Annotated in this window: 97 protein-coding genes (1 of these 97 only partly in view); 35 read left to right on the top strand and 62 right to left on the bottom strand. The window is 72.2% G+C overall.

Annotated features, from left to right (window positions below):
- Positions 1 to 50: 50 nt before the first annotated feature.
- Both VKK44_RS19515 and VKK44_RS19510 read right to left on the bottom strand, forming a co-directional pair.
- Entirely contained in the window at positions 51 to 1,862 is a 1,812-nt protein-coding gene (locus VKK44_RS19515) for an alpha-L-fucosidase (RefSeq protein ID WP_343442599.1), read from the bottom strand.
- 105 nt (positions 1,863 to 1,967) lie between these two features.
- Positions 1,968 to 4,526, bottom strand: coding sequence for an RICIN domain-containing protein (locus VKK44_RS19510; protein WP_343442598.1), 2,559 nt, complete (start codon positions 4,524 to 4,526; stop codon positions 1,968 to 1,970).
- Between the two features lie 224 nt (positions 4,527 to 4,750).
- Between VKK44_RS19510 and VKK44_RS19505 the strand changes: the two genes are divergently transcribed.
- The 6 genes from VKK44_RS19505 (at position 4,751) to VKK44_RS19480 (ending at position 13,558) form a co-directional block, all read left to right on the top strand.
- Positions 4,751 to 5,980 (top strand): ROK family transcriptional regulator, encoded by a 1,230-nt coding sequence (locus VKK44_RS19505; protein WP_343442597.1) that lies wholly within the window; start codon positions 4,751 to 4,753, stop codon positions 5,978 to 5,980.
- 28 nt (positions 5,981 to 6,008) lie between these two features.
- Positions 6,009 to 7,304 carry an ABC transporter substrate-binding protein gene (locus VKK44_RS19500; protein WP_343442596.1) on the top strand — a complete coding sequence of 432 codons (1,296 nt, stop codon included), beginning with the start codon at positions 6,009 to 6,011 and terminating at the stop codon, positions 7,302 to 7,304.
- Between the two features lie 143 nt (positions 7,305 to 7,447).
- On the top strand, positions 7,448 to 8,302 hold the full coding sequence (locus VKK44_RS19495; RefSeq protein WP_343442595.1) for a carbohydrate ABC transporter permease: 855 nt from the start codon (positions 7,448 to 7,450) through the stop codon (positions 8,300 to 8,302).
- Complete coding sequence (locus tag VKK44_RS19490; RefSeq protein ID WP_343442594.1) at positions 8,299 to 9,156, top strand: carbohydrate ABC transporter permease; 858 nt, start codon at positions 8,299 to 8,301, stop codon at positions 9,154 to 9,156. Before VKK44_RS19495 ends, VKK44_RS19490 begins: the two co-directional genes overlap by 4 nt.
- Positions 9,153 to 11,795, top strand: coding sequence for a beta-galactosidase (locus VKK44_RS19485; RefSeq protein WP_343442593.1), 2,643 nt, complete (start codon positions 9,153 to 9,155; stop codon positions 11,793 to 11,795). The genes VKK44_RS19490 and VKK44_RS19485 overlap by 4 nt, the downstream gene beginning before the upstream one ends.
- Positions 11,792 to 13,558 (top strand): glycoside hydrolase family 35 protein, encoded by a 1,767-nt coding sequence (locus VKK44_RS19480; RefSeq protein WP_343442592.1) that lies wholly within the window; start codon positions 11,792 to 11,794, stop codon positions 13,556 to 13,558. Before VKK44_RS19485 ends, VKK44_RS19480 begins: the two co-directional genes overlap by 4 nt.
- Positions 13,559 to 13,687: 129 nt before the next feature.
- Here the strand turns inward: VKK44_RS19480 and VKK44_RS19475 are convergent, their stop codons facing one another.
- The 7 genes from VKK44_RS19475 to VKK44_RS19445 form a co-directional block, all read right to left on the bottom strand.
- Complete coding sequence (locus VKK44_RS19475) at positions 13,688 to 14,083, bottom strand: hypothetical protein (protein WP_343442591.1); 396 nt, start codon at positions 14,081 to 14,083, stop codon at positions 13,688 to 13,690.
- Between the two features lie 31 nt (positions 14,084 to 14,114).
- Entirely contained in the window at positions 14,115 to 16,124 is a 2,010-nt protein-coding gene (locus VKK44_RS19470; protein WP_343442590.1) for a hypothetical protein, read from the bottom strand.
- A gap of 471 nt (positions 16,125 to 16,595) precedes the next feature.
- Entirely contained in the window at positions 16,596 to 17,084 is a 489-nt protein-coding gene (locus VKK44_RS19465; protein WP_343442589.1) for a hypothetical protein, read from the bottom strand.
- Positions 17,085 to 17,293: 209 nt separating this feature from the next.
- Positions 17,294 to 19,033 (bottom strand): PQQ-dependent sugar dehydrogenase, encoded by a 1,740-nt coding sequence (locus VKK44_RS19460; protein ID WP_343442588.1) that lies wholly within the window; start codon positions 19,031 to 19,033, stop codon positions 17,294 to 17,296.
- A gap of 31 nt (positions 19,034 to 19,064) precedes the next feature.
- Positions 19,065 to 20,018 (bottom strand): SMP-30/gluconolactonase/LRE family protein, encoded by a 954-nt coding sequence (locus VKK44_RS19455; protein ID WP_343442587.1) that lies wholly within the window; start codon positions 20,016 to 20,018, stop codon positions 19,065 to 19,067.
- Between the two features lie 450 nt (positions 20,019 to 20,468).
- Positions 20,469 to 21,125 carry a response regulator transcription factor gene (locus VKK44_RS19450; RefSeq protein ID WP_343442586.1) on the bottom strand — a complete coding sequence of 219 codons (657 nt, stop codon included), beginning with the start codon at positions 21,123 to 21,125 and terminating at the stop codon, positions 20,469 to 20,471.
- Positions 21,122 to 22,210, bottom strand: coding sequence for a sensor histidine kinase (locus VKK44_RS19445; RefSeq protein WP_343442585.1), 1,089 nt, complete (start codon positions 22,208 to 22,210; stop codon positions 21,122 to 21,124). The genes VKK44_RS19450 and VKK44_RS19445 overlap by 4 nt, the downstream gene beginning before the upstream one ends.
- Positions 22,211 to 22,439: 229 nt before the next feature.
- On the opposite strand from VKK44_RS19445, the gene VKK44_RS19440 reads away from it, so the two are divergent.
- Both VKK44_RS19440 and VKK44_RS19435 read left to right on the top strand, forming a co-directional pair.
- On the top strand, positions 22,440 to 22,916 hold the full coding sequence (locus VKK44_RS19440; protein ID WP_343442584.1) for a DUF6326 family protein: 477 nt from the start codon (positions 22,440 to 22,442) through the stop codon (positions 22,914 to 22,916).
- 232 nt (positions 22,917 to 23,148) lie between these two features.
- Positions 23,149 to 23,499: a hypothetical protein gene (locus VKK44_RS19435; RefSeq protein ID WP_343442583.1), complete on the top strand. Its 351-nt coding sequence runs from the start codon at positions 23,149 to 23,151 to the stop codon at positions 23,497 to 23,499.
- Positions 23,500 to 23,826: 327 nt separating this feature from the next.
- Here the strand turns inward: VKK44_RS19435 and VKK44_RS19430 are convergent, their stop codons facing one another.
- The 5 genes from VKK44_RS19430 to VKK44_RS19410 form a co-directional block, all read right to left on the bottom strand.
- Positions 23,827 to 24,378, bottom strand: a complete 552-nt coding sequence (locus tag VKK44_RS19430; protein WP_343442582.1) for a hypothetical protein — start codon at positions 24,376 to 24,378, stop codon at positions 23,827 to 23,829.
- An 8-nt stretch (positions 24,379 to 24,386) separates the two neighbouring features.
- Positions 24,387 to 25,907 carry a hypothetical protein gene (locus tag VKK44_RS19425; protein WP_343442581.1) on the bottom strand — a complete coding sequence of 507 codons (1,521 nt, stop codon included), beginning with the start codon at positions 25,905 to 25,907 and terminating at the stop codon, positions 24,387 to 24,389.
- Complete coding sequence (locus tag VKK44_RS19420) at positions 25,904 to 28,336, bottom strand: DUF4132 domain-containing protein (protein ID WP_343442580.1); 2,433 nt, start codon at positions 28,334 to 28,336, stop codon at positions 25,904 to 25,906. Before VKK44_RS19420 ends, VKK44_RS19425 begins: the two co-directional genes overlap by 4 nt.
- Before the next feature lies 1 nt (position 28,337).
- Positions 28,338 to 28,730 carry a hypothetical protein gene (locus tag VKK44_RS19415; protein WP_343442579.1) on the bottom strand — a complete coding sequence of 131 codons (393 nt, stop codon included), beginning with the start codon at positions 28,728 to 28,730 and terminating at the stop codon, positions 28,338 to 28,340.
- A gap of 117 nt (positions 28,731 to 28,847) precedes the next feature.
- On the bottom strand, positions 28,848 to 29,027 hold the full coding sequence (locus VKK44_RS19410; RefSeq protein WP_343442578.1) for a hypothetical protein: 180 nt from the start codon (positions 29,025 to 29,027) through the stop codon (positions 28,848 to 28,850).
- A 26-nt stretch (positions 29,028 to 29,053) separates the two neighbouring features.
- On the opposite strand from VKK44_RS19410, the gene VKK44_RS19405 reads away from it, so the two are divergent.
- The 4 genes from VKK44_RS19405 (at position 29,054) to VKK44_RS19390 (ending at position 32,744) form a co-directional block, all read left to right on the top strand.
- The gene (locus VKK44_RS19405; protein WP_343442577.1) at positions 29,054 to 29,413 is read left to right on the top strand and encodes a hypothetical protein; all 360 of its coding nucleotides are present in this window, start codon (positions 29,054 to 29,056) and stop codon (positions 29,411 to 29,413) included.
- A 684-nt stretch (positions 29,414 to 30,097) separates the two neighbouring features.
- Positions 30,098 to 31,309, top strand: a complete 1,212-nt coding sequence (locus VKK44_RS19400; protein WP_343442576.1) for a helix-turn-helix domain-containing protein — start codon at positions 30,098 to 30,100, stop codon at positions 31,307 to 31,309.
- A gap of 78 nt (positions 31,310 to 31,387) precedes the next feature.
- Positions 31,388 to 31,558, top strand: coding sequence for a hypothetical protein (locus VKK44_RS19395; RefSeq protein WP_343442575.1), 171 nt, complete (start codon positions 31,388 to 31,390; stop codon positions 31,556 to 31,558).
- The gene (locus VKK44_RS19390; RefSeq protein WP_343442574.1) at positions 31,545 to 32,744 is read left to right on the top strand and encodes a helix-turn-helix domain-containing protein; all 1,200 of its coding nucleotides are present in this window, start codon (positions 31,545 to 31,547) and stop codon (positions 32,742 to 32,744) included. The genes VKK44_RS19395 and VKK44_RS19390 overlap by 14 nt, the downstream gene beginning before the upstream one ends.
- A 231-nt stretch (positions 32,745 to 32,975) precedes the next feature.
- Here VKK44_RS19390 and VKK44_RS19385 read toward each other — a convergent pair whose 3' ends face one another.
- The 3 genes from VKK44_RS19385 to VKK44_RS19375 form a co-directional block, all read right to left on the bottom strand.
- Positions 32,976 to 33,545, bottom strand: coding sequence for a TetR/AcrR family transcriptional regulator (locus VKK44_RS19385; protein WP_343442572.1), 570 nt, complete (start codon positions 33,543 to 33,545; stop codon positions 32,976 to 32,978).
- Positions 33,535 to 34,038 (bottom strand): SRPBCC family protein, encoded by a 504-nt coding sequence (locus VKK44_RS19380; RefSeq protein WP_343442571.1) that lies wholly within the window; start codon positions 34,036 to 34,038, stop codon positions 33,535 to 33,537. Before VKK44_RS19380 ends, VKK44_RS19385 begins: the two co-directional genes overlap by 11 nt.
- A 102-nt stretch (positions 34,039 to 34,140) precedes the next feature.
- A complete protein-coding gene (locus VKK44_RS19375; RefSeq protein ID WP_343442570.1) occupies positions 34,141 to 34,977 on the bottom strand; it encodes an SDR family NAD(P)-dependent oxidoreductase in 837 nt (278 codons plus the stop codon).
- Positions 34,978 to 35,106: 129 nt separating this feature from the next.
- On the opposite strand from VKK44_RS19375, the gene VKK44_RS19370 reads away from it, so the two are divergent.
- The 4 genes from VKK44_RS19370 (at position 35,107) to VKK44_RS19355 (ending at position 38,457) form a co-directional block, all read left to right on the top strand.
- A complete protein-coding gene (locus tag VKK44_RS19370) occupies positions 35,107 to 35,583 on the top strand; it encodes a winged helix-turn-helix transcriptional regulator (RefSeq protein ID WP_343442568.1) in 477 nt (158 codons plus the stop codon).
- A gap of 94 nt (positions 35,584 to 35,677) precedes the next feature.
- Positions 35,678 to 36,916 carry a hypothetical protein gene (locus tag VKK44_RS19365; RefSeq protein WP_343442566.1) on the top strand — a complete coding sequence of 413 codons (1,239 nt, stop codon included), beginning with the start codon at positions 35,678 to 35,680 and terminating at the stop codon, positions 36,914 to 36,916.
- A gap of 120 nt (positions 36,917 to 37,036) precedes the next feature.
- Positions 37,037 to 37,753, top strand: a complete 717-nt coding sequence (locus tag VKK44_RS19360; protein WP_343442564.1) for a hypothetical protein — start codon at positions 37,037 to 37,039, stop codon at positions 37,751 to 37,753.
- A 101-nt stretch (positions 37,754 to 37,854) separates the two neighbouring features.
- Complete coding sequence (locus VKK44_RS19355; protein ID WP_343442562.1) at positions 37,855 to 38,457, top strand: hypothetical protein; 603 nt, start codon at positions 37,855 to 37,857, stop codon at positions 38,455 to 38,457.
- 15 nt (positions 38,458 to 38,472) lie between these two features.
- Here VKK44_RS19355 and VKK44_RS19350 read toward each other — a convergent pair whose 3' ends face one another.
- The 18 genes from VKK44_RS19350 to VKK44_RS19265 all read right to left on the bottom strand — a co-directional run bounded on the left by VKK44_RS19350 (position 38,473) and on the right by VKK44_RS19265 (position 57,876).
- The gene (locus tag VKK44_RS19350; protein ID WP_343442560.1) at positions 38,473 to 39,504 is read right to left on the bottom strand and encodes a methyltransferase; all 1,032 of its coding nucleotides are present in this window, start codon (positions 39,502 to 39,504) and stop codon (positions 38,473 to 38,475) included.
- Positions 39,501 to 40,676 carry an aminotransferase class V-fold PLP-dependent enzyme gene (locus tag VKK44_RS19345; RefSeq protein WP_343442558.1) on the bottom strand — a complete coding sequence of 392 codons (1,176 nt, stop codon included), beginning with the start codon at positions 40,674 to 40,676 and terminating at the stop codon, positions 39,501 to 39,503. Before VKK44_RS19345 ends, VKK44_RS19350 begins: the two co-directional genes overlap by 4 nt.
- A complete protein-coding gene (locus VKK44_RS19340; RefSeq protein ID WP_343442556.1) occupies positions 40,673 to 41,941 on the bottom strand; it encodes a tryptophan 2,3-dioxygenase family protein in 1,269 nt (422 codons plus the stop codon). The genes VKK44_RS19345 and VKK44_RS19340 overlap by 4 nt, the downstream gene beginning before the upstream one ends.
- 67 nt (positions 41,942 to 42,008) lie before the next feature.
- Positions 42,009 to 42,701 carry a tryptophan 2,3-dioxygenase family protein gene (locus VKK44_RS19335; RefSeq protein WP_343442554.1) on the bottom strand — a complete coding sequence of 231 codons (693 nt, stop codon included), beginning with the start codon at positions 42,699 to 42,701 and terminating at the stop codon, positions 42,009 to 42,011.
- A gap of 243 nt (positions 42,702 to 42,944) precedes the next feature.
- Positions 42,945 to 43,925, bottom strand: coding sequence for a hypothetical protein (locus VKK44_RS19330; protein WP_343442552.1), 981 nt, complete (start codon positions 43,923 to 43,925; stop codon positions 42,945 to 42,947).
- A gap of 217 nt (positions 43,926 to 44,142) precedes the next feature.
- On the bottom strand, positions 44,143 to 44,994 hold the full coding sequence (locus tag VKK44_RS19325; protein ID WP_343442550.1) for a methyltransferase domain-containing protein: 852 nt from the start codon (positions 44,992 to 44,994) through the stop codon (positions 44,143 to 44,145).
- Positions 44,995 to 45,076: 82 nt separating this feature from the next.
- On the bottom strand, positions 45,077 to 46,087 hold the full coding sequence (locus tag VKK44_RS19320) for a class I SAM-dependent methyltransferase (protein WP_343442548.1): 1,011 nt from the start codon (positions 46,085 to 46,087) through the stop codon (positions 45,077 to 45,079).
- Positions 46,084 to 47,070, bottom strand: coding sequence for a hypothetical protein (locus VKK44_RS19315; protein ID WP_343442546.1), 987 nt, complete (start codon positions 47,068 to 47,070; stop codon positions 46,084 to 46,086). The genes VKK44_RS19320 and VKK44_RS19315 overlap by 4 nt, the downstream gene beginning before the upstream one ends.
- Positions 47,067 to 48,173 carry an endonuclease/exonuclease/phosphatase family protein gene (locus tag VKK44_RS19310; RefSeq protein WP_343442544.1) on the bottom strand — a complete coding sequence of 369 codons (1,107 nt, stop codon included), beginning with the start codon at positions 48,171 to 48,173 and terminating at the stop codon, positions 47,067 to 47,069. The genes VKK44_RS19315 and VKK44_RS19310 overlap by 4 nt, the downstream gene beginning before the upstream one ends.
- Positions 48,170 to 49,192, bottom strand: a complete 1,023-nt coding sequence (locus VKK44_RS19305; RefSeq protein ID WP_343442542.1) for a glycosyltransferase — start codon at positions 49,190 to 49,192, stop codon at positions 48,170 to 48,172. The genes VKK44_RS19310 and VKK44_RS19305 overlap by 4 nt, the downstream gene beginning before the upstream one ends.
- Position 49,193: 1 nt before the next feature.
- Positions 49,194 to 50,210: a glycosyltransferase family 2 protein gene (locus tag VKK44_RS19300; RefSeq protein ID WP_343442540.1), complete on the bottom strand. Its 1,017-nt coding sequence runs from the start codon at positions 50,208 to 50,210 to the stop codon at positions 49,194 to 49,196.
- Positions 50,207 to 51,343 carry an endonuclease/exonuclease/phosphatase family protein gene (locus VKK44_RS19295; RefSeq protein WP_343442538.1) on the bottom strand — a complete coding sequence of 379 codons (1,137 nt, stop codon included), beginning with the start codon at positions 51,341 to 51,343 and terminating at the stop codon, positions 50,207 to 50,209. The genes VKK44_RS19300 and VKK44_RS19295 overlap by 4 nt, the downstream gene beginning before the upstream one ends.
- A complete protein-coding gene (locus tag VKK44_RS19290; protein WP_343442536.1) occupies positions 51,340 to 52,371 on the bottom strand; it encodes a glycosyltransferase family 2 protein in 1,032 nt (343 codons plus the stop codon). Before VKK44_RS19290 ends, VKK44_RS19295 begins: the two co-directional genes overlap by 4 nt.
- 61 nt (positions 52,372 to 52,432) lie before the next feature.
- The gene (locus tag VKK44_RS19285) at positions 52,433 to 53,395 is read right to left on the bottom strand and encodes a UbiA prenyltransferase family protein (protein ID WP_343442534.1); all 963 of its coding nucleotides are present in this window, start codon (positions 53,393 to 53,395) and stop codon (positions 52,433 to 52,435) included.
- 11 nt (positions 53,396 to 53,406) lie between these two features.
- Positions 53,407 to 54,450 carry an NAD-dependent epimerase/dehydratase family protein gene (locus VKK44_RS19280; protein ID WP_343442532.1) on the bottom strand — a complete coding sequence of 348 codons (1,044 nt, stop codon included), beginning with the start codon at positions 54,448 to 54,450 and terminating at the stop codon, positions 53,407 to 53,409.
- Positions 54,444 to 55,766 (bottom strand): aspartate aminotransferase family protein, encoded by a 1,323-nt coding sequence (locus VKK44_RS19275; protein WP_343447819.1) that lies wholly within the window; start codon positions 55,764 to 55,766, stop codon positions 54,444 to 54,446. Before VKK44_RS19275 ends, VKK44_RS19280 begins: the two co-directional genes overlap by 7 nt.
- A 335-nt stretch (positions 55,767 to 56,101) precedes the next feature.
- Positions 56,102 to 56,740: a response regulator transcription factor gene (locus VKK44_RS19270; RefSeq protein ID WP_343442530.1), complete on the bottom strand. Its 639-nt coding sequence runs from the start codon at positions 56,738 to 56,740 to the stop codon at positions 56,102 to 56,104.
- Entirely contained in the window at positions 56,728 to 57,876 is a 1,149-nt protein-coding gene (locus VKK44_RS19265; RefSeq protein ID WP_343442528.1) for a sensor histidine kinase, read from the bottom strand. The genes VKK44_RS19270 and VKK44_RS19265 overlap by 13 nt, the downstream gene beginning before the upstream one ends.
- A gap of 257 nt (positions 57,877 to 58,133) precedes the next feature.
- Between VKK44_RS19265 and VKK44_RS19260 the strand changes: the two genes are divergently transcribed.
- Positions 58,134 to 60,224 (top strand): NACHT domain-containing protein, encoded by a 2,091-nt coding sequence (locus VKK44_RS19260; RefSeq protein ID WP_343442526.1) that lies wholly within the window; start codon positions 58,134 to 58,136, stop codon positions 60,222 to 60,224.
- Between the two features lie 37 nt (positions 60,225 to 60,261).
- Here VKK44_RS19260 and VKK44_RS19255 read toward each other — a convergent pair whose 3' ends face one another.
- Complete coding sequence (locus VKK44_RS19255) at positions 60,262 to 60,666, bottom strand: YunG family protein (protein ID WP_343442524.1); 405 nt, start codon at positions 60,664 to 60,666, stop codon at positions 60,262 to 60,264.
- A gap of 505 nt (positions 60,667 to 61,171) precedes the next feature.
- Complete coding sequence (gene ppk2, locus VKK44_RS19250) at positions 61,172 to 62,083, bottom strand: polyphosphate kinase 2 (RefSeq protein WP_343442522.1); 912 nt, start codon at positions 62,081 to 62,083, stop codon at positions 61,172 to 61,174.
- Positions 62,084 to 62,358: 275 nt separating this feature from the next.
- On the opposite strand from ppk2, the gene VKK44_RS19245 reads away from it, so the two are divergent.
- From VKK44_RS19245 to VKK44_RS19225, 5 genes are all read left to right on the top strand, one after another.
- On the top strand, positions 62,359 to 63,321 hold the full coding sequence (locus VKK44_RS19245) for an acyl-CoA dehydrogenase family protein (protein ID WP_343442520.1): 963 nt from the start codon (positions 62,359 to 62,361) through the stop codon (positions 63,319 to 63,321).
- A complete protein-coding gene (locus VKK44_RS19240) occupies positions 63,315 to 64,076 on the top strand; it encodes a PIG-L deacetylase family protein (RefSeq protein WP_343442518.1) in 762 nt (253 codons plus the stop codon). Before VKK44_RS19245 ends, VKK44_RS19240 begins: the two co-directional genes overlap by 7 nt.
- Positions 64,073 to 64,699, top strand: coding sequence for a class I SAM-dependent DNA methyltransferase (locus tag VKK44_RS19235; protein WP_343442516.1), 627 nt, complete (start codon positions 64,073 to 64,075; stop codon positions 64,697 to 64,699). The genes VKK44_RS19240 and VKK44_RS19235 overlap by 4 nt, the downstream gene beginning before the upstream one ends.
- Before the next feature lie 5 nt (positions 64,700 to 64,704).
- Positions 64,705 to 65,424 (top strand): glycosyltransferase, encoded by a 720-nt coding sequence (locus tag VKK44_RS19230; protein ID WP_343442514.1) that lies wholly within the window; start codon positions 64,705 to 64,707, stop codon positions 65,422 to 65,424.
- A 144-nt stretch (positions 65,425 to 65,568) separates the two neighbouring features.
- The gene (locus tag VKK44_RS19225; RefSeq protein ID WP_343442513.1) at positions 65,569 to 67,032 is read left to right on the top strand and encodes a multicopper oxidase family protein; all 1,464 of its coding nucleotides are present in this window, start codon (positions 65,569 to 65,571) and stop codon (positions 67,030 to 67,032) included.
- 136 nt (positions 67,033 to 67,168) lie between these two features.
- Here VKK44_RS19225 and rox (VKK44_RS19220) read toward each other — a convergent pair whose 3' ends face one another.
- Together rox (VKK44_RS19220) and VKK44_RS19215 are read right to left on the bottom strand one after the other, a co-directional pair.
- Positions 67,169 to 68,593, bottom strand: a complete 1,425-nt coding sequence (rox, locus tag VKK44_RS19220; protein WP_343442512.1) for a rifampin monooxygenase — start codon at positions 68,591 to 68,593, stop codon at positions 67,169 to 67,171.
- A gap of 147 nt (positions 68,594 to 68,740) precedes the next feature.
- Positions 68,741 to 69,475, bottom strand: coding sequence for a DUF2306 domain-containing protein (locus VKK44_RS19215; protein WP_343442510.1), 735 nt, complete (start codon positions 69,473 to 69,475; stop codon positions 68,741 to 68,743).
- Positions 69,476 to 69,707: 232 nt separating this feature from the next.
- Here VKK44_RS19215 and VKK44_RS19210 point away from each other — a divergent pair, with 232 nt between their 5' ends.
- Complete coding sequence (locus VKK44_RS19210; protein WP_343442508.1) at positions 69,708 to 70,079, top strand: YciI family protein; 372 nt, start codon at positions 69,708 to 69,710, stop codon at positions 70,077 to 70,079.
- A 61-nt stretch (positions 70,080 to 70,140) separates the two neighbouring features.
- Here VKK44_RS19210 and VKK44_RS19205 read toward each other — a convergent pair whose 3' ends face one another.
- From VKK44_RS19205 to VKK44_RS19190, 4 genes are all read right to left on the bottom strand, one after another.
- Positions 70,141 to 71,970 (bottom strand): hypothetical protein, encoded by a 1,830-nt coding sequence (locus VKK44_RS19205; protein ID WP_343442506.1) that lies wholly within the window; start codon positions 71,968 to 71,970, stop codon positions 70,141 to 70,143.
- Positions 71,971 to 72,071: 101 nt separating this feature from the next.
- Positions 72,072 to 72,503, bottom strand: a complete 432-nt coding sequence (locus VKK44_RS19200) for a hypothetical protein (RefSeq protein WP_343442504.1) — start codon at positions 72,501 to 72,503, stop codon at positions 72,072 to 72,074.
- An 83-nt stretch (positions 72,504 to 72,586) separates the two neighbouring features.
- Positions 72,587 to 73,546, bottom strand: a complete 960-nt coding sequence (locus VKK44_RS19195; protein WP_343442503.1) for a glycosyltransferase family 2 protein — start codon at positions 73,544 to 73,546, stop codon at positions 72,587 to 72,589.
- 15 nt (positions 73,547 to 73,561) lie between these two features.
- Positions 73,562 to 75,343: a hypothetical protein gene (locus VKK44_RS19190; RefSeq protein ID WP_343442501.1), complete on the bottom strand. Its 1,782-nt coding sequence runs from the start codon at positions 75,341 to 75,343 to the stop codon at positions 73,562 to 73,564.
- Between the two features lie 298 nt (positions 75,344 to 75,641).
- Between VKK44_RS19190 and VKK44_RS19185 the strand changes: the two genes are divergently transcribed.
- Positions 75,642 to 76,895 (top strand): cellulose-binding domain-containing protein, encoded by a 1,254-nt coding sequence (locus VKK44_RS19185; RefSeq protein WP_343442499.1) that lies wholly within the window; start codon positions 75,642 to 75,644, stop codon positions 76,893 to 76,895.
- A gap of 117 nt (positions 76,896 to 77,012) precedes the next feature.
- Here VKK44_RS19185 and rox (VKK44_RS19180) read toward each other — a convergent pair whose 3' ends face one another.
- From rox (VKK44_RS19180) to VKK44_RS19165, 4 genes are all read right to left on the bottom strand, one after another.
- Entirely contained in the window at positions 77,013 to 78,497 is a 1,485-nt protein-coding gene (rox, locus tag VKK44_RS19180; RefSeq protein ID WP_343442498.1) for a rifampin monooxygenase, read from the bottom strand.
- A gap of 152 nt (positions 78,498 to 78,649) precedes the next feature.
- A complete protein-coding gene (locus VKK44_RS19175; RefSeq protein ID WP_343442496.1) occupies positions 78,650 to 79,384 on the bottom strand; it encodes a hypothetical protein in 735 nt (244 codons plus the stop codon).
- 22 nt (positions 79,385 to 79,406) lie between these two features.
- Positions 79,407 to 79,826, bottom strand: a complete 420-nt coding sequence (locus VKK44_RS19170) for a PPOX class F420-dependent oxidoreductase (protein ID WP_343442495.1) — start codon at positions 79,824 to 79,826, stop codon at positions 79,407 to 79,409.
- A 112-nt stretch (positions 79,827 to 79,938) separates the two neighbouring features.
- Positions 79,939 to 81,246 (bottom strand): CE1 family esterase, encoded by a 1,308-nt coding sequence (locus VKK44_RS19165; RefSeq protein WP_343447818.1) that lies wholly within the window; start codon positions 81,244 to 81,246, stop codon positions 79,939 to 79,941.
- Between the two features lie 550 nt (positions 81,247 to 81,796).
- Between VKK44_RS19165 and VKK44_RS19160 the strand changes: the two genes are divergently transcribed.
- The 3 genes from VKK44_RS19160 to VKK44_RS19150 all read left to right on the top strand — a co-directional run bounded on the left by VKK44_RS19160 (position 81,797) and on the right by VKK44_RS19150 (position 83,656).
- On the top strand, positions 81,797 to 82,294 hold the full coding sequence (locus VKK44_RS19160; protein WP_343442494.1) for a YcxB family protein: 498 nt from the start codon (positions 81,797 to 81,799) through the stop codon (positions 82,292 to 82,294).
- A 31-nt stretch (positions 82,295 to 82,325) separates the two neighbouring features.
- Complete coding sequence (locus tag VKK44_RS19155) at positions 82,326 to 82,793, top strand: hypothetical protein (RefSeq protein WP_343442493.1); 468 nt, start codon at positions 82,326 to 82,328, stop codon at positions 82,791 to 82,793.
- 110 nt (positions 82,794 to 82,903) lie between these two features.
- The gene (locus tag VKK44_RS19150; RefSeq protein ID WP_343442492.1) at positions 82,904 to 83,656 is read left to right on the top strand and encodes a FadR/GntR family transcriptional regulator; all 753 of its coding nucleotides are present in this window, start codon (positions 82,904 to 82,906) and stop codon (positions 83,654 to 83,656) included.
- Here VKK44_RS19150 and VKK44_RS19145 read toward each other — a convergent pair.
- Both VKK44_RS19145 and VKK44_RS19140 read right to left on the bottom strand, forming a co-directional pair.
- Entirely contained in the window at positions 83,601 to 84,773 is a 1,173-nt protein-coding gene (locus VKK44_RS19145; RefSeq protein WP_343442491.1) for a mandelate racemase/muconate lactonizing enzyme family protein, read from the bottom strand. The genes VKK44_RS19150 and VKK44_RS19145 overlap by 56 nt on opposite strands.
- 25 nt (positions 84,774 to 84,798) lie before the next feature.
- Complete coding sequence (locus tag VKK44_RS19140; protein ID WP_343442489.1) at positions 84,799 to 87,195, bottom strand: RICIN domain-containing protein; 2,397 nt, start codon at positions 87,193 to 87,195, stop codon at positions 84,799 to 84,801.
- Positions 87,196 to 87,377: 182 nt separating this feature from the next.
- Between VKK44_RS19140 and VKK44_RS19135 the strand changes: the two genes are divergently transcribed.
- Positions 87,378 to 88,403: a LacI family DNA-binding transcriptional regulator gene (locus VKK44_RS19135; RefSeq protein WP_343442488.1), complete on the top strand. Its 1,026-nt coding sequence runs from the start codon at positions 87,378 to 87,380 to the stop codon at positions 88,401 to 88,403.
- 40 nt (positions 88,404 to 88,443) lie between these two features.
- On the opposite strand, the gene VKK44_RS19130 is transcribed toward VKK44_RS19135, so the two are convergent.
- The 4 genes from VKK44_RS19130 to VKK44_RS19115 are packed head-to-tail and all read right to left on the bottom strand — an operon-like array spanning position 88,444 to position 93,148.
- Positions 88,444 to 90,147: an amylo-alpha-1,6-glucosidase gene (locus VKK44_RS19130; protein WP_343442486.1), complete on the bottom strand. Its 1,704-nt coding sequence runs from the start codon at positions 90,145 to 90,147 to the stop codon at positions 88,444 to 88,446.
- Positions 90,148 to 90,184: 37 nt separating this feature from the next.
- On the bottom strand, positions 90,185 to 91,012 hold the full coding sequence (locus VKK44_RS19125) for a carbohydrate ABC transporter permease (protein WP_458351545.1): 828 nt from the start codon (positions 91,010 to 91,012) through the stop codon (positions 90,185 to 90,187).
- Complete coding sequence (locus VKK44_RS19120) at positions 91,009 to 91,896, bottom strand: carbohydrate ABC transporter permease (protein ID WP_343442485.1); 888 nt, start codon at positions 91,894 to 91,896, stop codon at positions 91,009 to 91,011. Before VKK44_RS19120 ends, VKK44_RS19125 begins: the two co-directional genes overlap by 4 nt.
- A 4-nt stretch (positions 91,897 to 91,900) precedes the next feature.
- Complete coding sequence (locus VKK44_RS19115) at positions 91,901 to 93,148, bottom strand: sugar ABC transporter substrate-binding protein (RefSeq protein ID WP_343442484.1); 1,248 nt, start codon at positions 93,146 to 93,148, stop codon at positions 91,901 to 91,903.
- A gap of 216 nt (positions 93,149 to 93,364) precedes the next feature.
- On the opposite strand from VKK44_RS19115, the gene VKK44_RS19110 reads away from it, so the two are divergent.
- A complete protein-coding gene (locus VKK44_RS19110; protein WP_343442483.1) occupies positions 93,365 to 95,137 on the top strand; it encodes a ricin-type beta-trefoil lectin domain protein in 1,773 nt (590 codons plus the stop codon).
- Between the two features lie 60 nt (positions 95,138 to 95,197).
- Here VKK44_RS19110 and VKK44_RS19105 read toward each other — a convergent pair whose 3' ends face one another.
- From VKK44_RS19105 to VKK44_RS19085, 5 genes are all read right to left on the bottom strand, one after another.
- Positions 95,198 to 96,535, bottom strand: coding sequence for a ricin-type beta-trefoil lectin domain protein (locus VKK44_RS19105; protein ID WP_343442482.1), 1,338 nt, complete (start codon positions 96,533 to 96,535; stop codon positions 95,198 to 95,200).
- Between the two features lie 80 nt (positions 96,536 to 96,615).
- On the bottom strand, positions 96,616 to 97,737 hold the full coding sequence (locus VKK44_RS19100) for an RICIN domain-containing protein (RefSeq protein WP_343442481.1): 1,122 nt from the start codon (positions 97,735 to 97,737) through the stop codon (positions 96,616 to 96,618).
- Positions 97,738 to 97,748: 11 nt separating this feature from the next.
- Complete coding sequence (locus VKK44_RS19095; protein ID WP_343442480.1) at positions 97,749 to 99,455, bottom strand: family 43 glycosylhydrolase; 1,707 nt, start codon at positions 99,453 to 99,455, stop codon at positions 97,749 to 97,751.
- Between the two features lie 104 nt (positions 99,456 to 99,559).
- Positions 99,560 to 101,080, bottom strand: a complete 1,521-nt coding sequence (locus VKK44_RS19090; protein ID WP_343442479.1) for an arabinofuranosidase catalytic domain-containing protein — start codon at positions 101,078 to 101,080, stop codon at positions 99,560 to 99,562.
- A 479-nt stretch (positions 101,081 to 101,559) separates the two neighbouring features.
- On the bottom strand, positions 101,560 to 101,931 hold the full coding sequence (locus VKK44_RS19085; RefSeq protein WP_343442478.1) for an ArsR/SmtB family transcription factor: 372 nt from the start codon (positions 101,929 to 101,931) through the stop codon (positions 101,560 to 101,562).
- A gap of 174 nt (positions 101,932 to 102,105) precedes the next feature.
- Here VKK44_RS19085 and VKK44_RS19080 point away from each other — a divergent pair, with 174 nt between their 5' ends.
- Both VKK44_RS19080 and VKK44_RS19075 read left to right on the top strand, forming a co-directional pair.
- Positions 102,106 to 103,242 carry a transporter substrate-binding domain-containing protein gene (locus VKK44_RS19080; RefSeq protein WP_343442477.1) on the top strand — a complete coding sequence of 379 codons (1,137 nt, stop codon included), beginning with the start codon at positions 102,106 to 102,108 and terminating at the stop codon, positions 103,240 to 103,242.
- The gene (locus VKK44_RS19075) at positions 103,206 to 104,246 is read left to right on the top strand and encodes a hypothetical protein (protein WP_343442476.1); all 1,041 of its coding nucleotides are present in this window, start codon (positions 103,206 to 103,208) and stop codon (positions 104,244 to 104,246) included. Before VKK44_RS19080 ends, VKK44_RS19075 begins: the two co-directional genes overlap by 37 nt.
- Positions 104,247 to 104,283: 37 nt before the next feature.
- On the opposite strand, the gene VKK44_RS19070 is transcribed toward VKK44_RS19075, so the two are convergent.
- Together VKK44_RS19070 and VKK44_RS19065 are read right to left on the bottom strand one after the other, a co-directional pair.
- Positions 104,284 to 105,027: an SAM-dependent methyltransferase gene (locus tag VKK44_RS19070; protein ID WP_343442475.1), complete on the bottom strand. Its 744-nt coding sequence runs from the start codon at positions 105,025 to 105,027 to the stop codon at positions 104,284 to 104,286.
- 63 nt (positions 105,028 to 105,090) lie between these two features.
- Entirely contained in the window at positions 105,091 to 105,630 is a 540-nt protein-coding gene (locus tag VKK44_RS19065) for a phosphatase PAP2 family protein (RefSeq protein WP_343442474.1), read from the bottom strand.
- 217 nt (positions 105,631 to 105,847) lie between these two features.
- Between VKK44_RS19065 and VKK44_RS19060 the strand changes: the two genes are divergently transcribed.
- Positions 105,848 to 106,534, top strand: a complete 687-nt coding sequence (locus tag VKK44_RS19060; protein ID WP_343442472.1) for a hemerythrin domain-containing protein — start codon at positions 105,848 to 105,850, stop codon at positions 106,532 to 106,534.
- 9 nt (positions 106,535 to 106,543) lie between these two features.
- On the opposite strand, the gene VKK44_RS19055 is transcribed toward VKK44_RS19060, so the two are convergent.
- Positions 106,544 to 109,873, bottom strand: a complete 3,330-nt coding sequence (locus tag VKK44_RS19055; protein WP_343442471.1) for a BTAD domain-containing putative transcriptional regulator — start codon at positions 109,871 to 109,873, stop codon at positions 106,544 to 106,546.
- Positions 109,874 to 110,030: 157 nt separating this feature from the next.
- Here VKK44_RS19055 and VKK44_RS19050 point away from each other — a divergent pair, with 157 nt between their 5' ends.
- Positions 110,031 to 113,153 carry a hypothetical protein gene (locus tag VKK44_RS19050; protein WP_343442470.1) on the top strand — a complete coding sequence of 1,041 codons (3,123 nt, stop codon included), beginning with the start codon at positions 110,031 to 110,033 and terminating at the stop codon, positions 113,151 to 113,153.
- Positions 113,154 to 113,284: 131 nt separating this feature from the next.
- Here VKK44_RS19050 and VKK44_RS19045 read toward each other — a convergent pair whose 3' ends face one another.
- Positions 113,285 to 114,268 carry an NAD(P)-dependent alcohol dehydrogenase gene (locus VKK44_RS19045; RefSeq protein WP_343442469.1) on the bottom strand — a complete coding sequence of 328 codons (984 nt, stop codon included), beginning with the start codon at positions 114,266 to 114,268 and terminating at the stop codon, positions 113,285 to 113,287.
- A 101-nt stretch (positions 114,269 to 114,369) separates the two neighbouring features.
- Here VKK44_RS19045 and VKK44_RS19040 point away from each other — a divergent pair, with 101 nt between their 5' ends.
- On the top strand, positions 114,370 to 115,125 hold the full coding sequence (locus VKK44_RS19040; protein ID WP_343442468.1) for a TetR/AcrR family transcriptional regulator: 756 nt from the start codon (positions 114,370 to 114,372) through the stop codon (positions 115,123 to 115,125).
- A 169-nt stretch (positions 115,126 to 115,294) separates the two neighbouring features.
- A protein-coding gene (locus VKK44_RS19035; RefSeq protein WP_343442467.1) for a cupin domain-containing protein crosses the window boundary here: on the top strand, positions 115,295 to 115,343 show its 5' portion. The gene runs 431 nt beyond the window's last position; the window shows 49 of its 480 coding nt (coding positions 1-49); the start codon lies at positions 115,295 to 115,297; the stop codon falls past the right edge of the window.

Genomic DNA, 115,343 nt, shown 5'->3' with positions numbered 1-115,343 from the left:
TTCATCTCCCGTCGGACACGGTGGGTGAAGGACCGGACGTGGGTACGGCCTCAGCCGACCCGGACGAGCTGCCAGTGCTGTTGCGGGCCGCCGTTGTCGGTCCACTGGACGGCCCAGCTGCCGTCGCGGTCGGTGTTGCCGTTGTCGAGGGCCTTGCCGCTGCGCTGGCAGACGAGCTTGTGGTAGCCGCCGCCGACGCCGGTGATGCTCCAGTGCTGCGGCCGGCCGCCGTTGTCGGTCCACTGCACGACCGTGCCGCCCTCGCCGTCGGTGTTGCCGTTGTCGAGCACCTTGGCGCTCTGCTGGCAGGTGAGCTTGTGGTAGCCGCCGCCGATGTCGGTGATGGTCCACCGTTGCGGTGCCCCACCGTTGTCGGTCCACTGCATCACCGGTGCGCCCTCGCCGGCGGTGTTGCCGTTGTCGAGGACCTTGCCGCTGCGTTGGCAGATCAGCTTGTAGGGGGCGCCGGAGACGATGGCCGGGGTGGCGGCGGGCGCCGGTGCCCCGTCGACCTCGACCACCACGACACCGGCGTGGGCGTTGGGGGCGGTGGCGGGAACGGTGACGGTCAGGTAGTTGCCGTTGACGGTGTAGCCGAGTGCGGTGGTCGGGGCGTTGAGCAGGTAGACGCGGCGGATGGTGTTCTGCAGCCGGGGAATGTTCAGTCTGCCGTCGGTAAGCCAGGTGAACACGTGGGCGTAGAGCCTGCCGGGTTTGGCGGTGAACCGGCCCCACCATGGCTCGAAGGTGAACGGGTTGCCGGTGGTGGCGTAGATGCTGTCGCCGTGGGCGCCCAGCCAGGTGCCGACGGCCGTCAGGATCGCGGTGGAGCCGGTGGTGACCGTGCCGTCGCCGCGGGGACCGATGTTGAGCAGGTAGTTGCCGTCGCGGCTGACGACGGTGACGAGTTCCTGGATGATCGTGGTGGGGGAGCGGTAGGAGTTCTCCCGGCTCTCGGTGTAGCCCCAGGCGCCGTTCATGGTGCAGTTGGTCTCCCACGGGCGCGCCAGCGGCCGGGCCGGGACCTGCTCCTCCGGGCATGCGAAGTCGCCGAGGCCGAGGTCGCGCTTGACCCGCTCGTTGACGATCAGGTTGGGCTTTCGGGCCAGCAACCAGCTGTAGAGGTCACGGCCGTCGGCTTCGGTCCACCAGTCGTCGGCCGTGGGCGAGGCGGGGTTGTTGCACCAGTCCCCGTCGAACCACATGATCGCCGGGTCGTAGCGGTCGAGCAGTTCCTGCAGGTGGTCCTTCATGTCGGTGATGTACGCGGTCCGCGCCTCGGGTGAGGCCATGGTGGAGAAGACGGTGTCGGTGCGGCGGATCGTCTGCGAGGGATGGTTCCAGTCCAGGATCGAGTAGTAGAGCCCGAACCGGATGCCCTGCCGATCGCACTCGGCCTTGAGCGCGGCGAGCAGGTCGGGCTGGTATCCGGCGTAGTCGCGCAGGTCGTAGTCGGTGCTGCCGGTGACGTCGGTGAAGCCGGCGACGGTGGAGTTCCACATCGCGAAGCCCTCGTGGTGCTTGGCGGTGATGACCAGGTACTTCATCCCGGCGGACTTGGCCAGGCCGACGATGGTGGCGGCGTTGAACGCCGACGGGGTGAATCTCGCCGACACCTGGGTCTGGTAGTCGGCCTTGCTCCAGTACTCGTTGTTGAAGACCCACTCTCCCCGGCCGAGGTGGGAGTAGCTGCCGAAGTGGATGAACATGCCGAAGCGGGCGGCGTACCACCAGGCCATCCGGGACGGCACGGAGTATGCCGAGGCCGGCTGCGGGCCACGTAGTGCCGGTGCGGTGGTGGCGGCCGCGACGGTCAGCGCGGTGCCTCTGAGCAGTTGCCGACGGTTCAGGTGCGGGTTCATGGTGCCTCCTCCTGGGCGGGCTGCCCGGGGCTGGGTGCGGTGCCGGGAGGTCGGGGCCGTCGCGGCGGGCGGGTCACCGCCGCGACGGCCCCGTGCTCAGGTGGGTTACGACCGGGCCAGCTTCCACAGCTGGTTGGGGTAGCCGTTGCAGGTGTACTGGACGATGTCGCCGCCGGGACCGGTGGCGGCACCGGCCACGTCCAGGCACATGCCGGTGGCGTGACTCGGGGTCACCCGGTAGTAGCCGTCCCGCGCGTACGTCAGGTTCCAGACCTGGTTGGCGGCGCTGCCGCAGGTCCACTGCAGCACGTTCGCGCCGGCGGAGGTGGCGCCACCGGCCACGTCCAGACACATGGTGCTCGCGTGCGAGGGCCGCAGCCGGTAGCCGCCGGTGGTCTTCTCCAGCGACCACCGCTGCTCGCTGCCGCCGGTGCAGGTCCACTGCACGACGTCGGTGCCGGCGGCGGTGCCGCTGCCGCTGACCCCGGCGCACTGCTGGCTGTGCATCGCCACGAGCTGCGTGCTGGACACGTCCCGGCGCCAGCAGCGTTCCGCGCCCGGCGTGGTGTGCCCGAACACCGTGCCGGTGCAGGCGACACCGCCGGTGTGCACGCCGCGCACGTAGTCGCCGTCCGCGCCGTAGCGGACCTCGGACGTGCCGGTGAACGCGCAGGTCTGACCGTCGGCGGCGCAGTCGGTCCAGGCGGAGTCCTCCACCACGAGCCGGTCGACGTTGCCCCACACCCCGCCGCCGGTCGTGCCCGGCTGGCCGAGGACCCGGACCCGCACGGTGTGCCGTCCCGCGGCGAGGGCGGGACTGCTCCACACCTGCACGCCGTCGAGCCGCACGGTGTTGTACAGGTTGAGCGTGGTCTCCGCGCCGCCGTCCACCGAGACACCGACCCGGCCGCTGGACGGGGCGAGCGTGCCGAACAGCGACGCCTTCGTGCCCTGGAACGTGTACGTCGCGGTGGCGCCGGCGCTCTGCGACGAGTGCTCGTCCTGGTCCCACAGCCCGTACGCGCCGACCGCGCCGCCGCTGTAGCCGGCGTCCTGCCACGAGCCGGAGTAGGCGGCGGCCGAGTCGTTGACGACTTCCGCCGTGCTGCCGGCGGCGTTGTAGCCGACGTTGCTCAGCACGTACGACACCACGGAGTTGGCGGGTACGGAGGCGGCCAGCGTGCCGGAGTTGACGGTGACCGGGGCGAGCTGGGCGAGGTTCTCGGTGGCGGAGGTGCGCCACACCTGTGCGGTGGCGCCGCTGGTGGCGAACCGGTTGAGCTGGAAGTTCACCGGCAGCGTCTCGGCGGTGTCGTTGTAGGTGACCAGCACCAGCTTGCGGCTCGCCGGGTCGTACGCGGCCACGGACTTGCCGTTGCCGGCGTCGATGATCTGGTAGCCGGGCTTGATGAACTTGCTGTACTGGCCGAGGGTGTAGAACTGCTTCTGGATGGCGTAGGTCTGCGCGGACCCGTCCAGCGGCGCCTGGATCAGGCCCCAGTAGCCGGGGCCGCTGCCACGGGAGCTGTCCTCGACGGCCTGCCAGTAGAGCCAGCCGTTGGCGCCGACGTACGACAGGTCGTTGGTGACCCGGGTGGCCAGTTCCAGCCCGGCGTCGAGTTCCGAGGTGATGTCGTAGCCGCCCCAGCCGGCGGGGCCCCACTCGGACTGCCAGAAGCGCAGGTCGCGGGCGCGGACCCGGTCGCGGATCGGGGCGGCGTCGGAGCCGGCGTACCCGTGGGCGTTGACCTGGCCGAGTTCGGCGCGGGCGGCGTCGGACAGCGCGTCGTACTCCGACACCACGCCGGCGTAGTTGTTGCTGTCGGTGGCGGCGATGTCGGTGTTCATGCCGCGGGTGCGCAGCGCCGACCGGAGGTTGGTGATGATCGAGCTTTGCTCGGCGGCGGTCAGATAGGTGCCTTCCTGGTTGTTGCCCCAGCACCACCAACCGTTTGACGGTTCGTTGAACGGTTCGATGGTCCGGAAATTGATCTTGGGGCTGCCGGAGCCGTTGACGCCGACGGTCGCGAAGCGGTCCGCCACGGTGGCCAGGTAGGCGGCGAAGTCGTCCTGGTACTCCGGTCGCAGGTTGCTGTGCGAGCAGCCTTCGGGGGAGTTGTACGAGTACCGCCCGGCCGGGTTCCCGCTGTAGGTCATCCACCAGGGCGCGGAGTTGGCGAACAGTTCGAAGGTGCCGACGCCGCGCTGTGCGGCCTGCGCCAGCACCCACCGCTGGTTGGCGTCGACGTTCCAGTTGTAGCTGCCGTCGGCCTGCACGAGGCTGTCGATCCAGGCGCCGTTGCGCGTGGGCAGGTGGGGGTCGACCACCGGGTAGCTCGCCCCTGGCTCGCTCGCGCCGGCGTTGTAGCGGGCGATGCTGAGGTCGATTCCCTGCACGGTCTGCCCGTCCCTGGTGAACGAGTCGGTGAACAGGTAGTCCATCAACTGGGAGCGGGCGGGCTCGCTCCACCCGCCCACGACGTCGCTCCACCAGGCCAGCGAGGTGCCGAAGCCCTGGAATTCGTCCTGCAGGACCAGGTTGGGGTTGACCGGGGAGGTGATCGCCGTCGACGCCATCGCGGGGGACGGGGTGAGGGCGACGGCGCCCGTGGTGACGGTCAGGAGCAGGGCGCCGAGTAGTGATGGGGTCGTGGTGCGTCTCATCCATGCCTCCGTCAGGAGTTCTGCGTCCGATCCACGGATGCCCGAGGGCTACGGAGCCGGTGGTCTGGGGGATCGGACGACCGCCCGGGTGGTGGTGGGCGCTGCGGTGCGCGCCGGGGCGGTACGAAGCAGGGTGCATTATTACGACTCAAATAACTAGTCTTGACAGTAGTATTTCCGGTACTCAGAATAAGCAGCCGAACATCGATCAACCGGGAGCCACCGTGCGCACTGCCGCAGACATCCGTCGACGCAACTCGTTCGCCGTCGTCCGGTCGATCCACGCCCACGGCGACGCCAGTCGTCGCGAACTGGCCGAACTGACCGGCCTGAGCTTCGCCACCGTGGCCACCATCTGCTCCGCCCTGCTGGAGCACGGGGTCATCGCCGAGGTGGCCCTGAAGCGGGCCCCGGCGGGCCGCCCGACGGCGAAGCTGTCCCTCAACGGTGAACACGGGCTCCTGCTGGGCATCGACATCGCCGAGACCTACGTGCACGCCGAGGCGTTCGACGCCGCCCTCGAACCGATCTCGTCGACCGAGTGCGACATCGACGTGCACGAGCGCAGCCCCGACCACGTCGTGGAGCGGGTCAAGCAGGTGATCGCCGCCGAGCGGGCCCGGCACGAGGGGCGACCGCTGCTCGGGGTCGGCGTCTCCGCACCCGGTCAGGTCGACCCGGTCGGCGGCACCTCGGTGTTCGCCCCGAACTGGGACTGGCACGACGTGCCGCTCCGCGCCCTGTTGGCCGACTCCGTCGATGCGCCCCTGTTCCTCGACAATCCCCTGAAGTCCCTGGCCATCGCCGAGATGTGGTCCCACCCGGAACGCCGGGAACAGGACTTCGTCGTGCTCAACCTGGGCACCGGGGTCGGCGCGGGCATCGCGCTCGGTGGCCGGGTGCTGCGCGGGCGCATGAACAGCGCCGGAGAGTGGGGGCACACGGTCGTCGTCGCCGATGGCCGGGCGTGCCGGTGCGGCTCACGCGGCTGCGTCGAGGCGTACGTCGGAGCCCCGGGCATCCTGCAGTCCCTGCGGGAGACGTCCCCGGGCAGCCCGCTGCTGCACGGCGACGACCAGACCGCCACGGTCACCGCGATCGCCGAGGCCGCCGACCAGGGTGACCCGACGGCGCTCGAGGTCGTCGAGCGCACCAGCCGCTACCTCGGCGTCGGTGCCGCCTCGATCGTCAACCTGCTCAACCCGGACATCGTGCTGCTCGGCGGCTGGGTGGCCGGCCTGCTCGGCAAGCAACTGCTCGAACGGGCCCGCGTTCACCTGCGGGCCCACGCCCTCGCCGTTCCGATGACGGGACTCGCCCTCGACCTGCAACACCCGCGCGGCAACTCGGTCAGCCTCGGCGCCGCCGCGTTCGCCCTGGAGGGCTACCTCGAATCGATGCCCGACGGCGCGACGGACACCCCGATCTCCTCCCGCCGGCAACCGGCCGGCTGAGCCACCCCCACCACAAAGGAATCCGCCGATGTTCGCACCACCGACTGCCCTCCGCCGGGTCGTCGCGGCGTTGCTGGCCGCCAGCCTGGCCGCCGCCGGCCTCACCGCCTGCGGCTCAGACGAGCCCGCCGCCAGCGGCACCACCCTGACCCTGACCATCCGCGGCAACGAGAACGACAAGGCCGTCTTCGAACAGCGTCTGGCCCAGGCGAAGAAGGCGCTACCCGGAATCGACGTCAAGCTCGTGCAGATCGACAACGACAACTATGACACCAAGGTGCAGACGATGTTCGCCGGCGCCCAGGCGCCAGACGTGTTGATGATCGACGAGGCGGTCAACGTCTACTCCAGCAAGGGCCAGCTGGAGGATCTGAAGCCCCGGCTGGCCAGCGCCGGTGTCGACCCGGTCGGCCGCTTCGGGCAGGGCGCCCTGGACACCTACTCCACCGACGGCAAGCTGTGGGCGGCGCCCGACCGTGGTGGCGCGATGGTCGTCTACTACAACAAGGACATCTTCGACGCCCAGGGCGTCGCCTACCCCGACAGCACCTGGGACTGGACGCGGTTCCGCGAGGCCGCGGCGAAGCTCACCGTCCGCGACGGTGGCAAGGTGAAGTCCTGGGGGTACGCGGCCGGCGACTGGTGGCCCTGGACGATGACCTGGATGTACCAGAACGGCGGAAGAGTGCTCGACGCCTCCGGCGCCCCGGTGGTGAACTCGTCGGCGAACGTCGAGGCGCTGCAGTTCTACAACGACGTGGTGCTCAAGGACCACTCCGCGCCGTCGCCGATCGACTACGCCAACGCCGGTCTGGACAACGGCAAGCCCGACGCGCTGTTCGAGCAGGGCAAGCTGGCCATGGTGACGACCGGGTTCTGGAACATCGCGTCGCTCAAGGAATCCAGGGTCAAGTGGGACATCGCCCCCCTGTGGCATGGCCGGAAGAGCGCGGTGCCCGCCTTCGGCAGCGGCCTGGCGGTGTCCAGCCGCAGCAGGCACAAGGACGAGGCGGCGCGCCTGGTGGCCTACCTGACCTCTGTCGAGGGGCAGTTGCCCATCGTCACCAGCGGTCTCGACGTGCCGGCGAATCTGGAGGCGGTCGCCTCGGAGGCGTTCAAGAAGCCGACCTGGAACACCCGGGGCGTGAACCTGGCGGCGTTCGCCGAATCCGCTCCGGTGATCTACAGCCCGCCGTTGGTGCCCGAATGGAAGGAGATGCAGAAGGCGTTCACCGACGGCATGACGCCGGTCTGGAAGGGCGAGGACTCGGTGCAGGCCGGCCTGGACCGCGTCCAGAAGTCCCTGGAACGCATCATCCGCTGACATCGCCATCGATCGGGGTCGGGCAGCGTCCCTGCCCGCCCCCGGACCGAGAAGGGACCATCATGGCGATCGTCGCCGCACCCCCCTCGCGCCGGCCCGTACGACTGCGGCGACGTCGCGAAAAGTGGATCTTCTACGCCTTCGTGTCACCATGGCTTCTCGGGTTCGTGGTGTTCACCGCCGTACCGATGCTCGCGTCGCTGTGGCTGTCCTTCACCGACTGGGACTCGTTCTCCACTCCGACGTTCGTCGGACTGGCCAACTACACGCAACTGTTCACCGAAGATCCGCTGTTCTGGCCGGCGCTGCGGCACACCCTCTACTTCGCCGTGGCGTCCGTGCCGCTGTCGCTGCTCATCGCGCTGGCCCTGGCGAATCTGCTGAGCCGGCCGATGCCTGGAGCGCGCTTCTTCCGCACCGTCGTCTACCTTCCGGCCCTGGTGCCGCTGGTGGCCTCGGCGATGATCTTCCGCTGGCTGCTGGCGCCGGAGACCGGACCGGTCAACGGCTTCCTCTCCTGGTTCGGTATCGACGGGCCGGCGTGGTTGCTCGACGAGGACTGGGTCATCCCCGCGATCGTGCTGCTGTCGCTGTGGCAGGTCGGTGCGGGCACCATCCTGCTGATCGCCGCCCTGCAGAGCGTGCCGCCGGAACTGTACGAGGCCGCCCGCCTCGACGGGGCCGGCGGCACCCAACGGTTCTGGCGCATCTCGGTGCCGCTGGTCACGCCGGTCCTGTTCTTCAACCTGATCACCGGCATGATCGCCGCGTTCCAGGTCTTCTCGCAGGTGTACGTGCTCACCGACGGCAAGTCCGGGCCGTCGAACGCCAGCCTCATGCTCGTGCCCTACGTCTACGACAACGCCTTCCGCTTCTACCACATGGGCTACGCGTCCGCGCTGGCGTGGGTGCTGTTCCTCATCATCATGATCTTCAGTGCCGGAATCCTCCGCTCGTCCCGGGCCTGGGTCTTCTACGAGTCGGAGGTTCGCTCGTGAGCGTACGAGCAGTGCGGGCGAGCCGCGCCGCGACCCGGTATGCCATCCTCACCGTCGTCTCGGCGGTCCTGCTGGCGCCGCTGGTCTTCATGGTGTCGATCGCGTTGTCCAGCGATCAGACCACCCGCGAGATGTCCTTCCGGTTCCTGCCCACCGAGTTCGAGTTCGGCAACTTCGTCCGGGCCTTCACCGCCGACATCCCCATCGGACGGTTCCTGCTCAACAGTACGGTGATCGTCGTCGTGTCCTGCGTCGGCATGACCCTCTCCAGCGCGCTGGTCGCCTACGGCTTCGCCCGGCTGCGGGCACCCGGTAAGAACGTCCTCTTCGGCGTGCTGCTGTCGACGATGATGATCCCGGCCGAGGTGCTGCTGATTCCCCAGTTCATTCTGTTCCGCCACCTCGGCTGGATCGACACCCTGCTGCCGATCATCGTCCCCAACTTCTTCGCCAACGCGTACAACGTCTTCCTCATCCGGCAGTTCATCACCCGTATCCCCGCCGAACTCGACGAGGCGGCCATGCTCGACGGCCTGGGCCACTTCGGGCTGTTCCGCCGGATCATCATGCCGCTGATGAAGCCCGTCCTCGTCGCCGTCGCGATCTTCACGTTCACCTTCAACTGGGGCTATTTCTTCGGCCCGCTCATCTACCTGAACAGCGAGGAGAAGATGCCGCTCGCCCTGGGCATCCAGGTGCTCTCGGCCACCAGCTCCGGCGCCCAGACCCCGCCCTGGAACATGGTCATGGTAGGCGCGCTGATCCTGATCCTGCCGATGGTGGCCGTCTACTACTTCGGCCAGAAATACCTCTACGAGGCCGGTGTCGTCAGTGGAAGCGCGGGTCTGAAATGAGAAGCATCGAACTTGCCGGCACCGAACTGCGGATCGACGGCGTACCCCGGGTGCTGCTGTGCGCCTCGCTGTTTCCCTTCCGGGTGCCCCGGGAGCAGTGGCGCGACCGGCTGGCCGCCGTCGCCCGGCTCGGTTACCACGCGGTCGACGTGTACGTACCCTGGAACCTGCACGAACCCGAACCGGGGCAGTGGGACTTCACCGGGCAGCGCGACATCGCGCACTTCCTCGACCTGGCCCGCGACACCGGGCTGCTGGTGCTGGCCCGCCCCGGCCCCTACATCTGCTCGGAATGGGACGGTGGCGGCCTGCCCGCCTGGCTGACGCTGACCGAAGGGCTACGCGTGCGGCAACACGAGCCGCGCTACCTCGCCGAGGTGGACCGGTGGTACGGGCAGATCATGCCGATCCTCGAGCGGCACCAGTACCCCGACGGCGGCGCCGTGCTGCTCGTGCAGGTCGAGAACGAGCTGGACTTCTTCGACTGCGACGACCCGGCCGAATACCTTGACGTGCTCGTGCGCTCCGCCCGCCGGCACGGCGTCACCGTCCCGCTCGTCGCCTGCGCCGGCCAGGGCGACATCGAGCGTGCCGCCGGCGGCGCAACCCATGCCGTCCCGGCGGTGAACCTGTACCCCGACGACGAGGCGACCGACGTCGAGGCGCACGCCGCCTACTTCGAGGCCGCGCTGCGCAAGCAGGACCTGCCGCTACTGGTCACCGAGACCAACCGGCTGCACCGCACGCTCAAACGCCTGCTGACCAGCGGTGCGCGTCTGCTCGGCCCGTACCTTCAGGCCTCGGGCTGGAACGGCGAGTACGGCACCTCAGTCAACAACTGGGGTGACCTGCTCGCCTTCATGACCCACGACTACGACTTCGGTGGCGTTCTCGACCCCACCGGGGCCGAGCGGGCCGACGCGGCGGAGGCCCGCCGTCTCGCCGCGCTCATCGACGCGCTCGGCCCACGCCTCGCCGCCGCCGTGCCCGCGGGAGTCGCCGACGACGTGCACGGCGAGACGGCCGTCGCGCCGTACGCCCTCGACCTGCACGGCGGCGGCCAACTGCTGTCCCTGACCAACCTCACCGACGCCGACACCACCGGCACGGTCGGCGCGACGGCCGTGACCGTGCCCGCGGCCACCTGCCTGCTCCTGGTGCGCGACCTGCCGCTGCCCGGTGTCGCCGGCCGGCTGGTCGAGGCGAGCGCCGAGCTGACCGGCCTGGTCGAGCGGCCGGGACAGGTCATCGCCAGGTTCGCCGGCCGTCCCGACGCGCAACTGCTGCTGCGCGTCACCGGCGACTGGTCGGCGACCCCGGAGGGCGACATACGGGTCGAGCCGGCCACCGGCCGCCCCGACCTGCTCCGGGTGACCGGCTCGGAGGGGTCGGTGGTGGTGGGCACCGCCGCCGGCAGCGTCACGCTGGTGGTCGAGCCGGCCGAGCCGCCGCCCCCGCCTCCACCGGCCACCAGCCGGGAGGTCACCACCGCCCGGTCGTCGACCACCGACAGCGCCCCCGCCACCTGGCGGACCGTCGCGCGGGACATCGAGGCGGTGCCCCTGGAACGGCTCGGCGTCCACCGTGGCGCCGGCAGCTACCGCACCGTCACGGACCTCCGTGGCGTCACCGGACTCGTGCTGCGGGGCGCCGCCGACGTCATCGACGTCCAGGTCGCCGGCACCTCCCGCGGCTGGGTCGCCAACGGCGGCACCGACCTGTGGATCCCCTTCACCGACATCGTCACCGACCCGGACACCGAACTGCGGGTGACGACCCGGGTCTGGGGCCACTCGAACTTCGACGACGGCCGCCTGCCGTCGCTGCGCCTCGGCGCGCTGCGCGGTGTCGCCGGCGTGCTCGCCGTCACCGACGTCGCCGACCTGTCCTCCGGATGGTTCCTGGACGCCGGTGTGCCACCGGCGGTCGGGACCACCCCACCACCGCGCGGTGACATCGGAGGTTGGATGTCCGGCCGGTTTCCGCAGACCCTACGCCACCGGCGCACCCTGTACCGTCCCGGTCCGGCCGCGCTGCGCGCCACCGGGTGCCAGGCCCGGCTGGACGTCGCGGTCAACGGCATGCCACGCGGCGCGATCACCCCGCTCGCACCGGTGCTGTACCTCGGTGACCTGCACGACGGCGACGAGCTGACCATCGAAGCCCGCCGCATGTGGGGCGAGCCCGTCGGCCGACTCGGCCTGCTGCGGGGACACCTCATCGACCGCTGGGAGATCGCCCGGCAGGCCACCGCCGAACTCCTCGCCGGCCGCCGGGACGCCCGGCTCGGCGACGCCGAACTGCCGCTCACCGTCCCCGCCGGACAGGCCCGGTGGCTGCACCTGGGCACGGCGGACCTGGTGGTCGCCGACGAGGCGAACGTCATCGTCCGGTTCGCCGGTGAGGCGCTGCTGGCCACCGCGCTCGCCGGCGGCCACCACCTCGGCCGCGTCTGGATCGGCGCGCCGCCGCCCGGTGCCACCCTCCGGGGTGGGCGGGGCGATCTGCTCATCGTCCCCACCGCCTGGCTGCGCGACGGACTCGATTTGCTCCTCGAGGCCACCGGCGCCGAGCCCGGCCGACTGCACCGCATCACCGCCGGCGGGGCGGTCGACGCCCGGGAAGGTGACCGCGGGTGACGACCTTCGACATCGGTGCGACGGACTTTCTCCTCGACGGCAGGCCCTTCCGCGTGCTCAGCGGGGCCCTGCACTACTTCCGCGTCCATCCCGAGCTGTGGCGCGACCGGATCCGCAAGGCACGCCAGATGGGACTCAACACCATCGAGACGTACGTCTGCTGGCAGGCCCACAGCCCACAGCGTGGCGTCTTCCGCACCGACGGCGGTCTCGACCTGGGTCGGTTCCTCGATCTCGTCGCCGAGGAGGGGATGTACGCCTTCGTCCGTCCCGGCCCCTACATCTGCGCGGAGTGGGACAACGGAGGACTGCCCGCCTGGCTGTTCCGCGACGCGACGACCGGCATCCGGCGCACCGAGCCCCGGTATCTCGACGCCGTCACCGAGTACTACGAGGCACTCGCCCCGATCCTGGTCCCACGGCAGATCGACGCCGGCGGACCGCTCATCCTCGTGCAGGTCGAGAACGAGTACGGCGCATACGGCGACGATCACGCCTACCTGCGGACGCTCACCGAGCTGACCCGCCGTGCCGGTGTCACGGTGCCGCTGACCACCGTCGACCAGCCGGTCGATCACATGCTGCGCGACGGCGGACTGCCCGAGTTGCACCGGACCGCCTCGTTCGGCTCGCGCCCCCGGGAGCGGCTGGCCACGCTCCGCGCACACCAGCCCACCGGACCGCTGATGTGCGCGGAGTTCTGGGACGGCTGGTTCGACCACTGGGGCGGCCACCACCACACCACCGACGTCGACCAGGCCGCCGCCGACCTCGACGCGCTGCTGTCCAGCGGCGCGTCGGTCAACATCTACATGTTCCACGGCGGCACCAACTTCGGGTTCACCAACGGCGCGAACGACAAGGGCATCTACCAGCCCGTCGTGACCAGCTACGACTACGACGCGCCGCTGGACGAGGCCGGCATCCCCACCGCCAAGTACTGGGCCTTCCGGGAGGTGATCGCGCGCCACGCCGACGTCCCGCCGGCACCGCCCGCCGCGCCCACCGCGCCCGCTCCACCGGTCGAGGCCAGGTTCACCCGTTCGCTGGCCCTGTGGGACGTGCTCGACCTGCTCGGCCAACCGTCGACCTACCCGTACCTGCCCACCGCCGACGACATCGGCCAGTACACCGGATTCACCCTCTACACCCCGCACCTGCCGCCGTCCGGCCACGGGGTGCTGAGTGTCGCCGAGGTCCGCGACCGGGCGCAGGTGTTCGTCGACCGACGCAGCCGGGGCGTCCTCAGCCGTGACCACGGCGAGCGGATGATCGGCATCCGGGCCGACGACGGCGACCTCGTGGAGCTGCTCGTCGAGGACCTCGGCCGGGTCAACTACGGGCCGCGCACCGGTGAACCCAAGGGACTGATCGGCCCCGCCGGGCTGGACGGCGCGACGATCGACACCTGGACGGTGCGCCCGCTACGGCTCGACGACATCGAAACGGTGACGCGGGCAGTGCGCGACGGCCACCCGGTCGAATCGTCGCTGTCCGGTCCGGTGTTCTGCCGTGCCGAGTTCGCCGTCACGGACCCTGGCCGGGACCTGTTCCTCGACACCTCGTCCTGGGGCAAGGGTGTCGCCTGGATCAACGGGTTCTGCCTCGGCCGGTACTGGAGCCGCGGACCCCAGCGCACCCTCTACGTCCCCGCACCCCTGCTGCGAACGCGACACAACGAGATCGTCGTGCTGGAGCTGCACGCCGCGCGCCCGAGCGTCCGCCTCCTCGGGCGACCCGCCCTCGGGCACACCGAGCACTAGCCCCGGTCCCCGCCCCTTCACCGCCGAGGAGCTTCGATGGGTACGAGAACACGCACGACGGCCGCGCTGGAGTGCTGTGGCCGACGGCCGGCTGCCCACCGCTGGGCGAAGATTCCGCTGTTCGGCGGGCTACAGATTGTTGATCCGGGCCAGCAGCTCTGCCTCGGTCAGGTTCTCCAGGACCGCGTCCTGCTTGCGGCCCAGGACCGCCAGCAGCTTTTCCTTCTCCAGCTTCTTGGCCGCCGCCGCCTTCGCCGCCTGGTCCTCCGCGAGGCGGACGGCGATGACGTGCTTGACGACCTCCAGCTTGGTCTCCAAGGTCGCCTTGGCCGGATTGGCCTCGGTGGCCACGAACGACTCGGTGTCGACGGCCTTGAGTTCGGCGTTGACCGCCTTGGCCACATCATCGAGGCTGAAGCCGGACTTGGCGGTCAGCGGAAGCTCCCACAGCTGCTCCGTGGTCAGCAGGCCCTTGACCGACGGATAGCGGAACTTCTCCCGCGTGGCCTTCTCGAAAATCGTCACGGTGCCCTCTCTGAAGTATTTGGGTAGCGGATCAGAACTGGATGCTGATGAGGCGGCGCCGGCCGCTGGTCATGGTCACCTTGGCGACCACAGAGCTGCGGACGGTGGAGCTGAAGCCGAGGCCGGAAAGCTGGTCCGGAGACGGTTCGCACTTGGTGCGGTCGCCGAGCACCTCGAAAACCTTGTGGTGCGGTTGCAGGTCGCTGCGGAGGAACTCGTTGTAGATCCCCCGCGTCGGCTGGTCGTTCACGCACCCCTTCAGGATGAAGAAGTAGTGCCGGTTGCCGACCTCGTTGTCGTCGAAGTAGTTCGGCGAGTACATGATGGTGGACACCGGTACGAACTGTTCGGTGGTGATGCCCCACAACTCCTTGCCCGCACTGCCCGACTGCACGTCCTTGCCCGGCCGGAAAGCGGTGATCACGCCGCCGGTAACCGTCATCCGGCCGACCTCGACGGTCTCCTTGTGGCCGACCGCGCGCTCGTGGCGGTAATGCTCGATCTTCCCGTTGCTCTCGGTCTCGATCACGAAGCCGACCTGGGTGCTGTCCCGCCTGCGGTACTGGTTCACCTCGATCCGGAACTCACCGTCGGGGACACGGTCGGTCCAGGTGACGTTCTCCACCGGCTCGCGGGATAGCGCCCCGCCGGCGTTCATGTCGACGTCCAGCTTGTTGCGCTTCTCCTGGTACCAGATGTGGTCGCCGTTGGGTTCGTACACGTGTAGGTCGAGGTCGTCGTGGTTGAACCAGGACAGGCTCACCCGCAGCTTGCCGGTCACGTTGCCGCCGGCCCGCTTGACCCTCTCCCTGATCGAGTCGGTGACGTTGCCGCCGTACGACCAGCCGAAATCGTTGTCCCACTTGAACAACCGCGGAGCAGCGGGGTGCCGGCCTATGGTGAGGCTGACGAAGCGCGGCTCGTAGGAGTTGGCGACCCAGAGGTCGATGGCGGCGGCACCGGGCAGGATGTCCTTCAGGAAGGAGACCACGGGGATCTCCTCCGGCTCGGCGTCGCGAAGGAGCGCACTCGACGGCCTGGGGGTGGCCGCCTGCATGAGCAGCCCTTCGATGCCGTCCTTCATCCGTGCCTGCGTGTCGTTGTTGACCCACAGCACGTTGGTGACCGACACGTCGGACAGCCGGGCGAACCGTCGCTGCAACGACTCCTCGATGCCCAACTCGGCAATGGTCTTCATGGCGGCCTTGACCATGCCCGGGGTGATCAACGCCGTGGGGCGCTGGTAATTCTGCGGCGCCACCTTTGCCTCGAACGACCGGACCGCCTGCTCCAGCTCGACGCCCGCGGAGAGGTCCTGGACGAGGGTGCCGATCACCGTGTTGCGGAACCGGGCCGCCGGGTTCATGGCGTTGGCGAAGACGAAGGCACGCCGGTCGGCGGCCTGGGTCCACCGGCTCTGCAACGAGCGGAACTCGGTCACCGCCCGACGATGCTCCGCGCCGCGGTAGAGGGCGTTGCCGTCGACAAGGTCGACGACGGTGTCCAGAGCGGGCCGGGTCAGCTCGGTCAGGCCACGCTGGAAGACCTGCACCGCGGCGTCAAAGGTGCCCTGGGCCGCGCCGACGTCCTCGGTACGATGCCGCCTCTCCACCCGGCCGTGCAGGTGGTGCCACACCTCGACCTGGCCGTCGCGCAGCGCTCGGGTGGTCTTCGTTCCGTACTGCACCTGAGCGGACCGGAAGACGGTGGACAACGGCAGCGACAGAACGAACTCGTCCAAGGCGGCGGCGACGACGGAGAAGACCGGGTCGGAGCCCGACACCCCGGACCAGACGGTACGGACCCGCCCGTCGTGGATCTCGACGACGTTGCCGAAGTGCTTGATGAAACCGCGGCAGGTCGAACAGTCGTACTCGGATCGCTCACGGAACCGCGGATTGGTGCCGGCGGGGAAGGAGTCGAGAAAGGTGAGCCAGAGCGAGTCCCGGTCGAGACCGTCGCCCACGACGTACAACTCACCCTTGGCCATGGTGGACAGACGTGAAGTCACATCCGTCGCGAACTGCTCGAAATCGCCCACCGTGTCATCCCCCTTGATCGCCGGTGATCCTACGGAGGGAACGCCAGTCGGAGAAACGCCTTTGCGGCTCTTCGCATGGTCACCGACGGGCGCCGGTGGCCGGCGGTCAGTTGACCGGAGCGCGTACGGCGGTGGGGCCGGGGCGGCGGTCGGCAATTTCCGCCAGTTGGCCGGTGGCGCGTCGAGAGCATCCCGGCTCACGCTGTGGACGTCTTCCCGGCATCGGCAGACCTGGGTGGCCTCCGGCCTCAGCGACCCGTTGCAACTCCTTCGAGCCGCATGCTCGCCGCGTCGATCGGCGGGGCCCTGTGAGTGGGCTGATGGACAAGATGCTCAGGCGTTTCTCCGAGTCGAGCGCGCGTATGGTTGCAACCGAAAGGCAGCCTGGGCGAGCGACAGGTTCCGTAACCCTGTCGATCTGGTCCCAGGCTGCCCGCGTCTGTGGGTCGATAGCGTGCAGACGGATCTTCCCTACAGGTATGACACGCCGGTTTGCCGGCACCGCTGCCAGCCTGAGCTGTTGGAGTAGTTGTAGTAAAGGTCGATACACATCTGCCCCACGCCACTGCTTCCGGATGTCTCCCCGCCCCAGAACCATATGTTCAGCGTTGAATAACGGTTCTCCAAGGCTTGCGTGCAGTCCCTCGTCACCTTGGGCGTCTTCCAGGTGCTCGAGAAATTGATCGTCACGTAAGCGGTGACCTTGCAGCCCGTTGCCGAGGTCGCGTTCGGGCCGAACTGGATCGTGCCGCTGTGTTGGATCGTGTTCATCGAGGGGCCCGGCACCCAGTCAATAAAATTGCATGCGAATATCGCCTGTGCCGGATCTGCGGAGCCGAAGTCCTGACAGGCGGTGTACGCCTCGGGGGGCGAGGCGTTGGCGGTCGCAGGAGTCAGTGACAGAGCGGCAATGGCTGCGACAATGGCCGATAGCATGCGCCGAGCGAGTCTGGTATGCATCGTTCCCCGTTTTCAGTGCGGGCGGACCGAGCGCCCGATGAGTTATACGTGAGCAAGTTTGCTTGAGCTGCGATCTGCTGTCAAGAGCATCTGCGGCGGCCTATTTTGCTATTAGAACTCGGGGGTGGCGTGAGTGTGAATTCAGCGGAAATGGAGGATGGACGGAATGGGATTCTGGGCCGAAACGCAGCCGGATTCCCGGCTCGCCCTCAGCTCGTGGGGCCGGACGCCGCCCCACCGAGGGTCACCTTGAGGATCTTCTCGTTGCTGTTGTTCGGGATGCTGTCCTTGTCCCCGCCGGTGCTCGTGGTCAGCCACAGGTTGCCGTCGAGGGTCGGTTCGACGGTGCGCAGCCGGAAGTACGTTCCGACGAAGTACTGCTGGAGGTTGGTGAGCGTGTTGCCGCTGATCTCCGCACGGTACATCCGGTTACCACGCAGGCAGGCGATGTAGAGCACGTCCCGGACGATCGCGATGCCGCTGCACGAGGCGTCGGCCACCGGGTACGTCCGGATCGGGGCCCTGAAGTTCGGGTTGGCGCAGTCGCCGGAGGTGCCCTCGCAGGCGGGCCAGCCGTAGTTGCCGCCCTTGACGATGATGTTGGTCTCGTCCATCACGTTGTTGCCGAACTCCTGCTCGAAGAGCCGGCCCTGGGAGTCGAAGGCGAGTCCCTGCGGGTTGCGGTGGCCGTAGCTCCACACGTAGTTGCCGAAGGGGTTGTCCGCCGGCACGGTGCCGTCGGGGTTGAGTCGCAGCACCTTGCCGCCCAGGTTGTTGGTGTCCTGGGCGACGTCCGGGTCCTGTCCGTCGCCGGCGGCGGCGTAGAGCTTGCCGTCGGGGCCGAAGCGCAGCCGGCCGCCGTTGTGGTACTTGTTGCGCGGGATTCCCGTGACGAGCACCTGCTCGGTGGCGTTTTGCAGCGTGCCGTCGTAGCGGATGCGCACGATCCGGTTGTCGGTCGTGGTGGTGTGGTAGATGTACAGCCAGTGGTCGGTGGTGAAGTTGGCCGAGACGGCCAGCCCGAGTACGCCGCCCTCGCCGTTGGTGCCGGCCACGTTCGGCACGGTGCCGATGCTGTGCTTGTCGGTGCCGTCCGGGTTCATGGCGACGATGTCGAACAGGTCGCGCCGGCCGTAGAGGACCGTGCCGTCGGGCAGTTGCACCAGGCCCCAGGGCAGGTCCTTCTCGGTGGTGACCACCGTGGCGCCGCAGATCGGGCTCGTGCAGCCCGAGCCGGTGTGCGCGGTGACCGCGGCGCTCGCCCCCGAGACATTGCCCTGGGCGTCCCGGGCGGTCACGGTGTACCGGTAGTCGGTGTCGGACGTCAGCCCGGTGTCGGTGAACGTGGTCGCCGGCGGGTTGCCGGCGGTGCCGGTGGTGGAGCCGACCGCCGTACCGTTGCGCAGGATGGTGTAGCCGGTGACCGCGACATTGTCGGTGGAGGCCGACCAGGTGAGGGTCACGTCCGTGCCGTTGACCGTCGTGGCCAGGTTGGTCGGCGTGCTGGGCGCAGACGTGTCCTGCTGGCAGAACGGCGGCGTGACCGAGAGCGTGGAGCTGGCCTGCGAGACGTTGCCGGCGGCGTCGCGGGCGTTGACGTACCACCCCCAGGTGACACCCTGCACGACGCTGAGTGTGGCGGTCAGCGTCCGTCCCGAGACCGAGGTGACGAGCTGGCCGTCGTGGTAGATGTCGTAGAAGGCGACGCCGACGTTGTCCCGGGAGGCGTACCAGGAGAGCGTGACGGACTGGCAGGTCAGCCGGGTGCTGCGCAGGCCGGTCGGCCGGGTGGGCGGGCTGGTGTCGGCGGCGAGCCGGGCCGCCTGCCGGCTCCCGGTCGCCGGCGCGGCCGGCGCGGCGTTGGCGGGTACGCCGGTCAGGATGGTGCCGGCGCAGATCAGCAGGGCGAGCGGGACGCGGTGTCGGAGCTGGTGAGCACTAATCCGCACGGGTGCTTTTCCTTCCTTCCGAGGTTCCTGGTCAGTACGGGTAGCCGGGGACGTTGAGTCGCACGCTGTACAGGCCGGAGTCGTTCGTTCGGCCGGAGGTGATGTAGAGGGTCTGCCGGTCGGGTCCGCCGAACGCCGCGTTGGTGGTGCCGGTGCCGCCGGAGCGGATCGTGCCGAGCTGCGCGCCGGCTGGCGAGTAGACGTGGATCAGCCCGTCCGAGCCGGAGGCCCAGTACACGTTGCCGGCGCAGTCGATGGTGACCCCGTCGGGACCGCCGAGGTAGTTCACGAAGACGCTGCGGGTGCCGGTGCTGCCGTCGGGCTGGACGACGTACTTGTAGATCTTGTTCTCGGAGTAGGCGCCCACGTAGAGCGTGCTGCCGTCCGGGGAGAGCGCGATGCCGTTGGGTTGCCGCAGCCGGTCGTCCACCAGCGACACCTGGCCGCCGGAGACGCGGAAGACGCTGGTGCGTCCGCTCATCTGGTCGGGTCGGTTGCCGCGCTGGAAGTTGGGGTCGGTGAAGTAGACGACGCCGTCGGATCGGACCGTGACGTCGTTGGGTGAGTTGAACGCCCGGCCCTGGTAGTCGGCGGCGACGGTGCTGCGGGCCTGGTCGCTGAGCCGGTATGCGGAGACGTTCCGCTGGTCGTGGGTGGCGGCGATGATCTGCTGGGCGTCGGGGCTGAGCGCCAGGCCGTTGCTGCCGGCGTTGGCGATGAAGGTGTCGAAGCTCGCCGGCGGGGTGAACCGGCGGATCGTGGAGGGCTGCACGTTGTTCGGCCCGGTGCCCGCGGCCATGTCGGACATCAGCAGGTAGCCGCCGTCGGCGATCCAGACCGGTCCTTCGAGGAACGAGAACCCGCTCTGAATCTTCGTCGCGGACACGGAGCTGGCCGGCAGGGGTGGGCCGTAGCCGGTGCCGCCCGGGCAGACCCCGGGGGGCGCGCCGGGTGGGCCGGCGAGCGAGTCGGTGTGAACGTTCACATGAGCGGCACGCCGAGATGCCGGGGGTGCGGGTGCGGCCCCGGCGGGGCCTGGTGCGGTGGCGAGCGCGAGGCACAGGCCGGTGAGTGCGGCGATGGTTGGACGCCAGTTCATCCGGGGTACTCCAATCGGGGTCGGTGAATGCGGGGCCCGTGGTTGCCAGTGAACTGGCCTCGACCACCGAGGCTTACCATTGATTAACATCGATGTTTACGTGACGCATCTTAGGCGAGAAAGCAGCGCCCCGCATCAGTTCCCCACGATCACCTTTGGCACATGCCCCGAAGGCGTCCGATAGCCTGGCCGGATCGGTGGGGCCGGGTCCCCACCGACCGGGGACACTCCGTTTCGCAGTATCCTTCGCATCGCCCGAACGGCCGGCTTTGCAGTCCCCTGCCTAGCCGGCTCCCGGGTGCTCCTGTTTCCGCGATTCGAGTATGCGGGCGCCGGTCAGGTGTCGACGCGGCGTGTCTCGTAGGCCCACATGACGATCTCGACGCGATTGCGGGCGTTGAGCTTACGCATCAGAGCGGCGATATGGGTCTTGACGGTGCTGAGGCTGATGAACAGGTCGTCGCCGATCTCGCTGTTGGTCCGCCCGCGAGCGGCAGCCAGCAGGACCTGTTCCTCGCGGGCCGTCAGCGGCTCGACAGGCTCAGGTGGCATCGAGCGCGGGCGGCTGTTCGCGAAGGAGGACAGGAGCCGCGCGGTGATGTTCGGTGCGATCAGGGCGTCGCCGCGGGCGGCGGCCTGGACGGCCTGGGCGAGCATCTCGGCGCCGGCGTCCTTGAGGAGGAAGCCTCGGGCGCCTGCCTTCAGCGCGCCGTAGACGTACTCGTCGAGGTCGAAGGTGGTGATGACGACGACGGGCAGCGGGTCGGCGACGTCGGCGCCAGCGAGCTGGCGGGTGGCTTCGATCCCGTCGACCTCGGGCATGCGGATGTCCAGCAGGCACACGTCGGGACGCAGCGAACGGGCCATGGCGATCGCCCGGCGACCGTCGGCGGCCTGGCCGACGACGGTGATGCCCGGTTGGGCGTCCAAGATCATGCAGAGCCCTGCCCGGACGATGTCCTGGTCGTCAGCGACCAACACGCGGATGGTCATGACGTGCGCGCCGTCCGGGGCAGCTTGGCGTCGACGCTCCAGCCGCCGTCCGGGTCAGGTCCCGCCCGGAGGGTGCCGCCGAGCAGGCTCGCCCGCTCGGCCATGCCGCGCAGCCCGTAGCCGGCGTGCGGCGAGCTGGTCGTGGTCGCCTCACCGTCATCGTGCACTCGCAGGTGCACCTGGCTGCGGGATGCGGTGACGTCGACGGTGACGTGGGTGGCGCCGGAGGCGTGGCGGGTCGCGTTGGTGACCGCCTCGGCGGCGATCAGGTAGAGGGCGGTGCCGACTGCCGGCTCAACGGCCTCGGCGTCACCGGAGACCTGCACGCGGACGCCCAGCACCTCGCCGCCGGGACGAGCGAGTCGTTTGACGTCCACCACTCCTCGCCGGGGGGCGAGATCGGCGTCCGTTCCGTCGCGCAGCACGCCCACGAGGGCTCGCATCTCCTTGAGCGTCCGGGACGCCTCTTCCTCGATGGTGACCAGGGTGGCCAGCGCGCGCTTCGGATCCGCGGCGGACAGCGCGCGACCTGCCTGTGCCTGGACGGCGATGGCCAGGACGCGGTGGCCGACCGTGTCGTGCAGTTCGCGGGCGAGTTCGTTGCGCTGGTGAAGCCGCACCTGCTCGATGTCGCGGTCGTGGCTTCTGGTGCGGTAGCGCACTGCCGCGCCGAGCGCGGCCGAGAACAGGAAGAAGCCGTAACCGGCGACCTTCTCCGCGGGTGAGGTCGGGTCCGCGATGAGGGTGACGGGTAGCCAGATCAGGATGATGCCGAGCCCGAGGGCAGCCTCGCGACCTGCCCCCCAGCGCAGCAGGGCGTAGGGCAACACCAGCAGACCGCCGATGCCCAGCAGGCCGGTGGTATCGATGACCGCGATCCTCGCGATGTCGAACGCGAGAACGGCTCCGAAGGCAACGGTGACCGCGGCCAGCGGTCGCGTGCGTCGCCACAGCAGGCACGCCGCGACCACGACGCTGACACCGACCAGCAGCGGCGCCCATGCCCTGTCGTCGCGCAGGAGTACCTCGACGAGCGAGATCGCGACAAGAGCCGAGGACAGTGCCCAGTCCCGCCAGACCCGCACCGGCGGGCGTGCGGGGCGCGGCTCAGCCCAGATCCCAGCAAGCATGCTTCCCCCTCCCGGACAACGTAGGGGGGCCGCCGCTCGGTCGGATCAGTCGAAAGTACGGCGGAGGTCCCGTGCCGGCGGCCAGGACAGCGCGAGCCCGCAAGCGGATGTGGCGCCCGGCAACGCTGGTCATGGTTGAGACATCGAGTGAGCCACCCGGCTGACGCCAGCAACAGGAGACGTGATGACCAGAACCGACAAATCAGCCGGTGCGCTCCAGGAAGCGCACATCCCGGTCCAGGCGAAGCTCGCCGCGGCCTGGGCCAGCTTCATGTTCCTCTACATCTACGTCGACTACCTCGCCCTGTACAAGCCCGGTTTCATCGACGACATCCTGGTCGGGGTCGTTCATGAGTTCGACACCGGCCCGACCTTTGTCGCCCTTTCGCTCACGCTCATGGCCATCCCGATCCTCATGATCCTGCTCTCCGCGACACTCCCCGCCCGGGTCAACCGCGCCACCAACCTCGTCGTGGCAACGCTCTACATCCCCGTCTCGGTGTACAACGCGGACGGCGAGTCCTGGACCTACTCCTACTTCTACGGCCTCTCCATCGGACTCGAGGTGCTGCTCCTGGCCTTCATCCTGCGCGCCGCATGGACCTGGCCCCGGACCATTCGAGCCACCGCCGGCGGCGACCTCGCCCAGGCCCGGGTGTGACGCTGGGAGCAGGCCCGGGGGTGCGGGATCGGGGACAGCGGCTCCGGCAACATCGACCACGAGCAGCAGCACGATCCAGAGCGGGACGGCGCCGACGTCACGCAGCACTCTCGGCCAGCGCGTCCGACGGGCCTCGGCAACAGGTGTTCCAGCCCTGCCGGACACCGCGGGTTTTTGAGCGCGCGGGGTTCGTGAGGCGTAGCAGATCGCATTCCGGGGAATCCTGACGGTCATGGCCTCGTACTCGGTGAACAGCGCGGCCGTCGCCCGCGCTCGGCGGCTCATCGAAGCCCGACAGTATGTTCTCGACAGCGACTGGGGTGAGGCGCAGCCCCGGGCCGCCGACGAGAACGCCTACCTCGACGCGCACTCGTGGGCCGAGTACGGCGACTGGTTCCTCGCCTGCACGGACGGGGCGAGCGAGGAGACGAAGGGGCGCTACGCCTTCGCGTACGGCGACTTCCGCCGCGTTCACCGCTCCGGGCTCATCGCCTGCGTCTACCGCGCCTCGGAGTGGCACCACAAGGACGTCGAGCTGGCCGCGCACGATCTGCTGCAACTGCTCGACCGCACCGCCGGCTGACAGCCCTTGCGACATCGCCGCCGCCATGGCGTCGACGGGCAGCATCGACGCGTTTGTGCAATGGCAGGTGGGACGACTGACCCGACGCGTGGATCATCCGCCCGACCGGACGGAAGGCTGTCGCCACGCGTCGGTAACACCGAGGTCGGCACGCTGCTGGCCTGGAGCTAGGGCGCACACGGCGACGCGTCGCCCAGTCGACGAGGTCACGCTCGTCGAAGTCCATCATCGGCCGCGTGGTTTCCCCCGGTGGTGCTCTCGTAGTGGTCGCGGACCTGGCGACCAGGTCGTCCACGGGCGAGGCACCGGTGCCGAACTCACGGACATTCAGCTACGGATCGGGCCCGGCGTCGGCGACCCGTCGAGCAGGGCACCCAACAGGGCGGCGGATTCGTCGGTCAGGCGGTAGACGCCCTGGAGGCTGACGGAGCGTTCCAGACGGCCGTTGACGACGTACTTCAGGGTGCGCGGTTCTCCGCGCCGGTTGCGCCAGGTCAGCGCGCCGAGCAGGTCGCCGGGAACGGCGACGTCGAAACGGACCGGTGTCGCGTCGACGTGCACCGGGCTCGCCCCACATCCATCGGCGCCGAGCATCGCCCAGGCTTCGTGACCCGGACAGGACGGGTCACGCCACGTTGCGGGAGCGGCGCCGCAACAGTCGCGCCGCTGCTTGTCGACAACGCGCAGGCGGCTCACCAGGTAGACCACGCACCGGTTGACGTGCAGCGCGAAGACGTCGTCGCCGACCCCGACGCTGGTCCAGCTGGGCAGCGACTGGTGCCCCCCGCTGAACGCCACCGGAGGCCGCTCGCCGACCCGGTGCCGGCGTAGCTCCCGGCAGACGTCTTGGGTCCACAAGGCGGTGAACGCGCTCGACATGGCCGTGATCATAAGAGTGAGCAGTTCCCGGGCAGAGCGGCATGGGCCTCGGCGAGGAAGCGGTCACGGTCGTCGCCGTGGGCGATCGCCGCGTCGTGAACAGCGTCGATCGCGGCGGCCAACGGATCGTCGTTGACCAGCGCGGTCAGGGCGGGGAACGCGGCAGCTTGCTGGAGCATCTCGGTGACACCCTGCGCGCCGAACGCCTTCGGGTCCGGCCGGAGCGGGATGGTGGTGCGGGGCACCTCGGGGTCGGACAGCAGGCGGTGGTACGCGGCGGTGCCACCCTGCCCGGTGAAGGCGTGGGGCAGTGGACGGCCGTCCTCGGCGGCGGCGAGAGCCTCGGCGATCCAGCTGAGCTGTTCCAGCCCGGCTACCCGCATCGCGCGGCGGGCCGCCCAGCAGGCCACCTCCCGCTGGCGGTCGGCGGGCAGCGCGTCGATGCGGTCGAGCAACCGGCGGTCGAGGCGCGCCAGGGGCTGTGCCTGACCGCGAAGTTCGCGGACACGATCCGACGGCGGAGGACCTCCCCACCGCTTCTTTTCCTGTTCGGCTCGCAGCCGGCGGTACTCCTCGACCCGCGCGGTCGCGGCGGCGGCCTGCCCCCGCAGGGTCTCGACCCACGGGTACGCCCCGGTGCCGTCGAGCAGGTGGTCCCAGATCAGGCCGAGGGCGACGGCGTGCCGGCCCCGCACGCCCTCGTGCCGCAGCGTGACGCCGTCCGGGCCGGTCGTCAGCCGTACCGTGGTGGGCTCGTCGTCCGGCAGGGTGGTCAGCGGTTCGGGGAAGATCGGTGCGTCGGCGGTCGCCCACGACCACCGGAGGGTTTCCGCGTCGACCCGCTCAAGGCGCACCTGGAGGTCACCGACGGGCAGCACGCCCACCGGCAGGTCGACCGGTGCCGGCCGGTGGCGGACCACGGTCACCCGGGCGAGGCCGGTGTCGTCCTCGTACGGGTCGGGTGGCAGCGGCGGCAGGAACGCCGGCCGGGTGGACGGGCGCGGCACCAGGGACAGCATCGCCCACTCGGCGGCCTTCGCCGGCTTCTGCTCCCAGCCGCGCACCTCACGGTCGGCCAGCACGGTGCGCCACGGCGTCTCCTCGCGCACCGCCCAGAGGTGCAACTCGTGCTGCTCGGGCGGGTCGTCGTCGGTGCGCACCGTCTCGCCCAGACGGTGGCGGGCGTGCACCCGTACCCGGATCAGCCCGCGCGGGACGGCGACGTCGACGAGGGGTTCGGCGACGCCGCCCATCAGGCCGATGACCGACACCCGACCGCTGGGGCTCCACAGGGTCGCCTCGCTGATCGCGTCCCAACCGGCGGGCACGTCCGTCGGCGGCCCGGACAACACCCGTAGGCGTGCCTCGATCCAACCCGTGTGGACACCGCAGAAGCCGGTGACCTGACTCGGCCCGCCCACCTGCACGAGGGTGTCACCGACAGTGTGGATCCCCAGGCCGACGGCGCCCGGCACCGTGGTCACCTCGTACTGGCAGTAGCTGACGTCCAGGCGCGCCCAGTCGGTCATGAGGCGAGCTGCCGCAGCACGGTGGGGTCGGTGATCCTGTCGTCGGCGGCCAGCATGATCGCCTTCGACAGGATCGTCGACAGCATCGGGTCGTCCTCGAACGGCAGGTGCAGCCGCCCGGTGCCCCCACGTGCGGGGACGATGCACAGATAGGCGTCGTTGGGCTCCATCATGATGTTGCCCGAGCCGAGGTGGATCCGGTAGCCGCGCAGGTTTCCGCGGACGTGCAGGTACCGGTCCGCGACGGTGACCCGGCCGGCGATGGCCATGCGGGGAAGCAGCCGGGCCAGGGCGTCGCGGCGTACCTGCGCCGACGGGGTCAGCGGCCCGACGACGGTGCGGTGCCAGTAGTCCCGGAACCGGTCCTCGCCGCGGTCGGCCCACTGTGGGTCGGTGGCGATCGAGGTGACGCCGACGAAGAGGTCCACGTCCCGCATCGCCTCGGTGAACACCAGCGGCGGTACGTCCGCGACCGGTGCGGGCCGCCAGGTCGCGCCGTCCTGCCGGGCGAAGCGCACCTGGTCGGTGGAGCAGTAGTGGACGTCGTAGTCGCCCGGGTCGTCGGCGTCGACCAGTTGGTGGTGGAAGGACGCCCGCCACGCGCCACCGCCGAAGAGTTTCGTGGCCTCGCTGTCGTAGCCGCCGTCCCACGTGCCGAGGTAGCCGGCCTGCCAGCCCCGGGCGCGCATGAGCGCGTTGGCCTGGCGGTAGCGCAGGATGTGCGCGGCGAACCGGTTGGAGTAGGTGCTCGTCCGCTCCTCGGCGGGCGTGAGCAGGTAGACCTCGCGGAACGCCTGCTTGAACGGTTGCGTCAGGCCGGTGGCGAGCACGCGCTCACGCCAGGCGAGAGTCTCGTCCACGCGAGCGCGGACGGGGTGCCACAGCCGGACCCGGTCACCGCGCGCCGGCCGTCCGTCGAGACCGGCGATCGTCCATCCGTCGCCGTCCTCGCGGGGCAGACCCGCCGACCATTCGCGCCCGTCGGCGCTGGTCTCCCAGAGCAGCCGCCGCCCGTACGTCCCGGTGACCGGGTGGTCCAGGAAGCGGGACACCCAGTCCGGGTACGCCCAGGTGCGCTCCTCGGACAGCAGCGCCTCCACCCGCTGGCGCTCGGAGACCAGCGTCGCGTTGACGCTCTTCACCAGGTCACGTAGCTGCCTCAGCTCGTCGGCGTGCGTCTCCTTGACCGCCGCCGGGACGCCCTTGAGCGCGGTGCCGCCGCGCGCGAAGGTCAGGCGCGCCTTCTCGCCCTCGACCCGCACCGTCGCCTCGTACGGGCCGACCGGGGTCCGCCGGCAGCCGTCGGAGTCGAGCCCGTGGTCGTCGACGGCGAGTTCCATCACCTCGCTCAGCGACCATCCCCGCAGGGCGCCGAGGTGCGCCAACGCGGTCTGCACCCGACTGCGTACCGCCTTGTTCTTCACCGTCACCGCGAGCCGCGCCAGGGTCCGCACCGGCGTCTCACCGTCGCGCTCCGCGAGCAGTCGCACGGCCGCGATCGCGGTGCGTTGGGCGTGCGGGAAGCCGGACGCCTGGCGGGGCGCGGCCGAGGCGACGGCGGTGACCCCGGCCAGCAGGTCGGTCGCCGCCTCGCCCGACTCCCGGGACAGCGCCCATGCCAGGCCACGGAGGAGACGGTCCGTGTCGTCGTGCACGGACCGCCGGTGCCCGACGAACGCCTCCAGCACCGCGCGGACCGCCGTCCTCCCGTCGGTGGCGCTCGTGAGGTGCCCGTCGAGGACGCGCAGCCACCGCGCCGACGCCGCCGGCTTGTCGAGCGAGGCGCAGTGCGTCAGCAACTCGGGCACACCCGGCGCGGCGAGGACGTCACCCAGGCCGGCGCGGACGAGCGGACCGAACTCGTCCCCGTGGTGCAGCAACCAGGACGGCACGCGACGACCCGTGGCGCGGTCGAGCGCCTCCCCGATCAGCGTGACGACCCGGCGCCGAGGGCCGGCCGACGGGACGTGGTGCGCGGTGAGTTCGGCGAACAGAGCCGACAGTGCCGGCGCCAGACCGGCCAGGTCGGCGGGAGCCAGGTGCGTGGCGATCGTCGCCGGCAACTCCAGGTGGGCGCCGTCTTCGTAGCCGTGCCCCCGCCCGGCCACCTCCAGGCACCAGAGAAGATCCGCCCGGGTCCAGTCGAGCCCGCCGTCCGCGAGATTTCGCAGGACGTCGTTCAGCGCGGTCGGGCGCGGGCTGGTCGCCGCCTCCAGGTGCATGGCCAGTGCGGCGCGGCGGCGACACTCGGCCGACCACGACCCGGTGCCGGCCCACTCCGGCGTGCGGGTCACCGACGCGCCCCAGTAGTAGGTGGTCGTTCTCCCGATCACCGCCCGAATCCGGGCATCCGCGTCGACCAGACCGGTTTCCACCCGCCGGCGGTCCGCCGCGCCCAGCGCGGGAAGCAGCCGCGCCCAGTCACCCACGTCAGCCCCCCACCAGGGGAACGAGTCGCACGAAGGCCACCTCGGGATCCGCGAGCAGGTCGATCTCCTCGTCCAGGTCCTCGACCTGCCGGTCACCGACCAGCAGCACGAAGCCGTTGCGGGCGAAGGCGGCACAGGCCGCGTCCGCCTGACGCTCCCAGTCAAGCCGCCGGCCCCGACCGACGCGGTAGCCGTTCAACGTCGCCTCCGCGTCGGTCGGTCGCACCAGACCGCGGAAGATCTCGGCCTGGTCGGCGTTGAACCGCGCGACCTCCTCGCGGACACGCAACCGGACCATCTCCCGCGCGGAGATGCGCTCCGGCAGGCCGGTCAACGGCCACTGGTCGATCGCCCTGCCCGTCGCTGTCTCGTCCCGCACGATCACCGTGGCCATCCGCTCCGCTCCTCGCCCTGGGGTGAGCGGCAGCATGGCACGACGGTCCGACGGAACTGCTCGGTCAGCCGGTCGGACGCGACCGGCCCGACCCGTACCACTGTCGCGGTGCACCAGTTACCGTGGTGCCGGAAGCGCGCCGCCGCGCGCCGCCGCCGGGGCGGCCAGCTTGGCCCGGGGGCGGTCGGCGTCCGGATGGCGCAGCTCGTCGAAGATCACCAGCGCCTCCCGCCATGCCCGGCGCGCGGCGTCGAGGTCACCGGCGGCGCGCAGGCTGTCGCCCAGGTTGTCCAGCACTTCCGCCTCGTCGTACCGGTCGCCGGGTGGTGCCGTCGTTTGACCTGACGTCGGTGACGGTCCGGGCGGTCGCGGTGCAGGGCACCTCGCCGGCCGGCTGGAGCGCCACCTCGATCGCGGTCTGCGCCAACGCGCCCGCCGGGCTGGAGCGGGTCGCGGTGACAGGGACGAGCGCGAGCGACCCGTCCGACACCCACCTCAAGGCGTGCCCGGCCGGCAAGGGCCTCTACAGCGCGGGCGCGGACATCATCGCCGGCAACGGTCAGGTGCTGTCGAGCGCGATCAACATCACCGGAGGGAACACCGTGCGGGTGCGGGCGGACGAGGACGCCGACGGCTTCGCCGGCTCGTGGAGCCTCAACGGATACGGCATCTGCGGGAGCTGAGTCGCGGCCGGGGTCGCCCTCGGCGGCCCCGGCCCGGCCGGGTGCCCGTCAGATCGTCTGACACCTACCGGATCCGGGAGTGGAGCGCGGTGCCGGCCGGGTCCATCTCAGCCTGACAGCAGCAGACCCGAAACGGTCGCAGGCAGTGCGTCAACTGGTCCAACCTGACATCCCGGCGGCGGCGCCAGCCGTCAGAACAGCCGTTTGGCGACCTTGTTGACGGCCATGGTGACGGCGGTGCCCACGAGCGGTGCTGCGTAGGCAGGGACCTTCAGCTCCTTCACGATCTTGCCGGTGGCCCACGTGGCCACGCCGCCAGCGGCGAGACTGATGACCAGCGCCTTCGGATCCAGGCTCTTCTCCCTTGAGTTAGGGGATGATCACCTCCAACAGATCATCCTGGATTGCGGTGGTTCTACCAGCGGGGTCCGACAACTTCGAGCGGCGCAGTTCAGTGGGCCTCGGGGTGGTTGGTCGTTTTCCTGCATTCGACGAGCATCTGGCCCCGCGTGGGGGATGCGTAGGCCCAGATCGGGGCTACGGCGGAGGACTCTGGCCATCGCAGCACTTCAGCACTGGCGTGTGAGGGCTAGGAGGGCGGGCGGAGGCTCGGTAGCGTAGGCGTGACGACGGCCGGTGGGTCGGTGGGTCGGTGGTGCATTCCGCGCTACGAGGAGGTCCGGGATGGATTCCTTGCCGGAGTTGACGTTCGGGCAGCGGCTGAAGGTCTACCGGGAGCGGTCCGGGAAGACGCGGGCGGTGCTCGGTGGCCTGGTGGGTCGCAGCGCCGAGTGGGTCAAGGCGGTGGAGACGGATCGGATCCTGCCGCCGCGGGTGCACATGTTGGACCGCATGGCGCGTGCTCTCAAGGTCGACGTGTCTGCCCTGGTCGGGGAGTTGAGCGACCGGTCGGCCGTGGTGAACGGGCCGGAGCATCCGGCGCTGGCGTCGGTGCGGGATGCGGTGAATCGCTTCTCGATCTCCGCCGATGTGCCTCCCGAATCCTTGTCCGGCCTCAGGGCGCGTCTCGACGCAGCGTGGCGGGCACGTCATCAGGCGTCGGATCATCGGACGGTGCTGGGCGGTGTGCTGCCGGGGCTGCTGCGGGACGTGCAACGTGCCGCGATCGTGTACGAGGGCGGCGAGCGTCGACAGGCGCAGGCCCTGTTGGCGGAGACGCTCGGGCTGGCACAGATGTTCCTCGCCTACCAACCCGCCGCCGAGTTGCTGTGGCGGGTCGCCGACCGGGCGATGGTGGCGGCGCAGGAGTCCGGTGATCCGGAGGCGGTGGCGTGCGCGGGGTGGTTCCTGTGCCAGGTGCACCGGGACGCGGGGGATTGGGACACCGCCATGGTGGTCACCCTGGACGTTCTGTCGGCTCTGGAGCCGTACACGGACGATGCGAACCCCAATCTGTTGGCGTTGTGGGGTGCGGTCAACTTCGAGGCCGCCTATACCGCCGCCCGCGCTGGCGAGGAGGGCCGGGCCTGGCGGTTCTGGGACCGCGCCGACCGGGTGGCCCATCGACTTCCGGCGGACTTCTACCAGCCGCAGACGTCGTTCTCGCGGGTTGTCATGGGGGCTCACGCGGTCACGGTGTCGGTGGAGTTGCAGAAGTCCGGTGAGGCGGTGCGGCAGGCGCGTCGCCACGACGCGGCGGCGATTCCGTCGAGGCCGCGCCGGGCGCGTCACCTCATCGAGGTCGCGCGGGCGCACTACGGCAAGAACGACACGGAAGCGGCAGTGGCTTTCCTCGGGCAGGCGTACCAGTCGGCACCGGAGACGATCCGCTTCAACGGGTACGCCCGCCAGATCACGCTGGATCTGCTCGACGGCCCACGTTCCACCCGGGAGGAGGCGCACGACCTGGCGATGAAGGTCGGCCTCGTCTCGTGATCCAGGGGTACGAACCCTACCCTTCCGGCGCGTAGCCTTCCGTAGCTTTTCCGTCACCTGGTGCGGCGGAGGTGGGGAATGTCGGGTAAGGGCGACGAGCCGGCGGTGAGCCGGGGTGAGCAGATCCAGGCGGCCGAGCGGGAGGCGGCGAAGCGGCGGCTTCTGGCCGAGGCGGAGGCGGATCGCATTCCGGTGGAGGAAACCACCCGGGCGCTGCCGGATCGGCGGTGGCGTCGTGGGCAGCGGTGAGTTGCTGCCGGTGGGGCGGCGGGTGGCGTACTGGCGGGGTCGGCGGAAGCTGTCGCAGCAGGTGTTCGCCGACCGCCTCGGCAAGTCGAAGAGCTGGGTCGACAAGGTCGAACGCGGCGTCCGGCGGCTGGACAAGCTGTCCACACTTCAGGAGATCGCCCGCGTGCTGCGCATCGACGCCGCCGCTCTGGTCGGCCTCGACGTCGAGGTGGTCAAGCCGATGAATCGCGGCGACGGCGTCGATCGGATCAGGGCGGCGTTGTCCCGCTACGACATCCCGTTGGGCAAGCGGGTGGACCGCCCGGTGGTGCCGGTGGACCGGATGCTGCGGGACGTGGGGTACGCGTGGACGACTTTCCAGTACGCCCGCTACCCGCAGGTGGTCGACCTCGTGCCGGACCTGCTCACCCATGCCCAGCGCACCCACGCCGAGGCTCCGGTGGCGGGTCGGGTGCCGTTGGTCGAGGCGTACCGGATCACTGCTTCTGTGTTGGTCAAGCTCGGTGACGCCGAGCTGGCGTGGTTGGCCGTCGATCGGGCGATGCTCGCCGCCACCGGCGACCGGGAGCTGGTGGCCGCCGCGGCCGTGCAGCTCGGTCAGGTGTTGCGCGCGCTCGGGCGGGCGCGGGAGGCGAAGTCGGCACTGCTCGCCGCCGCGTACCGGATCGCTCCGCCCGTGGTCGAGCACGGCACGCCGGCGGAGCTGTCCCTGTGCGGGGCCCTGCTCGTCCAGGCCGGTCTGGCGGCGGCGCAGGACGGGCACGAGGCCGCCGCCGGCGAGCTGTTCGACGAGGCCGCCGGCATGGCGGAGCGGGTCGGTGACGGGTACGACCATCACCGCACCGGGTTCGGGCCCACCGCCGTCGACCTGGCCCGTGTCGCCGCAGCCGTCGAAGCCGGCGATGCTCACGCGGCGGTCGTCCGGCACGAGAGGGCCATCGCGCGGTCCGGCTGGCGGTGGCTGCCCGCAGAGCACCGCGCCGCGCACCTGCTCGACGTCGCCCGCGCCTACCTGCACGCCGGGGATGCCGGCAACGCGGCTCGCATGGTGACCGAGGCCGAGCGCACCGCGCCCGCCGAGATCATGTACCGGCCTGTCGCCCGGGACATTCTCGCCGAGATTGCCCGCGACCCTCGCGCCCCGACCACGGTCGCTCAGTTCGTCGCGATGCTCGGGGTGGGTTGAGCGGCTGTCCGCGAGGCAGCAGGATCGCGGCTCAGTTCAACCGGTGTCGGCGGTGCACCGACGTCGACCCGTTCTCCCGGGTGGCAGTTCCGGCGCCGCACGGAGGGGTGCGGCCCCCGTCTGACGGTCCAGCTTGGCCGGCGATCAACCCCGGTGCAGCCGGTGACGTCCGACGGAACGGGGTGCGGGTCGGGGACTCCCGGCGGCCGGGTCCGGCGGCCCCGGCCGTGCTCACGCCGCTGTCGGTGGTCGTGCCGTGACGAGCTGGGCGAACAACTCGGCGGCATCGTCCAGGACGCCTCGGTCACCGGTGATCAGCAGGTCCAGCAACAGGCCACGGGTCGCGGCGAGACTCAACCGGGCCCGCCGCCTGGCCTCCGGGGCGGCCCAGCCGAAGTGGACGAACAACTCCTCGACGGGGCCCGCCCAGGCGGCGATCACCGAGGCGCGGAAGGGCTCGGTCCACGACTTCTCGAACAGCGCGTGCGCGTAGATCTCGAAGAACAGCCGCTCCGCCGGCGCCAGGGCCGGATCGGCCAGCCGCTGCCAGAAACGGCGACTCGTCTCGACCGGGTCGTCGAGCTCCGCGGCGAGGGCCGCGAGCGCCGCGCGCTGCTCGGCCTCGACCCGTCGGACGACCTCGGTGAGCAGGCCCTCCCGGCTGCCGAAGTGATAGATCAGCATGCGATGGCTGCTGCCCACGCCGGACGCGATGTCGCGGAGGCTGAGCTGGCTGAACCCGCCGTCCTTGAGGAGGCCGACGCAGCGGTCGAGCAGCGCCTCCCGGGCGTCATTGACCACCGGTGCGGCGCACCCCGTCGGTCGTCGTGTCCTCGGTGGCCGTCCCGTCGGCTGGAGCCGGCGGCGGGACGGTCCCTGACTCCGCTGCCGCTTTGAGCGCCGCCGCCTCCATCCGTAGGTACCGTCGCGTCCGTGACGCGGTCAGCAGCGTGACCAGCCAGGCGAGTGCCCCGCTCTGCTCGATGCCGATGCTGATCCGGGTCGTCCCGTCGGGCTGGGCCTCCACCCGGTGGTAGGCGAAGGTGCGCACCCCCGGCGCGTGCGTCTCCCAGGCGAACGACGCGCCCGGTTGCAGGTCCTGGACCCGCCACACGGTCGTGGGCAGGCCGGGTTGGCGGACGCGGAACCGGCCGCCCGGGGCCAGGGTCGGCTGGTCGAGCGGCGCGACCTCCGACATGGAGGCCGTCCACCGGGGCCAGTCCGTCACGTCCGCCACCACGGCCCAGGCGGCGGCGGTTCCCGCCGTGGTGACGATCGTCTCCGAGTAGTGCATGTACCAGATGGTACACACGATCCCGGGGATCGGAATCTCCGCGGCGCCGTCGTGCCCGGGCCGCAGTCGAGCGGAGGCCAGGTGCTGCCGGCCTGCGCGACGTCAGCGGCGGTGCCGGGTCATGCCGGCCATGACGCCACCCATGATGCGTACCCGGGCTCGGCGCGGCAGCGGGGCGAGGCTGTCCTTGAGGACGCGGGAGAGCAGGCCGGGAAAGGCGGTGGGCCGGTGGCCGAGCGCGTCGAGTGACCGCTGCGCGACGTCCTCGGGGGTCAGGGTCCTGCCCATCCGCATGCCGGCGGTGTCGGCGAAGCCGCTGGCGACCGGGCCCGGCGCGGAGGCGAGCACGTCGACCCCACGGGGTTTGAGTTCGGCGTGCAGCCCTTCCGCGAGGGTCTGGACGTAGGCCTTGGTGGCGGCGTAGTTCGCCGCGTTGGGCGCGCCCTGGAAGCTGACGATGGAGCTGAGCAGGATGATCCCACCTCGGCCCCGATCGGCGAAGCGCCGTCCGAACAGCCAGCTCAGGGCCAGCGTCGCCGCGCAGTTGACCTGGATCATCTCCAGTTCGCGGGGCAGGTCGGACGCGACGAGCGGGCCGGAGGTGCCGAACCCGGCGGCGGCGACGCACAGGCCGATGTCGGCGCCGACGGTCGCGGCGGCGAGCGCGTCGAGGCTCTCCGGCCGGGCCAGATCGAACGGCAGCACGTGCGCGTCGGTGTCGTGCCGGGCGGTGAGGTCGGCGGCCAGCTCACGCAGCTCGGACTCGCGGCGGGCCACCAGCACCAGATCGAAGCCGCGTTCGGCGAGGCGGTGGGCGATCTCCCGGCCGATGCCGGAGGAGGCGCCGGTGACCAGGGCGGTGGGACCGTACCGTTCGAGGAACCGCTGGTGGGCGCGTCCGCGGGCGGCAGGGGCGGGGTGGGTCTCGGAGGTGGTCATGGCGACGGTTGCCCTTCCGGCAGAAGTGGCTCGCCGGATGCCGGGCACCGAGCGAGTAGCATCACGCGACTCACCGTAGGATCGATAAGTCGCTTCACGCAACTCACTGGGTGTAGGGTCGTCGATCTCATGCTGGGACAGGACTACGCGCATCAGACCTGCTCGCTCGCCCGCAGCCTTGAGGTGATCGGCGAGCGTTGGACCATGCTCATCCTCAGGGACGTCCTGGTCGGCCGGCGCCGCTTCGACGAACTCGTCGACAGCCTCGGGGTCACCCGGACCGTGCTCACCCAGCGGCTCCGCCACCTCGTTGCCGAGGGCGTCCTGGAACGCCGCGCCTACCAGCAGCGACCCGAGCGTTTCGAATACCACCTGACCGCCAAGGGTCGGGAGCTGACCCCGGTCGTCGCCCAGCTCATGTGGTGGGGCGACCGCCACTATCCCGAGCCGGCCGGCCCGCCGCGGCTGCTGGTGCACGACGGCTGCGGAGGCCCGGTCCGGGCCGCCTATCGCTGCGGCGCCTGCCACGCCGAACTCCGCCCCGATCAGGTGGCCACCCGGCCCGGCCCGGGCGCGCCCGCGGCCGGCACGGATCGCCCGGACTGAGCCACCGGGCCGGCCTCGCGAGGGGCACTGACGGGAGCCGACTGCCGATAGTGTTCTCAGCCACACTGTCCGCACGTCCCGAAGGGGTTGTGCCATGAACTCTGGTCGTCGGCGGCTGTCGCGCACTGTCATCGCCGCGCTGTTCCTCCTCGTCGGAGTGGCTGCTCCCGCCGGTGCCGCCGAGGCGGCGGCGAGGGGTCCGGACCTCGCGGTGGACGCGTCCGGGACACGAATCGCGCTGGGGGTCGAGAAGAAGGTCGTCCACCTGAAGATCAGCAACCGGGGGGACGAGACGCCGGGCGACGTCGTCGTCAGGGTGCGCCAGCCGCCGCCGGAGGGCCCTGACCCCCTGCCGGTCGCGCTGATCTGGCATTCCGGGGGTGTGGGTGAGTGTGACGGCGACTTCGGGGGGTTCTACTGCCAACTGATGCCGGAGCTGATTCCGGGGCCGGGCGAAACCGTCGACGTTCCCATCGACGCCGCTGTCTACGGGGCCGCGGAGCCCTACGAGGGCAGGTTCGAGGCGTCGGTCACCATCGGGCCGGAGAAGGACGCGAATCCGGCCGACAACACCAGATGGTTCCCGCTGGCACTGGTCGACCAGCCCAGTGCCGACCTCTCGGTGGTCGCGCCGGACGTGAAGCAGTCGGTGCGGATCGGCGCCGACGGTACGCCCGAGCCCACCGGGACGCTGAAGCCCGGTGAGATCGGCGCGGTGTGGCACACCATCGCCAACCAGGGCCGGAAGGCGGTCAGCGGAGTGCGGGTCACGCTGCATCTGCCCAAGGGCGTGACCTTCACCAGGCAGCCGGCCGGGTGCGTGCTCGCCGACGCCGGGCGCTCGGCGGTCTGCACCTACGAGAGCCTCACCCTCGTGCCGGCCGCCGAGGACACCGATCCGAACGACACGACCTACTCGGCGGTCGAGTTGTACAACCTGGTGACGACTCCGGCGTCCGGCACCGCGCCGGCGACGCTGCGCGGCGGAACCGTGCGGGTGGAGGCGCTCGCCGAGCGGGCGACGGACGACCGTTCCACGGCGGCGCGGACCGCGCTGCCCACGAACGCCGTCCCGGCGCGGGTGGCCGACGTGGACCGCAGCGACAACCGGGACGGGTTCGCCGTGGTGCTGACCGCGAAGAGCGGCGGCGGCGATGGTGGCGGCGACGATGGTGGCGGCGGTGCCGGCGGGTTGCCGGTCACCGGGCCGCAGGCCGGGCTGGTCGGCGCGGTCGGCATCGCGGCGCTGGTGGCCGGCGGCATGGTGTTCCTCGCTGCCCGGCGTCGCCGGATGATCCTGGTGACCCCCGAGGACGAGCGGCCGGCGGCCTGATCCGCGCCGCCGGCCAGGGCGGGCTGTCCAGGGGTCACCGAAGCCCTCGGCGCGGAACCGGTGCGGTGGCACCGGCTCAGTACGGTGCGGGCACCATCTCTGAGAGGACACCGCCCGCAGATGCGCCGGACCCTGCCGATTGTCGTCGCCCTCACCCTGCTCGGATCCGCCACCGGGTGCGCCGGCGACTCCGGATCCGTCCCCACCGCCACCAGCACCGTCACCTCGCCGCCGGCCGAAGCCCCGGCCGGCGGCGAGGTGACCCCCGACGCCACAGCGTCCGCGCCGGCCGCCGACGGCCCCACGTCGACCGCCCCCGCGCCGGCGAAGCCCGCGAGCGACCCGCAGCCGGCCCCGCCGAAGGCAGTCCCGGCGCTGACCTGCGGCCAGCTCGCCGGCGCCGACCTGGGCAGCCCGAAGGCGCCGTTCTACGACCACACCGACCACATTCCGCTGCTCGACGGCATCTGGAACGGTGAGGACGGCACCGGCGTCGCACTCCAGAAGCCCTGCGCGGTCGGCGACCTGGACGGCGACAAGGCCGCCGACGCCGCTCGCGCGGTGGTGGTGCGCACCGGCGGGACCGGCCAGTTCTGGAGCGTCGTCTTCTGGCACAACGCGGCCGGGAAGCCGGCCTACCGCACGGTGGTGGACCTGGGCGACCGGACCCCGGTCACCTCGATCGGGATCGCCGGGCAGAAGGCCACAGTGGTCTGGCTGACCCGCTCCGACGACGCGAGCATGGCCGAGCTCGACACGAGGCGGACCACCGTCTACCGGCTCTCCGGCGTCACGGTCACCGAGTTGAGCCACACCGACGCCCCGTACACCCCCTGAGCCGTGCCGTCCCCGGGCGGTGCGGGTCCGCCGGCGACGAGCCCTCACGGACCGATCGGCGTTACTATCGACATCCTTCCATCTGTTGTCAGGAGGCGTGTGTGACGAGGTATGTGCGTTCGCTGATCGCGACGACGATGCTCGGCCTTTCCGTCCTGGCCGCGCCCGCGCCCGCCGGCGCGACCGCCCGGGTCGACCTGGGCGCCCAGGCCGCGGCCACCGGCTGCACGACGTGGGTGGAATGGGTGCAGGAGGGTGGCAACAGCTACTACTACGGCCGGGGCAACGTGCAGTGCGCCAGCGGTCGCTACAAGGTCAAGCTCCAGTGCCGCAACCTCCAGACCGGCGTCGGGTACGTCGTCTACGGCGGCTACGCGGTGAACGCCCCCGGCACCGCCACCACGACCTGTTACAGCGGCAACGTCGCCGAGGGCGTCTACCCGGTCGACGATCCGCTTCCGGCGACCGGTGTCACCGGTTGTGTCTCCTGGTCGGAGTGGGTCCACGAAGGCAGCAATCACTACTACGGTCGCGGCACCGCCCAGTGCGACACCGGCACCTACCGGGTCCAGATCCAGTGCCGTAACGCGCAGACCGGCCAGCGGTACGTCGTCTACGGCCCGCCGGCGACCGCCCCCGCCATCTCCACGACGACCTGCTACCAGGGCAACGTCGCCGATGCCGTCGCCGGCGTGCCGGCGTGAGGAGGGACGCGCGGATCAACCAGCCGTGGCCGGCTTGTACGCGGTGACCAGCTCCCAGGTGCCGGGCAGCACCGCGATGCGCTCGAAGCCGATCTCGGTGAGCAGCCCGGTGTAGAACTCGGTCTCGCGGAGCCGGCTGACGCAGGTGTCCACGCCGATGAGGAAGTAGCTCCAGAAGAACTGCATGGCCAGCCGGTCCGGGGTGCGCAACTCTTCGCTGATGACGAGCAGCCCGCCCGGCTCCAGGGCGGCGTACGCCTGCTCCAGCAGGCGGCGGGCGACGTCGTCGGGCCAGTCGTGCAGGACCCGCACGAAGGACAGCGCGTCGTACCCGGACGGCAGCGGTTCGGCGAGGAAGTCGCCGCCGACGAAGCCGAGCCGCTCCGGGTGGCCGCGGGCGACGCGGGTGGCCGCGACGAGTGGCGCCACGGCGGGCAGGTTGTAGACGTCGGCCCGCAGCCGGGGCGCGCTGTCCAGGATGTGCGCGGCGAGCGTGCCGTCCCCGCCGCCCACGTCCAGCAGGCGGTGGCGGTCCGACCAGAGCGCGTCGGCGTGCCGCCGGACGGTCTCGATCACCGGGCCGAGCCCGACGGCCATGCTGCGTTCGAAGTCGGCGGTCTGGGCGTCGGTCCTGGGCGGCCAGGCGAAGTCGTCGTCGCCGATGCTGACCTCGCCGCGCAGGCTCTCGGCGAGCCGGCCGTGCAGCAGCCGCCACGGGTAGCGGTCCCGGTCCCGCTCGACCGCACCCGGGCCGACCACCGCGGCGACCGTGTCCCGCAACCCGGGCAGGGTCCGGTAGGTGGTGGCGCCGATGTCGTCGCCCGACTCGACCCGGGTCAGCAGGCCGAGACTCTCCAGGCAGTCGAGGAACTTGTACAGCCGCAGCGGGCGCATCCCGAACCGGGTGGCGAGCGCGTCGAGGCGGGCCGGGCCGGGCTCCAGCGCGTCGAGCAGGCCGGTGTCGAACGCGGTCTCCAGCACGTCCATGGCCTTGGGGCCGTTGACGAGCAGGCTCATCAGCGCCCGTGGGGAGAGGGCGACGGTCATCGGTGCAGCTCCTTCGTCAGCGCGTCCATGAACGCGTCGACCTCGTCGAGGGTGTTGTAGACGTGCGGCCCGATCCGGAGGTAGCCGCGCCAGCTACCGATCAGCCGCTGGGCGATCAGCCGGTGCTTGACCGCCTCGCCGTCGGGGACGTCCAGGCAGACCACGCCGCCGCGGCGCTGGGGCGAGGTGGGGCTGACCACACGGATCCCGGCCGCCGCGGCCCGGTCCAGGACCCGCTGGGTGAGGACCAGGGAGTGCGCCCGGACGGCCTCGGCGCCGACCCCCGCCAGCAGGTCGAGGCCGACCTGCGAGATCAGGGCGGTGAGCGGGTACGGCGTGCCGCCGGCGAACCGCTGCGCGCCGGGCGCCCAACCGTCGGACGGCTGGAACGTCAACGCCCGGTCCCCGGCCTGCCAGCCGGTGGCCGCCGGTTCCAGCGTCGACGCCAGGTCCGGCCGGACGTAGAGGAAGGCGGTGCCGACACCGCAGAGCCACTTGTGCGCGCCGCCGAGCACGATGTCGACGTCGAGGGCGGCGACGTCCAGCGGCACCACGCCGACGGTCTGGAAGGCGTCGACGACGACCAGCGCGCCGACGTCGTGGGCGCGGGCGACCAGGCGGGGCAGGTCGACGGTGGCGCCGGAGGTGAAGCTGGCGTGCGACACGCACACCAGCAGCGTCCGCTCGTCGAGGCGTGCCTCCAGGGCGTCCTGGTCGAGGTGGGGGCCGCCGTCACCGACCACATCCAGCCGCGCGCCGTAGCGGCGGAACGCCCGGAAGATGAACGGGACGGTGGGGTACTCCAGGTCGGTGGTGACGACGCGGTCGCGGGGCGGACGGTAGTCGAAGCAGGAGGCCACCCGGGCCAGCAGCGTGCTGAGGTTCCCGTCGGTGACCACGCTGCCGGGTGGCGCGCCGAGAAGGCGGGCCAGCGAGTCCGCGTACCGGTCGAGGCCGACGTGCCAGCCCTGCCAGACGTCGTCGCGCCAGGTGCGCAGCGTCGCCCAGTAGTCGCGCAACACCGCCTCGGCCCCGGCCGGCACCGCGCCGGTGGAGTTGCTGTTCAGGTACACGCAGTCTCGCAGCACCGGGAACTCCGCCCGCAGCGCGGCGTGCGTGACCTCGTCGAGGCACCGCGGCGTGTTGCCGGGTCCCGGTTCGGGCGGGCTCATGCGCGCGGGCCTCCTACGGCTTGGAACGGGCCGGGACGGGGGTCGACGGACGTGAAGACCGGCACGTCCCGGACCGCCGCCAGGTAGGGCGTGCCCTCGGTGTAGCCGGTGCCGGAACGGCGACCGAGCATCCGGGTGGCGATGCGGTGGTGGGTGTGCCGCCACCGGAACAGGGCGCTGGCGAACGCCTCCATCCGCCGCGCCACCAGACGTCGGTCCGGGCCGTCGAGCCGACCGTCGGCCACGGCCGAGCGGTACGCCTCGTCGACCGTCGCCTGGCCGGCCCGGACCCGGGCCCGCACCTCGGGAACCGCCTGGTACGCCACCGAGTCGAGGCGCTCCTGGAGCGGGGTCCGACAGAGCGACTCCACCCGCTTGTAGGAGCGGGACTGGATGGCGCTGGCCCCCTCGGTGTACTGCCGGAACGTCTGGAACGACTCCGGCTGCATGGTCGCCAGCAGCGAGAACAGCGGGCCGGCGCCGTCGAGCAGATCGTGGGCGTACGCCAGCCGGTCGGCTGCGGGGGTGGGCCGGGCGTCGGCCAGCGCGGCGACGGCGGCGCCGAGTTCGTCGGCGAGCGCGGCGAACAGGCACTCGTACGCTTGCAGCACCCGGATGAACAGGTACTCGTCGTGTGTCACGTGGACCGGCAACATGCTCAGTCGCAGCGGTACGTCCGCCGGGGGATCGAGGGTGGCGGCGAGGGCGTGCAGTGCGGCTGCGGCATCAGCCGGGGTGCCGTCGTCGGGCGACGCCTGGCAGCCGAGCCGCAGGAGCGCGGGGGCGGCGGCCCGGACGCCGAGCCGGCAGCGCTTGACCACCACCGTCCACGCGGGACGCTGGAGCGGGAGCAGGTCGGCGGCGCCCCGGGCAGCGGCGAGTTCGAACGCCAGCGCGTCGGCGACCAGCCGGACGAACAACCGGTCGCGGGCGTGTCGCGTGGTGGTGTCGTCGTCCCCGGTCGCGGCCGGGTCGTCCTCGCCGGACGGCAACCGCAGCAGACGCAGTGCCAGATAGCTGCGGTAGTCGTACCGCCCGTCCCACTTGTCGAGCGTGACATCGATGAAGTCGTCGAGGAGCCCCGGCGCCGTACCGCTCCCGGTCGGCCCGGAGCCGGTGAGCCGTCGCCGCGCCTCGTCGAGCAACTCGAGGAGTCGCGGATCGACGAAGTGTTTGCCGACCCGGTGGAACTCTCGCAACACCGCCGCGTAGGGGAAGGCGCGGGGATCCGTCGTTCCGGACAACCAGCTCGTCAATTCGTGCACGGACAGCCCTTCGAGGTGGGGACGACAAGCACGCAGGCGCCCTCGGCCCTGCGGCGGACGGGGGCCGTCAGAGCGGGTCGGTGCCGGGGGAGTGGAGTCGGGCCTGCCACAGCTCCGGGAAGAACCGGTGCTCGACGAGCTTGGCGAGCACGGCCGCCGAACTGTTCGGCGTGCTGGCCGGGGCGTGGCCGCCGACCCGCAGCGCCACCTGGTAGTGCCGGAAGCGCCACAGCGCCACCCGCTCGTCCCACTCCACCATCGTCTCGGCGAGCCGGCAGGCCGGATCGGCGCGGTCCGCCGGTCGCAGGTCCACCGCGGTCGTCCCGTGGGCGGCGAGGTGATCGGCGAAGGCGCGGCCGAGTTTCCGGCTGGCCGCCTGGACGTGCCGCCAGCCCGGCGACTCGGCGCCGGACCCGTTGCCCAGCGCGGGCTGCATCGCCTGGAAGTCCCCGGGAGACAGGTGGCCCAACATCTCCAACTGGTCGGTGACCAGCCGTACGGCGAGCGCCGCCCGCGTCAGCAGGGCCTGTGCCGTGGCCAGGTCCCCGGCGGTCACCCGCGCGGTCGTCTCGGTCACCTCGGCGGCGGCCAGTTTGAGCCACAACTCGCTGGACTGGTGCACCACCTGGAACAGCAACTCATCGCGGTGAATGACTTCGTCCGGTTGTCGTTGCAGTCCGAGCAGCACGTCGGTCCGCATGTAACGCGCGTAGTCGGTGGCGCCCGACCCGGGCAGGGTGGGCGACTTGTCGCGCTTCAAGGAATGGCCTCCACTCGGCGACGGCACGCCGGGGCGGCGGTGCGGCCGGGCCATTATCCAATGACGAAAGCCGATGCGCCAGAGTCGCAGCCGATCACTTCATCGATTGGCGGACCAACATGGCCCTTTGTTCGGAATTGGTGTCCGTAGTGTTTCTTCGTGGTGAATTCGGAGATGGTCGGGTGTGTGGGCTGCCACCGGTTCATGCCGTCAGATGCGTACCCCAGTGACGGGTGGAGCCGGTCAGAAGCCGGTCAGGAGCGTCGACCTTGACGATGTCGGCTCCGGTCCCTTGCGTCCGTTCCGCCGAGCGATCCCGGCCAGATCGATCAGGACGTCGTCGTCGAGCCCCGCGGCGTGCTTGTCCAGCAGCGTGCCGTCGGGATCCAGAGCGTCATACCGCTGCCACTGCTCGGTGCGGAAGAGGAAGAGAGGCAGCAGCTCCGGAGATTCCGGCTCCTGGCCACTGTCCCTGGCGGCGGCCAGCGCCTCGGCGTCGCCCTCGATGGCGAGCACGCACAGCTGCTCGCGGGCCGGGCCGGGACCCAGCGCGCGGAGCCGCTGGCGGCACACCTCGACGACGGGCGCGGGGAACGTCCGGCCCGCGACGCGCGCCAGTGTCGACACCAGCCTCGCCGGGTCGTAGCTGTCGAGCAGGTCGAGCCGTCCTTTCCGGATCGGGACGACGGCGAGCCCGGTGTGGTACCTCCCCAGCGGCGCGGGCCGGCACAGATGGGGGTTGTCCAGTGCGAGGTCGAGGACCACCTGGGACGGCGTGTCCGTACCGCCCAGGGCCTCGTCGAAGTCCGCGAGGAGAACCGGATGGTCGGTGGCGCGCAGCACGTCGGCCATCGCCTCACGCATCTCGGGGTCGGGGGAGCCCTGCGCGGCCCGCAGCACCCGGCCGCCGTCCGGTGGCGCGGTGACCAGCCGCACCAACGGCTCGTGCGGGCAGTCCGGCGCGGGCGCGAGGAGGAACCGCAACGCCAGCTTCGGTCTGTCGACCAGGGCGGCCCAGATGCGGTTGGGCGCCGTCCGGTCGCTGGCCCAGGCCCTAACGAGGGCCGCCTCGGCCATCGCCGACACCCGATCGTCCCGCGCATCCGCCATCAGCCGGACCACCGTTTCGGTGTAGTGGTGTCTGCGCTTCATTCGTCTACAGATATGCCCCGCAGCCAGCCGTGCCGTCGGTCCGACGGTGCCTACCGCCATTCGCTCCAGCATTCGCCCATTGTCCGCCCCGCGCGCTACGTACTCCAGCGCATCCTGTCAAGTAAGAGGTGATCAGCTTCGTCCAGGTTCCGTCGCCGGGGCGTCGTTCAGGGCGTCGGTTGACCGGGCGACGGGCTTTCGGCCACCACGCTGGTCGTACCGGTACCGACTCCGTACGACGCCAGCGAGGGCAACGGCTTCCCGGCGACCGCCGGCCCGGGACGACAGGTCAGCCCGGGCGGCGTCCCCAGGCCGAGATCAGCGGCGCGAGCGTGAGGTCGAGTTCGCCGGCCTCGACGGCGGCCAGGTGGGCGTCGATCTCGACGTCGTCGGCCAGCCCCGCGGCGAGCAACTCGCCACGGACCATGCGCACCGTCGCGGCTTCCAGCCGGTCGCAGGCCAGCCCACCGATCGGGAAGCAGCCGGCGGCCGTCACGTCGACCAGCCCCGCCGCCCGCAACGCCCGCGGCAGCGTCCGGCCGAAGCGCAGATCGGCGCCGCGGCGGGTCAGCAACTCCCGGACGGCCCGCCGCAGCCGGTTGGCGCGCCGCTGCGCCGGGCCGACCTCGTCGAGGCAGGCCAGTGGCTGCAACTCGGTGTCGGCGTCCTCCACCACCAGCCAACCGCCGGGCCGCAGCGCCGCCGCCATCGTCGCCAACGCCCGGACCCGGTCGGGCACGTGAAGGAGCACGAGCCGCGCGTGGACCAGGTCGAACGTGCCGGGCTGCGGCGGCGGGTCCGCGACGATGTCGTGCCGGCGCACCTCGTACCCGCCGTGCGGGTCCAACCAGGCCGGGTCGAGGTCCGTGGCCAGCACGTGACCGGTTGGCCCGACGGCCGTGGCCAGGGCCTCGGGAATGCCGGGGCCACCGGCGCCGACCTCCCAGCAGCGCCAGCCCGGCCCCACCCCGAGCCGGTCGAAGTGCCCACGCGTGACACCGTCGAACAGCTCGGCCAGCCAGGTGAACCGCTCGCCCGCCTCGGCCCGGGCGTTGTCGAGCAGGTAGCCGTGATCCGGGGCGGAGCCCGCGGTCGGGTGCGGCTCGGGACCGGGGTCGACGACGGGGTGCGACGAACTCATGCCCTCATCCTCACGCCCGACCGGGTGCGGTGTCAGCCCGCCACGGGCTGACACCGGACACCGACGCCGCGGCGCGGGCCGTTCAGTCCGCCCGCGGACGCAGCCAGAACGACGCGGGCAGGAACTGCTCGGCCAGCCCGAGACGCCGCCACAGCGGGGCCGCGACCCCGCGCAGCTCCGGGTCGCCGGCCACGAACGCGTTGGGCAGCTCGATCTCCCAGCGCTCCGGTGCGGCCAGCAGGAACGCGGCCAGCAGGTACTGCTCGTTGTAGTGCCGGTAGCGCCACTGCGGTGGGTAGTCGCGGGGCAGCATGATGTCGTGCACCTGCACCAACACGCCGGGCCGCAGCCGGGGCAGCACCTCGAAGAAGAAGACCGTCACGTCCGAGCCCATGAAGCTGCGGTGCGAGCCGTCGAAGAAGACCACGTCACCGGCGTCCAACTCGTCGAACAGGCTCAGGTCGGCCCGCTCCAGCGGCGCGCGGACCACGTCGTCGCAGAGCACGTCGACGCTGGCCCGGGGCGCCGGGTCGATCGAGGTGATCCGGGTACGCAGCCCGTGGTCGCGGACCGCCCGGCGGGCGAACTTGGTCGAGTTGCCGGAGCCGATCTCGACGTACCGCCGTGGTTCGTGCTCGACCAGGAAACCGTAGAGCGCCAGCGCGTCCAGCGGCGGCAGCCAGCCGTTGCGCCAGTACGGCTCGCCCGAGTCGAGGTCGCCGTGCAGCGGGACGGCGGCGAGCCGGTCGGCGTGACCGAGGAACCGCCGGAGCGTGGCGGCGTACGCGTCCCGCCGCCGGTCGAGCAGCTCGGTGATGCCCGGATGGTCGGGGCGGCCGTAGCCGAAGCGCGGCTCCGGGCTCACCGGGAAGTCCACGAAGATCGGCCGGCGTAGCCCGAACGCGGAGAGCACCAGCCCGTGCAGCAGGGGGCGGCGCTCCAGCCGCGCCAACGGGCCGGCGAGGAACGGCAGGGCGGAGAGCACCTCCACCCCGGAGGCGGTACGCACGGCGCTGCGCAGCCGGCGGACACCGCCGCGCAGCCCGCCGCCGGTGACGGGGGACGCCGCGGACGGCAGGTCGGTGGCGGTCATGAGGAGACTCCTTCGAGACGGTCGGCAGGGGCGGGACGGGACGGGGTGGCGGCGTGCGGTGGGCCGCCCCGGCGACGGCCGGTGACGGCGAGCAGGGCGAGCACGACGAGCGTCGAGCCGATGTCGCCGACGGTCAGCAGCACCCGGCTCAACGCGACGAGGGTCACCAGGTCCGGGCCGCCGACCAGGGTGGCGACGGTGAGCGCGAGCGCGACCTCGCGTACGCCGAGCCCGGTCGGCAGCACCACGGCGCAGAGCCCGGCGACCACGGAGAGGGCGAAACCGCCGACGCCCAGCGGCAGCGCCGGGCCCGGCGCGGCGCCGAGGGCGACCGCCAGCACGGTGATGTGCAGGCCGCTGATCAGCCAGCCGAGCACCATCAGCCCGGTGGCGCCCAGCAGCGTCGGGCGGCCGGGCAGCAGCGGCCCGGTGTCGCCCCGGCGCAGCAACCGCGCGGCGGCGCCCAGCAGCCGGCCCAGCAGGCCCGGGGCGAGCACCGGCGCGGCGGCGGCCACGCAGGCCGGCAGCAGCAGCCACCACCACCGGCTCTGCCCGAGCAGCCAGGGCAGCGCGAGGACGCCGACGAGCACCCCGGACACCGCCGCGAGTCCCTGGCTGGCCAGGAACGCGGCGGCGAGCCGGGCCGGCGGTTGGCGCAGCGGCCGGGCCATCGCGGCGTGCGCGACCGTCGGCCACACCCCGCCCGGCAGGTAGCGGGTCAGCCCGGCGAGGAAGTAGACCCGGGTGGCGTCGCGCAGCGACAGTTTCGTGCCCAGCCCGGCCAGCAGGACCCGCCAGCCGACGAAGCCGGGCACGCCGCCGACCGCGGCGAGGACCCCGGCGGTCAGCGCCGCGCCCCAGCCGACCGTCCGCAGGCTGTCCGCCATCCCGTGCCGTACCCGCCACACCTGCCAGCCGAGGAAGGCCAGTACGGCGGCGTACCCGACCACGCGCAGCGCGGCCCACACCCGCGCCCGGCTCACCGGGACCCGCCGAGGGAGAGCACGACGTCCTGCACCCGGTGGTCGGACATGCCCCGCGCGTCGCGCAGCCGGTAGCGGTGCACGGTCCATCCGGGGGAGACGAACGTCCAGTCCAGCCGCCACCAGCGTCGGCCGGCGATCGTCCACGACGTCGGGTACGCCGACCCGCTGGCCCGGGCCGCGTCGGTGAGCCGGCCGCGGAGCCGGGCCAGGTCGCCCATGGCCGGGCTGGTGTTGAGGTCGCCGGCGACCAGCACCGGGTTCGGATTGCGGTCCAGGTCGGCGGCGAGCGCCCGGTACTGCGTCTCGCGCCGCTGGAAGAACTCGTGCCGGCGGTCGTAGAACAGCTCGCGCAGCGGGCTGCTCAAATCCAGCGGCACCAGGATGTGGGTGTTGTAGACCGACACCGTGCGGCTTCCCACCCGCAGGTCGGTGCGCAGCGACTTGACCTCCCAGTAGTCGGTGCGCCAGTCCGCGCCCGGCGGCGGGTCGGCCGGCAACGCGGTCGTCGCGACGACCGGGAACCGGGTCACGGTGACCAACTCCCCGCGCAGCACCACCTGGTAGCCGGGGAACTCCCGCCGCAGCCGGGCCAGGTCGGCGTCGCGGCGTGCCGGGTCGTCGTCGGGCTTGTACTCCTGGAGGAGGTAGACGTCGGCGTGCCGGGCGGTCAGCGAGGCGTAGAACACGTCGTGGTCGTCGGTGGAGTTCCACACCGTCGTGTTCCACGAGACCACGCGCAGCGCGCCCGCCGGCGCCGGCGGCGGGGTGCGCCACACGGCCGGGTTCAGCCCGGCCAGGTCCGCGCCGAGCAGCAGCCCGGTCACCGCGAGCAGCGCCAGCCGGGCCCGGAGCCGTCCGGCCAGCGGCACGGAGCCGAGCAGCAGCACCGGTACGGCGACGAACGCCAGCGGCGGAATCAGCTCCGGCGCCAGCCACAGCCACCACCGGCCGCTGAGCAGCCGGTGCGCCACCACGAGGATCAGCCACGCCGCGGCCAGGCCGGTGAGCACCGCGCCGGTGCGGGTGCCGGGCAGCCGACCGGCCCGGCCCGCCCGGCCCGCCGCCGGCTCGGTGTGCGGTGGCGTCCGCACGGCGGTCACGCGATCACCGCCGGCTGCTCGTAGAGGCGGCGGAAGCGGCGGGAGAGCAGCCACTGCACCAGCCCCACCGCCACGCCCACCCCGATGGTGAGGCTGACCAGCAGGTGCAGGCCGGCGAAGCGCAGCGTGTAGGGCAGGCCCCGCACGGCGCGCACGTAGCGGTACATCCGGGCGTCGCTGAGCAGCCAGAGCGCCAGCAGCAGCAGCGGCACGACGGCCCACCCCGGACCGGCCAGCAGTGGCAGCGGTGTGGTGGCGGCGGCCAGCCAGGACGCCAGCCCGGTGCCGGACTCGGCGGAGGTCACCACCCCCACCACCCGCCGTCGGTGCAGGAAGAACGGGATGTGCACCCGGGTCCGGGTGAACACCTTGCCCAGCGCGATCCGCAGCGTCGCGTCGTCGTCGTGCCGGCCGATGACCCGGCTGGTCATCCGCACCTCGTACCGGTCGGTGAGCCGTTCGCTGACGTCCGCGCCCTCGCTCTGGGTCAGCCGGGGGTTGAACGGGCCCACCTGCGCCCAGACGCTGGTCGGCACGGCCAGGATCGCGGTCGACAGGAAACCGGTGATGCTGCCCTCGGCGGCGCGGAAATACCAGTGCCGGTACAGGTTGCGGTAGTCCTTGGTGAAGGTGCCGTCGATCAGCGGGACGGTGTCGTAGTTGCCGCAGACCGCGCCGACGCCGGGCTCGTCGCGCAGGATCGCCACCGCGACGGCCACCGCGTCCGGGGCCAGCGCCACGTCCGAGTCGACGAACATCAGGACCTCCCCGGTGGCGGCCTCCGCGCCGAGGTTGCGCGCCACCGAGGGCCCGCTGTTGACAGGTGTACGCAGCACCCGCACCTCGGGGAAGGACTCGGCGACCGCCACCGAGTCGTCGGTGCTGCCGTCGTCGACCACGATCACCTCCACCGGCCGGTGGGTCTGCCGCCGCAGCGCCGCCAGGCAGAGCCGCAGCGTGCGGGCGTAGTTGTAGTTGGGCACGATGACCGAGACGAGGGGTGCGGAGACGGTCACCACCTCACCAACCTTTCGAGTCGAGGGGACGGAGGGCGGCACGCGACGACGGGCCGAACGACGGGTCCACCAGGGACCGGACCAGGCCGACCGCGGCACCGGCGATCAGCGCGACGTTCACCAGCAGGTGGATGCCGAGGGCACGGGCCAGGAACGCCCCGCCGCCCCGGCGCAGCGCCACCACCAGCGGCGGGTCGGCGGCGGCGAAGACCGCCAGGCAGAGCATTGGCACACCGGCCCCGTACGGGCCGAGCAGCGCCGCCGGCAGGGTGAGCACGGCCAGCCCGGCGGCCAGCACGCCGAGGCTGCGGTTCAGCGCCAGACCGCGCCGGCGGTAGCGGTTGCGCAGCGACCAGCGGAGCAGTTGGGCCCGCCGGTACTGCTCTCCCAGCAGCGGCAGCAGCCGGTCCGCCTCGTCGTGCCGACCGACGACGGTGTCGGTGAGCCGGATCCGGTACCGGGTCAGCAACCGCTCGCTGTACTCGTCGTCCTCGGCGCTGCGCAGGTTCTCGTCGAACGGGCCCAGCTCGCTCAGCACGGCGCGGGGCACCGCGGCGAGCGCGAAGACCGCGGTGTCGACCGGGCCGACCGCCCGGGTCAGCGCGGAGTGCAGGTGCAGCACCCGGTACCGCTCGACCGGCCCGTCGTCGATCAGCGGCTCCGGGGCGTAGACGCCGTAGACGCAGCCGCAGTCCGGGTCGGCGGCGAGCACCGCCAGCGCGTTGGCGATCGCGTCCGGGGCCAGCGCGACGTCGGAGTCGACGAAGAAGACCACCTCACCGTGGCTGGCCGCCACCCCGGCGTTGCGGGCCGCGGAGACCCCACCGTTGACCGGCTGCACCAGCACCCGGACACGGGCCGCGGCGGCCACCGCCGCCGACCCGTCGGTGCTGCCGTCGTCGACGACGAGCACCTCCACCGGCGGGTGGGTCTGCGCCGCCACTGCGTCCAGGCAGTGGCGCAGCGTCTTCGCGGCGTTCCAGACCGGGATCACGACCGAGACGGTCGGCGTACGGCTCACGACCCCTCCCCGAGGGTGATCAGGGCGGTCTGGGCGCGGTGGTCGGACAGCCCGCGCGGATCGTCCAGCGTGTACCGGTGCACGCGTACCGTCCGGGAGGTCAGCGTCCAGTCCAGCCGCCAGGCCGCCGGTAGCCGACCGGCGGGCCAGCTCGCCGGGTACACGTCGGCGTTGGCGTCCGCGGCGTCGCGCAGCCGGTCCCGCAACGGGCGCAGGTCGCCCATCGCGGCCGTGGTGTTGAAGTCGCCGGCGACCAGCACCGGCCCGGCGTTGGCGGCGAGGTCGGCCCGCAGCCCGGCGAGTTGCGCCCGCCGGGCCCGGTCGCGCTCCCGCACGTAGCCCAGGAACCGCCTCGGCGCGAGGTTCACCTGCACCGGCAGGTGCACGTTGTACGTGGACAGCACCCGGCCGCCCACCAGCAGGTCGGCGCGGAGCACCTTGGCAGCGGTGAAGACCCGCCCGAAGTCGGCGCCCGGGTCGGCCGCGAGGTCCGCGTCGGGACCGACCGCCGGCCGGGCCACCACCGGGAACCGGGACAGGGTGAGCAGTTCGCCACGGGCGACGACGGTGTAGCCGGGGAACGCCCGGCGCAGCCGCTCCGGGTCGGGGGCGGGCCGGGCCCCGGCCAGCCCGGCCGCGTCGTCCCAGTAGAGGTGCTCCTGCAACAGGTAGACGTCGGCCCGCCGGTCGAGCAGGAAACGCAGGAACGCCTCCGGGTCGTCGTGCTGGTCCCAGTAGCCGGTGTTCCAGGCCAGCACCGTCAGCGCGCCCGACGGCGGGGCGGGGCGGGACGCCCACGCGTACCGGTTGAGGCCCCCGTCGGGCAGGCCGACCGCGAACGCGGTGGCCGCCGCCGCCAGCACCGCCGCCGCCGGCCGGGCGGGCAGCGGCCGGCGCAGCGCCCGGGCCGCCGGTACGGCCGCCGCCAGCGCCACCGGCACCAGCAGGTACGCCGCCGGTGGCAGCAGGTCCGGCAGCAGCCAGAACCACCAGCGCCCGCTCAACGCCCGGTGCAGGCCGGTGAACACCGCCCAGCCGAACGCCGCCGCGCAGAGCAGCCGGGTGGCCGTACACCACCGCCGCCGGTCGGGCATGCGCTCATGGCCCTCGCTGCGCTCGGTGCGTTCGCTCATGCCGTCACCTGTGCGGCCGGGTGTGGGCCGCCCTCGTAGAGGTGACGGAAGGAGCGGGAGCAGAGCCACTGCGCCGCGCCGGCGGCGGCGCCGGCGGCGATCGCCAGGTTGATCAGCCACTGCACCCCGACGAACGCGGCGAGCAACGCCGGTCCGCGGCGGCGGGCGACGAACCGGTACATGCCGGCGTCGCACGCCAGGAAGAGCAGGAGGAAGGCCAGGAAGGGCAGCGCCCCGAGCACCCCGGCCAGCAGCGGCAACGGCAGCGCGAGCGTGCCGAGCAGGGCGCTGACGGCGGCCCACATCCGGGACGCGGTCTCGAAGCCCTGCGCGGCGCGACGCCGGTACGCGTACAGCGGCATCCGCAACCGGCTGCGGTGGAACACCTTGCGCAGCATCGGAGCGAGCCGGTCGTCGTCGCGGTGCCGACCGTGCAGGGCGTCGGTGAGCCGGATCGGGTACCGGCCGGTGAGCCGCTCGCCGTACTCGACCTCCTCGGTCTGGCGCAGCCCCTCGTGGAACGGGCCGATCTCGGCGAACACCCGGGCCGGCATGGCGCAGATGGCGGTGAACAGGAAGCTGACGTCGCCCAACGAGCTGATCCGCCACCAGTGCGCCTGGAGACACCGGCACTCCTGGACGAGGCTGTCCCGGACCAGCGGGACCTCGTCGAGGATGCCGCAGATCGCGCCGGCCCGCGGGTCGGCGGCGAGCAGCCGTACCGCCCGGGTCACCGTGTCCGGTGGCAGTTCCACGTCGGAGTCGACGAAGAGCAGGACGTCGCCGTTGGCCCGGGCGGCCCCGACGTTGCGGGCCAGGGCGGGGCCGCCGTTGTGCGGCGTGCGGACCACCGGCACGCCGAGCGACTCGGCCACCGCCACCGAGTCGTCGGTGCTCCGGTCGTCCACGAAGATGATCTCGGTGGCGGGATGGGTCTGCGCCAGCAGCGCCGGCAGCGTCAGCGGCAGCGAGTCGGCGTGGTTGTAGTTGGGAACGACGATCGAGACGGTCGGGGTGTGCGCGGTCATGGCTCTCCTTGACGCGGGCGCGGGCGCGGGCGCGGGCGCGGGTGGGGGCGGGGGCGCGGGTTCAGGACAGGGCGGCGACGATCGCCGGGAACCGGATGGCGGCGTAGAGCGCGCCGAGGCTGGCCGCCCAGAGCACGGCGGCGGCGATCACCGCCCGGTCCCGCGACAGCAACCGGACCGGGTCGCCGCCGGCCCGCCGGACGAGGGCCAGTTGCAGGTACCGCGACATCAGGTAGAGGACGAACGGGGTGGACAGCAGCATCGCGGCGTCCCGGTACGGGTCGAACGGTGCTTCCGTGCCGAGCCAGACCAGCCCGGCGGTGACCGCCAGGAGCCCGTTGAGCTGGAGCAGGTGCCCGGCCAGCTCCACCGACCAGCCGCGCAGGGCGGGCCGGTGGGCCACCCCAGCGTCCAGCAGTTCCTGGCGGCGCTTGCCGACGATCAGCAGCAGGCAGCCGGCGAACACGGTGACCAGCAGCCAGGCCGACACGGCCGCGCCGACGGCCAGGTAGCCCTGCACGGCGCGCAGCACGAACCCGGTCGCGACCACACCGGCCTCGACCAGTGGGACGTGCTTCAGGCCCCGGCTGTACCAGACGTTGAGCGCGAGGTAGGCAAGCACCGGCCAGGCCGGTCCGACCGGGCCGGCGGCCAGCAGCAGCGCGAGGCCGAGCAGGAGCACGACGGCGCAGGCGTACGCCACCGGCACCGGCACCCGGCCGGACGCCACCGGCCGGTGCCGCTTCACCGGGTGGTGACCGTCCCGGTGCCGGTCGACCACGTCGTTGCCGACGTAGACGGCCGAGGCGGCGAGCACGAAGGCGACGACGGACCAGCCCAGCCGGGTCAGCCCGGCCAGGTGCCAGGACAGCGGGTCCAGCAGGGGGAGCGGGACGACCAGCAGGCTCTTCACCCAGTGGCCGGGGCGGATCAGGCGGAGCAGGTCGACGACCAGCCGGGGTCGGCGGGTGGTCGGCGGCTCCAGGGCCGGCACGGCGGCGGGAGCGGAGTCGAGGAGAGGCATCGGCCCGCGCCCTAGAAGAAGATCTTCGCGAGGGAGAGCGCGCCCTGTCGCCAGGGTTCCCGGCTGGTCCGGCCGGCCCCGCTCGCCGCCGCGCCCCGGTTCGCCCGCCACCACCGGTAGGTGGCGAGGATCGCCTCGCGGTTGGCGAAGCGGGGCGTGAAACCGAGCCGGTCGCGGGCCTTGTCGATGCTCACGTACGAGTCGGCGCGCAGCTTGTACAGCAGCCGCCCGTACACCGGGGAGAGGCCGCTGCGCTCCAGCGCCCGCAGCGCCGCGAGCGTCGGCGCGGCCGGCAGCCCGACCACCCGCCGGCCGTGTCCGGCGGCGTCGAGCACCGCCTGGAAGTCCTCGCGGAGCGTGCCGAACTCGGCGGCGCCGAGGTTGTACGTGTCCCCGGCGACGTCCTCCGGGGCGGCGAGCACGGTCAGCACCGCGTCGACCAGGTCCTCGACGGCGAACATCTGCACCCGCACGTCGCCGCGACCGAGCACCGGGAAGTGACGGCCTTCCTCGGCCCATTCGAAGAGCATCGCGAACAGGCCCATCCGGCCCGGCCCGAGGAACGTCTTGGGGCGCAGCACCGGGACGCAGAGCCCTTCCGCGCGGAACCGTTCCACCAGCAGCTCCGCCTCGACCTTCGCCCGGGTGTACGGGTCGACCGGCTCCCGCGGGTGGTCCTCGGGCGTCGGCACCAGCCGGGGCAGGCCGTAGACGGCGGTGGAGGAGATGTGCACGACCCGGGGCACCTGCACCCGGCGGGCGGCGCCGAGCACCGCGTGCGTGCCGTCCACGATGATCGACCGGATCATCTCGGCCGGGTAGCTGGGCAGCGCGGCAGCGCAGTGCACCACGGCGGACGCGTCGGCGAACACCCGCGCCAGCAACGCGGCGTCGCGGACGTCGCCCTGGCTGTGGGCCAGCTCCGGATGGGTGTGCGCGGCGGGCAGCAGGTCCACCCCGTGCACCCGGTGTCCCTCGGCGAGCAGCCGGCGGACCAGGTGCGAGCCGAGCATCCCGCTGGCCCCGGTCACCACGACGTGGCCGCTGGTCACCATCGCGACGTCACCCGCTCCCGCACGAAGGCGGTCAGCAGCCGGGGCAGCCCCCGCGACAGCGTCGCGTCCAGCGCGGTGAGGAAGTGCTCCACGTCCTCACCGGTGGCCACCAGGCTCGGCGCGACCATCAGCGGATTGTCGGCGTTGGGGCTGTAGTAGGTCATGATCCCGTGCTCGCGGAACAGGTGCGCGATCACCGACAGGGTGATGAGCTTGGTGCGGAACTGCGGGTCGTGGGTGAAGCCGGGCATCAGCCGGCCGGCCAGGTCGAGCAGACCGGGACCGCCGCCGAGGAAGACGCCCCACAACGCGCCGGCGCCGTCGACCCGGCCGACCACCTCGGGGTACGCCTTGGCGATGCGGTCGAGGCCGGGTTGCAGCACCGCCTCCAGCATCCGGGCCCGGGCGGGGTAGTCGTCGTCGACCACCACCGCGACGGCCTCCAGGGCGGTGGCGGTCTCCTCCCCGAAGCCGTAGTAGGTGGTGCTGTGCAGGATGACGTCGGTCAGCCGGTCGTACGCCCGGCGGAACACCGGCTCGCGGGCCGTGTAGCCGGCGATCGAGGCCTTGCCGCCGCCGAGCGACTTGGAGTAGGTGAGGATGTCCGGCAGCAGCCCTTCGCACCGCATGAAGTTGAAGAGGCTGCCGGTCTTGCCCCACCCGGTGTAGACCTCGTCGAAGATCATGATGATGTCCCGCTCGCGGCAGAGCCGTTGCAGGGCCAGCAGGTCGTCGTCGCTCCACCGGCGCATCGTGGAGGCGCTGAACGGTTCGACCAGGATGGCGTACACGTCGCAGCCGCCGTCCGGGGCGCGCGCCGCGTCGACGGCCGCCCGGACGGCGGCGAGGTCACCGTACGGGTAGACGACGATGCCGGGCAGGCCGGGGAACCGGAACGCGTTCTCCGACGAGCCGGTGAGGCTGCCCGCGCCGAGGGTCTTGCCGTGGAAGCTGATGTCGGCGCGCAGCACCGTGTTGCGCCGCCCGCCGTGGTACTTGTAGGCCATCTTCACCGCGCCCTCGTTCGCCTCCGCGCCCGAGTTCGGGAAGTACGAGACGGAGAGGTCGCCGGGAAGCAGGGCGGCCATGTTGTGGCTCAGCGCCGCCGTGTACGGCGAGAAGAACGCCTTGTGCACCTCCATCCGCCGGGCCTCGGCGAAGCGCCGCCGGGCGGCCAGGATGCGCGGATGGTTGTGCCCGTGGTTCAGCACGCCGACGCCGCCCGAGAAGTCCAGCACCCGGCGGCCGTCCCGGAGGTGGATCCACACCCCCTCGGCGTGGTCCACCAGTTCCCGGCCGAAGCCGAACGTCGTCATCAGGGAGACCTGACTGCGACTGACATGGTCGCGGTACAGCTGGTGCACCCGCTTCGTGCCGAGCTGTTCCGCCTCGTCGATACCGATCAGGTGGGGCATGCGGTGGCCTTTCCTCGGACGACCGGTGGGGGAGTGCCAGCGCCGACGGGACCGGCCCCCCGAACCCCCGGGTGACGGTGTGGCGACGCTGTGCGATCCCAAGCTAGCGACGTGTGTCGATCTCGTCATGCCGGATGTTCGGGGGACGGACCGACCCGTCCGCTGTCCCCCGGGTGGGGGACAGCGGACGTCCGCGAGGACGGCGGTCGGGCGGTTCGTGGGTGCCCGGGGCCGTCTCAGCCGGCCTGTAGACGGTCCTCACGGACCCGGTCGGCGAGGTCGAGTTTCGTGCGGCTGGGCCGGCCGAGGTCGTGGTACTTGGCCTTGACCCGGTCCAGGTAGGTGCGGGCGGTCTCCGGCTTGATGCCCAGGTGCCGTGCGGTGGCCGTGAGCGTCATGCCCGAGGCGTACGCGAGCAGCACGCCGCGCTCGCGGGGGGACAGCCGGGGACGGGTCGGCCGGGCGTCACCCAGGCAGGCGAACGCCAGTTCCGACGAGAACGCGGGCCGCCCCGCTGCCACGTCCCGCACCGCGGCGGCCAGGGCCCCCAGGTCGTGGTCCTTCGTCACGTACCCGCTGCACCCGGCGGCGAACGTCGCCACCACCTGGTCGGGGCGGGCCCAGACGCTGAGCACCAGCACCCGGCGGCCGGACGTCACCAACCGCCGCACGTTCTCCGCCGCGTCGCTGCCGTCGCGCAGCACCAGGTCCAGCAGGACCACGTCGATCGGCTCGGTCAACGTCCGCAGCAGGCCCTCCACCGTGGCCGCCGTGCGGACCAGCCGCAGGTCGCCGACGCCCGCCAGCCAGGCGTCCAGCCCCTCCAGCAGCATCCGGTCGTCGTCGACGGCCGCCACCCGGATCAGCCGGTCCACGTCAGCTCCACACACGTCCCGGCCCCCGGCTCGCTGGAGACGCGGGCCCGGCCGCCCACCTCGGCCACCCGGTCGACGATCGAGTGCCGGAAGCCGAAGCCCACGGGTGCCTCCGCCGGGTGGAAGCCGCGCCCGCGGTCGACCACCGTCACCCGCAGCAGCCGGCCCTCCACGGTCACGGTCAGCCAGGCACGATCCACACCGGCGTGCTTGACCACGTTGTTCAGTGCCTCCTGCGTCGCCGCGCGCAGCGCGGCCACGACCTGGGGCGGTACGTCCGCGGGGACGCTCGCCCCCTGGTACCGGATCCGCAGGCCGAGCAGGGACGCCTCGCTGACCACGTCCCGCAGCGCCTCGCCGAGCGTGCCGAACTCCACGTCGGAGCCGTCGCCGAGCAGCCCCCGGACCACTTCCGCGTCGCGGGCGCAGCGCCGGCGTACCTCGGGCCGGGCCGGGTCGGCCACGCCGCGGGCGATCAACGTCAGCGTGGTCAGCACCGTGTCGTGCAGCGTCCGGTGGTGGGCGAGCCGGGTGACGAAACGGGCGTGATCGGCGGCGGCGTCGGCCTCGGCCGCCAACCGTTGCGCGTTGGTCCGGTCGAGGTTGCGTCCGGTGCGACGCAGGTAGCGCACGGCGAAGCCGGCGACCAGCGCGAAGCAGGCCACGCCGTTGACCGCGTGGACGAGCGCCGGCACCGAGGGGCCCGTTCCCGGCCCGACGGCGACGATCACCAGCGACTGGATGAGCATCAGCACCAGCAGGTTCCCCGCGACGGCCCAGGGGCGGGTCAGCGCCGCCCCCACCAGCGATCCGCTCGCCTGCACCACCAGGTTGCCCCAGTTCGGGGCCGTGACGCCGGTCGTCAGGTTGGCGGTTACCGCCACCAGCACCGTGCCGGCCAGCAGGACGTCGAAGTGCACCAGCGCCGCCGGGAACCAGCCCCGCCGCCGGGCCACCCCGAACAGCACCACGTTCCAGGCCGTCGCCGCGACCAGCAGGCCGAGGTTGGTCCAGGCGCTGCGGTACGCGCCGTAGGCGCAGGTGACGACCGCCGGAGCCAGGCAGGTGAACCGATGCAGCGCCAGCAGCGCCAGCATGAACCGGTTCGCCCGGCCCTCCCCCGTGACATCGGTCATGGTCGCAGAGTGACCGAGCAATGACACGCCGGTCATTCTGGCAGTCGTTCTCAACGATGGTCATCACTGCACCGGATGGTCAAGGCCGTTCGGCGGCCCGGATCGACCGGCCGGTGCGGGGAGCGACCGCTTCCGCCACTTGACGTCCGTCGCCGCGAGCCGATCCCGCCGGGAGCGTTCCCGCCGACGCAGGTCCACGCTCGACAGTGCGTTGTAGGGTGTTGCGGCACGACGATCGGCACCGATGGAGGACCGGTATGCGCGGGTGGCGTCGGTCGATCCTGGTGGCCGCGGTCCCGGTGGTGCTGGCGGTGGTCGGCAATCTGGCGACCAGCACCGTGCAGGTGACGGCGAGTTGGTGGCCCCCCGTGGTCTGGACGGCGACCGGGCTCCTCGGCGTGGCGGCCGTCGCCGTCGGGGTCCGCGACAAGTCGGCGGCGCCTTCGGTCACCTGGCGCCCGAGCGACCTCGACGAAGCGGCCGACTGGTTGGCGCGGGCCCTCCGTGAGCGGTACGTCCAGGCGGAGGAGCAACGGCGGGTGCAGGCCCCACCCGCGATGCTGGTGCGGTTCCGGCCGGCCCCGGGGAAACTGCTCGACCACTGGTCCAACATCCGCCGGGCCCGCCCCGGCGCCGAGCCCGGCCCGCTGCGGCTGGCCGGAACCTCAGCGGACATCGCCAGGGTTCACGGCCGGATCCCGTCTGGTCGGCTGGTCGTCCTCGGCGCGGCCGGGGCCGGCAAGACCGTACTGGTCACCCGGCTCGCCCTCGATCTGCTGGACGTCCGTCGTCCTGGTGGTCCGGTGCCGGTGGTGCTCCACGCCTGCTCGTGGGATCCCGCCGACCCCCTGCGAGACTGGATGGTCGCACAACTGGCCCACGACCATCCTGAGCTGGCCGGCCCGGACCGACCCGGGGTCGCCGCGCGGTTGGTCGGCGGCGGGCACGTCTGGCCGATCCTCGACGGGTTCGACGACATGCCACCTCGCCTGCGCAAACTGGCGATCGAGCAGATGAACCTCGCCGCATCGGTGCCGCTGGTCCTGACGTCGCGAGCAGCCGAGTACGAGGCGACGGTCGCCGACGGATCCGTGTTGGCCGGGGCGGCCGGCATCGAACTACCGGGCCTGACGCCGACCGATCTGGCCCACTACCTCCGTCGCACCAGCCGTCCGTCGCCCACGGCAACCGACACCGACCGCGGCGGGTGGGGCCCGGTGCTCGCCCGGCTTGGCCGGCACGCCAGCGACCCGGCCGCCGCTGCGCTGGCCGGGGCGCTGAGCACGCCCCTCATGGTCTACCTGGCCCGGACCGGCTATTCCGACAACGGCCACGATCCGGCCGAACTGCTCGACCGGGATCGCTTTCCCACCGCTGACGACCTCCGGCAGCACCTGTTGACGGCTTTCGTCCCGGCCGTCTACCGCCACCGGTCACCGAACGGTTGGACGGCGGAGGCCGCGCGCCCGTGGCTGACGTGTCTCGCCCGCTACGGCGGCGGGTCCCGCAGCGGGGACCTGGCCTGGTGGCAGCTCCGCGACCAGGTGCCCAGGGCCGTCCGGGTGCTGTGCTGCGGGGCCGTACACGGGCTGGCGGCACTGCTCACCGTCACACTGCTCACGGTGCTGTTCAGTCACTTCGGCGGCCGAGGCGACGCGGTGCTCCGGCCCGGCGTGGCACTGTCCGGGGTGGTGGCGCTCGTCGGCGGCCTGTACACGGGCTGGCCGGCCCGGGGCGCGCCACCCATGCGGACACAGGTGCGTCTCCACGGACGTCTCCGCGACCAGTTCCGCGACTTCGTGGTCGTCTTCTTCATCGCGAAGGCGTCCTTTCTGCCGCTGAAGGTGATCCTCCTGTCGGCCGGCGGATGGTCGCTCGCCTTCGCGTTCGGCACCGTGCCCTCCATCGCGGTCGCGCTGTCGACCGCGATCACCGTGATCCTGCTGCGGTCCGTCGAGATCCCGGCCGAGCCCGAACTCATCAGCAGCCCGCACGCGTCGCTCGGGTCGAGTCGCCGCAGCGTCCTGCTGCGCTCGGGCGTCGTCACGCTGGCGTGCGTCGTCGGGATCGGCGGGGCCTTCGGCGCGTTCGGCGGCGTGACAGTCGGTCTCGCCGCCGCGGGCATGGCGATACCCGCCCGGCTGGCCTACGTCCTGACCTGTACCGCGTGGGGTTCCTGGAGCACCCTCACCCGGCCGTACCTCGCCGTGACCGGCCGTCTGCCCTGGCGCGTCATCCGATTCCTGGACGACGCCCGCCAGCGGGGCATCCTGCGACAGGCCGGTCCGGTCTACCGGTTCCGCCACGAGGAGCTACGGCGCCGCCTGGCCGGCGCCGCTGTCCCGTGACGCGGCTACGGCGCTGGAAGCTCACCGCGCCGGTCCGTCACGCCGCGCCGGTCTCTTCCCGCCGGGTCCGGTCGAGACCGGACAGCACCCGTCCTCGCAACAACTCGTACTGCTGCCGGCATCGTCCGGGCGGTCCCGGCGGACGTTGCTGCACCCGGGCGCCGACGACGGTCTCCCACGGGTGGAACTGGTCGGCGGTGAGGTCGATGTCGTCGCCGTCGGGCAGCCGGTTCCAGTAGTGGTGACCGACCTTGACGCCCCCGACGACGACCTCGCCGAGAACGAGTTCACCGCCGAGAAGGTCATGGATGATCAGTGCGGTGACCCCGCACTGGCCACGGGCCGGGTTGCCCGGATGCCAGTCCCGCACGTCGTGCGGATCGCAGGTGTCCGCGCCCCAGCTCGTGCGTAGTGCCGACCGCAGCCGCTCCAGGTCCGTCATCGGGTGCTCTCCTCGCCCTGCCAGCTTCTCCGGGTGTCACCTGTGCAGGGTGGACCCTCCAGCAGGTCGAGGGTCAAGGACCCGGCGAGGAGCACGGGGGAGATGGTCTGGAACGCCTCGGCGAGGGCCGGCCGCCCGGCGGGGGAGGTCGGGCGTGCGGTGTACGCCGCAGGCGGGTTGGCCGTGGCCGCTCGTACCCGGGCCCACTGGGAGGCGGACGGCCGGGACCCGCTGGCGTCGCCGCTGGTCGACATGGTGCCGCTGAGCCGTGGACCGCTGCCGGTGTCGCCGGTCGCACCGGGTCGGCTGCCGGCGTCCGGGGGTGCGGGTGCTCGACCTGACCCGGGTCATCGCCGGTCCGGATGCTGGGTGCGCTCGGTGCCGACGTGCTGCGGGTCGACGATCCGCGCCGTCCCGTGCGCTGAGCTGGCCGCACCTGCCGCCCGCCTACGGGCAAGCGCCGCCCGCCTGGCGTTGACCGGCCGACGCGGGCGCCCAGCGCGGGTCAGGGGCGGGGGAAGATCGGCACCGGCTGGTCCTCCGGGTCGAGGTCGAGCCCGGCCGGCCCGATGATGCGCGGGTCCGGCGTGCCGACCACGGCCTCGTCCTTGTCGGCGTAGTCGAAGCGGTGCAGCACGTGGCGCATCGCCTCCAGCCGGGCCCGCTTCTTGTCGTTGCTCTTCACCACCGTCCACGGCGCGTCCGCGGTGTCGGTCCAGAAGAACATCGCCTCCTTGGCCTCGGTGTAGTCGTCCCAGCGGTCGAGTGAGGCGAGATCCATCGGCGAGAGCTTCCACTGACGCACCGGATCGACCTTGCGGATGACGAACCGGGTGCGCTGCTCGTTGCGGGACACCGAGAACCAGAACTTGACCAGGCGGATGCCGGAGCGCACCAGCATCCGCTCCAGGTCCGGGGCCTGCCGCAGGAACTCCAGGTACTCCTTGCGGGAGCAGAAGCCCATCACCCGTTCCACGCCGGCCCGGTTGTACCAGGACCGGTCGAACAGCACGATCTCACCGGCCGCCGGCAGGTGCGCCAGCCAGCGCTGGAAGTACCACTGGCCGGCCTCGCGCACGTCCGGCTTCTCCAGCGCGACCACGCTCGCGCCGCGCGGGTTGAGATGCTCCATGAAGCGCTTGATCGTGCCACCCTTGCCGGCGGCGTCGCGGCCCTCGAAGAGGATCACCAGCCGCTCGCCGGTGTCCTTGACCCAGTCCTGCAACTTGAGCAGCTCGATCTGGAGCAACCGCTTCTGGTGGTCGTACTCCTCCCGGTCGAGACGCTCGTCGTACGGGTAGCCGTCGCGCCAGGTCTCCACCGGGCTGCCGTCGGGCAGCAGCAGCACCGGGTCGTCGTCGTATCCCTCGTGTACCTGGTAGTCGGCGGCGAGGTCCAGCAGCGCGGTGTCGGCCATACCGCTGGTACCTACCCCGCCGTGCCGGCCTCGATGCGGCCGGACCACAACTCCCAGGTGGCGTTCAGGTCGCCCCTCAGACCCGGTGACCGGCGATGGTTTCGACCCCGATGCGAGGGGCATCTTCCGGCCGCGGCCCACTCGGGTCGCCACGTCACCGGAGGGGAGTGCGCGATGACCATCGGCCGTCCGGGGACGTTCCCGGTCGTCGACGGCGGGACCGGCCGGGCACCGGCCGGCGCGGTCGGGGAGGCGCTCACCGTGGCGGAAAGCCGATGACGACCACGGGCGGCGAGCCCACGGCTGCCGCGTTCCGATCGGCCGTGCTCGGGGGGCGTCTCGACCTGCCGTTGCCCGGTGGCGGACGGACGGACGAGCGGTTCCGGTGCCTCGTCGAGCTCGGTCGCGCCGACCCGGCGTTGGCCCGGCTGGGGGAGGGACACGCCGACGCGCTGGCGATCCTCGCCGAACTCGGGGTGACGATCGCCCCGGCGTGGCGCCGCGAGCCGTGGGGCGTCTGGGCCGCCGCGCCGGCCTCGGTCACCGCGACCCGGGACGGAGACCGGTGGCGGCTGACCGGGGACCGACCGTGGTGCTCCGGGGCGGGTCTGCTGTCCCGGGCCCTGGTGACCGCGACCGCTGACGACGGCGTACGACTGTTCTCGATCGAGGTCGGCGCGGCCGGGGTCACCCCGCTGGCCGACACCTGGCCCGCCGTCGGCATGGCCGCCAGTGACAGTCGAACCGTCCGCTTCGACGGGGTTACCGCCGTCGGTGTCGGCGGGCCCGGTTGCTACACCTCACGGCCGGGCTTCTGGCACGGCGGGGCGGGTGTGGCGGCGTGCTGGTACGGCGGCGCGGTCGGGATCGCCGACGCCCTGCACGACGCGGCGCGGCGCCGCCGCCTCGGCCCGCACGCCATGGCGCACCTCGGGGCGGTGGACGCGACCCTGACCGCCGCCCGCGGCGTCCTGTTCGCCGCCGCCGACGAGATCGACGCGAACCCCACCGGCGACGCCGACCGGCTGGCACACCAGGTGCGCGCCACCGTCGAGGCGAGCGCCACCACCGTCGTCGACCGGGTCGGCCGGGCGCTGGGGGCGGGCCCGCTGTGCCAGGACGCCGACCACGCCAGGCGGGTCGCCGACCTGACGGTGTATCTGCGGCAGAGCCACGCGGAGGCGGACCTCGCTCATCTGGGCGAGCTGGTGACGGCGGTCGGAGATCCCGGATGGTGAGGCCGATCGTCGGCGCGGGCACGGACGAGCGGGCGTGGCGCGCGTGGCCGGCGCCGGCCACCTGGCCCGTGCTGTCCCTGGACGGTCGAGCGCCGACGGCGCCGCCGTTGGTCGTCGCCCCGCACCCCGACGACGAGGTGCTCGGCGTCGGCGGCCTGGTCGCCATGCTCGCTGCCGGAGCCGGAGCCGGAGCCGGAGCCGGAGCCGAGATCGCGGTCGTCACCGACGGCGAGGCCTCCCATCCCGGCTCGACGGTCCACACACCGGCGGAGCTGGCCGCGATCCGGCGGGCCGAGACGGCCACCGCGTGCGGGCTGCTCGGGGTCGCCCCCGCCGCCATCGCGCACCTCGGGCACCCGGACGGGGCGGTCGACGAGACGGCGCTCACCGACGCGCTGACCGCCCGGCTGGCACCCGGCCGGTGGTGCGTCACGACCTGGCACGGCGACGGCCACCCGGACCACGAGGCGGTCGGACGAGCGGCTGCGGTCGCCTGCCTGCGCACCGGCGCGACGCTGCTGGAGTTCCCCGTCTGGACCTGGCACTGGGCCGAGCCGGACGATCCCGAGGTGCCGTGGCACCGCGCGCGCCGGATCGACCTGACCGAGGCGGCCAGATCGGCCAAGCGGGCAGCGATCGACGCCTTTCGTAGCCAGATCCGGCCACTCGGACCGGCGCCCGCCGACGCCGCGATCCTCCCCCCGAACGTTCTCGCACGCTTCGCGCGTCCCTACGAAACGGTGTTCGTGCCATGAGCTCACGCGGCACCCCAGCCGAGTACTTCGACGACATGTACGCCGAGGCCGACGACCCGTGGAGTTTCGAGACCCGCTGGTACGACCAGCGTAAGCACGAGCTGACCGTCGCCTGTCTGCCTCGTCGGCGTTACCGGTCGGCATTCGAACCGGGATGCTCGACAGGCATGCTCACCCGCCGGCTCGCGCAGCGGTGCGACCGGCTGCTGGCCGTCGACATCGCCGCCGCGCCGGTGGCGAGCACCCGGCAGCGGCTCGCGGACCAGGCCCACGTACGGGTGGAGCGGATGCGTGTTCCCGACGAGTGGCCGGCCGTGGCGGACGCCCGCTTCGATCTGATCGTGCTCTCCGAGCTCGGCTACTACTTCGACGACGCCGGGCTGGACCTGCTGACCACCCGGACGGTGGGCTCGCTCGAACCGGGTGGCACGCTCGTCGCCGTGCACTGGCGGCCAGCGGTGGCCGAGCACGCCCGTGGCGGGGACGACGTGCACCGGCTGCTCGACGACGTGGACGGGCTGGTGCGGACGGCACGCCACGAGGAGGCGGACTTCCTGCTCGACGTCTTCCTCCGCGTGCCGCCGCCAGCCCGCTCCGTGGCGCAGGCCGAGGGTCTGTGGTGAGGCGGATGGCCGTCGTGGTGCCCGCCCACGACGAGCAGGAACTGTTGCCCGGTTGCCTGACCTCGGTCCTCGGTGCGCTCCGTCGCCTGCCCGTGCCGTCGGAGGTGATCGTCGTGGCCGACGACTGCCGGGACGGGACCGCCGCCGTCGCCGAGCGACTCGGCGCCGTCGTGCTGACGGTGCGGGCCCGCAACGTCGGCCGTGCTCGCGCGGTCGGCATGGCGCACGCGCTGCGCCACGGCCCGCGGGATCTGTGGCTCGCCACCACCGACGCGGACAGCCGCGTGCCCCGGCGGTGGGGCGGCTGGCAGTTGCGCCACGCCCGCGCCGGCACCGACCTGCTTGTCGGCACCGTGCGGGTGACCGACTGGGCACCCCGCTCCGAGCAGGTCCGGGAGCGTTTCGAGACCCGGTACCGACGGGATCTGACCAGCACCGGGCATCGACACGTCCACGGTGCGAACCTGGGCTGCGCCGCCCCGGCCTACGAGCGGCTGGGTGGGTTCGCCGACCTGCCGCACGGCGAGGACCACGACCTGGTCGAGCGGGGTCGTCGGCATGCCGTACGGGTCGTCGCCGACCCGGGCTGCCCGGTCCGGACCAGTGCCCGGCGGCAGGCCCGCGCCCCGTACGGCTTCGCCCGCTACCTCGATGCCCTCGACACCCCGACGGTCCCGGCACCTTTGAGTGACCATGCCGCGACCCGGGTCGCGGGGAGCCTCTAAGGGGAGGACCGGTCCGGATGTGCGGTCGATAGGGGTCTCCTCCCGACGGAATCCCCGGGATCATCGTGCCTGCGACGACCGCCCGGCCCACCAGCCCGACGGCGGCTGCCGGAACCTTTCGCACCCCTCGGGGAAGGAACTGCCTTGTCCACTCGTCGTCAACTGCTGCGCCTGGGCGCGGCGTCGGGCATCGTCGGGGCGACCGGTGGCCTGGCCGGTCTGGCCGGGCAGTGGGGCGCGGCTCCCGCCACGGCCGGGACCGCCGCGCCGACGGCCACGCCCGTGACCCCGTTCACCGTTCCGTTGACCGTGCCGCAGTCCCTGCGTCCGGTGCTGCGGACCGCCACCACCGACTACTACTCGGTCACCATGCACCGGCGGCGACTGGAGATCGTGCCCGGCACGCGTACCGAGGTGTACACCTACAACGGCGACCTGCCCGGCCCGACGATCCACGCCACGTCGGGTCGGCGGGTGGTGGTCCGTCAGCGGAACCGGCTGGACATGCCCACGGCGGTGCACCTGCACGGCGGCGCCACCGCCCCCGGCGACGACGGCTCGGGCGATGCCACGATCCCGCCCGGCGGCGAGCGGGTCTACACCTACCCGAACCGGCAGCCGCACGCCACGCTCTGGATGCACGACCACACCCACCACATGGAGGCCGAGCACCTCTACCGGGGCCTGGCCAGCCTCTACCTGCTCACCGACCGCACCGAGGCGGCGCTGCCGCTGCCCCGGGGCCGGTTCGACGTCCCGCTCGTGCTGCGCGACGCGCACCTGGACGACAACGCCCAGTTGGTCTGGACCATGGACGACGCCGACAGCCGGACCACCCTGCTGGTGAACGGGCGGCCGTGGCCGCGCTTCGAGGTGCAGGCCCGCCGCTACCGGCTGCGCCTGGTCAACGCCAGCAACCTGCGGTTCTACCTGCTGCGGCTCGCCGACGGCGGGGACATCACGGTGATCGGCTCCGACGGCGGCCTGCTGGAGGCGCCGGTCACCATGCCGTACGTGCTGCTCTCGCCGGGTGAGCGGCTCGACGTGGTGGTCGACTTCGCCCGCTACCAGCCGGGCACCTCCGTGGTGCTGCAGAACCTGATGGGCCCCGGCCCGGCCGAGCAGGTGGGCCAGGTGATGCGCTTCGACGTCGTACCGGCGAAGGGACCGGACCGCACGTCGGTGCCGCAGCGGCTGCGTACGCTGCCGCCGCTGCCCACGCCGACCGTGCGCCGCAGCATCGAGCTGCGGATGGACGAGGTGGGTTCCGGCGGGCATCGGGCGTACATCGACGGGAGGGTCTTCGACCCGGCCCGGATCGACACCACCATCGCCTGGGGCAGCACCGAGGAGTGGACGGTGACCAACGCCAACGTCGTCATGCCGCACAACTTCCACATGCACCTGGTGCAGTTCCGGGTGCTCGACCGCAACGGCGCACCGGCCGATCCCACCGAGTCCGGGCTGAAGGACACCGTGATCGTCTGGCCGGGGCAGAGCGTGCGGTTGCAGGCGACGTTCGACACCTGGCGCGGCGTCTACCCCTATCACTGCCACATGGTCGACCACAGCGCGATGGGCATGATGGCCAACCTCAAGATCGTCTGATCCGTCCCGAACGGATCGCCGGTACGCGGGCGGCCCGGGGACCGGACGTCGGTCACGTCCGGTCCCCGGGGTACGCCGGAGCCCGAGCGGCCGACCGTCAGGCCGGCGGCTGCCCGGCCGGGTTGCCGCTCGGGGACTACGGGCGTGGCGCGCCGAACCAGCGGGAGAGGTGCGCGTCCAGGTCCCGCTGGTCGTCGCCGACCCAGGCGACGTGGCCGTCCGGGCGGAGCAGGACGCCCGGGTGGTCCAGCGCCGCCGCGGGATCCCCGAGGTGGTCGACCCGGTCCGACCAGCCGCCGACGGTCAACCGTCCGGTGCGGTCCAGCAGCAGGCCGCGGCCGTCGTGCAGCAGGTCGTAGAGGCGGCCCTGCCGCACGTCGAGGTCGGGCAGGCGGCGGCCGAGCAGGTCGGGTCCCTCGCCGAGGTCGTAACGGACGCCGATCGCGGTGATCTTCTCGACCAGGCGGCGGTTCACCTCGTCGATGTCCATCAGCTCGGTGAGCAGCCGGCGCACGGCCCGTGGGCCCGGCCCGGCGGACAGCAGTTCGGTCTGGGCGCGCGTGTTGTCCAGCACGTCCGCCGCGACCGGCCGGCGTTCGGCCTGGTAGGTGTCGAGCAGCCGGTCCGGCGCCCACCCCCGGACCTGCGCGGCCAGCTTCCAGCCGAGGTTGACCACGTCCTGGAGGCCCAGGTTGAGACCCTGCCCGCCGATGGGCGGGTGGATGTGGGCCGCGTCGCCGGCCAGCAGCACCCGGCCGACGCGGTAGCGTTCGGCGAGCCGGGTGGCGTCCCCGAAGCGGGACAGCCAGCGCGGGGAGTGCACGCCGAAGTCGGTGCCGGCGACGACGCGTAGCTGTCGTCGGAAGTCCTCCAGCGTGAGCGGCTTCGCGCGGTCGCTGACGCCCGCGACGGGGACGATGACGCGGTAGACCCCGGTGCCGACCGGCCCGACGAGGAACCGCTTCTCGGTCTCCCGCAGCTCGGCCACCCGGGCGGCGATCTCCTCCGGCGGCACGCCCACGGCCATCTCGCCCATCAGCGTCTCGTTCCGCGCGGGCTCGCCGGGGAAGCCGACGCCGAGCAGCTTGCGCACCGTGCTGCGCCCGCCGTCGCAGCCGACGAGATGGCGTGCGCGCAGCCGTTGCCCGTCGGCCAGCTCGACGGTCACCCCGTCGTCGTCCTGCGCGAGGCCGACCACCGCGCAACCGCGCCGGACCTGCGCGCCCCGTGCGACCGCGTGCTCCTCCAGCAACTGGACGACGACCGGCTGCGGGATGCCCAGCAGATAGGCGTACGCGGAGTCCAGACCCTCGGGCGCGGGCTTGTCGATGGCGGCGAAGAAACCGCGGACCGGACGCCGCCGCCCGCGTTCGAGCACGCGCGCCAGCAGCCCGCGCATGGCCAGCAGCTCGATGCTGCGGATGTGCAGACCGACGATGCGGGCGAACGACACGGGCTCGGTTTCTTTCTCCAGGACCAGTACCCGTACGTCGTGCAGCCGTAGTTCGGCGGCCAGCATCGCACCGGCCGGCCCGCAGCCGGCGATGATCACATCGAACATGATGTTGCCTTTCGGGAAGCGCCATGATGGCGAGGCGCTCCCGGCGACACCTACGTCGGTCGCCCGACCGGGACCGGAGGGGGAGCACCCACATCGATACGGTTCATGGGTCTCACCTCCTCGGGCCGGGTCACGGTCAGCCGCACGTTACAAGCCCGGGCGTCGCCCCGTCGAGTCCTTTTCCCGCCGGTCGAGCCACCACTCGGCGACGAGCAGGTTGACCACCCAGCTCATCCAGACGCTCGCGCCGGCCGCGGCCCGGATCATGGCGTCCTGGTCCCCGCCGTAGGTCGTGTCGACCTGGGGGAGCAGCAGCACGACGAAGAGGACGACCCACAACCGGTTCGCCACGATCGACAGCGTCAACGCGAAACTGCGTACCATCCACCGGCGGTGCGCGACGAACCGCCGTCGCCGCGCCATCCGGTATCCGGCGACGGCGGTGGCGAGCCAGAGGACCGCCAGCATGGTGTTGCCGACCTGGGAGACGAAGCCGGTGCTGCTCAGCGGCGCGACACCCAGCACGGCCACGCCGCCGGGGAAGACCCCGCCGAAGAGGTACGCCCGGCCCGTCCACCGGTGGGCGACCGGATGGCGGCGGCGTAGCCACGGCCACACCTGGAGACATCCGGCGAGCAGCGCCACGGAGCCGAACACGATGTGCGCCACCAGCAGCGGGTAGTACTGCGGATGGGCCGCCGGGACCGGCAGCCGGGACCGGCCCGGATCCAGGGTCAGATAGGGCGGGAGCGCGTACCCGACGAACACCACCGCGACCAGCAGCAGCGGCACCACCCAGCGCAGTTGCCGTCCCGGCCGGCGTCGGCCGGCCGGGGCGTCGGTGGCGGACGTCGAACCTCGGTTGTCGATCCTCGTGGGCACGGTGTCTCCCCGTCGTCGCTGGAGCCGGACAGGGAAGACGATGCGCCGTCCGGGTCGTCGGGTCGGCGGTGCTGACTCCCGCGTTCCGGTGGTGCTGGCACCACGGTCCGGAGCGGCAAGCGGGGATCTGGGGAAGAATTCATCCGGTACGGGCGTCGATATCTGGTCCGCTCGTGGGTAGGGACAGGTGAGGGGTGACCGGAGAGGGTCGCCGGGACAAGGGAGTCATGGCATGAAGCGGTACCTGATCTCGTTCGAGGACGGCGCGATGGACCACATCCCCACCGAGGAGATGGCCGAGGTGGACAAGGCCTCGCACGCGGTGATCGAGGATGCCGTGAAGGCCGGTGCGTACGTGTTCGGCATCGGGGTCGAACGCCAGAAGGCGAGCGTCGTGACCGCGGACGGGACGGTCACCGACGGCCCTGACCCGGAGGCCGAGAGGTTCCTCGGCGGGTTCGTGATCGTCGACGCGGAGACCCGCGAGGAGGGGCTGGCGTGGGCGACCCGGATCGCCGACGCCTGCCGATGCCCGCAGGAGGTGCGGGAGATCAGCTACGACCCGGACACGGAGGCGATGCTCCGCCGCCACCAGGACGACTGAGCAGACCCGATCCATCGACCCGGGCCGGTACGCGATCCGCGTACCGGCCCGGGTCGATGGTCTACGCCTTGATCGCGGCGTCCAGTGCCTTGGCCAGTTCGTCGTGCCCGGTCAGGTTGGGGTGCGGGCATCCGCCGATCAACGTCTTCTGGATCTTGTCGGAGGTGAGGGCCGGCGCCGGCTGGAAGCGGACGATCGGGTCGGCGGGCAGGATGCTCGCCCGGATGGCGTTGTTGACGTCCTTCGTCCAGGCCTGGACCTGTGTCTTCCACGCCGGCTGCGTGACGAGGTCCACCTCGACGTCGGGGATGTTCGGCAGTGCGCCCTTGACCGGGTCGGGCAGCTTCGTGTTCTGCACGTACGTCTGGGCGAACGCCCCCAGGGCCACCTTCGCCGGCGTGATGTCGTAGTAGCCCATCCAGACCACCTTGTCCGCCCCGGCGCGGACCATCCGGGTCGTGATCGCGTTGGCGTCCGCGGTGATCTTCGCGTAGTTGGCCGGGCCGTCGAAGGCGGGCACCGTGAACCGGAGCCGGTCGACGGTGACCTCCTTCTCGTTGCCGGCGTTGACGTTCTCCTGGAGCACCACCTGGCACGCCCCGCCCTTGATCACGTCATCCCGGGCGATCTGCTTGCCCGTCGTGTCGTACCAGCGCATCACGGCGTTGAGCGGGAGGTTGTTCCGGATGAAGTACTTGACCATCTCGGTGCGCATCAGCTCGGCCATGCCGCACATCGCGATGCCCTGGGCCACCTGGGTCCAGTTGGTGTTGTTGATCCCGCCGGTGGTGACGAAGTACGCCTTGCGCCGATCCTGCTTGGCCTTGGCCACGGCCGCCTCGGCCAGCGCTGCCGGCGGCGACGTACGGGACCAGACGTTCTCGCAGGCATCCGGGTAGGTGGCCGGCGCGCCGAGGATGTCACCGGTGCCCATCCCGGTACGCGCGAAGTTGTAGTACTCCACCACGTCGCGGTTCAGTTCGGTCACGTACCTGCCCGCGTAGCTCGACGTCATGTCGTTGCCGGGCAGGCCCCGCTGGTCGGCCCTGGTGTTCTGGTTGACGGCGCACTTCCTGGGTTCGTGGTGGTTCTTCACCTGGATGTGCGCCGAGGTGACGGAGTCACCGGTCGCCACCAGCACCACGGGCGCGGCCGGATTCCGGTTCGGTGGGCAGAGCCGGTCCTTCTCCGCTTCGGAGAGGCGGCTGTCGGCCGGCGCGGGGCCGCCGGGCGCCGCGCACCCGCCGGCGGTCGGTGACGGACTGCCCGAGGGCGGCACCGTGGCGCTGGGCGCAGCGGTGCCGGGCGGAGCGGTGGTGGTCGGTGGCGCGGTGGTGCCGGGCGGCACGGTGGCGCTGGGCGGAACCGTGCCGGGTGGCGCGGTGGTGGCCGGTGGTGGCGTGGCGGACGTGGTGGTGCCGGGCGACGTCGGCGGCGTGGACGTCGGGAGGGTGGGGCTCGGCGTGACCGGGCACGGACTCGACGGCACCGAGGCGGACGGGCCGGCCGATCCACTCGGGCTCGGACCCGCGCTGCCGCTGGAGGTCGGGATGCCGGTCGGGGCGGCGGTCGTGGTCGAGGGAGCCGACGGCGTCGTCGTCGTGAGGGTGACCGCGGGTGGCGTCGTCGAGGGCGACCCGGTCGGCCCGCAGCGGGCCTGCCGGTCCTCCTCGATGCCGGTCAGCACGTCGGGTGGCAACGGCTCGTCCGGTGCGACGCACGGATCGAAGAACCAGTCCACCCCCTCGATGTGGCGGATGCAGGTGCGCTCGTCGACGGTGTCGGCCGGTGCGGGGTCCACAGCCGGTTGGGCCAGGGCGGGCAGGAGCCCCGTACCCAGGGTGATCACGACGGTTGCGGCCGGCAGCAGGAGCCTGCGGTGTCTGCGCATCGAACCTCCGATCGGTCCCGGACGCACCGTCCGGGACCACGCCTCTACCCACTTCGATAGATCGAGATTCCTGGATGCGTTGACGGTTGCCGGGAGGGCGGTCAACCGCCCGGGCAGCGGGTGTCGCCACCGCTGTGCTCCACGCAGTGGCCCGGAGGGCCGGGCGTGGTCGGTGCCGGCGCCGGGTCGAGGTCCCGGCCGGCGTGCACGGCGATCGGCAGGGCGGGGACGGTGAGCCCGACGGCCAGCACCAGGAAGGCGATCGCGGTGCGGACCAGGCGCAGGTGGTACGCCACGAGCGCGATGAGAACGGGCCCGGCGACCGCCACCAGCACGAAGGTCAGCAGGGCCAGGGTCGCCCGGCGTCGTAGGTCCGCGACCTCACCCGTGGCGTCGCCGTAGCTGACCGACCACTGTCGCAGGCCGATGCCCACCCACCAGGCGGCCGTCGCGATCAGCCCGCAGGCCCAGAGCGCGACGAGCAGTCCGACGACCGGGCCGCCCCGGCGAGCGGTGGTGGTGGCAGACGTCATGCGCTCCAGCGTGGCCGAGGTCGATGTGGCGGGCATGAGTCGGCGTACTCAGGATGTCGGTCCGACCCGTCCGAAGAGCGCGGTCACGTCCCGGGGCGCCCGCCCGGGCCGGTCGGGTGCTCGGTCTCCTGCACCAGGTAGTGCGGCCGGCGCTTGGTCTCGTAGTAGATCCGGCCGATGTACTCCCCGATCACCCCGAGGAGCATCATCTGGATGCCGCCGAGCCCGATCACGCTGACGATGATGGTGGTGTAGCCGGGGACGTCGATGCCCTTCTCGACGGCGTCCGCGACCACCCAGGCCATGTAGGCGACCGCGATCAGGGTGAGGAACAGGCCGCCGTAGATCGCGAGACGCAGCGGTCGGTTGTTGAACGACAGCAGGCCGTCGAACGCGTAGTTGAAGAGCTTGCCGAACGTCCACCGGCTCCGCCCCGCCTGCCGGATCTCGTTGCGGTGGGCCACCACCGCGGTCCGGAAGCCGATCCAGGAGAACAGGCCCTTGGAGAACCGGTTGTACTCCGGCATGGTCAGGATCGCGTTCACCGCGAGCCGGGACAGCAGGCGGAAGTCGCCGGCGCCGTCCAGCAGGCGTACGTCGATCCACCAGTTGATGGCCCGGTAGAACGACCGGGAGGCGAGCGTCCGGACGAAGCGGTCACCACGCCGGTCCCGGCGGGCGATCACCTGGTCGAAGCCCTGACGGTAGAGCGCCACCATCTCGGGCAGCAGTCGCGGCGGGTGTTGCAGGTCAGCGTCCATGATCACGACCGCGTCGCCGGTCGTGCGCCGCAGCCCGGCGAGCATCGCCGCCTCCTTGCCGAAGTTGCGGCTCAGGGACGTGTAGCGGACGTCGGCGTCGGCGGCGGCGAGCCGGCGCAGCGCCGCGAGGGTACCGTCGGTGCTGCCGTCGTCGACGTAGACCACCTCGACGTCCACGTCGGGCAGCTCGGCGAGCGCGGCGCGCACGGTCCCGTGCAACCGCTCCACCGACGCTTCCTCGTTGAAGCAGGGCACCACCACGGACAGCCGCACGTGCGTCACCTCGCCCCGCCCCGCTCAGAGGTGGTAGACAAGCGTGCCATCGAGATCCTCCCGGGTGATGCCGAGCCCGTCGACCGGCCGGGCCTCGATGCCCTCCCACGGTGTGCCGGCGGCGCGGCTCGGCACGGCCACGACCGACCGCACGCCGATTCCGCGCAGGTACGCCACGCTGCCCGGGTCGGGGAACGACGCGATCGCCGCCTTGGTCTGTGCCTGGCTGACCGGCTCGAAGCCGGCCAGCCCGTTCGTCACCCGGGGGAAGCCGTCGGTCGTCCACAGCATGTACGTCAGGTCGCCCACGCCGCCGGCCGGCAGCACCAGGATCGGCTCCGGGGCCGCCCGCAGCGCCGCCGGCGGTCGGGGCACCACCGGGTGGGGCGTGGTGTTGACGCCCTCCACGACGACCAGGGTCAGCGGCACCAGCAGGAGCAGCGGCATGAGCACCCGGGACCGGAGACGGCCCGTGGATCGTCCCGGCGACTCGGCCAGCGCGGTCACCAGCCCGGCGGCCAGCAGCGCCAGCAGCAGGCTGGTCCAGTGCATCATCCGACCCGGGGTCCGCAACGCGTCCCAGCCCGGCAGGTGCGTGGACAGCGTCAGGTAGCCGGGATCGCCGTCCCCGCCGAGCGTGGCGCCCAACCCGAGCAGCACCGTGCCGAGCACGCCCACCCCCAGCGCGACCCGGCGCCGGAGCGGGTACGCGGAGACGATCAGCCCCGCCGCGGCCAGCCCGATCAGCGTCATGCCCGGCAGCAGCGCCATCTCCGGTGGCCAGGAGAGCTGCTCGCGTGCGGCGGCGTGCCGCTCGCCCCACAGCCACGAGTCCGCCGGCGCGGTGAGGAACCCCATCAGCGGCGGGGAGAACATCTTCGTCCAGTCCAACGTGCGTTGGGCCTGCGGGTTGAGGTCGACGACGCGCAGGAAGACCAGGCCGAGCAGCAGCGTCACCGCGCCGAACACGGCGCCACCGGCCAGGTCCGCGAGCAGCAACCGCCGGCCGAACGGTGGGCGTTCCCGCCGGCGCCACCAGGACCAGCCGTAGCAGCCGGCCGCCACCAGCACGGCGGCCAGCAGGAAGTACACCAGCGGCAGGCCGATGCCGAAGCCGAGGCTGACCTGCCAGGCGGCGACGAGCCACCCGGCGAACACTGAGCCGGGCTGCCGTCGCTCCGGCCGGTAGCCGTGGCGCAGCGACCATCCGTGGCCCCGGGCCAGCATCGCCAGGGACAGCGCGATGCCGCCGCTGGACAGGATGTTCAGGTGCCCGGAGTGCGCGAGTCGCCAGGGCCCGAACGCCCAGGCGATCCCGGCGACCGCCCCGCCCCACCGGTTCGCGCCGAGCTGGCGGGCCAGCGCGTACGCCCCGAGGCACGCCAGCGCGTGCAGCAGCACGTAGAGCACGTTGTACCGGATCACGGCCGCCTCGAAGCCGCCGCCGAGCATCCCGACCGGGGCGTATCCGAGCAGCGTGTCGCTGTAGGCGTACGTGTACCGCTCGGGGTAGAACGTGTTCGAGTGCCAGAGGTCGAGCGGGCTGCTCAGCAGCGCGTGCCCCGCCCAGGCCACCTGCCACGCCTGCAACGTCGGGTCGCCGAGGTCACCGGGGATCGTGCTCGCCGGGTGCCGCAGCGTCGGCCAGGTGAGCGCCACCGACACCAGCAGGCTGGCCAGCGCCGCGAGGATCCATTCGGGACGGGCGCGGCGCCATCGGGGCCGGCTCGGCGGCGGGTCGGCTGGGGGCTGTTCGGGGGGCACGCTCTCGGTGCTGTCCCGAGCGTCGGTGGACGGGGCTTCCATGGGATAGATGGTCTGCGATGTGCTGCCCGTTGTCGATCAGCTGTCCGGAGGGTGGACCATCGACGCTTGATTGAATAGGGATCTGTCAATAGATTGGGGGCGGGCGCCGCCGAGGTCCTCCGACCGGGCCGTCGGCGGCTGACAGCTCCACCCCGAGCCGGGCACGTCGGTCGTACGCGCCGACCGGTCGCCGTGGCGCACCGCCGCGCCACATCCAGGGCACGTTGCCGCGCCGCGTCCGTCCGGGACGCGCGCCGCCGCGTCGCCTCCGCCCAGCTCGATGGCAGAAGGACCCTCCATGACGATTCTCCGCGCCCGCCCCGCCCCGATCCTGGCGACCGTCGCCGCGCTGGCCGCCGTGGCCGCGACCGGGACGGCTCTGCTCGCCGGTCCGGCCGCAGCCGCCCAGGGCTGCCGGGTCGACTACACGCCCAACCAGTGGTCCGGCGGGTTTACCGCCAACATCAAGGTTTCCCCCGGCGACACCGCCGTCTCCGGCTGGACGGTCACCTGGACGTACCCCGGCGACCAGCGCGTCACGAACGGCTGGAACGCCACGGTCACCCAGTCCGGATCGACGGTGACCGCCCGCAACGTGTCGTACAACGGCAGCATCCCGGCCGGCGGCTCCACCGAGTTCGGCGTGCAGGGCACGTTCTCCGCCGGCGGCGGCGCGCCGACCGGGTTCAGCCTGAACGGTGTGCCGTGCAACGGCGCCGGGCCGACCGGCGCGCCCACCACGACGGTGCCGACCACCGCGCCGCCCACCACCGCGCCGCCCACCACCGCGCCGCCCACCACCGCGCCGCCCACGTCCGCGCCGCCCACCACCGCGCCGCCGCCGACCACCGCGCCGCCGCCGGTCGGGTGCGCCGGCGCGGCGCTCTGCGACGGCTTCGAGAACCAGACCGGCTCGACGCCGTCCGGCGACTGGACCGTGGTGAACCCGGACTGCGCCGGCGCCGGCACGGCCACCGTCGACACGACCACCGCGCACAGCGGCAGCCGGGCGGTCCGGATCAACGGCGCCGCCGGCTACTGCAACCACGTGTTCATCCGGTCCACGAAGAACCTCGGCAGCCTCGGCAGCGTCCGGTACGGCCGGATCTGGGTGCGGCACACCACCGCCCAGCCCACCGACCACACCACGATGATGGCGATGACCGACGCCGCCGACGGCAACAAGGACCTGCGGATGGGCGGCCAGAACGGCGCCATGCAGTGGAACCGCGCCTCGGACGACGCCACGCTGCCCGAACAGAGCCCGGCCGGGGTGGCGCAGAGCCTGCCGCTGCCCACCAACCGGTGGGCCTGCCTGGAGTTCATGGTGGACGGCTCCGCCGGTCAACTCCGTACCTGGCTGGACGGCGCCGCCGTGCCCGGGCTGACCGCGGACGGCGTCCCGACGCACGACATCGACGGCCAGTGGTACAACCGCACCTGGCGGCCCCAGCTCACCGACCTGAAGCTGGGCTGGGAGAGCTACGGCGGCGGATCCGACACGCTCTGGTACGACGACGTCGCGGTCGGGTCCAGCCGGATCGGCTGCTGACCCGCCGGGATCGTGGACGTGTCCAGGGTGTGGTCCGGCCGGGCGACCACACCCTGGACCGTCCGGCCCTGCTCAGGGGACCGGGCGGGCCGGCGGAGCGTCCGACGGTCGGCAGGGCTAGCGGGCGGGCCCCGCCGGGCCGCCGTCGACGTCGGCGCGGCTGCCGCCGAACCACCGGGCCAGCGCCCCGTCGAGCGTCCGCTGGTCGTCGCCGACCCACGCCACGTGCCCGTCCGGCCGGAGCAGGAGAGCCGGCACGTCCAGGTCGGCGTCGGGGTCGGTGACGTGACCGACCCGGTCGGCCCAGCCGGCCACGGACAGCCGTCCGGTCCGGTCGAGCAGCAGCCCCTGGCCGGTACGCATCACCTCGAACAGACGCCCGGTCCGGAGCCGGACGTCGCGCAGCCGCCGCCCGAGCAGGTCGTGGCCCGGGCCGAAGTCGTACCGGACGCTGATCGCGGTGATCTTCTCGATCAGGAGCCGGTTCACCTCGTCGACGTCCATCAACTGCGCCACCAACCGCCGGACCGCCTGCGGCCCGGGTTCGGTGCTCGTCAGGTGCATCTGCGCGCGGGTGTTGTCCAGCACGTCGGCGGCCACCGGATGCCGTTCGGCCTGGTAGCTGTCGAGCAGGTCGTCCGGCGCCCGGCCGGTGACGGCCGCCGCCAGCTTCCAGCCCAGGTTGAACGCGTCCTGGAGGCCGAGATTGAGCCCCTGCCCGCCCATCGGCGGGTGGACGTGCGCGGCGTCCCCGGCCAGGAACACCCGCCCGACCCGGTAGCGTTCGGCCTGGCGGGTCGCGTCACCGAAGCGCGACAGCCAACGGGGGGAGTGCACGCCGAAGTCGGTGCCGGCGTACCGGCGCAGCTGCTGCCGGAACTCCTCGATCGTCGGCGGCGTCGCCCGGTCCTCGGCCACGCCCGCCGCCGGCACCACCACCCGGAACACGCCCGGTCGGCCGGACGGCCCCAGCCCGAACCGTTTCTCCGTCCGGCGCACCTCGGTCATCACCTCGACGATGTGCTCCGGGGACGCGGTCACCTCCATCTCGCCCAGCAACGTGTCGACAGTCGACGGCTCACCGGGGAACCCGACCCCGAGCAGCTTCCGGACCGTGCTGCGCCCGCCGTCGCAGCCGACGACGTAGCGCGCCCGCAACGGCGTCGCCGACGCGCCGTCGAGGCCGACGGTCACGCCGTCGTCGTCCTGGTCCAGCGCGACCACGGCGTCGCCGCGCCGGATCTCGGCGCCGACCTCGGCCGCGTGCTCGGCGAGCAGCCGGTCGGTGAGCGTCTGCGGAATGCCGAGCACATATCCGTGCGCGGTGTCCAACCCGGCGGGCGCGGGCTTCTCGATTCCCGCGAAGAATCCCCGGATCTCGCCGGGACGGATCGGATACGTCTTGCCGTGGTCGAGGAAACGCTCCAGCAGACCCCGTTGGTCCAGCACCTCGACACTGCGGACGTGCAGCCCGAGTGACCGCACGAACGGCGGCGGCGCGGCCTCCTTCTCCAGCACGAGCACGTTCACGCCGTACAGGCGCAGCTCACCCGCCAGCATCATGCCGGTCGGGCCGCCGCCGACAATGATCACATCGAACATGCAATTCCCCCATGGTGGGCCGATTCCCGCGTTCGGCGGACGATTGTGCGCCACGGGCGGGGTCTTGCCGCAAGCCCGGGGGTGCGGTATACGTTAATAGTGGCAAGGAGTTCTGCTCCTTGCCCTTTGTTTTTCGACCGGTTCGCAACGGGTCAGTCGTCGACGAGCGTGGCGAAGGATTCACCGCGGCGGAGCCGCTCGGCGAGGTCGGGCACGGCCGCCCGCCCGCCGTGTGCCGCCACCCACCGGTGGACCCGGCAGGCGGCCCTGGCGTACACCTGCTCGTCCGCGCCGGCAGCGCGCAGCCAGGCGTCCAGCGTCCCCGGCAGTGGTCCCGGCGCGGCGTCCCGGCAGCGGTCCGGGGCGGTCGGCGGCGCGAGGTACCGCCGGTCGTCGGAAACCAGCACGGCGAGCCCCTCGTCGAACCACTGCGGAACCTCGTCGCGCCGGGAACCGAGGCGCGCGTGGAACTCCACGTGCGAGAGTTCGTGCGCGGCGATCACCGGCGAGATGCCCCGGGGCGAGAGCATCAGCGCCCGGTTGCGGATCGCGATCCCGCGCTCGCCGCCGCCACCGATCCGCCGGTAACAGTCGGACGTGAGGCAGGCGAGCACGGTCGGGTCACTCTCGCGCCCCTGGTAGAAGTCGTCGACCCGCTGGTTCGCGTCGCGGTACACCTCGATCAGCCGCTGCCGGTCGGCGTCCGACAGGTCGGGTTCGGCGTAGAGGCCGTGCCGCACCGGCACCAGCCCGTAGCAGCGGGGGCAGGTGGTGGCGGCGGCCGACGGGTACGCCAGGACCAGCGCGGCCGTCGCGGTCACCGTCAGGACGACCACGCCGGCCACCACCCGGCGCCAGCGCCGCCACCGGCCCGGTCGAGCGGACATGCGAACTCCTCGCCCGGCCGGCTCAGCCGATCTGGCTGCTGTCCTTGAGCGCGCCCCACCCGTGCCAGCGGTCGATCTCGATCGACGCGCTGACCCGGCGGCGTTCCCGTCGCGGGTACGGCTGTCCCGTGTAGTGCCGGGCGAGCCGGTCGATGTCCGCCAGGTCCGTGTCGTCCCGCAGCTCCACGACGTGGCCGATGATGCTGACGTGGGTGTACCAGCCCTGTTCGTCCAGCACGGTGAGGGTGACCCGGGGGTCGTTGCGCAGGTGGCCCAACCGGCGGCGCCCCTCGTCCATGTTCACCAGGATCCGGCCGTCGTCCCACAGGTACCAGGTGGCCGCGGACACCGGCTGCCCGTCGGGGCGCAGCGTGGCGATCACGGCGGGGTTCGGCTTGCGCAGCATGGCGACGGCGGGCTCGGGCAGCGGCGGCTTCGACATGGCTCTCCTCTTCGCGACGGCGCTGTCCCCGCACTGTACGTACCGGCGGTGTCCCGTGCAGGGGAACCGCGGGGCCCGGAGCCGGACGGCTCCGGGCCCCGGGTCCGCGTCGTCAGGAACCGGTGCAGCTGACGTTGCCGGGCGCGGTGGCGCCGTTGCCGGTGGCGGTGAACCCGAAGGTGGTCGAGGCGTTCACGCCCAACGTGCCGTTGTAGGGGGCGTTCTGGACCGACACGGTGCCGGTGGTGCCGGTGTTGACGCCGCCCCAGAGGCTGCTGATGGCCTGACCGGAGGCCAGGGTCAGCCGTACCGTCCAGCCGTTGATCGTGGCGGTGGTGTTGTTGGCCACGGTGACCTCACCCTGGAAACCGCCCGGCCAGGTGTTGACGGTGCGGTAGCTGGCCGCGCAGCCGGTCGGCGGGGGAGTCGTCGGCGGTGTCGTCGTGGGCGGGGTCGTGGTGGGCGGCGTGCTCGTGGGCGGCGTGCTGGTCGGCGGGGCCGTGGTCGGCGGGGTGGTCGACTCGAACTGGCTGAAGAACCGCCAGATCTCCCCCGAGGTCCAGGTCCGGGAGTCGTTCGGGCTGCCCGATCCGTCCACCGGGCTCGGCGTGTGGTCGCCGTCGAAGGCGGCCCACTGCACCGGGTATCCGGCCCGGCAGCCCGCGTAGGCGGTGGTGATGTGGGTGAAGCTGTTCAGGGCCGGCTCACGGGGGCTCTGCGCGGTGCAGCCGTTGTTCCGGACGAACGTGTCGCGCAGCGACCGGCCCATGGAGATGTTCAGCACGCTGTCGTGGGTGCCGTGGATGCCGAAGTAGGCGACGGGCTGGGTGCCGCCGTTGCAGCCGCTGAGGTTGGCGCCGGACAGCACCGTCACCGCGCGGATGACGGTGGGCCGGGCGCACGCCACCGCGTAGCTCATGGCGCCGCCGTAGCTCCAGCCGAGCGCGAACCGCTGGGTGGTGTCGACGCAGAGGTCGTTCTCGACCTGCCGGGAGATGTCGTCGAAGAGCGTCAGGTCCCGGCCGTTGGTGTTGGCCCAGCCGTTGTCGATGCCCTGCGGCGCGACGAAGATCGTGCTGTTGTTCGACAGCGGCAGGAGCCCGTAGTAGCCGGCCGAGGCGACGTTGTTCGCGGAGCCGTTCAGCCAGTGGAAGCCGAAGACGAGCCGGTACGGGTGGTTGCGGTCGTACCCGTCCGGGATGCGCAGGATGTAGCTGCGGTTCTGTCCGCTGCTGGAGATGGTGCGGGTCCCGTTGGTGAGCGTGGGGGCCTTGCCGCAGCCGGCGGTCGCCGCGAGCGTGCCGTTCGTCGCGGCCTGCGCCGCGGGGCCGAGGCCGCCGCTCAGCACGCCGCCCGCGGCTGCCGCGAGGAACACGGCCGCCGCGGCGAGGGATGGGAGAAGCGGGGTACGTTTCACGATTGCTTGCCTCCGTGCCGTCGATGTGGTGCCGGTGGGGTGCGCGTGGGTGCCCGGCGACCGCGACGTGCCGCCGGGGCGGAAGCCGTGCCGGGGTCGCCTGCGAGGTGGCGTGGGGGAGCGGTGCGGCCGGGCCGGAACGGCGTCCGGGCAGCGCCCTCCGGTCGGCTGGCGTCGGCGGAGCGGCCCGGACCGGTCACCGGCCGGTCGGGCGGCGGGAAGGGCCTGTGCGGCGCCGTGCCGGTCGACCGGTCGTGGGAGCGTGCCCTGCGCTCCCGTGCCGAAAGATAGCAGGTTATCGATAACATCTTCAACCGGAAGCATTGCGGTAAACGCACCGATGCCGCCTCTCGGTGTATGGCCGAGATCCGTCGGCGTTCGGCCAGATGCACAGCTCAGGGTCATGTGGACTGATCAAAAACCCCGTCCGGCCGCCCGAAAGTTTTGGCGCGGCGGTCGGCTCGCCCCGATAGTGAACGATCACCACGCGGCGGTCGGCCGTCGAGCGCGGCGGACCTCTGGTCCGTCCGGAGCGCAGGCTAGGGTGCGAGGCGTGCACATCCGTTTCGACGTACCGGCCGATCCCGCCTACCCGGGCCGGGTGGCCGCCGCGCTCAGCGGGGTCCGGCTGCGCCCGTTCGGCCGCCTCGGCGCGGCGCTGGCGGCGGTCGGGGTGGTCGGCCTGGTCGCCTCGGGGGCGTTCGGGTGGGGCGATCGGGTCGCGCCGCTGTGGACGTCGATGCTCGTGGCCGGCCTGCTGTCGATGCTCTACTCGCCGTGGGTCCGGTGGCGCGCCCGCCGCCGCTCCGGTGACTACGCCGTCGAGGGCGGCTACGACATCACCGACGACAACATCATGATGCGCAGCGGCTCGGAGTCCGGCGGCATCGCGTGGGACGGGGTCACCCGGGTCACGGACAGCCCGGAGTTCTGGATCGTGTACGTGGGCCGGATGCCGGCCACCGTGATCCCGCGCCGGTTGATGGCCGCCGGGGACGACGAGACGCTGCGCGCGTTCCTGGCCGGACGCGGCCTGCTCCGGTCCCGGTGACCTCGTCGGTGGCCGTCCCTAGACTGCGGCCGTGAGATACCAGGAATTCGAGGCGGCCGTCCGCGGGTTGGTCGCCGGTGCCCGCGACGAGGCGCTCCGCGCCTTCGGCGCCGAGACGGTGGCCCGGGTCGTCCGGGACGAGGAACTGCCCGGGATCGCCGCCGCGGGCGAGCTCGACGACGACGCGTCGGCGGCGTTCACCGTCGCCCGGGCGAACGCCTCGACGGCCGGCGCGGCCGAGCTGCGCGCGCTGCTCACGCGCATCGACGACGGCGTCCTCAGCGACGGGGACATGGATCCGGAACTCCTCATCGCCGTCTCGGCGCTCGAACACTGGACGACCTATCTGGAGACGGGCCGGCGCGACGAGATCCACGAGCTTGCCGTCCGCGCGGTCGAGCAGGTCGACTACCGGGTCCCGGCCGACCTCGACGACTTCCTGGCCACCCCCGAGATGTCCGCCGAGTACGCGCGGATCGAGCGGCTGCTCACCGCGTGACGGCCGGGCCCGGGCCGGCCCGCCGACGCGCCCGCCGGGCCGGACGCGGTCGGCGCGTGATCCGGTCGCGACGTCGAAGGACGGCCGTGGCGCTGCACTAGGGTGTGCGCATGACGGCTCGCCTGGACGGGTTCGCCTTTCCGCCCCGCCGCCCGGCGGAGCGGTTGGGGGTGGCGGTGGTGAGTGAGCTGGTCGAGCTGATCGTCACCGGCCAGCTCGGCGCGGGACAGCTCCTCCCGCCGGAGGGGCCGCTCAGCGAGCACTTCGGCGTGAGCCGGACGGTGATCCGGGAGTCGGTGAAGCGGCTCGAGGAGAAGGGCCTGGTGGTGGTCTCGCAGGGCCGGGGCACCCAGGTGGCCCGGGTCGGCTCGTGGAACATGCTGGACCCGGTCGTGCTCTCCGCGCTCATCGACAACGACGAGTCGCTCGGCGTCCTGGACGAGCTGACCGTCGTGCGCGGCAGCCTGGAGGCGGCCATGGCGGGCACGCTGGCGAGCCGGCGTACGCCGGAGGAACTGGCCCGCGTCGAGCACGCGGTCGCCGTGATGCGCGAGATCCGGCACGAGACCGACTCGTTCCGGCAGGCGGACGTGGTCTTCCACTTCACCGTCATGGAGCTGTCCGGGAACCGCCTGGCGGAGAACATCTGCAAGCGCCTCTACCGGCGCGCGATGGAGAGCAGCCGGTACCACGGAATGGCGTACGAGAGCGCGTTCGAGTCGACGCTCGACGAGCACGCGCGGGTGGTCGACGCCATCGCCCGCCAGGACGTGGCCGCCGCCGAACGCGCCATGCGGGACCACATCGTCACCTCGTGGCAGCGGCGCCGGTTGGCCGGGCCGGGCGGCGGCGAGGGACGGTAGCTGCGGGGTCGGGGACCAGCCGCAGGCCGGCGCGCCCCCCCCCCGCCGAGGTGGACGCCCGGGTGGCCGCGATGCGCTGCTCGTCGACCTGGATGCCCAGGCCCGGCCGGTCGCCGAGGACGATGCCGCCGTCCGCGATCTCCTGGTCGACCGCCAGCCCGATCGGCCAGGTGAAGTCCTGGACCTCGCACGCCAGGTGGTTGGGCACCGCTGCGGCGGCGGCCGCGAGCGGGTTGGCGTGGTAGGCCACCGGGCTCACCGGCAGGTCCCGCCCGTGCGCGACCGCGGCGGTCCGCAGGAAGTGGGTGATGCCCCAGACGCTGCCCACCTGGACGACGTCGACGGCGTCCGCGTCCAGCAGGGGTCGGAACTGCTCCAGGCCGGTGAGGTTCTCGCCGGTGGCGACCGCCGCCCGGACGCCGTGGCGCACCGACGCGAGGCCGGCCGCGTCCCACCGGCGCACCGGCTCCTCGACCCAGGTCAGGTCGACGGTACGCTCCAGCGCGGTGACGAACCGGACGGCCTGGGCGCGGTTCCACGCCTCGTTGGCGTCGAGCATCAGCGCCGGGCGGGGGGAGTTGCGGCCGAGGATCTCCCGGACCGCCTCCAGCCGGCGTCGGTCCCGTTCGACGTCGTGGCCGCCCTTGAGCTTGGCGGCGTCGAAGCCCCGTTCGGCGAAGCGCTCGTACAGCCGCGCGAGCGCGTCGTCGTCGAGCGCGATGTCGAGCCCGGAGGCGTAGCCGGGGACGAACCGGTCGGCGGCGCCGACGGTACGCCAGAGCGGTTCGTCCGCCGCCTTCGCCTTCAGGTCCCACAACGCCATGTCGAGCGCGCCGACGGTGCCGAACGTCGCACCCGCGTGACCGGTCTTGAACACCTGGTTCAGCATCCGGTCGTAGAGCGCCGGAGCGGCGCGGGGATCGGCGCCGTCGACCGCGCGGAAGACCCGCTCGACGTCCCCGTGCGGGCCGAGACCGACGCCTTCCAGACCGACGTCGGTCTCCAGGATCAGCACGGGCACGTCGGTACGCGTCTCCGGCATCACCCCGTTGGCGTCGCCGATCAGCCGTCCCCAGTCGTGCGCGGTGGTGAGGCTGCGGTAGCCGGTGACCTTCACGCTCGTCTCCTCGCCGCCGCCCCGGTCAGCCCCGCAGGCTCCACTGCTGGTTGGCCCCGCCGTTGCAGGCCCACAGGATCAGCTTGGTGCCGTTGGCGGTGCCGGCGGCGTTGGCGTCCAGGCAGAGCCCGGACTGCTGGCCGGTGATGGTGCCGTTGGCGTTGACGGTCCACTGCTGGTTGGGCTGGCCGTTGCAGTCCCAGATGATCACGGCGGTGCCGTTGCTGGTGCCCTGGCCGTTGGCGTCCAGGCACTTGCTGCCGTACACCTGGAGCTGTCGGCCGGCGGTGACGGTCCAACGTTGGCCGGTCGCGCTGCCGCAGTCCCAGAGCTGGACCTGGGTGCCGTTCTGCGTGGACGAGTTGGGCACGTCCACGCAGCGACCGGACTGCCCGCCGACGATCTGCTGGGCGCTGCCGGTCGGCGGCGGCGTGGTCGGGCCGCCGGAGCCCTGCGGGCCGGCGGCGTTCATCACGGTCTGCGCGCCGGCCGGCCAGTTGCCGTTGCTCACCGTCGTGTTGCCGGAGACCACGTTGCCCCGGTCGCCGTTGGTGACGTTGGTGCTGTTGTTCGTCGACCAGTTGTTGGTGAGCGTCCAGTTGCCCATGTTCTCGCCGCCCCAGTAGTTGGCGGTGGCCCAGGTGCCGGTGTTCGAGAAGACGTTGTTGGTGACGGTGTAGTACTTGGAGCCCTCGTCGAAGTAGACGCCGAAGTAGCCGTTGGTCCGCAGGCAGTAGTTCTCGCTGATCAGCGCGTTCGGGTCCCAGCCCAGGGTGTAGATGCACCCGCCGTCGTTCATCTGCTGCATCACGTCGTGCACGTAGTTGCCGATCACGCGGTTGTTCGACGCGGTGGTCGGGGTGCTGTAGCGCGGCTGGTAGTTGTACAGGCCACGACGGGCGTACTCGTTGTTGCCGCCGGCGTCGTTGGCGCCCCACCCGTACCCGATCGTCAGGCCGGAGTACGGCAGGTTGTAGATCTCGTTGTGGCTGATCGTGGCGTTGGTGACGTACGTGGGCAGCACCGAGCTGATGCCGCGGTAGTCCAGGCCGAGGTCGTGGATGCGGTTGTTGCTCACGGTGATGTCCCGGTTGGTCATCCGGGAGTCGCTCGGGTGGTGCGCGTCGGCGCGCACGCCGCCGATGACGAAGCCGCCGGCGGCGTTGCGGGCGATCTCGGACCGGGTGACGGTGATGTTGCTGGCGCCCAGCCCGACGCCGGTGGTGTGCGCGTTGGCGTCGTTGCCGATGCCCACGGCGGTCTGGCCCAGGTTGACGAACTGGGAGTCGCTGAACGTGATGGTGTTGGCGGCCGAGATCTGCACCGCGGCGGGCATCTGGGACCAGTTCGGCCGGGCCGCCTCGAACTGCTGGCAGCCGGAGGTGCAGGAGCCGAACCCGGGCCACGACCAGGTGCCGGCGATGTACGAGCCGGTCTGCTGGTCGACCCAGCCCTGGTTGCTGCTGGGGCCCAGCCAACTGGTGCCGGTGAAGGTGAGGCCGGAGAACGCGATGTGGTGCGCCGGGCTGGCGTAGCTGCCGCCCACGGTGACCAGCGACTGCGTGACCGGGAACTCGACGTCCACGGTGGACATGTTCTGCCCGGAGCGCGGGATGTAGTAGAGCGTGCCGGTGCCGGTGTCGACGTACCACTCGCCGGGGGAGTCGAGGAACTCGTACGCGTTCACCAGGTAGAACGGGCCGGCCCGGAACGGGTTCATCAGGGTGTCGTAGCCGAAGTTGTTGTTGTTCCAGGCCGGCTGCGCCATGGTGAGCAGGCCGCCGCTGATGCTCTGCACCGGCGAGTACCGGTCGGTGAACGAGTTGATGCCCTCCACCTCGACCCGGTTGGCGTTGGCCAGGTTGTTCAGGTAGTTCAGGTTGCTGTTGGTGATCCGCAGGCCGGTGGCCGACGCGCTGAAGTCCGACCGGCTGACCGCCGTGCGGGCCCGGGTGGCCAGTTGGCCGTCGACGTAGAGCTGCCGGGTGTTCAGGCCGGCGCCGACGCTCGCCCGCCAGATGTTGCGGCCGGAGTCCGCGACGGACCAGCCGGTCACCTGCTTCGCGCCGCTGATCACCGGGTGCGCCCCGGTGGCGGCCTGCCAGCGCACGGTGTGACCGTTCGTGCCGGAGTCGGCCGCGCCGAACGTCAGCGGCGACGTCACCCGGTAGACGCCGTCGGACAGTTGCACCACGATGTCGTCGGACATGCCGCCGACCAGCGAGCGCACCGTGGCCTGGGCCGTGGACAGCGAACAGGGCTGGGTGGCGGTGCAGCCGCTGCCGGTGCCGCCGGGGGACGCGTAGACGGTGGTGGCGGCGGCCGAGGCGGACGGGGCGAAGGCCGCGACGGCGACGCCGGCGACCGCCGTGGCCAGCGCGAGGCCGGTCACGGCCGACCGTCGCAGGGCGGATGCGTTCACGGAACCTCCAGCGGCGCATTGATCACTATAGGTATGACGTCTCATGTTAAGCGCGGGTATCGAACCGGTCAATATCGAAGCAAGTCTATGACGTACGGAAGTGCGCGTTGACACTCGTCACCGGCCCGACCTAGGGTCGTCCCACCAGGTGAACCGATTCGACGACCGTTGCCGGGAGCGGGATGAACATCGGTGAGATCGCCCGGCGGGCCGGGGTGTCCCGCAGCACGGTGTCGTACGTGTTGAGCGGCAAGCGGCCGGTCTCGGCGGCCACCCGGCAGCGGATCCAGGCCGTCATCGACGAGCTGGACTACCGCCCCAACGCCAGCGCGCGCGCCCTCAAGGAGGGCCGGACCCGCACCCTCGGCCTGGTCATCCCGCCCGCGAGCCGACGCCTCACCGACATGCAGCTCGGCTTCGTCGCCAGCGTGGTCGAGGCCGCCGCGCGGGCCGACCTCGACGTGCTGCTGTCGCCGTCCGGCGGTGACCACGACCGGTCGTTCGAACGGATCGTGACCGGCCGCCGCGTCGACGGGGTCGTGCTGATGGAGATCCGGCTCACCGACGAGCGGGTGACCCGGCTGGAGCAGACCGGCCTGCCGTTCGTGACCATCGGCCGCACCGCCCAACCGGCCGGGACGAGCTGGGTGGACGTGGACTACGGCGGCCTCATCGCCAGTTGCGTGCACCACCTGGCGGACCTGGGGCACCGGCACGTCGCCCTGGTGAACCGCTCGGCGGAACTCGTCGCCGCCGGCTACGGCCCCGGCTGCCGGGCGCTGACCGGCTTCGCCGCGGCGGTCGCGGAACGCGGCCTGACCGGCGTCGACGTCTGCTGCGGCGACGACGTCGCCGCCGGTGAGGCGTGCGTCGAGGAGCTGCTGGCCACCCGTCCCGAGGTCACGGCCGTGGCCACCGTCAACGAGGCGGCCCTGCCCGGCATGCAACGGGCGCTGGAGTCCGCCGGGCTCGTGGTGCCGCGCGACTTCTCCCTCACCGGGGTCGCCGCGCGACACTGGGCGGAGAACCTCCGTCCGCCGCTGACCGCGGCGGACGTGCCGATCGTCGACATGGGCGCCGAGGCGGTGTCGCTCCTGCTGGAGCGGATCGCCACGCCCGGCACCGCACCGCGGCACCGGCTCTACCGCCCGCCGATCTCGCTGCGCGCCAGCACCGGCCCGGCGCCGGCGCACCGGGCCGCGCCCTGACCGCACCGGCCGCGCCCTCGCCGCACGCCGGGGCGTCCGCTCACCCCCGCCGTCGGCGGTCGTCGCCGGCGAGCAGCAGGTAACCGCTCGCGGTCCAGGTGTACGCCCGGTCCCGCAGGCCCGCGCCGGTCTTGGCGTCGAAGTTCTCGGCGAAGCCGGATCGTTCGCACAGGAGCCGGAACCGTCGGCTGACCTCGTCGGCGAGCGCGAGGTGCCCGGCCCGGCGCAGGCCGTCCTCGATCAGGACGGTGGCCGGGGCCCAGATCGGCCCGCGCCAGTAGCCGTCGGCCACGTGGTGCGGGGAGTCGAGTGGCTCGGTGGCCAGCCCGTGCTCGGTGAGGTGGGCCTCGATCCGGCGGGCGAGGGTGGCGGCGACGCCGGCCGGGAGCGTCTCGCCGAGCACGATCGGCATGAGGTCCAGCAGGCTGGTGCTGGACCTGGTCCGCCCGGTACGCGCGCTGCGCGCGGTGAACCGCTCACCGGTCCACAGCTCGCTCAGCAGCGCGTCGCGGACCTCACCGGCGATGTCGGCCCACCGCGTCGCCTCCGCCGGGCGGTCCAGCTCGGCGGCCAGCTCCGCGAGGCACTCCACCTGCGTCACCAGGAGGGCGGCGAGGTCCGGCGCCTCGACGACCCGGTCGTCGTCGAAGGTCGTGGCGTTGTCCCAGCCGCTGTCGTTGCCGTGCTGGTAGTGCGGCAACCGCCGGCCGGGCGCCCGCCGGTGGTCCAGCCAGAACGTGGTCCACCGGGTCAACCGCTCGTAGACCTCGACCAGCTCCGCGCGCGGCACCACCCGACCGGACCGCCGCCGCAGCTGCCGCCACGCCCAGCCGTGGACCGGCGGCTTGACGAAGTTGTGCAGGATCTCCGAGTGGGTCACCGAGTCGGGCAGCGCGCCGCTCTCGTCCAGGTGGTCGAACGGCAGGTGGAACTGGTGCCGGGCGAGTTCGGTCCGCCCGGCCGCCAGCGCGAGCGCGTTGAAGCAGTGGTCCCAGCTCCACACCTTGTTCATCCAGTGCTTCGACATCAGCGTCGCGGGCCGGGTGACGAAGCCGGACGGCGCCACCGTGGCCGACCACAGCACGTACCCGGCCAGCTCGGCGGCCGGGGTCGCCGGGCCGCGCCACGGCGCGACCGCCGCCACGAACGCGGTGAAGTCCGCGTGGGCGGCGGCGACCAGGTCGTCGAAGCCGGCGTCGGCCGCGTACGGTCGGCGGGCCGTGGCGTACTCCTCGATCGCCACCTCCCAGGGCCGGTCGGCCGGCAGGACCAGGCCGCGGGCCGCGGTGCCGAGCGCCTGCGTACCGACCGCCTCGGCGGTGCCGGTGAGCACGGTGACCCGGTACCGGCGGCCGGTCTCGTACGAGGTGAACACGAACGCGGAGTCCACCGGGTCGTCGTAGAGGTACGTCCCGCTGAACGGCGTGAGGGTGGCGGCGGCGGCGCTGATCCGCAGCCCGGCCCCGCGGCCACGGAGCCGGAGCGTGTCCGGGCCCGCGTAGGTCAACTCGACCCGGCCGTCGCGGTCGTGCCAGCTCAGCAGCGCCGGTCGGGCCGTCACCGTGGCGTCGGCCGGCGCGGTGAACCGGAGCACCGGGTGCATGCCGTTGCGGTGCGAGACCAGGTGCAGGTCGTCGGCGTAGGTGTTCTCGGCGACCACGGGGGAGACGCTGAGCCAGGACCCGCGGTGGCTGAACGGGATCTCCCGGACGGCGAACGTCGGGCCGGAGGGGGCGACGGTCATCTGGAGTGGCTGCCTTTCTGTGGTGCGGACGGCTCGCTCAGTCCTTGACCGCGCCGGCTGTCACGCCCGCGGCGACGTACCGCTGGGCCACGATCAGCAGGACGGTGGCGGGGACGGAGGCGATCACGGCGGTCGCCATGATGGCGTTCCACTGCTGGTTGTTGTTGCCGATGTAGCGGTAGATGCCCAGCGTGACCGGCCGGGCGGCGCCGCCGGCGTCCAGCGTGGACGCGAACAGGAAGTCCGACCAGGCCCAGAGGAAGGCGAACAGCGACACGGTGATGATCGAGCTGCGGCTCAGCGGCAGCACCACCGACCGGAACGTCCGCCACCGGCTCGCGCCGTCCACCACGGCGGCCTGGAGCACCTCGCCCGGGATGCCGGACATGAACACCGTGAAGATCAGCACCGCGAACGGCACGGCGATGGTGGAGTCGGCCAGCACCAGGCCGGCCGCCGAGTTGAGCACGCCGAGCCGGAGATAGATGGCGTAGAACCCCATCGCCATGATGATGCCGGGGATCATCTGCGCGATCAGCAGCACGAAACGGAGCATGCCGCCGCCGACCGGGCGCAACGTGGCCAGGGCGTACCCGGCGGGCGCGGCGAGGGCCACGGTCAGCGCCACGGTGCCGAGCCCGACGAGCAGGCTGGTCCCGAGGTACGGCACCTGGTCCCGCAGCACCACCTGGTAGCCCTCGACGGTGCCGTGGGTGGGGAACAGGTGCGGTGGATCGGCCCGCAGGTCGGTGTCCCGGGTGAAGGACACGTTCACCATCCAGTAGACGGGGAACAGCATCAGCGCGGTGAAGACCACGCCCAGGGCGGTGCGCCACCAGCCGCCTCGGGCACGTCCGCCGGTCACCACCGCTGCCGCCGCTGGGCCCGGACGTATCCCAACCCGAAGCCGAGGGCGACGACGATCAGCAGGTTGCCGACCGCCGCGCCCGGCCCGAACTCGGGCAGCAGGCTGCCGAAGCCGAGCCGGTACGACCAGGTGGCGAACGTCGTGGACGAGTCGGTCGGGCCACCCCGCGTCATGATCCAGATGATGTCGAAGACCTTCAGCGTGTAGATCAGCCCGAGCAGCAGGGTGATCGCGGACACCGGTCGCAGCAGCGGGAACGTGATCCGCCAGAAGCGTTGCGGCCCGCTCGCCCCGTCCAGCGCCGCCGCCTCGTACACGTCGGCCGGGATCGCCTGGAGGCCGCTGTAGAGGACCACCAGGTTGAACGGGACGCCGATCCAGATGTTCGCGATGATCACCGAGGCCAGCGACCACCGTGGCGACGTCAGCCAGTTGACCGGGGCGAGGCCCAGGGCGCCGAGCGCGGCGTTGACCACGCCGGCGTCGCTGTTGAGCATCCACGACCAGGTGGAGGCCGAGACGATCAGCGGCAGCAGCCAGGGGACGAGGAACAGCGCCCGCAGCGTCGCCGACAGCGGGAAGTGCCGGCGGAAGAAGACCGCGAGCGCCAGCCCGATGGCGAACTGGAACAGCAGCGACACCGCCGTGAACACCGCCGTGTGGGTGAGCGCCGGCCCGAACGTCGGGTGGGTCACCACCTCGCGGTAGTTGTCCAGCCCGGCGAACGGGGCGTCGCCGGAGACGAACGAGCGGACCGTGTAGTGCCGCAGGCTCAGCTCGATGTTGCGGTAGAGCGGGTAGGCGTAGAAGGCCAGCAGGTAGACCGTGACCGGGGCCAGGAACGCCCACGCCGTCCACCAGTCGGTGCGGTTCCGGCTCACGGAGCTACCTGGCGCCGACCGCGCCCTGGGCGGCGGAGAGCGCCGCCTGCGGCGTCTTCGACCCGCTGAGCGCGCCCTGCACGGCGGTCCAGAGCTGCTCGGAGATCTTCGGGTACCTCGTGCCCAGGTTGTCGCCGGTGCGGCCCTTGGCGGCGTTCACCGCGTCGACCCACACCGTCAGCGCCGGATCGGCCGCGACCTGCCTGCGCTGCACGGCCGCCACCGGCGCGACGTACGACAGCGTGGTGTCGGTGGTCAGCAGGTTGTCCGGGCTGGTCAGGCACGTCACCAGTTGGCGCGAGACGTCGTAGCGGCCGGTGTCGCGCTGCACCGGGATGGAGACGAACTCTCCGCCGGTCGGGGCCGGCGCGGTGCCGCCGGCGCTGGCCGGCACCGGGATGATCCCGTACGCGAAGCCGAGTTTCTCGGCGTTGGCGCGCTGCCAGGTGCCGTTCTCGGCGAACGCGAAGTCGCCGCCGGCGAACTCCTGCCAACTGGTGGTCTGGGTGTTGTTGATGACGGAGTTCGGCGCGTACCCCCGGGTCAGCCAGTCCTTCCACAGCGTCAGCGCGGACACCGCCGGCGGGGAGTCCAGCGCGGTGAGGCGGGCACCGGAGCCCCAGAACCAGGGCAGGAACTGGAAGCTGCCCTCCTCGGTGCCGATCGCCGAGAACGTGATGCCCTTCTTGCCGGCGCTCGTGACCTTCGCCAGCGCGGCGGTGAGCGAGGGCCAGTCCTTCACCGACGCGACGTCCACGCCCGCCTTGCCCAGCAGGTCCTTGTTGTACCAGAGCGCGAGCGTGTTGGCCCCGATCGGGACGCCGTAGGTCTTGCCGTCGAGCCGGCCGGCGCCGAGCAGGTTGGGCGCGGACGCGGAGGTGTCCAGCCCGGTCTCGTCCGTCGGGGTCAACGCGCCGGCCTGGGCCAGCGTCGAGATCACCGGGTTGTCGATGATCAGCACGTCGGGCGAGTTGCTCTGCTGCGCGGCGAGCAGCGCCTTGTTGGTCAGGTCGGTGGTGTCGTAGCCGGTGCGGCGTACCGTCACGCCCGCGGCGCTGCCGCAGCTCTGGAGCAGCTTCTCCCAGTCGGACCCGGCGGCGAACTGCGGGTACGGGTCCCAGACGGTGTACGCGGCGCCACCGGCGCCGCCGTCCGGACCGTCCGTCGCGGTGCACCCGGTGGCGGTGCCGGCGAGGGCGAGAGCGGTCAGGGCGGCGCCGGCCACGCGCCGCCGCCACGCGGATGTCGTCATGGTGTGCCCCCTCGGAGAGCGCTGGGCGAATCGGTTCGACCGAAGATAGGCCGCTCCGGTGAGACGGTCAAGATGTTCGATGCCTGCTCGTGAAACATCCTTGTCATGGTCCGGTCGTCGCGTTGACATTTATGGATGTCTACGCCTAAGCTGCGCGGCGAATCGATTCGCTAGGACGTCCTCCGCAGCATCCCCGCCCTGCCGAAGGAGTCACCAGTGAACCTCCCCCATCCCCGGGCGCCACGGATCCGCGGCCTCGCCGCCCGGATCGCGGCCGGCGCCGTCGCCGTCGTCTGCTCGCTCGCGGTCGTCGCGGCCCCGGCCCGGGCCGCCGACGAGTCGCTCACCGTCAATTTCTCCACCGCGCTGGGTACGCCGACCTACCGCGGATCGGGCTGGATCTACGGGATGACCGAGAACGGCCAGAACCCGCCGGACAGCTTCTTCCGGGACGTGAAGTTCCGGGCGATGCGCGCCGGTGGCGCCCAGTTGCCGGGCCAGGGCTGGGTCGGCGGCGGCTACGACCGCCGGTGGAACGCCACCGTGGCGCAGGCGCGACGCACCGCGGCGCTGGGCGGCACGTTCGTGCTGCTCGACCACGACCTGTGGGGCGCCGACGGCGCCTCGATCAGCCGCTTCCCCGGTGACAACGGCGACTGGAGCGACTACGACCGCTTCCTGGACCGGCTCTTCTCCGACGTGCGCGCGTCGGGGATCACCGTGCAGTGGGACATCTGGAACGAGCCGAACATCAGCCTGTTCTGGAACCGGCCCCAGTCGCAGTACTTCGAGCTGTGGCGACGCACCTACCAGCGGATCCGGGCGACGTTCCCGGGCATGCTCATCGTCGGACCGAGCTGCGCGTGCGTGCCGTCGACGAGCGGCTGGTGGACCCAGTACCTGGACTACGTCAAGGCCAACAACGTGGTGCCGGACATCTTCAGCTGGCACTCCCTGCCGGGGGACCCGGTGGCGAACGTGGCCACCGCCAACCAGACGCTCGACTCCCGGGGCATCGCGCACCCGCGACCGCACCAGATCAACGAGTACGGCGCGTCCAACCAGCAGAACCCGGCCGGCGGCGCGTGGTACCTGGCCCGGCTGGAACGCGCCGGCGCGGACGGGCTGCGGGCCAACTGGGCCGGCGGTCAGAACCTGCACAACGACCTGGCCAGCCTGCTCACCCGCAACTCCAGCGGGCAGTACCAGCCCAGGGGCGAATGGTGGGCCTACCAGTTCTACGGCTCGATGACCGGGCAGATCGCCCCGGTCACGCCGAGCGCCTCCTACGACGCGTTCGCCACCCGCGACGCCGGCTCGGCGAAGATCCTCGTCGGCGGGAACTCGACCACCGGCAACGTCACCCTCAACGTCCAGCGGCTGGACGCCACCAGCGGGATCGTGGTGAACAACCAGGTCCGGGTGGTGGTGCAGAACATCCCGTACAACAACGGCGGCGCGGTGTCCGGCCCGGTCACGGTGCGGGACAGTGTGGTGACGCTGTCGAACAACGGCACCACGGTCACCGTGTCGCACGCGAACATCAACGACACGTCCACCGTCACCCTGCTGCCGCCCGGCGGCGGCGGGCCCACCAACCAGAACGTCCAGATCGTCGGCGGCCAGTCCGGCCGGTGCGTCGACGTGCCGGGCTCCACCACCACCAACGGCAGCCAGGTCCAGCTCTGGGACTGCAACGGCGGCGCCAACCAGCGCTTCAGCTACACGTCGGGCAAGCAGCTGACGGTGTACGGCACCAAGTGCCTGGACGCGTCCGGTCAGGGCACCGCCAACGGCACCGCGGTGGTCATCTGGGACTGCAACGGCCAGGCCAACCAGCAGTGGAACCTCAACGCCGACGGCTCGATCACCGGCGTGCAGTCCGGGTTGTGCCTGGACGCCAGCGCGTTCGGCACCACCAACGGCACCAAGGTCCAGCTCTGGCAGTGCCTCAACGGCGCGAACCAACGCTGGAGCCTCCGAAGCTGAGACGCAAGGCGGGGCCCCTTCTTGACGCCTACGGCATGGGAAGGGGCCCCGCTCAACACGTCAGCGCCAACTCCACTGCTGGTTGGCGCCGCCGTTGCAGGCCCAGAGGATGAGCCGCGTGCCGTTGGCGGTGCCGGCGGCGTTGGCGTCCAGGCAGAGCCCCGACTGCACGCCGGTGACGGTGCCGTTCGCGTTGACGTTCCACTGCTGGTTGGCCTGACCGTTGCAGGTCCACACGATCACCGCGGTGCCGTTGGCGGTGCCGGCGCCGTTCGCGTCCAGGCAGAGGTTGCCGGCCACCTGCAACTGCCGGCCGGACGTGACGGTCCAGAGCTGGCCGGACTGCCCGGCGCAGTCCTGCAACTGCACCTGCGTACCGGAGGTCTGGGCGGGCGCGGTGACGCAGCGGCCCGACTGCCCGCCGACGAGCTGCCGGGCGGACGACGGCGGCGGGGTGGTCGGCGGGTTCGTCGGTGTGGTGCCGTCGAACTGGGTGAAGAACCGCCACACCACCGCCTGGGTCCAGGACCGCTCGCCGGGCGCGAACGGGTCGGCGGTGCCGTCCACGGCGTTGGGGGCGTGCGGCCCGTCGAACGCGGCCCACGCGACCGGGTAGCCGGCCCGGCATCCCGAGTAGTACGTGACGACGTGCGTCAGGCTGCCCTGCGCCGGCTCGGGCGGGTTCTGCGGGGTGCAACCGTTGTTGCGGACGAACTGGTCACGCAGCGAACGCCCCGCCGAGATCGGCAGCGTGCCGTCCCGCAGACCGTGGATCCCCAGGTACGCGATGGGCTGGGTGCCGCCGTTGCATCCGCTGAGGTTCGCGCCCGAGTAGACCGCGACCGCGCGGAACACGTTCGCCCGGGCGCACGCGAGGGCGTAGCTCATACCGCCGCCGTAGCTGAAGCCCATCGCGTACCGCTGGGTGGTGTCGACGCACAGGCCCGCCTCGAACGTGCGGACCATGTCGTCGACGAACGTCAGGTCCTGACCGTTCGGGTTGGCCCAGCCGTTGCCGTTGCCCTGCGGGGCGACGAAGATCGCGCTGTTGTTCGACAGCGCCCGGATCCCGTAGTAGGACCACAGGTAGCCGCTGGTCCCACCGGAGTCGACGTCATTCGCGGTGCCGCCGTTCCAGTGGAAGCCGAAGATCAGCCGGTACGGGCGGTTGTTGTCGTAGTTGTCGGGGATCCGCAGGATGTACGAGCGGTTCTGACCGCCGCTGGAGATCGTGTGCGAGCCGCTGGTCAACGCCGGCGCCTTGCCACAGCCGGCGGTCGTCGCCAACGGGCCGGCGCCGGCGGTACCGGACCCCGCGGCGAGCGCGACGCCGCCCATGGCGAGGACCAGTCCCGCCACCCCCGCGACGACGCCGACGATGAGCCGATGTCTCGGCATGACGTACTCCTTCCTCAAAGAGTGTGAAGCGGGGCCCCCTCCTCTACCGGAGGCGTCAAGAGAGGGCCCCGCCGTGCACCTCAGCTGCGGGTGCTCCACAACTGGTTGGAGCCGCCGTGGCAGTCCCACAGGTTGATCCGTGTGCCGTTGGTGGTGCCGTAGCCGGCCGCGTCCAGGCAGCGGCCGGACTGCACGCCGCTGATGGTGCCGTTGGCGTTGACGTTCCACTGCTGGTTGGCCTGGCCGTTGCAGTCCCAGATGATGACCGCGGTGCCGTTCGCGGTTCCGCGCCCGTTCGCGTCCAGGCACTTGTTGCCCAGCACCTGCAACTGCTTGCCCGCGGTGTACGTCCAGCGCTGCATGGTGCCGCCCCAGCAGTCGTACAACTGCACCTGGGTGCCGTTGGTGGTGCTGCCGTTCGGCACGTCCAGGCACCGGCCCGAGCCGGTACCGACCAGTTGCACGTTCTGGTAGGTGCCGCCGCCGGTGCCCGGGGTGCCGACGCTGCCGGACACCGACTGCACCGTGGCGTACCAGACGGCGGCCATCTTGTCGTAGCCGGTGGCGGTCGGGTGGATGCCGTCGATCAGGTCGGCGGTGGTCAGCGCCGAGTGCTGGTCGACCAGGTGGACGTGCTTGCCGGCGTTCACCTTGGACTGCACGATGCCCGGGATGGCGGCGTTGAAGGTGCGTACCGCCGACTCCTGGCCGGCGTTGGCCAACGGGATGATCTGCGCGACGAACACGTCGGCGTTGGGCGCCGTCGCGGTGATCCGGTCGATCAACGTGGAGAGCCGGTTCGGCGCGGTGGAGACGTTGTAGTTCTGGAGGATGTCGTTGGTGCCGATGTGCAGCAGCACGGTGCGCGGCTGGTAGGTGTTGAGCCAGCCGGTGATGTTGGCGTCGATCTGGTCGATCCGCCAGCCCGGGTGGCCCTCGTGGTCGTGGTCGCCGAGGTTGCCGGGTCCGTTGAACTGGGAGCCGACGAAGTCGACCCGGTAGCCGCCGGCGGCGAGCCGCTGCCACAGCCCGATCCGGTAGCCGCCCGGGACCTGGGTGCCCTCGGTGATCGAGTCACCGAGCGGCATCACCCGTACTCCGCCGTTGGACTCGGCTCCGGCCGGCCCGGCCGGAACCAGTACGCCGGCGACTGCCATGGCCAGCGCCGCGACCGCGGCGAGCCATCCTGTCCTGGTACGCATGACTGCTCCTCTCAGGGGCTGGTGCAGGTGAAGGTCGGCGTCGACGGCGTGCCGTTCGCCAGGAAGCCGAACGTGGTCGAGCCGGCGGCCGGCACCGAGCCGTTGTACGACACGTTGCGCACCGTCGCCGTGGCGCCGCTGGTGCTCAGCGTCCCGCCCCAGATCTGGCTGATGCTCTGGCCGCCGGCCAGGTTCCAGCCCACCGTCCAGCCGTTGATCGCCGAGGCGCCGGCGGTGACCGTCACCTCGCCCTGGAAGCCGCCGGACCAGGTGCTGGTGGTGCGGTAGCTGGCGGCGCAGGCGCCGGCGGTCGGCGGCGGCGTGGTCGGCGGGGCAGTGGTGGGCGGGGCAGTGGTGGGCGGCGGGGTCGTCGGCGGCGCGGTGGTGGGCGGCGGGGTGCTGCTACCGGAGGTGAACCGCCAGTGGTCGAGGTTGAACAGCGAGCCGCTGCCGCCGGTGAACCGCAGGTAGAGGTCGTGGGTGCCGGTGGCGCCGCTGACCGGGCAGGTGGTGTCGGTCCAGGTCTGCCAGCCGCCGGTGCCGGACACCCGGCAGGTGCCCACCAGCGGGCCGCCGGTGCCGTCCAGGCGCAGCTCGATGGTGCCGCCGCTAGCCGCGGAGGCCACCCGCGCGGTGTACGAGGTCGCGCCGGTCCCGAACGCCACGCCCTTGACCTTGATGTAGTCCCCGTTGTCGATGTAGCCGACGTTCATCCCGCCGCCGCTGGCCACCTCGGTCTCGACGCCCTGCCCCCAGGCGATCGTCTCGGCCTCCTGCCGGACGTACGGGTTCAGCGTGCCGACCTGCGGGGCGCCCGTGGTGGTCATGGACATCGTCGGGATCGAGCCGTCCGATCCGTAGGAGAACTTCTCCACCGCCACCGACCGGGTGAAACCACCGCCGCCCGGCAACGCGCCGTTGTGGTAGAAGAAGTAGGAACCGCCCTTGAAGTCGACGATCCCGGGGTGGTTGGTGAAGCTGCTGCCCTGGGTGGGCATGACCGTCCCGCGGTAGGTCCACGGCCCCAGCGGGCCGGGCGCCGTGGAGTAGGCGATGAACTCCGAGCAGCACTTGGCCGCGTAGACCAGGTAGTAGAGGTTGTTGCGCTTGTAGACCCAGGGACCCTCCTCGAACAGGGTCGGCCGGTTCGCGTCCCCGGTCCGGGTGCCGAAGCCCGCGGTGGTCAGCGGGATCTGCGTCGGGCTGCCCGAGTACGAGGTCATGTCCGCGTTCAGCTTCACGTACCACAGGTGCGGGTTGCCCCAGTAGAGGTACGCCTGGCCGTCGTCGTCGATGAACACGGTGGGGTCGATCTCGCCGTTGCTCACCAGCGGGCGGCCGATGGCGTCCCGGAACGGGCCGGTCGGGCTGTCGGCGACCGCCACCCCGATGCCCATCTGGCCGGTCGCCCGCACGACCATGGGTACGTACCAGTAGAACTTGCCGTTGCGGTAGACCGCCTGGCCGGCCCACGCGTCCTGCTTGGCCCAGCTGAAGGTGGCGAGGTTGAGCGGGGAACCGTGGTCGGTCCAGTTGACCATGTCGTCGGACGAGTAGACCCGCCACTCCTTCATGGTGAACCAGGTCGAGTTGTCCTCGTCGTGGCCGGTGTAGAGGTAGACCCGGCCGTTGTAGACAAGCGGCGCCGGATCGGCGGTGTAGATCGTCTGCACGATCGGGTTGTCCGCCCGGGCGATCGCCGGGAACAGCCCGATCATCGCGAGCAGGCTGGCGATCAGCGCGAGCCTGCGCCGACCACGGCTACCAGGCTTCCTTGATAGCGCTAACATTGGTGTCCTTTCCGGTGGGGGTGCGGGTGGTCTCAGCGGTAGCCGGCGGCCACGACGTCGGCCTGGACCGCGTTCTCGGTCGCGTCGGACGGATAGCCGGCGACCATGGCGCCCTCGTAGAACGTGCCGGCGCTCAGGTTGGCGCCACCACCGGGCTTGCAGCAGTCGCCGCCGCTGCCCAGGATGATCGCGCCCTGCTTCTTCATCGGGCTGTAGCCGGGTGGCAGCGAGCCGTCGTAGAGCGTGTAGAGGTTGCCGGACTGGGCGTTGCTGCCCTTGATGGCGAACCGTGAGGTGCCGTTGTTCTTCAGCGTGGCGGTGACGAACTTGCTGGTGAAGGCGCGCTGGTTGGGGTTCCAGGACGAGCTGCCGCCGGGGAAGAGGCCCCATTCCAGGTCGGCCTGGACCCAGGGGCCGCTGCCGGAGCAGCCGCCGAACCAGCAGCTCGTGCTGAAGTTGATCGCGTCCATCGCGCCGGCGGCGTCCGCGCTGCGGGTGGTCTCGCTGTTGCCGTAGTCGAAGCAGCAGCCGCTGTTGACGTGCGTGCCGCTGGTGACCATGTACATGCCCTCGGGCGCGCTGCCGGTGGGGACACCGGTCAGGTGACCGTCCCGCCAGTAGCTGTTGCCGGGGTTGATGTAGAGCGAGTACGCCTTCGCGCCACCGACTGTCAGCGCCTCGCTGGTCGCGGTCGCGGGCCGGCTGGAGGAGGAGCCGGGGACCTGCGCGGAGCCCTGGTACCACAGGTCGTTGCCGCGTCCCGACTGGTCGTAGACGACCGTGATCACGCAGGTCGTGCCGCCGCAGAACGCGTCCTGGCCGGCGGCGTCGGCGGAGCCGCCGGTGCTGAGCACGCCGGTGTTCCGGGTGGCGCTGTCCGACGAGCGGCGGACCTGGTAGAGGTTGCCGCCGTACGCCGAGAACAGCGCGCGGGTGGTGCTGTGCGCCGCCACGCAGGGCGTACCGCCCGCGGCGTAGATGTCGCACGGCCGGCCGCCGGCCGGGGGCGGTGAGGTGGGTGGCGGGGACGACGGCGTGGTGGAGGTGGTCCACCGCTGGTTGGCCTGGCCGTTGCAGGTCCACAGGATCAGCTTCGTGCCGTTGGCGGTGCCGGCGGCGTTGGCGTCCAGGCAGAGCCCGGACTGCTGGCCGGTGATGGTGCCGTCGCCGTTGACGGTCCACTGCTGGTTGGACTGGCCGTTGCAGTCCCAGATGATCACGGCGGTGCCCGGGCTGGTGCCCCGGCCGTTGGCATCCAGGCACTTGTTCCCGTAGACCGTGAACTGTCGCGCCGACGTGTAGGTCCAGGTCTGCGCCGCCGCGCCGGTGCAGTCGTACAGCTGCACCTGGGTGCCGTTGGTGGTGCTGCCGTTCGGTACGTCCACACAGCGGCCCGACTGCACGCCCACGACGGAGCCCGGCCCGGGGGCGGCGACCGCCGTCCGGGTCTGGGTGGTCAGGGCGATGCCGCCGGCGGCCAGGACGACGGCGAGGGCGGCGGGCAACAGGCGTGGTCGTCCGGATCGGAGGGGTCGGGGACGGGGGATGGCCATGACGGCTCCTCGGAGGCGCAGGGCTCCGGGGCCGTCCGTACCGGCGCGGAGCCTCACGGGTGGTGGTGACCGTCGGTGAAGCGCTAACACCCGCTGCGCGCACTCGGCCGCCCGTGCGGTGCGCGAGGTGGTCGGCCCGACACGAGGCGGCGCTTTCGGAGGTGCCTCGGTGGTGGCATACCGGTCGCTGATGTTATCGCAAACATCGACGTGAGTAATTAGAACACATCGATGTCGACTGGGCAGTGGTCAGCGGCCGGGCATCCGGGCCGGCGCTCCGGGCACGGACCGGGCAGACGTCGGCGCGACCCGTCGCCCGGAGCGGTCGAGCGACTCTCCAGGGGGGCAGCGCGGGCGGCAGCGGCTCGGCAGGGAGCCGCTCACCGCCCGCGAACTGCTGGCCGAGCGGACGGCGCCCTGCTCGGGATCGGCGACCTGCGCGACGGCCGATGGACGCGGCTGGTCCTACCGGCGGTCCCTCAGCGGGCCTTCTTCGTCGCCCGCTTGCGGGGCGGGGTCAGCAGGTCGGCGATGGCGGCGATCGCGGACGGCACCACCCGGTAGTACGCCCAGACCCCGCGCTTCTCGCGTTCGAGCAGCCCGGCCTCGGTGAGGATGCGCAGGTGATGGCTCACCGTCGGCTGGGACAGCCCGAGCGGAGCGGTCAGGTCGCTCACCGACGCCTCGCCCTGCGGGGCGGACTGGATCAGACTGATCAACCGCAGCCGGGCCGGATCGGCGAACGCCTTCAGGACGCCCGCGAGGCGCTCGGCGTCGGCACGCTTGATCGGCTCGCCGGTCAGCGGCGAGATGGACGGCATCGCTGTTTTCGCAGTTCCCACGCCCTCCATAGTTGCACCGACACCATCAATGGGACGGCAAAACCGCCGACCATCATCGGCGGTGAATCTCCGTGGGGCGAGGTCCCCGCCCGGCCGCTCGGCATCCCGACCGTCGCGGCGGCTCGTCACGGCCTTGCCACGCACCCGACAATGGAGCCGCTGACGTAACGGGGGAGGGCACAGGTGAATCAGGCAGGCGAGCCGGGGCCTCCCGGGCCGGCGCCGGGCGCGTCGCCGCGGGCCGGCCGGATCCGCCAGCTCCGGCTGGTGGGACTGGTGGTCGTGCTGGCCCTCCTCGCGGCGGCGATGATCCCGATCGTGCTCCGGCTGGGCCCGCCGACCCGCGACGACCTGATGGAGCGGGCCGGCCTGAAGGGCAAGACGCAGCTACTCATCGGCGTGAAGGACGACCAGCCCGGCGTCTCCCAGCGACTGTCGAACGACGTCTGGAAGGGCTTCGACGTCGACATCGCCTACCTGATCGCCGGCTATCTCGGGTTCGACCGGTCCCAGGTGAGGTTCCTGCCGATCGAGAGCGAGGACCGGGCCCGCCGCCAGGCCCGCGACCGCGACGGGTTCGTCACCGTGGACATGGTGATCGCGTCCTACAGCATCACGAAGAAGCGGGAAGAGGAGGAGGGGGCGGTCTTCTCCGCCGCCTACCTCCAGACCGAGCAGTCGGTCGTGACGCTGCGCAGCGACAACGGCCCGGTCAGCAGCCTGGAGGACCTGGCCGGCCGCACCGTCTGCACGCTGACCACCTCGACCGCCATTCCGCGCCTGCGGGAGGCCCGCGCGAGACCGGTCGGCCGCAACAAGATCAGCGAGTGCGTCCAGGAGCTGTACGACGGCAAGGTGACCGCGGTCAGCAGCGACGCGGCGATCCTCGCCGGCTTCGTCACCGGTGACCAGCCGGGCGACGAGGGCCAGCGCTTCCCGGTCACCCTCCGCAACGCCAAACCGCTGCGGCACTGGGACATCGGCGAGTCCGCCGCGGAGAAGTGGGGCGTCAACACCGGCCCGAACGAGGCGCTCCGGGACCTGGTGGATCTCGCGCTCCACGACTCGGCCACGAACCCGCGGAACTCGGCCTGGGAGCAGGCGTACGACGCCAACTTCCGCTGGCAGCAGCGTTACAACCTCCCGCAGCCGGTCGCGGTACAACAGCAGCCCGACCCCAGGAAGGTGGAGGTACGGCAGTGGCCGTGGGAGAGGATCGCACTGCCGGCCCCGGCACGTTCCGGATCACCGGCGGTCCTGGCAAGAGCGGCCGGCCCCGTCGGATGGCCGGGGCGCGGCAGGCGCAGCAGTGGCTGCTGACGCTCCTCCCCGCGTTTCCCGTCCTGCTCCTGGTGCTGCGGCTGTGGCAACTCAGCCGTCAGGACATGTCGACCATGCTGCTGCTGGTGCAGTACGTCAGCCCGCTCGGCCTGCTCAGCGCGCTGCTCATCGCGCTGGTCTGGGCCTTCCCCCTGGTCGTGCTGACGTTCGGGGTGCTCGGGCGGCTGCTGCGGCTCAGCGCCCCTGAGCGCTTCGACCCGGACCGGTCACTGCTCGCCTCCTGGACGGCGCGTACCCCCGGCTGGGTGGCCACCGCGGCGGTCGCGCTCGGCGCGCTCACCTGGCAGCTCCGCTTCCTGCCGACCCTGCTGATGCTGGCGCTCTGCCTGCTCGCGCTGCGCACCCGCTACCTGTATCCGGACCAGCCGAACCGGATCCTCCTGGTCGGCGTGGCGATTCCGCTGGCCGTGGCGGTGCTGGAGTACGCCGTGCTGGCCCCGGCCGCGTGGGCGGCGCTCCACGCGGACGAGCCGGGCACCGCCGTGCTGCTCGTGGTGCCCCCCGCCGCCACGGTGCTGCTGACCGGCGCGATCCCCGGGCGGATCGCCCCGGCGGTGACCCACGGCCTGGCGTACGCGGTCGCCGCCGCGCTTCCGCTGGTGACCGGTGCGGTCTTCCTGGGGGCGCCGGTGCTGCCCACCACCGCGGTCGAGGTCGCCCCACCGGACCCCGGCACCGCCACGTCGGACGGCGAGCCCGCCCCGGAGGTGGTGCTCGGCGCGTTGATCACCGTCACCGACACCTCGACGATCATGCTGGACCGCGCTGCCGTCGTCCGGTTCCTGCCCAACGGGAGCGTGCGTTCGCAGGTCCTCTGCCCGCAGGCCCGGCCGGTGCCGTACAGCGTGGTGGCGGTGCACGGCTGGCCGGTGGAGGAGACCGTGCTGGACTGGATGATGCTCCGGCGGCCGGTCACCGTGAAGGACGTTCGCTGCGACGGCCGTCTCCCCGCCGGGGACCAGCGCGTCCGGGGCCCGCGTTAGCCGGTCGGCCCGTCCCCGCCGCGACGGCGACCGGCGCTCAGGTGCGGCGCAGCACCAGGGTCGCGAAACCCAGCAGGTTGCGGTAACCGCGCAACCACCCGTCCCGGTGCTCCCGGGCGACCGTGAGCGCCTCGGCGGCGTCGGGATGACCGGGGTTGTCGAGCGCCCACTCGGTGAGCGAGCCGACCCACGACCATTCGTAGCTGTCCCACTCGGCGGCGTCGCTGAGGTGCGCGTACACCGGGGTCCAGCCGGCCTCCTCGGCGGCGTCCACCAGGCCGGCGAGGTCGGTGTGATCCTCCGGTTTCGCGTCCAGCGCGGCGAGCGCCTCCGGGGTCGGCGGAGCCTGCCAGAAGACCTCGCCGACCAGCAGGATCCCGTCCGGGTTGACGTGCCGGCCGGCGGCCCGCAGCGTCCCGGCGAAGCCGTCGAAGATGTGCGTCGACCCGACGCACAGCACCAGGTCGTAGTCGCCGTCCGGCACGTAGGCGCGCGCGTCGCGTTCGTGCAGCGTCAGCCGGTCGGCGAGACCACGCGCCTCGGCCGCCGCGGCGGCGTGTTCGAGCGCGTGGTGGCTGAGGTCGACGCCGTCCGCGTGGCCGTCCGGGTAGTGGGCGAGGGCCTGCATGGCCCATGCCGCCCGCCCGCAGCCGAGGTCGAGGATGCGTGCCGCCGGTCGCCGGTCCGCCCGGCGCAGGAGCCGGTTGACGTTGACGCCGGAGACCGGTGCCGCGATCGGATGATGCGAGTGCGCGATGTCGCTGAGCCGTTGACGATCCACGGTTGACAGTGAACACCACCGGACCGAGGCGTCGGATCATGCTCCGCGGTCCCGGCTCGGAGGTCAGGCGGTCGCGCCGGGCCGCCGCCGGAACCGGCGTTCGTAGCGGCGGGCCGTGACCGCGACCGCGACGACGGCGGCGGCGGCGACGAGCGCGCCGGCGGCGATGTCGCCGGGGTAGTGCACGCCGGTCCAGACCCGGGCGAAGCCGATGACCACCGCGAGGATCGTGAGCGCCACCCCCCAGCGCCGCGACAGGAAGACGCCGACCGCGAGGGCCAGCGTGAACGCGGCGGTGGCGTGGTCGCTGGGCAGCGACGGTCCGGTCGCGTGCGGGATCAACTGGTGCACCTGGTGGGTCTGGAACGGCCGTACCTCGGTGCTGAGGGCGGCGGTCGCCCGTCCCAGCGCGAACGCGAGCGCGAGCGCGGCGAGCACGCGCAGCGTGGCGGCGGCGGCCGGCCGGCCGCCACGGATGACCGGCACCACCGCCAACGCCCCCAGGACGTAGATCAACCACACCGCCGCCCACTCGAGGACGTCGTCGACGACATCGACCTTCCCCGCCCCGGAGTTGATCATCTGGAACAGGTGGTAGTTCACGACGCCACGCCCTCCTCGGCTGCCCGACCCGGGTCCGGGTGGCCTCCACGCTCGCACGCGGGCGCTGCCGGCGGCGGGGAAAGCGGCGAATTCCCGCGCCGTCGCGGTGGTGCCCGGCCGCCAAGCCGACACCAAGTGAGCGCCAGGTGCGGCGATCCAGGCTCGGTGCGTCAGATCCCACCGAGCGGGCCGCTGACCGCAGCGGCCGGAGGAAACCATGGGCACGACCGATTCCGAGACCGGACCGAACCTCGTCGGCTTCCGGATCAACCACCGCACGATGCGCGCCGACACCCGGCGACTGGCCGACCTGTCGGAGCGCGTGGCCGCCGGCCAGATCACCTACGACCGTCGTCGGGCGCGAGCCCTGCGGACGTACGTGTTGCTGCTCTGCGCCGGCATCCACCACCACCATCGGATGGAGGACGAGGTCCTCTGGCCGGTGCTGGAGCGCTCGGCCGCCGCCGAGATCGATTTGCGCGAGCTGAGCGACGACCACGCCTCGCTGGATCCGGTGCTGGACGAGGTACGCGCGGCCGTGGACGACCTGGTCTCCGTGTTCGCCCCCGGTGAGCCGGCGCAGCAGCGGGTACGGACCGCCGCGACGCGTCTCGCCACGGGCCTCGCCCACCTGCGCGACGCCCTCGACGAGCACATCGAGGAGGAGGAACGGCTGATCTTCCCGGTGATCCGCCGGTACGTCAGCGTCGCCGACTGGGACACGGTGGAGCGGGCCGTACGCAAGGGAGGCGCGCTGCGTTTCGAACTGCCCCGGATCGAGCGGTACGCCGAGCCCGACGAGCTGGACGAACTGAAGCGGATCGCCGGGCCGGTGCTGCGGCTGACGCTCGCGGCGGTGCGACCGGGCTTCCGTCGTCGGGAGGCGCGGGTCTTCGGCGGGTGAGTGACCGGCTCACGCCGGCACGTACGCCGATTCGTCGCACCACGGCACGGCACCGACCGCGCGGGCCAGCCGGAGCCCGGCGTCCCGGTGCGCGGCGGCCACCACCGGCTCGCCGAGCGCGGCGGCGAGCTCGGCGAGCGTCTGGTCCACCGGCCCGAGCGAGATCGATCCGCACTCCAACCCGGCGAAACGTCCGGCCCACGGCGCCAGCTCCCGGTAGCAGCGCCGTGCGGCCGGCACGTCGCCGAGCCGGGCGGCGACCTGCCCGCGCACCGTCATCCAGTACAGCCAGAGGTAGTCCGGACGGATCGGGGCCTCCGGACGCCAGACGGCCCGCGCCCCGGCGTGGTCCCCGGCGGAGAGCAGCGCGTGGGCCAGCACGTCGTGGGTGTCGTCCGGCACCCGCGCGTGCACCTGCCGGATCTCGTCGACCGCCTCGTGCCCGCGCCCGGCGACGGTCAGCACGGTGAACCGGCCCATCAGCCCCATCGCCGCCGCGTTCGGGCCGCCGACCCGGCCCATCCGGTCGCTGATCTCCGCGTAGCGGCGCGACGCCTCGTCGAGGTCGCCCCGGAACAGCGCGCAGAGGCCGGTGAACCAGCCCATCACGGCCAGGATCAGGCCGAGCTGCCCGGTGGTGGCCTGCTCGACCGCCCGGTCGACGTGGTGCCGGGCCCGGTCGAAGTCGGCCTCGGCGAGCGCGGCCTGGTAGAGGATGTGGTGGGCCTCGCAGCGGTACGCGGTGAGGCCGGCGGCCTCGGCCGTCGCCAGCAGCTCCCGGCCCACCTCGGGCAGCTCGGCGCGGTGCGCGGGAGCGACGGTGACGAAGTAGCGGGCGTTGAGCGCCCGGCAGAGCACGGCCGGGTCGTCCTGCCGGCGGGCCAGCGCGAGGGCCTCCCGGGTGACCTCGTCGGCGCGCTCCTGGTCGGCGCCCTCGATCTCGAACGCCAGCACGCTCAGCAGCCGGGACCGCAGCACCGGACGGTCGTCGCCGACCCGGGACAGCTCCTGCTCCAGCAGCCGGACCAGCGGTTCGTCCACCAGACGGTCCGGCCGGATGGTCCAGGTGACCGGGGCGTCGAAGCAGGTCAGCGCCGCGTGGAGGGCCGTCGGATCGCCGGTGCCGGTGGCCAGCCGCACCGCCTCGGCGCGGGCGGCGCGGGCGGTGAGCACGTCGCCGGCGAGCGCGCTGGCGGTGGCCAGGCTGCGGTGCAGGTCGAGCCGGGTCCGGACCGTGGTCGCCGGCGCCAGCTCGACGGCGCGCAACGCGCCGGCCCAGAGCGTGGCGGCCTCCCGCGGGGCGCCCAGGTCGCCGGCGCGGCGGGCCGCGGCGGCGAGGTGGCCGATCGCGTCGGCGGCGGTGGACGGGGTGAGGGCCGCGAGCGCGTGCCGCCCCATCGCGGCCACGTCGTCGACCCGCCGTTCCCGCAGCACGTCGAGGACGCGGCTGTGGAGGCGGGTGCGTCGCAGCAGCGGGACGCTGTGGTAGAGCGCGTCCCGCATCAGGGCGTGCGCGAACCGCACCCGGCCCGGCGCGGGCTCGACGAGCAGGCCCGCGGTCACGCCGGCCTCCAGCCCGTCGAGGAGCTGTTCCTCCGGACCGCCGTCGACCGCGAGCAGGGTGTCGATGTCCGCCGTCTCGCCGAGGACCGCGGCCTGCCGCAGCACCGTCCGCGCGCCGGCCGGCAACCGGGCCAGCCGGCGTGCCAGCACGTGACCCAGGCCGGCGGGAACGCCGTCCAGCGCCGCCGCCGGCCCTTCGGCCGCGATCAGCTTCGCCAGCTCGATGGTGAACAGCGGATTGCCCGCCGCGCGGTCCCGGACCGTACCCAGCAGCTCGGTGTCGGTGCTGTCCACGCCGTAGCGGCGCAGCAGTTCGCCGACGGCGTCCGCGTCGAGGCCGCCCAGCTCGCAGTCGACCGCCGGCACGCCGGCCAGCGCGGCCCGCGCCACGGTGAGATCGTCGGTCACCTCGTCCGGCCGGTACGTCGCCACGACGAGGACCGGCGCCCCGGCGAGCGCGGCGGCGAGATGGCGAAGGATGCGCAGCGTCTCGCCGTCGGCGCGGTGGACGTCCTCGACCAGCAGGAGCAGGGGGCCGTGCCCGGCCAACCGGGTCAGGTAGGCGGCCAGTGCCTGCCGGAGGTGGAACTCGTCGAACTCGCCACGGGTGCCCGCCGACGTGCCGGTCTCCAGCAGCAGGCGCAGGCCGTGGGCCTCCGCCTCGTCGAGCGGGAGATGCCGGCGGGCGGCGGTGACCACCTCGTGCCAGGCCCAGGCCGGAGGCGCGCCCTCCACCTGCGGGCAGGTGCCGGCCAGCGGGCGCCAGCCGTCCACGGCGAGCGAGTCGGCGAGATGGTGTGCCAGCGTCGACTTCCCCGCGCCCGCCTCGGCGCCCACCCAGCAGATCCCGAGACCGGTCCGGGCGGCGCGGACCGCCGCGGCGCGCAGCCGGGCCAGCTCGGCCGCCCGGCCCAGCGGCCGGTCCGGGTGCGCTCCGGCGGTCGGGGCGGGACCGGACGTCGCCGTCGGCCCGGCGACGGCCGCCGGCCGGGTGACGACGGCGGCGGGCGCCTCCAGGCGGGGACTCTGCCGCAGCAGGTCCGTCTCCAGGTCCCGCAGCTCGCGGCTGGGGTCGATGCCCAACTGCTCGGCCAGCACGGCGCGGACCGCGCGCAGCACGTCGAGCGCGTCCGCCTGCCGCCCGAGGCGGTACAGCGCGACCGCGAGCAGCATGGCGGCCCGTTCCCGCAGCGGGTGCTCCCGCACGTGCGGGTCGAGGTCGAGCACCACCTCGCTCGGGCGGTCCAGGTCGAGCAGCAGCTTCGCCCGCTGCTCGACGGCGTTCAGCCGCAGCCGGACCAGCCGCTCGCGCTCCCGGTCCGCCCACGGCTCGCCGGCGAACTCGGCGTACGGCGTGCCCCCGTCCCAGCAGGCAAGCGCCGCCTCCAGGCTGGCGACCGCGGTGGCGGGCCGGCCGCCGGCGTCCGGGGTCGCCGCCCGGAGCTGCGCCTCGAAACGCCAGGCGTCCACGTCGGTCGCCGGCAGCCTCAGGGCGTAGCCGGGGGCGACGGTGACCAGGATCCGGGCCGGGGCGCGGGACGGGCGGTCCGGTTCCAACGCCCGGCGCAGGTTCGACACGTACACCTGAAGCGCCGCCTGGGCCCGCGGTGGCGGGTCCGAGGACCAGAGATCGTCCACGAGCCGGTCGACCGACACCGCGTGACCGCCGCCGGCGACGAGCCGGGCCAGCACCGCGCGCTGCCGGGGCGCGCCGAGGTCGATCGCGGCGCCGCCGTGGGTGGCCCGCACCGGGCCGAGCACGCCGATCGTCGTCACGTCGTGACCCTAACCGGACGGATCCACCGTGGAGATCATCCATCCGACAGTCCCGGCCAGCGCGCCAAGCGCGCGTTAAGCACCCGCCAACTCCGGTCCGGCTCCATGGTGGCCGCATCTCGCCCCGCGACCGCGGGGCGTCGGAGAAGGGACATCCATGAGAACCAAGAAGGGCCACCCACGCCGGTGGCTCGCCGCGGTGACCGGTGTCGGCCTGGTCGTCGGGCTGGCCGGGCCGGCGGTCGCCGCCGACCCGGTCACGTACGACGAGCAGGCCGTGCACCACGCCCTGTTCGCGGCGGTCGTCCAGGTCCGCGAGGGCGGCACCCCGGGCCTGACCGACGCCGTGCTCGCCGCCGAACTCAGCGACTGGCGTGCCGCCCATCCGACCGCGGACGCCGCCGCCGTCGGCGCGCACCTGACCACCGTCACCGCGCTCGTCGGGCAGGCCGTCAGCGCGTCCGACGAGTCACCCGGCAAGCTCCACCTGCTCGGCGCGGCCGTGGAGAAGCTCGCCGGAAGCGGCGAGGCGCGGCTCGGCGGCCCGACGGTCCGGGGGCTGCTGCGCAGCACGACCGGCGAGGAACTCGGCGGGATCGTGCCGCCGATCGAGCAGATCCGCAGCGGCACGCAGGACCACATGTGGGAGATGCTGTCGCGGGGCGCGATCGGCCAGGTCTGGGCCGGGCTGCACACCCGGGCCGCCACCGACGCCGTCCTCGCCGAGGTCTGGAACAGCGCGGTCGGCGCCCGGCTCGGCGTACGCCTGGACACCCCGGCGGACGAGCTGGCGCAACTGCCCGACCTGAACGGCCACCTCGACCTTCCGGCGATCACCGCGAAGCGGTACGACAAGGACGCCTACCGGACGGAGATCCAGACACAGCTCGACGCCGCGCTCGCCGCGCTGCGGGCGCGGTCGGCGGCGGCGGTGACCGACGCGGTGGCGCAGTCCGACCGGTTCCCGGTCGGTGGGCCGGACAGGCCGACGAGCGCCGACGAGGCAGCGGCAAAGGTCAAGGCGGAGGCCGACCGCAAGCTCAACGAGAAGCTCGGTCAGGCCGTCACCGTGCTCGGCAAGCTCGCCGGCATGGTGGACAAGCAGTTCGGCCGGCAGATCGAGACCATCGCCAAGGCCGTGGTGGGCGCCATCTCGGCCATCACCACCTACACCGCGGCCATCTCGGCGGCCGGGATCACCACCGCGGCGCTGGCGATGTCGACGTTCACGCTCGTCGGCGGCCTGGTGGGGGCCGCGATGATCCTGCTTCCGCTGTTCACCTCCGGCGGCGGCGCCGACGACGCCACCGGTGCGCAGATCGCCGCGCTGCGCGACCAGATCAACCGGCTCGCGGCGGGCATGGACCGGCGGTTCGACCGGGTCGAGAAGATGCTCGGCGCGATGTACGACGGGCTGAGTGCCCAACTGACCGCGCTCGCCCGGGACCTCGCCGAGGTGCGCGCCCAGTTGACCGTCATCGCCGGGCAGCTCATCGTGCTCGACCAGCGGGTCGACGGGCTCGCGCTGGCCAGCCAGGCGGCGTTCGAGCAGATCGCCCAGCAGCCGTTGCGGACCAGCATCGACCGGTACGTGCACCGCGAGGCGCGCACCGGCTCGGCGATCGACTCCTTCGCGACGTACTTCGACCAGGGTGACTCACCGACGCGGACGTTCGCCGCCGACGCGGCGCGGCAGGCCCCCCACGTCGTGCCGACCGGCACCTCGCTGGCGGACCCGGTGGCGACCGTGGGTCTCCACCTGCCGTCCGGCGCGATCGACTACCTGGCCCAGTGGGCGGGCGCCCGGGGTGTCGCGCTGACCCCCGCCCCCGGCGACCAGCCGGCCGGTGGCGTGGCGAACCCGTCGGCGTGGCTGCTGGGCGCCCGGGCGAACCTGATCCTGCAACTGCAGAACCCGCAGTACGCCGCCCAGGTCGGCGCGGCCGAGACGCAGAGCACGATCGCCGCCGGCGAAGCGGTGAACCGTCGGGTCCGGCAGTTCAGCGCCCCGGCCGCGGACGGCGGCACCAACGCGCTGTTCCAGCGGCTGATGGCCGACTACCGGACGGCCACGAGCCAGTGGAAGGCGGCCCTCGACGAGGTGGGCCGCGCGGTGCGCTGGGTGGAGACCGACCGGGACTACGACATGTGGGGCAGCGTCGACCAGGACGTCCCGGCGGCGGGCCGGATCGCCGACGTGGCGAGGATGGCGTCCTGCGGGCCGGCCGGGGGCGTCACCACGCCGAGCCGGGTCAACCGGTCGGCGCTGCCGAACGTCTACCACCTCGCGAACTACGCGATGGCGCCCGCGCACCGGCCGGAGCTGCGCTCCTGCCTGGACGCGGACTTCGTCAACGTGGAGGTGATCGAGGGCCCGCGCACCCAGCGGACCAACGCCGACCTGCGACTGGTGGTGCGGCAGCAGGCCAAGTGGCTGGGCGGTGACTGGCAGGACGTGCGGACGGTGACCTGGCAGACGCACCTGATCGACGTCTGCCTGTGGGACCAGCGGTCGAACCCGCCGACCGGTTACTGCCGGGAGCCCGACTACTACATCAACCAGAAGTGGGATTCGACGTACCGGCCCGCGCTGGACAGCAGCGGAACCGTGGTGGACAACGCCGCCGCGGTGGCGCTGGCGCGGACCAAGGTGCGGGCCATGCTCACCGGCAAGCAGCGGTACTTCTACCGGGTGGCGGCGCTCGGCACCGGCGTCGACCGGCCGCCGGCCGGCACCTGGTCGGTCTCCCAGCAGCTGTGGGACGCCGGGAAGAAGGTCTCCGACACGGTACGGATGCTGCAGATCTTCTCCGAGCTGGGCTGGTCCTCGGCGTTGGAGCGGGACGACGTGCTGCACGGTCAGCTCTTCGGTGACCGGTCACTGCCGGCGGACTACCGCCTGCCGCGCAGCCAGGACAGCTACAACACCGGTTCGCTGCACCTGTTCAACGCCTACCAGCGGGCGTTGGCGAACTACGCCACCTGCACCCAGACGCTCGACTGGGACCCCTGTCAGGGCGACGTCTCCGGGCTCGACCCGATGCGGGGGCAGGAACGGTTCACGACCGGCTGCGCCGCCGCCCCGGCCGCCGAGGCGCCCGACGACCCGCTGGGCTCCTGCGTCGTCCAGGCCGGAACGGTGGGCGTCGCCAGCCTGGCCGAGCGGTACGGCTACTGGTCCGCTCGGATCAGGGCCGGTAGCCACCAGGAGGGCCTGGCGACGGTGAAGACGGTCGTGGGCCTGCTGAGGGCGACGAACGTCAGCGTGCACGCGGGCTGACCCGGAGCCGGTCCGGGGGCGCACCGCAGTGGTGCGCCCCCGGACCGGTGGCGCCGACCCGACCGGAGCGTATTGACGCTTGCGCGGCGGATCGTCCACACCGGACGTCCCGATCGTCCCCGTCCGGCGGGTCAGACGGTGATGACGACCTTTGCCCGGGCGTGTTCACCTTCGAGGTACCGGATGGCGGCGGGCACCTCCGCGAGCGGATAGGTGCGGTCGACGACCGGGGTGAGGTGGCCGGCTTCGGCGTGGGCGCGCAGCGCGTCGAGGTGTCGCCGGCCGGGCGTCGTGGTGAGGACGACGACGCGGTGCCGGACGAGGGGCGCGACCAGCCGGCCGCGTGCGATCAGCCAGACCGGGCCGACGAGGTGGCCACCGCGGTAGACGCCGCCGCCGGAGAGCACCAGCGTCCCGGACGGGGTCAGCGCGCGCCGCAGCGCGGTGAGCGAGCGGTTGCCCACCAGGTCGAACACGACGTCGTGGCGGCGCGGGTCGCGGGTGAAGTCGTCGCGGGTGTAGTCGATCACGTGATCGGCGCCGAGTGTGCGTACCAGGTCGACGTTGCGGGTGCTGCAAACCGCGGTGACTGTCGCGCCGAACGCCTTCGCGAGTTGGACGGCCAGGGTGCCGACGCCGCCGGAGGCGCCGTTGACGAGGACGCGGTGACCGGGTCGGACCCGCCCGGCCTCGCGCAGTCCCAGGAGCGCGGTGGTGCCGGCCAGCGGCAGGGCCGCCGCCTGCTGCGGCGTCAGGTTCGCCGGCGCCGCCGCGACCAACGCCTCGGGTACGCACACGTACTCCGCGAACGCGCCGTTGGCGTCGCCGAGGTCGCCGTAGACCGGGTCGCCCACGCGCACCCGCCGGACGTCGGCGCCGACGGCCTCGACCCGGCCGGCGAAGTCGCGGCCCCGGATGCGCGCCCGGGGGCGGGTGCGCCCCATCGCCAGTCGGGCCAGCCACGGATCGCCCCGCATGGCGTGCCAGTCGTACGCGTTGAGCGCGGCGGCCTCGACCCGCACGCGCACCTGGTCGGCGGCGGGCTGCGGCACCGGAACCTCCGCCAGGGTGAGCGTCTCCGGCGGGCCGTACCGGTCCTGGACGATCGCCTTCATCATGCCTCCTTGGTGTACGCCGTACACCTATGGTCGGTGTACGGCGTACACCTGTCAAGGTGGTTAGGGTTCAACCACCGCCGCCGGGGAACGAGGACGAGATGGCTGAGCAGGCCGAGGTGGTGCGCCGGGCGCCACTGACCAGGGAACGCATCCTGCGGGCCGCCGTCGCGCTCGCCGACGAGGCCGGCATCGCCGCCCTCAGCATGCGCAATCTCGCCCAGGAACTGGGCGTCGTGCCGATGGCCCTCTACAAGCACGTCGCCAACAAGGACGAGCTGCTCGACGGCATGATCGACGCGGTCGTCGCCGAGATCGACCCGCCGGCCACCGGCGGCGACTGGAAACACACCGTCCGCCGACGCGTCCTCTCCGCACGGCAGATGCTTCGTCGCCACCCCTGGGCGCCGCTCGCGATCGAGACGCGCAACACCGCGACGCCCGGCGTCCTGTCCTACCTCGACTCGATGGTCGGGGCGTTCCGGGCCGGCGGGTTCTCCGTCGACCTGGCGCACCACGTGATGCACGCGATGGGCAGCCGGATCCTGGGCTTCAGCCAGGAACTGTTCGACGCGTCCCGGGACGCCGGCCGGTCCGGCACGTCCGGGCCCGAGCCGTCGGCCGCCTTCCCGCCGGAGGCCGCCGCGCGCTTCCCTCACCTCGCCGAGGTCGCCGGGGCGGCGTCCCACCAGGACGGCTCGATCGTCGGGTCGGGCTGCGACGACCAGTTCGAGTTCGAGTTCGCGCTCGACCTGCTGCTGGACGGCGTCGAGCGGTTGCACCGGCAGGGCTGGGCCTCGTCGCGCCGAGTGTCCGTCCGCGCGGCGGACAGCGGGCGGGGCCCCGACGTGAACTGACCGGCGCGGCACCGATCCGCGCCGGCCCGGCCAGCCGGGAGGGGAATCCAGGAACGACCACGACAGGTGGGTCCGGCTGGCCTTCGCCGGGCGGGTCTGAGCCCACCGGTCCTGTCGTACCCGCGGCCTAGCCTCGTCCCGGTCGCACCGACGGGGAACGGAGACGCCGATGACCTACCCACCGCCGCGCTACCTCGGGTCCACCGGGGAGACCAGCG

This window comes from Micromonospora sp. DSM 45708 (assembly GCF_039566955.1).
Classification (GTDB): Bacteria; Actinomycetota; Actinomycetes; order Mycobacteriales; family Micromonosporaceae; genus Micromonospora.
This window is presented reverse-complemented; position numbering and strand designations above follow the sequence as displayed.

Coding starts and splice junctions, on each gene's coding strand:
- VKK44_RS19515 (WP_343442599.1), bottom strand. CDS start 1,862: ATGAACCCGCACCTGAACCGTCGGCAACTGCTCAGAGGCACCGCGCTG.
- VKK44_RS19510 (WP_343442598.1), bottom strand. CDS start 4,526: ATGAGACGCACCACGACCCCATCACTACTCGGCGCCCTGCTCCTGACC.
- VKK44_RS19500 (WP_343442596.1), top strand. CDS start 6,009: ATGTTCGCACCACCGACTGCCCTCCGCCGGGTCGTCGCGGCGTTGCTG.
- VKK44_RS19485 (WP_343442593.1), top strand. CDS start 9,153: ATGAGAAGCATCGAACTTGCCGGCACCGAACTGCGGATCGACGGCGTA.
- VKK44_RS19465 (WP_343442589.1), bottom strand. CDS start 17,084: ATGCATACCAGACTCGCTCGGCGCATGCTATCGGCCATTGTCGCAGCC.
- VKK44_RS19450 (WP_343442586.1), bottom strand. CDS start 21,125: ATGACCATCCGCGTGTTGGTCGCTGACGACCAGGACATCGTCCGGGCA.
- VKK44_RS19440 (WP_343442584.1), top strand. CDS start 22,440: ATGACCAGAACCGACAAATCAGCCGGTGCGCTCCAGGAAGCGCACATC.
- VKK44_RS19435 (WP_343442583.1), top strand. CDS start 23,149: ATGGCCTCGTACTCGGTGAACAGCGCGGCCGTCGCCCGCGCTCGGCGG.
- VKK44_RS19430 (WP_343442582.1), bottom strand. CDS start 24,378: ATGTCGAGCGCGTTCACCGCCTTGTGGACCCAAGACGTCTGCCGGGAG.
- VKK44_RS19425 (WP_343442581.1), bottom strand. CDS start 25,907: ATGACCGACTGGGCGCGCCTGGACGTCAGCTACTGCCAGTACGAGGTG.
- VKK44_RS19415 (WP_343442579.1), bottom strand. CDS start 28,730: ATGGCCACGGTGATCGTGCGGGACGAGACAGCGACGGGCAGGGCGATC.
- VKK44_RS19400 (WP_343442576.1), top strand. CDS start 30,098: ATGGATTCCTTGCCGGAGTTGACGTTCGGGCAGCGGCTGAAGGTCTAC.
- VKK44_RS19395 (WP_343442575.1), top strand. CDS start 31,388: ATGTCGGGTAAGGGCGACGAGCCGGCGGTGAGCCGGGGTGAGCAGATC.
- VKK44_RS19380 (WP_343442571.1), bottom strand. CDS start 34,038: ATGCACTACTCGGAGACGATCGTCACCACGGCGGGAACCGCCGCCGCC.
- VKK44_RS19375 (WP_343442570.1), bottom strand. CDS start 34,977: ATGACCACCTCCGAGACCCACCCCGCCCCTGCCGCCCGCGGACGCGCC.
- VKK44_RS19370 (WP_343442568.1), top strand. CDS start 35,107: ATGCTGGGACAGGACTACGCGCATCAGACCTGCTCGCTCGCCCGCAGC.
- VKK44_RS19365 (WP_343442566.1), top strand. CDS start 35,678: ATGAACTCTGGTCGTCGGCGGCTGTCGCGCACTGTCATCGCCGCGCTG.
- VKK44_RS19360 (WP_343442564.1), top strand. CDS start 37,037: ATGCGCCGGACCCTGCCGATTGTCGTCGCCCTCACCCTGCTCGGATCC.
- VKK44_RS19350 (WP_343442560.1), bottom strand. CDS start 39,504: ATGACCGTCGCCCTCTCCCCACGGGCGCTGATGAGCCTGCTCGTCAAC.
- VKK44_RS19345 (WP_343442558.1), bottom strand. CDS start 40,676: ATGAGCCCGCCCGAACCGGGACCCGGCAACACGCCGCGGTGCCTCGAC.
- VKK44_RS19330 (WP_343442552.1), bottom strand. CDS start 43,925: ATGCTGGAGCGAATGGCGGTAGGCACCGTCGGACCGACGGCACGGCTG.
- VKK44_RS19325 (WP_343442550.1), bottom strand. CDS start 44,994: ATGAGTTCGTCGCACCCCGTCGTCGACCCCGGTCCCGAGCCGCACCCG.
- VKK44_RS19320 (WP_343442548.1), bottom strand. CDS start 46,087: ATGACCGCCACCGACCTGCCGTCCGCGGCGTCCCCCGTCACCGGCGGC.
- VKK44_RS19295 (WP_343442538.1), bottom strand. CDS start 51,343: ATGAGCGAACGCACCGAGCGCAGCGAGGGCCATGAGCGCATGCCCGAC.
- VKK44_RS19290 (WP_343442536.1), bottom strand. CDS start 52,371: ATGACCGCGCACACCCCGACCGTCTCGATCGTCGTTCCCAACTACAAC.
- VKK44_RS19285 (WP_343442534.1), bottom strand. CDS start 53,395: ATGCCTCTCCTCGACTCCGCTCCCGCCGCCGTGCCGGCCCTGGAGCCG.
- VKK44_RS19280 (WP_343442532.1), bottom strand. CDS start 54,450: ATGGTGACCAGCGGCCACGTCGTGGTGACCGGGGCCAGCGGGATGCTC.
- VKK44_RS19275 (WP_343447819.1), bottom strand. CDS start 55,766: ATGACGACGTTCGGCTTCGGCCGGGAACTGGTGGACCACGCCGAGGGG.
- VKK44_RS19265 (WP_343442528.1), bottom strand. CDS start 57,876: ATGACCGATGTCACGGGGGAGGGCCGGGCGAACCGGTTCATGCTGGCG.
- VKK44_RS19260 (WP_343442526.1), top strand. CDS start 58,134: ATGCGCGGGTGGCGTCGGTCGATCCTGGTGGCCGCGGTCCCGGTGGTG.
- VKK44_RS19255 (WP_343442524.1), bottom strand. CDS start 60,666: ATGACGGACCTGGAGCGGCTGCGGTCGGCACTACGCACGAGCTGGGGC.
- ppk2 (WP_343442522.1), bottom strand. CDS start 62,083: ATGGCCGACACCGCGCTGCTGGACCTCGCCGCCGACTACCAGGTACAC.
- VKK44_RS19245 (WP_343442520.1), top strand. CDS start 62,359: ATGACGACCACGGGCGGCGAGCCCACGGCTGCCGCGTTCCGATCGGCC.
- VKK44_RS19240 (WP_343442518.1), top strand. CDS start 63,315: ATGGTGAGGCCGATCGTCGGCGCGGGCACGGACGAGCGGGCGTGGCGC.
- VKK44_RS19235 (WP_343442516.1), top strand. CDS start 64,073: ATGAGCTCACGCGGCACCCCAGCCGAGTACTTCGACGACATGTACGCC.
- VKK44_RS19230 (WP_343442514.1), top strand. CDS start 64,705: ATGGCCGTCGTGGTGCCCGCCCACGACGAGCAGGAACTGTTGCCCGGT.
- rox (WP_343442512.1), bottom strand. CDS start 68,593: ATGTTCGATGTGATCATCGCCGGCTGCGGGCCGGCCGGTGCGATGCTG.
- VKK44_RS19210 (WP_343442508.1), top strand. CDS start 69,708: ATGAAGCGGTACCTGATCTCGTTCGAGGACGGCGCGATGGACCACATC.
- VKK44_RS19205 (WP_343442506.1), bottom strand. CDS start 71,970: ATGCGCAGACACCGCAGGCTCCTGCTGCCGGCCGCAACCGTCGTGATC.
- VKK44_RS19200 (WP_343442504.1), bottom strand. CDS start 72,503: ATGACGTCTGCCACCACCACCGCTCGCCGGGGCGGCCCGGTCGTCGGA.
- VKK44_RS19190 (WP_343442501.1), bottom strand. CDS start 75,343: ATGGAAGCCCCGTCCACCGACGCTCGGGACAGCACCGAGAGCGTGCCC.
- VKK44_RS19185 (WP_343442499.1), top strand. CDS start 75,642: ATGACGATTCTCCGCGCCCGCCCCGCCCCGATCCTGGCGACCGTCGCC.
- rox (WP_343442498.1), bottom strand. CDS start 78,497: ATGTTCGATGTGATCATTGTCGGCGGCGGCCCGACCGGCATGATGCTG.
- VKK44_RS19175 (WP_343442496.1), bottom strand. CDS start 79,384: ATGTCCGCTCGACCGGGCCGGTGGCGGCGCTGGCGCCGGGTGGTGGCC.
- VKK44_RS19170 (WP_343442495.1), bottom strand. CDS start 79,826: ATGTCGAAGCCGCCGCTGCCCGAGCCCGCCGTCGCCATGCTGCGCAAG.
- VKK44_RS19150 (WP_343442492.1), top strand. CDS start 82,904: ATGACGGCTCGCCTGGACGGGTTCGCCTTTCCGCCCCGCCGCCCGGCG.
- VKK44_RS19135 (WP_343442488.1), top strand. CDS start 87,378: ATGAACATCGGTGAGATCGCCCGGCGGGCCGGGGTGTCCCGCAGCACG.
- VKK44_RS19130 (WP_343442486.1), bottom strand. CDS start 90,147: ATGACCGTCGCCCCCTCCGGCCCGACGTTCGCCGTCCGGGAGATCCCG.
- VKK44_RS19115 (WP_343442484.1), bottom strand. CDS start 93,148: ATGACGACATCCGCGTGGCGGCGGCGCGTGGCCGGCGCCGCCCTGACC.
- VKK44_RS19105 (WP_343442482.1), bottom strand. CDS start 96,535: ATGCCGAGACATCGGCTCATCGTCGGCGTCGTCGCGGGGGTGGCGGGA.
- VKK44_RS19100 (WP_343442481.1), bottom strand. CDS start 97,737: ATGCGTACCAGGACAGGATGGCTCGCCGCGGTCGCGGCGCTGGCCATG.
- VKK44_RS19095 (WP_343442480.1), bottom strand. CDS start 99,455: ATGATCGGGCTGTTCCCGGCGATCGCCCGGGCGGACAACCCGATCGTG.
- VKK44_RS19090 (WP_343442479.1), bottom strand. CDS start 101,080: ATGGCCATCCCCCGTCCCCGACCCCTCCGATCCGGACGACCACGCCTG.
- VKK44_RS19085 (WP_343442478.1), bottom strand. CDS start 101,931: ATGGAGGGCGTGGGAACTGCGAAAACAGCGATGCCGTCCATCTCGCCG.
- VKK44_RS19075 (WP_343442476.1), top strand. CDS start 103,206: ATGGCCGGGGCGCGGCAGGCGCAGCAGTGGCTGCTGACGCTCCTCCCC.
- VKK44_RS19060 (WP_343442472.1), top strand. CDS start 105,848: ATGGGCACGACCGATTCCGAGACCGGACCGAACCTCGTCGGCTTCCGG.
- VKK44_RS19050 (WP_343442470.1), top strand. CDS start 110,031: ATGAGAACCAAGAAGGGCCACCCACGCCGGTGGCTCGCCGCGGTGACC.
- VKK44_RS19045 (WP_343442469.1), bottom strand. CDS start 114,268: ATGAAGGCGATCGTCCAGGACCGGTACGGCCCGCCGGAGACGCTCACC.
- VKK44_RS19040 (WP_343442468.1), top strand. CDS start 114,370: ATGGCTGAGCAGGCCGAGGTGGTGCGCCGGGCGCCACTGACCAGGGAA.